102 protein-coding genes (2 of these 102 cut by a window edge) are annotated in these 115,343 nt (G+C 52.5%); 40 read left to right on the top strand and 62 right to left on the bottom strand.

All coding sequences use genetic code 11. From position 1 onward, the window contains the following. The 4 genes from H144_RS0116615 to H144_RS0116630 form a co-directional block, all read left to right on the top strand. Positions 1–2,367, top strand: partial view of a sensor histidine kinase gene (locus H144_RS0116615; protein ID WP_229207920.1) — the 3' portion only. Its footprint begins 615 nt before the window's first position; 2,367 of the gene's 2,982 nt are visible here — the last part of the coding sequence; its start codon lies off the left edge, out of view; the stop codon is at positions 2,365–2,367. Between the two features lie 35 nt (positions 2,368–2,402). Beyond that, a complete protein-coding gene (locus tag H144_RS0116620; protein WP_019943221.1) occupies positions 2,403–3,149 on the top strand; it encodes a LytR/AlgR family response regulator transcription factor in 747 nt (248 codons plus the stop codon). A 259-nt stretch (positions 3,150–3,408) separates the two neighbouring features. Next, a complete protein-coding gene (locus H144_RS0116625) occupies positions 3,409–3,789 on the top strand; it encodes a hypothetical protein (RefSeq protein ID WP_019943222.1) in 381 nt (126 codons plus the stop codon). A 263-nt stretch (positions 3,790–4,052) separates the two neighbouring features. After that, positions 4,053–4,943, top strand: coding sequence for a sensor histidine kinase (locus tag H144_RS0116630; RefSeq protein ID WP_019943223.1), 891 nt, complete (start codon positions 4,053–4,055; stop codon positions 4,941–4,943). Here the strand turns inward: H144_RS0116630 and H144_RS0116635 are convergent. The 3 genes from H144_RS0116635 to H144_RS0116645 form a co-directional block, all read right to left on the bottom strand. Further along, positions 4,908–5,537 (bottom strand): response regulator, encoded by a 630-nt coding sequence (locus tag H144_RS0116635; protein ID WP_019943224.1) that lies wholly within the window; start codon positions 5,535–5,537, stop codon positions 4,908–4,910. The two genes, H144_RS0116630 and H144_RS0116635, sit on opposite strands and share 36 nt — an antisense overlap. A 161-nt stretch (positions 5,538–5,698) precedes the next feature. Then, complete coding sequence (locus H144_RS0116640; RefSeq protein WP_026350758.1) at positions 5,699–6,700, bottom strand: bestrophin family protein; 1,002 nt, start codon at positions 6,698–6,700, stop codon at positions 5,699–5,701. A 117-nt stretch (positions 6,701–6,817) separates the two neighbouring features. Continuing rightward, the gene (locus H144_RS0116645) at positions 6,818–7,666 is read right to left on the bottom strand and encodes a TraB/GumN family protein (protein ID WP_019943226.1); all 849 of its coding nucleotides are present in this window, start codon (positions 7,664–7,666) and stop codon (positions 6,818–6,820) included. 293 nt (positions 7,667–7,959) lie between these two features. Here H144_RS0116645 and H144_RS0116650 point away from each other — a divergent pair, with 293 nt between their 5' ends. The 14 genes from H144_RS0116650 to H144_RS0116715 all read left to right on the top strand — a co-directional run bounded on the left by H144_RS0116650 (position 7,960) and on the right by H144_RS0116715 (position 29,652). Next, positions 7,960–9,018, top strand: coding sequence for a LacI family DNA-binding transcriptional regulator (locus H144_RS0116650; protein WP_019943227.1), 1,059 nt, complete (start codon positions 7,960–7,962; stop codon positions 9,016–9,018). Between the two features lie 190 nt (positions 9,019–9,208). Continuing rightward, positions 9,209–10,441, top strand: a complete 1,233-nt coding sequence (locus H144_RS0116655; RefSeq protein WP_229207921.1) for an Nramp family divalent metal transporter — start codon at positions 9,209–9,211, stop codon at positions 10,439–10,441. A 3-nt stretch (positions 10,442–10,444) separates the two neighbouring features. Further along, entirely contained in the window at positions 10,445–11,461 is a 1,017-nt protein-coding gene (locus H144_RS0116660; protein WP_019943229.1) for an NAD-dependent epimerase/dehydratase family protein, read from the top strand. Between the two features lie 67 nt (positions 11,462–11,528). After that, positions 11,529–12,590, top strand: coding sequence for a dihydrodipicolinate synthase family protein (locus H144_RS0116665; RefSeq protein ID WP_019943230.1), 1,062 nt, complete (start codon positions 11,529–11,531; stop codon positions 12,588–12,590). Positions 12,591–12,730: 140 nt separating this feature from the next. Then, entirely contained in the window at positions 12,731–14,131 is a 1,401-nt protein-coding gene (locus tag H144_RS32065) for a PQQ-dependent sugar dehydrogenase (RefSeq protein ID WP_019943231.1), read from the top strand. A gap of 65 nt (positions 14,132–14,196) precedes the next feature. Beyond that, entirely contained in the window at positions 14,197–17,280 is a 3,084-nt protein-coding gene (locus H144_RS0116675) for a SusC/RagA family TonB-linked outer membrane protein (RefSeq protein ID WP_211220693.1), read from the top strand. An 11-nt stretch (positions 17,281–17,291) separates the two neighbouring features. Continuing rightward, positions 17,292–18,752, top strand: a complete 1,461-nt coding sequence (locus tag H144_RS0116680; RefSeq protein WP_211220694.1) for a RagB/SusD family nutrient uptake outer membrane protein — start codon at positions 17,292–17,294, stop codon at positions 18,750–18,752. Positions 18,753–18,844: 92 nt separating this feature from the next. Further along, positions 18,845–20,032: a glycosyl hydrolase family 28-related protein gene (locus H144_RS0116685; protein WP_019943234.1), complete on the top strand. Its 1,188-nt coding sequence runs from the start codon at positions 18,845–18,847 to the stop codon at positions 20,030–20,032. A 103-nt stretch (positions 20,033–20,135) separates the two neighbouring features. Next, positions 20,136–20,588: a HEPN domain-containing protein gene (locus tag H144_RS0116690; protein WP_157504780.1), complete on the top strand. Its 453-nt coding sequence runs from the start codon at positions 20,136–20,138 to the stop codon at positions 20,586–20,588. Further along, entirely contained in the window at positions 20,570–20,899 is a 330-nt protein-coding gene (locus tag H144_RS0116695) for a hypothetical protein (protein WP_019943236.1), read from the top strand. The genes H144_RS0116690 and H144_RS0116695 overlap by 19 nt, the downstream gene beginning before the upstream one ends. Positions 20,900–21,012: 113 nt before the next feature. Further along, positions 21,013–22,647 (top strand): DUF5597 domain-containing protein, encoded by a 1,635-nt coding sequence (locus tag H144_RS32070; RefSeq protein ID WP_157504783.1) that lies wholly within the window; start codon positions 21,013–21,015, stop codon positions 22,645–22,647. Positions 22,648–23,017: 370 nt separating this feature from the next. Beyond that, positions 23,018–26,296, top strand: coding sequence for a SusC/RagA family TonB-linked outer membrane protein (locus H144_RS0116705; RefSeq protein ID WP_019943238.1), 3,279 nt, complete (start codon positions 23,018–23,020; stop codon positions 26,294–26,296). Between the two features lie 17 nt (positions 26,297–26,313). After that, complete coding sequence (locus tag H144_RS0116710; RefSeq protein ID WP_019943239.1) at positions 26,314–28,068, top strand: RagB/SusD family nutrient uptake outer membrane protein; 1,755 nt, start codon at positions 26,314–26,316, stop codon at positions 28,066–28,068. 180 nt (positions 28,069–28,248) lie between these two features. Then, positions 28,249–29,652 (top strand): mandelate racemase/muconate lactonizing enzyme family protein, encoded by a 1,404-nt coding sequence (locus H144_RS0116715; protein WP_019943240.1) that lies wholly within the window; start codon positions 28,249–28,251, stop codon positions 29,650–29,652. On the opposite strand, the gene H144_RS0116720 is transcribed toward H144_RS0116715, so the two are convergent. The 5 genes from H144_RS0116720 to H144_RS0116740 all read right to left on the bottom strand — a co-directional run bounded on the left by H144_RS0116720 (position 29,628) and on the right by H144_RS0116740 (position 33,605). Next, entirely contained in the window at positions 29,628–31,679 is a 2,052-nt protein-coding gene (locus H144_RS0116720; protein WP_019943241.1) for a M48 family metalloprotease, read from the bottom strand. The genes H144_RS0116715 and H144_RS0116720 overlap by 25 nt on opposite strands. A gap of 96 nt (positions 31,680–31,775) precedes the next feature. Then, on the bottom strand, positions 31,776–32,252 hold the full coding sequence (locus H144_RS0116725) for a TlpA family protein disulfide reductase (RefSeq protein ID WP_157504786.1): 477 nt from the start codon (positions 32,250–32,252) through the stop codon (positions 31,776–31,778). A 48-nt stretch (positions 32,253–32,300) separates the two neighbouring features. Beyond that, complete coding sequence (locus H144_RS0116730; RefSeq protein ID WP_019943243.1) at positions 32,301–32,870, bottom strand: DinB family protein; 570 nt, start codon at positions 32,868–32,870, stop codon at positions 32,301–32,303. 53 nt (positions 32,871–32,923) lie between these two features. After that, on the bottom strand, positions 32,924–33,304 hold the full coding sequence (locus H144_RS0116735) for a DoxX family protein (protein ID WP_019943244.1): 381 nt from the start codon (positions 33,302–33,304) through the stop codon (positions 32,924–32,926). Positions 33,305–33,362: 58 nt separating this feature from the next. After that, complete coding sequence (locus H144_RS0116740) at positions 33,363–33,605, bottom strand: hypothetical protein (RefSeq protein ID WP_019943245.1); 243 nt, start codon at positions 33,603–33,605, stop codon at positions 33,363–33,365. A gap of 264 nt (positions 33,606–33,869) precedes the next feature. Between H144_RS0116740 and H144_RS0116745 the strand changes: the two genes are divergently transcribed. Genes H144_RS0116745 through H144_RS0116755 form a run of 3 tightly spaced genes read left to right on the top strand, consistent with a single transcriptional unit; the run spans position 33,870 to position 36,824 of the window. Next, positions 33,870–34,727 (top strand): hypothetical protein, encoded by an 858-nt coding sequence (locus H144_RS0116745; RefSeq protein ID WP_019943246.1) that lies wholly within the window; start codon positions 33,870–33,872, stop codon positions 34,725–34,727. A 4-nt stretch (positions 34,728–34,731) separates the two neighbouring features. After that, on the top strand, positions 34,732–35,661 hold the full coding sequence (locus H144_RS0116750; protein WP_019943247.1) for a hypothetical protein: 930 nt from the start codon (positions 34,732–34,734) through the stop codon (positions 35,659–35,661). Beyond that, complete coding sequence (locus H144_RS0116755; RefSeq protein WP_019943248.1) at positions 35,661–36,824, top strand: adenylosuccinate synthetase; 1,164 nt, start codon at positions 35,661–35,663, stop codon at positions 36,822–36,824. The genes H144_RS0116750 and H144_RS0116755 overlap by 1 nt, the downstream gene beginning before the upstream one ends. Before the next feature lie 5 nt (positions 36,825–36,829). On the opposite strand, the gene H144_RS0116760 is transcribed toward H144_RS0116755, so the two are convergent. Further along, complete coding sequence (locus H144_RS0116760; RefSeq protein WP_019943249.1) at positions 36,830–37,438, bottom strand: hypothetical protein; 609 nt, start codon at positions 37,436–37,438, stop codon at positions 36,830–36,832. Further along, positions 37,435–38,286: an SGNH/GDSL hydrolase family protein gene (locus H144_RS0116765; protein ID WP_019943250.1), complete on the bottom strand. Its 852-nt coding sequence runs from the start codon at positions 38,284–38,286 to the stop codon at positions 37,435–37,437. The genes H144_RS0116760 and H144_RS0116765 overlap by 4 nt, the downstream gene beginning before the upstream one ends. A gap of 174 nt (positions 38,287–38,460) precedes the next feature. Between H144_RS0116765 and H144_RS0116770 the strand changes: the two genes are divergently transcribed. After that, complete coding sequence (locus H144_RS0116770; RefSeq protein WP_019943251.1) at positions 38,461–39,174, top strand: LytR/AlgR family response regulator transcription factor; 714 nt, start codon at positions 38,461–38,463, stop codon at positions 39,172–39,174. 3 nt (positions 39,175–39,177) lie between these two features. Further along, complete coding sequence (locus H144_RS0116775) at positions 39,178–41,205, top strand: ATP-binding protein (RefSeq protein ID WP_019943252.1); 2,028 nt, start codon at positions 39,178–39,180, stop codon at positions 41,203–41,205. Here the strand turns inward: H144_RS0116775 and H144_RS0116780 are convergent. The 7 genes from H144_RS0116780 to H144_RS0116810 all read right to left on the bottom strand — a co-directional run bounded on the left by H144_RS0116780 (position 41,202) and on the right by H144_RS0116810 (position 47,880). Further along, entirely contained in the window at positions 41,202–41,624 is a 423-nt protein-coding gene (locus tag H144_RS0116780) for a secondary thiamine-phosphate synthase enzyme YjbQ (protein ID WP_019943253.1), read from the bottom strand. The genes H144_RS0116775 and H144_RS0116780 overlap by 4 nt on opposite strands. A 51-nt stretch (positions 41,625–41,675) precedes the next feature. Continuing rightward, positions 41,676–42,170, bottom strand: a complete 495-nt coding sequence (locus tag H144_RS0116785; protein WP_019943254.1) for a DinB family protein — start codon at positions 42,168–42,170, stop codon at positions 41,676–41,678. A 24-nt stretch (positions 42,171–42,194) separates the two neighbouring features. After that, positions 42,195–42,581, bottom strand: a complete 387-nt coding sequence (locus tag H144_RS0116790) for a VOC family protein (protein ID WP_019943255.1) — start codon at positions 42,579–42,581, stop codon at positions 42,195–42,197. Positions 42,582–42,614: 33 nt separating this feature from the next. Then, complete coding sequence (locus tag H144_RS0116795; protein WP_019943256.1) at positions 42,615–43,952, bottom strand: MFS transporter; 1,338 nt, start codon at positions 43,950–43,952, stop codon at positions 42,615–42,617. 217 nt (positions 43,953–44,169) lie between these two features. Next, positions 44,170–44,841, bottom strand: a complete 672-nt coding sequence (locus H144_RS0116800) for a RodZ family helix-turn-helix domain-containing protein (RefSeq protein WP_157504789.1) — start codon at positions 44,839–44,841, stop codon at positions 44,170–44,172. A 111-nt stretch (positions 44,842–44,952) separates the two neighbouring features. Continuing rightward, positions 44,953–45,471 (bottom strand): DinB family protein, encoded by a 519-nt coding sequence (locus H144_RS0116805; RefSeq protein WP_019943258.1) that lies wholly within the window; start codon positions 45,469–45,471, stop codon positions 44,953–44,955. A 105-nt stretch (positions 45,472–45,576) separates the two neighbouring features. Next, positions 45,577–47,880: a glycoside hydrolase family 95 protein gene (locus H144_RS0116810; RefSeq protein WP_019943259.1), complete on the bottom strand. Its 2,304-nt coding sequence runs from the start codon at positions 47,878–47,880 to the stop codon at positions 45,577–45,579. Positions 47,881–48,062: 182 nt separating this feature from the next. Here H144_RS0116810 and H144_RS0116815 point away from each other — a divergent pair, with 182 nt between their 5' ends. After that, entirely contained in the window at positions 48,063–48,809 is a 747-nt protein-coding gene (locus H144_RS0116815) for a GNAT family N-acetyltransferase (RefSeq protein WP_019943260.1), read from the top strand. Positions 48,810–48,877: 68 nt separating this feature from the next. Then, on the top strand, positions 48,878–49,432 hold the full coding sequence (locus tag H144_RS34720) for a hypothetical protein (RefSeq protein ID WP_033402922.1): 555 nt from the start codon (positions 48,878–48,880) through the stop codon (positions 49,430–49,432). A 79-nt stretch (positions 49,433–49,511) separates the two neighbouring features. Here the strand turns inward: H144_RS34720 and H144_RS0116825 are convergent, their stop codons facing one another. The 13 genes from H144_RS0116825 to H144_RS0116890 form a co-directional block, all read right to left on the bottom strand. Continuing rightward, positions 49,512–50,456, bottom strand: a complete 945-nt coding sequence (locus tag H144_RS0116825) for an L-histidine N(alpha)-methyltransferase (protein WP_019943262.1) — start codon at positions 50,454–50,456, stop codon at positions 49,512–49,514. Positions 50,457–50,466: 10 nt separating this feature from the next. Then, positions 50,467–51,624: an ergothioneine biosynthesis protein EgtB gene (gene egtB / locus H144_RS0116830; protein ID WP_019943263.1), complete on the bottom strand. Its 1,158-nt coding sequence runs from the start codon at positions 51,622–51,624 to the stop codon at positions 50,467–50,469. Further along, the gene (locus H144_RS0116835; RefSeq protein WP_019943264.1) at positions 51,605–53,182 is read right to left on the bottom strand and encodes an ABC transporter permease/substrate-binding protein; all 1,578 of its coding nucleotides are present in this window, start codon (positions 53,180–53,182) and stop codon (positions 51,605–51,607) included. The genes egtB and H144_RS0116835 overlap by 20 nt, the downstream gene beginning before the upstream one ends. Continuing rightward, positions 53,182–53,943: an ATP-binding cassette domain-containing protein gene (locus H144_RS0116840; RefSeq protein WP_019943265.1), complete on the bottom strand. Its 762-nt coding sequence runs from the start codon at positions 53,941–53,943 to the stop codon at positions 53,182–53,184. Before H144_RS0116840 ends, H144_RS0116835 begins: the two co-directional genes overlap by 1 nt. A gap of 111 nt (positions 53,944–54,054) precedes the next feature. Continuing rightward, complete coding sequence (locus H144_RS0116845) at positions 54,055–55,437, bottom strand: mercuric reductase (protein ID WP_019943266.1); 1,383 nt, start codon at positions 55,435–55,437, stop codon at positions 54,055–54,057. Between the two features lie 142 nt (positions 55,438–55,579). Continuing rightward, the gene (locus H144_RS0116850) at positions 55,580–56,506 is read right to left on the bottom strand and encodes a bifunctional riboflavin kinase/FAD synthetase (protein WP_019943267.1); all 927 of its coding nucleotides are present in this window, start codon (positions 56,504–56,506) and stop codon (positions 55,580–55,582) included. Beyond that, the gene (gene truB / locus H144_RS0116855) at positions 56,503–57,204 is read right to left on the bottom strand and encodes a tRNA pseudouridine(55) synthase TruB (protein WP_019943268.1); all 702 of its coding nucleotides are present in this window, start codon (positions 57,202–57,204) and stop codon (positions 56,503–56,505) included. Before truB ends, H144_RS0116850 begins: the two co-directional genes overlap by 4 nt. 309 nt (positions 57,205–57,513) lie before the next feature. Next, positions 57,514–58,290 carry an undecaprenyl-diphosphate phosphatase gene (locus tag H144_RS0116860; protein ID WP_019943269.1) on the bottom strand — a complete coding sequence of 259 codons (777 nt, stop codon included), beginning with the start codon at positions 58,288–58,290 and terminating at the stop codon, positions 57,514–57,516. Continuing rightward, positions 58,287–58,502, bottom strand: a complete 216-nt coding sequence (locus H144_RS0116865; protein ID WP_019943270.1) for a DUF3098 domain-containing protein — start codon at positions 58,500–58,502, stop codon at positions 58,287–58,289. Before H144_RS0116865 ends, H144_RS0116860 begins: the two co-directional genes overlap by 4 nt. A gap of 28 nt (positions 58,503–58,530) precedes the next feature. Next, positions 58,531–59,409: a cell division protein FtsX gene (locus H144_RS0116870; RefSeq protein WP_019943271.1), complete on the bottom strand. Its 879-nt coding sequence runs from the start codon at positions 59,407–59,409 to the stop codon at positions 58,531–58,533. A gap of 128 nt (positions 59,410–59,537) precedes the next feature. Then, positions 59,538–60,131 carry a bifunctional nuclease family protein gene (locus tag H144_RS0116875; RefSeq protein WP_019943272.1) on the bottom strand — a complete coding sequence of 198 codons (594 nt, stop codon included), beginning with the start codon at positions 60,129–60,131 and terminating at the stop codon, positions 59,538–59,540. Between the two features lie 343 nt (positions 60,132–60,474). Beyond that, positions 60,475–61,449, bottom strand: coding sequence for an electron transfer flavoprotein subunit alpha/FixB family protein (locus H144_RS0116885; protein WP_026350760.1), 975 nt, complete (start codon positions 61,447–61,449; stop codon positions 60,475–60,477). 35 nt (positions 61,450–61,484) lie between these two features. Continuing rightward, positions 61,485–62,222, bottom strand: a complete 738-nt coding sequence (locus H144_RS0116890; RefSeq protein ID WP_019943275.1) for an electron transfer flavoprotein subunit beta/FixA family protein — start codon at positions 62,220–62,222, stop codon at positions 61,485–61,487. Positions 62,223–62,316: 94 nt separating this feature from the next. Here H144_RS0116890 and H144_RS0116895 point away from each other — a divergent pair, with 94 nt between their 5' ends. Together H144_RS0116895 and H144_RS0116900 are read left to right on the top strand one after the other, a co-directional pair. Then, positions 62,317–62,643, top strand: a complete 327-nt coding sequence (locus H144_RS0116895; RefSeq protein WP_026350761.1) for a hypothetical protein — start codon at positions 62,317–62,319, stop codon at positions 62,641–62,643. Positions 62,644–62,848: 205 nt separating this feature from the next. Next, positions 62,849–63,205, top strand: a complete 357-nt coding sequence (locus H144_RS0116900; protein WP_019943277.1) for a hypothetical protein — start codon at positions 62,849–62,851, stop codon at positions 63,203–63,205. A gap of 107 nt (positions 63,206–63,312) precedes the next feature. Here H144_RS0116900 and H144_RS0116905 read toward each other — a convergent pair whose 3' ends face one another. Both H144_RS0116905 and H144_RS0116910 read right to left on the bottom strand, forming a co-directional pair. Beyond that, positions 63,313–64,617 (bottom strand): Gfo/Idh/MocA family protein, encoded by a 1,305-nt coding sequence (locus tag H144_RS0116905; protein ID WP_019943278.1) that lies wholly within the window; start codon positions 64,615–64,617, stop codon positions 63,313–63,315. 29 nt (positions 64,618–64,646) lie between these two features. Continuing rightward, positions 64,647–65,945 carry an acetylxylan esterase gene (locus tag H144_RS0116910; protein WP_019943279.1) on the bottom strand — a complete coding sequence of 433 codons (1,299 nt, stop codon included), beginning with the start codon at positions 65,943–65,945 and terminating at the stop codon, positions 64,647–64,649. 160 nt (positions 65,946–66,105) lie between these two features. Between H144_RS0116910 and rluF the strand changes: the two genes are divergently transcribed. From rluF to pgi, 4 genes are all read left to right on the top strand, one after another. After that, entirely contained in the window at positions 66,106–66,852 is a 747-nt protein-coding gene (rluF, locus tag H144_RS0116915; protein ID WP_019943280.1) for a 23S rRNA pseudouridine(2604) synthase RluF, read from the top strand. A gap of 86 nt (positions 66,853–66,938) precedes the next feature. After that, positions 66,939–68,144, top strand: coding sequence for a heparan-alpha-glucosaminide N-acetyltransferase domain-containing protein (locus H144_RS0116920; RefSeq protein ID WP_019943281.1), 1,206 nt, complete (start codon positions 66,939–66,941; stop codon positions 68,142–68,144). Between the two features lie 69 nt (positions 68,145–68,213). Then, positions 68,214–69,053, top strand: coding sequence for a sugar phosphate isomerase/epimerase family protein (locus H144_RS0116925; protein WP_019943282.1), 840 nt, complete (start codon positions 68,214–68,216; stop codon positions 69,051–69,053). A gap of 81 nt (positions 69,054–69,134) precedes the next feature. Then, a complete protein-coding gene (gene pgi / locus H144_RS0116930) occupies positions 69,135–70,784 on the top strand; it encodes a glucose-6-phosphate isomerase (RefSeq protein ID WP_026350762.1) in 1,650 nt (549 codons plus the stop codon). Here pgi and H144_RS0116935 read toward each other — a convergent pair. After that, the gene (locus H144_RS0116935) at positions 70,781–71,137 is read right to left on the bottom strand and encodes a VanZ family protein (protein ID WP_019943284.1); all 357 of its coding nucleotides are present in this window, start codon (positions 71,135–71,137) and stop codon (positions 70,781–70,783) included. The two genes, pgi and H144_RS0116935, sit on opposite strands and share 4 nt — an antisense overlap. A 202-nt stretch (positions 71,138–71,339) precedes the next feature. Between H144_RS0116935 and H144_RS0116940 the strand changes: the two genes are divergently transcribed. Then, complete coding sequence (locus H144_RS0116940; protein ID WP_019943285.1) at positions 71,340–73,790, top strand: alpha/beta hydrolase-fold protein; 2,451 nt, start codon at positions 71,340–71,342, stop codon at positions 73,788–73,790. A 113-nt stretch (positions 73,791–73,903) separates the two neighbouring features. On the opposite strand, the gene H144_RS0116945 is transcribed toward H144_RS0116940, so the two are convergent. The 14 genes from H144_RS0116945 to menB all read right to left on the bottom strand — a co-directional run bounded on the left by H144_RS0116945 (position 73,904) and on the right by menB (position 89,032). Next, complete coding sequence (locus tag H144_RS0116945; RefSeq protein ID WP_019943286.1) at positions 73,904–74,722, bottom strand: SDR family oxidoreductase; 819 nt, start codon at positions 74,720–74,722, stop codon at positions 73,904–73,906. Beyond that, positions 74,719–74,934 carry a hypothetical protein gene (locus H144_RS0116950; protein ID WP_033402726.1) on the bottom strand — a complete coding sequence of 72 codons (216 nt, stop codon included), beginning with the start codon at positions 74,932–74,934 and terminating at the stop codon, positions 74,719–74,721. Before H144_RS0116950 ends, H144_RS0116945 begins: the two co-directional genes overlap by 4 nt. 190 nt (positions 74,935–75,124) lie before the next feature. Further along, positions 75,125–77,035, bottom strand: coding sequence for a molecular chaperone DnaK (dnaK, locus tag H144_RS0116960; protein ID WP_019943289.1), 1,911 nt, complete (start codon positions 77,033–77,035; stop codon positions 75,125–75,127). Positions 77,036–77,212: 177 nt separating this feature from the next. Next, complete coding sequence (locus H144_RS0116965) at positions 77,213–79,759, bottom strand: phosphocholine-specific phospholipase C (protein ID WP_019943290.1); 2,547 nt, start codon at positions 79,757–79,759, stop codon at positions 77,213–77,215. Between the two features lie 109 nt (positions 79,760–79,868). Beyond that, on the bottom strand, positions 79,869–80,384 hold the full coding sequence (locus tag H144_RS0116970; RefSeq protein WP_019943291.1) for a hypothetical protein: 516 nt from the start codon (positions 80,382–80,384) through the stop codon (positions 79,869–79,871). 93 nt (positions 80,385–80,477) lie between these two features. Then, positions 80,478–80,822, bottom strand: coding sequence for a 50S ribosomal protein L20 (gene rplT / locus H144_RS0116975; RefSeq protein ID WP_015810727.1), 345 nt, complete (start codon positions 80,820–80,822; stop codon positions 80,478–80,480). Positions 80,823–80,925: 103 nt separating this feature from the next. Continuing rightward, on the bottom strand, positions 80,926–81,120 hold the full coding sequence (gene rpmI, locus H144_RS0116980; RefSeq protein WP_015810726.1) for a 50S ribosomal protein L35: 195 nt from the start codon (positions 81,118–81,120) through the stop codon (positions 80,926–80,928). Positions 81,121–81,268: 148 nt separating this feature from the next. After that, positions 81,269–81,826: a translation initiation factor IF-3 gene (gene infC / locus H144_RS0116990; RefSeq protein WP_026350763.1), complete on the bottom strand. Its 558-nt coding sequence runs from the start codon at positions 81,824–81,826 to the stop codon at positions 81,269–81,271. Between the two features lie 109 nt (positions 81,827–81,935). Next, positions 81,936–83,879, bottom strand: coding sequence for a threonine--tRNA ligase (gene thrS, locus H144_RS0116995; RefSeq protein WP_019943293.1), 1,944 nt, complete (start codon positions 83,877–83,879; stop codon positions 81,936–81,938). A 60-nt stretch (positions 83,880–83,939) separates the two neighbouring features. Then, positions 83,940–85,139 carry a tetratricopeptide repeat protein gene (locus tag H144_RS0117000; protein WP_019943294.1) on the bottom strand — a complete coding sequence of 400 codons (1,200 nt, stop codon included), beginning with the start codon at positions 85,137–85,139 and terminating at the stop codon, positions 83,940–83,942. Positions 85,140–85,145: 6 nt separating this feature from the next. Further along, entirely contained in the window at positions 85,146–86,033 is an 888-nt protein-coding gene (locus H144_RS0117005; protein WP_019943295.1) for a class I SAM-dependent methyltransferase, read from the bottom strand. Positions 86,034–86,174: 141 nt separating this feature from the next. Further along, positions 86,175–87,755 (bottom strand): hypothetical protein, encoded by a 1,581-nt coding sequence (locus H144_RS0117010; RefSeq protein WP_019943296.1) that lies wholly within the window; start codon positions 87,753–87,755, stop codon positions 86,175–86,177. Next, a complete protein-coding gene (locus H144_RS0117015) occupies positions 87,742–88,155 on the bottom strand; it encodes an EVE domain-containing protein (protein ID WP_019943297.1) in 414 nt (137 codons plus the stop codon). The genes H144_RS0117010 and H144_RS0117015 overlap by 14 nt, the downstream gene beginning before the upstream one ends. A gap of 52 nt (positions 88,156–88,207) precedes the next feature. Further along, positions 88,208–89,032 (bottom strand): 1,4-dihydroxy-2-naphthoyl-CoA synthase, encoded by an 825-nt coding sequence (menB, locus tag H144_RS0117020; RefSeq protein WP_026350764.1) that lies wholly within the window; start codon positions 89,030–89,032, stop codon positions 88,208–88,210. A gap of 183 nt (positions 89,033–89,215) precedes the next feature. Between menB and H144_RS0117025 the strand changes: the two genes are divergently transcribed. Continuing rightward, complete coding sequence (locus tag H144_RS0117025; RefSeq protein ID WP_033402926.1) at positions 89,216–90,283, top strand: AMP-binding protein; 1,068 nt, start codon at positions 89,216–89,218, stop codon at positions 90,281–90,283. Then, positions 90,276–91,049: a hypothetical protein gene (locus H144_RS0117030; RefSeq protein ID WP_019943300.1), complete on the top strand. Its 774-nt coding sequence runs from the start codon at positions 90,276–90,278 to the stop codon at positions 91,047–91,049. The genes H144_RS0117025 and H144_RS0117030 overlap by 8 nt, the downstream gene beginning before the upstream one ends. 7 nt (positions 91,050–91,056) lie before the next feature. Here H144_RS0117030 and H144_RS0117035 read toward each other — a convergent pair whose 3' ends face one another. The 4 genes from H144_RS0117035 to topA all read right to left on the bottom strand — a co-directional run bounded on the left by H144_RS0117035 (position 91,057) and on the right by topA (position 96,289). Further along, the gene (locus tag H144_RS0117035) at positions 91,057–92,109 is read right to left on the bottom strand and encodes a helix-turn-helix transcriptional regulator (protein ID WP_019943301.1); all 1,053 of its coding nucleotides are present in this window, start codon (positions 92,107–92,109) and stop codon (positions 91,057–91,059) included. Positions 92,110–92,314: 205 nt separating this feature from the next. Next, positions 92,315–93,196 carry a bifunctional 5,10-methylenetetrahydrofolate dehydrogenase/5,10-methenyltetrahydrofolate cyclohydrolase gene (locus tag H144_RS0117040; RefSeq protein ID WP_019943302.1) on the bottom strand — a complete coding sequence of 294 codons (882 nt, stop codon included), beginning with the start codon at positions 93,194–93,196 and terminating at the stop codon, positions 92,315–92,317. Then, on the bottom strand, positions 93,196–93,888 hold the full coding sequence (locus H144_RS0117045) for an SIR2 family NAD-dependent protein deacylase (protein ID WP_019943303.1): 693 nt from the start codon (positions 93,886–93,888) through the stop codon (positions 93,196–93,198). Before H144_RS0117045 ends, H144_RS0117040 begins: the two co-directional genes overlap by 1 nt. A 22-nt stretch (positions 93,889–93,910) precedes the next feature. After that, the gene (topA, locus tag H144_RS0117050; RefSeq protein WP_019943304.1) at positions 93,911–96,289 is read right to left on the bottom strand and encodes a type I DNA topoisomerase; all 2,379 of its coding nucleotides are present in this window, start codon (positions 96,287–96,289) and stop codon (positions 93,911–93,913) included. A 327-nt stretch (positions 96,290–96,616) separates the two neighbouring features. Here topA and H144_RS0117055 point away from each other — a divergent pair, with 327 nt between their 5' ends. Both H144_RS0117055 and H144_RS0117060 read left to right on the top strand, forming a co-directional pair. Continuing rightward, positions 96,617–99,388, top strand: coding sequence for a bifunctional aconitate hydratase 2/2-methylisocitrate dehydratase (locus tag H144_RS0117055; RefSeq protein WP_019943305.1), 2,772 nt, complete (start codon positions 96,617–96,619; stop codon positions 99,386–99,388). Positions 99,389–99,444: 56 nt separating this feature from the next. Continuing rightward, a complete protein-coding gene (locus tag H144_RS0117060) occupies positions 99,445–101,712 on the top strand; it encodes an aconitate hydratase (protein WP_026350765.1) in 2,268 nt (755 codons plus the stop codon). A gap of 95 nt (positions 101,713–101,807) precedes the next feature. Here the strand turns inward: H144_RS0117060 and lspA are convergent, their stop codons facing one another. Then, the gene (gene lspA / locus H144_RS0117065; protein WP_019943307.1) at positions 101,808–102,320 is read right to left on the bottom strand and encodes a signal peptidase II; all 513 of its coding nucleotides are present in this window, start codon (positions 102,318–102,320) and stop codon (positions 101,808–101,810) included. Further along, the gene (locus H144_RS0117070; protein WP_019943308.1) at positions 102,320–103,009 is read right to left on the bottom strand and encodes a 3-keto-disaccharide hydrolase; all 690 of its coding nucleotides are present in this window, start codon (positions 103,007–103,009) and stop codon (positions 102,320–102,322) included. Before H144_RS0117070 ends, lspA begins: the two co-directional genes overlap by 1 nt. A 135-nt stretch (positions 103,010–103,144) precedes the next feature. On the opposite strand from H144_RS0117070, the gene H144_RS0117075 reads away from it, so the two are divergent. Then, positions 103,145–104,962, top strand: coding sequence for a M61 family metallopeptidase (locus H144_RS0117075; RefSeq protein ID WP_019943309.1), 1,818 nt, complete (start codon positions 103,145–103,147; stop codon positions 104,960–104,962). Positions 104,963–105,001: 39 nt separating this feature from the next. On the opposite strand, the gene H144_RS0117080 is transcribed toward H144_RS0117075, so the two are convergent. The 3 genes from H144_RS0117080 to H144_RS0117090 form a co-directional block, all read right to left on the bottom strand. Continuing rightward, positions 105,002–107,515: a T9SS type A sorting domain-containing protein gene (locus tag H144_RS0117080; RefSeq protein WP_019943310.1), complete on the bottom strand. Its 2,514-nt coding sequence runs from the start codon at positions 107,513–107,515 to the stop codon at positions 105,002–105,004. Between the two features lie 146 nt (positions 107,516–107,661). Further along, positions 107,662–108,429, bottom strand: a complete 768-nt coding sequence (locus H144_RS0117085; RefSeq protein WP_019943311.1) for a TIGR03915 family putative DNA repair protein — start codon at positions 108,427–108,429, stop codon at positions 107,662–107,664. Continuing rightward, on the bottom strand, positions 108,429–109,685 hold the full coding sequence (locus H144_RS0117090; protein WP_019943312.1) for a putative DNA modification/repair radical SAM protein: 1,257 nt from the start codon (positions 109,683–109,685) through the stop codon (positions 108,429–108,431). Before H144_RS0117090 ends, H144_RS0117085 begins: the two co-directional genes overlap by 1 nt. 135 nt (positions 109,686–109,820) lie before the next feature. On the opposite strand from H144_RS0117090, the gene H144_RS0117095 reads away from it, so the two are divergent. Further along, on the top strand, positions 109,821–110,579 hold the full coding sequence (locus tag H144_RS0117095; protein WP_019943313.1) for a thioredoxin-like domain-containing protein: 759 nt from the start codon (positions 109,821–109,823) through the stop codon (positions 110,577–110,579). Here the strand turns inward: H144_RS0117095 and H144_RS0117100 are convergent, their stop codons facing one another. From H144_RS0117100 to H144_RS0117120, 5 genes are all read right to left on the bottom strand, one after another. Beyond that, positions 110,580–111,383 carry a GNAT family N-acetyltransferase gene (locus H144_RS0117100; protein ID WP_019943314.1) on the bottom strand — a complete coding sequence of 268 codons (804 nt, stop codon included), beginning with the start codon at positions 111,381–111,383 and terminating at the stop codon, positions 110,580–110,582. Positions 111,384–111,411: 28 nt separating this feature from the next. Further along, the gene (locus H144_RS0117105; RefSeq protein WP_019943315.1) at positions 111,412–111,951 is read right to left on the bottom strand and encodes a hypothetical protein; all 540 of its coding nucleotides are present in this window, start codon (positions 111,949–111,951) and stop codon (positions 111,412–111,414) included. Then, entirely contained in the window at positions 111,948–112,421 is a 474-nt protein-coding gene (locus H144_RS0117110; RefSeq protein ID WP_019943316.1) for an RNA polymerase sigma factor, read from the bottom strand. The genes H144_RS0117105 and H144_RS0117110 overlap by 4 nt, the downstream gene beginning before the upstream one ends. A gap of 68 nt (positions 112,422–112,489) precedes the next feature. Beyond that, positions 112,490–112,729, bottom strand: coding sequence for a DUF4926 domain-containing protein (locus H144_RS0117115; RefSeq protein WP_019943317.1), 240 nt, complete (start codon positions 112,727–112,729; stop codon positions 112,490–112,492). After that, positions 112,726–113,079, bottom strand: a complete 354-nt coding sequence (locus tag H144_RS0117120) for a DUF6883 domain-containing protein (RefSeq protein WP_019943318.1) — start codon at positions 113,077–113,079, stop codon at positions 112,726–112,728. Before H144_RS0117120 ends, H144_RS0117115 begins: the two co-directional genes overlap by 4 nt. A 92-nt stretch (positions 113,080–113,171) precedes the next feature. Between H144_RS0117120 and H144_RS0117125 the strand changes: the two genes are divergently transcribed. Beyond that, complete coding sequence (locus tag H144_RS0117125) at positions 113,172–114,017, top strand: sulfurtransferase (protein WP_033402928.1); 846 nt, start codon at positions 113,172–113,174, stop codon at positions 114,015–114,017. 73 nt (positions 114,018–114,090) lie between these two features. Here the strand turns inward: H144_RS0117125 and H144_RS0117130 are convergent, their stop codons facing one another. Further along, entirely contained in the window at positions 114,091–114,969 is an 879-nt protein-coding gene (locus H144_RS0117130) for a c-type cytochrome (RefSeq protein WP_019943320.1), read from the bottom strand. Positions 114,970–115,146: 177 nt separating this feature from the next. Between H144_RS0117130 and H144_RS0117135 the strand changes: the two genes are divergently transcribed. Further along, positions 115,147–115,343, top strand: partial view of a helix-turn-helix domain-containing protein gene (locus H144_RS0117135; protein ID WP_019943321.1) — the 5' portion only. Its footprint extends 808 nt past the window's final position; the window shows 197 of its 1,005 coding nt (coding positions 1–197); the start codon lies at positions 115,147–115,149; its stop codon lies off the right edge, out of view.

Consider the following 115,343-nt stretch of genomic DNA (forward strand, 5'->3'; position numbering starts at 1 on the left):
CTGGTACCCGTGAGCGAGGACGTCGCATGGGTCAGCAATAATCTCTTGCAGGCATTTGAAGTCAATTTTGCCACCGGGCTTGTGACGCCGCTGAAACAAAGCCCGACGCAACCGGCCGGTTTGCCGCTGGCAGAGCTGATCAGCATTACAGCGCTGAATGCGGCGCAGCGTCTCGTGAATACGACCAAAGGTTGCTACCTGCATCATATTCTTACCGATACATTTACACGCGCGGTTCTGTTCGAATCGGGTAAGCTGCTGCCTAATGATGAAAACTATGCCGATTTTCAGGACCAGGACGGCACGCAATGGATACTTTCGCAGGAAGGCATCCTGTTTTTCCGGCCGCAGGCGCACACCATCGGCTGGCTGAATAGCTTTCCCGGGGCCGATCTGAGCAACAATGTACGCGCCGTGGCGGAAGATGGCCGGGGCAATATCTGGCTCGGTACCACGCGCGGCGTGGCGATGCTGGACATCCGCAGCGGTCGGGTAACGCCCGTGGGGCAGGCGCATTACGGGGAAGTGCGGGGCCTGTTTTTCGATGGAAAAAATATGCTGCTCGCTGCAAACGGCTCATTGCCGAAAGTGCTGGACCCGGCGCAGCGAAGCTTTAAGGAGTTGAAATACGAACCCGGCGTGAGCGGGGAGGCGTTGCGCGAAAAACTGCTCACGGAGACATTTACTACGATTAAAAGCCTGCCATCCGGAAATTGCCTCCTTGTGGGCGAACTGGGCTGCTATGAAGTGCAACGCGGCACGTACCGGATCACCGAAATACCTGTGCGGGGCGTCGAGAAGCTCATCCAGAAAATAGCGCGCGATTCGAAAGGCAATTACTGGCTCGGCACTTACCAGGGGCTGGTGGTGACGAATGCGGCTTTCCAAAATGCCGTCGCCGATACGGATTTCGCGCCGGGCAAGCTGGTAAGCGCCATTTTGCTCCAAAACGACTCGACGGCCTGGTGCGGATCGGTGGGCATGTACGAGGTGGTCAAAAGAGGGAATGCATTTCAAAAACGGAAGATTTTCCCCGAGCTGGCTAACCAGCGCATTGCTATCCTGCACCGGGACAAGGCCGGCCGGACATGGATCGGTGCGGACGATGGTTTGTACCTGCTCAACCGAAATACCGGCAAGCTGCAGTGGTTTGATTTTAGGGATAATATTCAGAATAAACCATTTAATATCAATGGCTTGCTGGAAGCTTCGGACGGACGGATATACATCGGCGGGCTCAACGGGCTCAATTATTTTGACCCTAACCTGTTGAAATACCGCGAGGAAAAGCTGAATGTCATCATTGCCGCCGTGCGGGCCAATGCGGACGATTCGCTGCTTACCGGGCACCACGGCCCGCTTACCCTCGACTGGACGCAGAATTCCGTGGAAATACAATACCTGACGCCCTATTTCCGCAACCCGGAAAAACTGATGTACCGTTACCGGCTCTCCGGGCTGGACGATAACTGGGTGGATAATGCCCGCAACAGCCGGGTACGGTTTACGTCGCTGCCGCCGGGAGATTACGTTTTTTCCGTGGCGGCGAGCCTCGACGGCCTTACCTGGTCGGAAACGGCCACGCCATTGTCGTTTGTGATCCTGCGGCCGTGGTGGAAAAACGGGTGGTTTATCGGTGCGATGGCCTTGTTCGTATGTGCGGTGGGTTATGGCCTTTTCCGGACGCGCGTGGCGGCTATCAGGCGGCAGACGGCCTTGCGCGAACATATGGCGGAGCTCGAAATGCGGGCATTGCGTGCGCAGATGAACCCGCATTTTATCTTCAACTGCCTCAATTCGATCAACCGCTACATTGTTAAGAGCGACAACGCGACGGCATCGCTGTATCTCACGCGCTTTGCCAAGCTGATCCGCCTGATCCTCGATAATTCGAATGCAAAAAAAGTGTTGCTCTCCAACGAGCTCGAAGCATTGAAACTCTACATTGAAATGGAGCGCATCCGTTTCGACAACAAGTTTGACTACCATATCCTGATCGACGAAGACGTGCATACCGATTCGATCGAAGTGCCTTCGCTGATTATCCAGCCTTATGTGGAGAATGCGATCTGGCATGGTTTGCTGCATAAGGAAAGCAATGGCAGCCTTTGGGTAAAGCTGCGGATGCTCGACGACAACACGCTCGAATGCATCGTGGAAGACAATGGCGTGGGCCGCGAAAAGGCCGGGGAGTTCCGCAGCAAGTCGGCAACGGGCAAGAAATCCCTGGGCATGAAGCTCACCGAAGACCGCATTGCCGTGCTCAACCAATATGCGCAGACGAATGCGAGCGTGGAGATACTGGACCTGCAAGACGACGACCGAGTGGCCTCGGGCACGCGCGTGGTGGTGATTATCCCGGTCTAGGGATTAGATTAAAGAACTAAAAATCAAGCAATGATATGATCAAGTGTGTAATCATCGATGACGAGAACAATTGTCTCGAAATGCTGGAATGGCTGTTGAAAACCTACGCGCCGTCGGTAACGATCGCCGCGATGTGCAATTCGGCGGAAAAGGGCATTGAGGCGATCCGCGAGCACCGGCCCGACGTCGTGTTCCTGGACATTGAAATGCCCCGGATGAACGGCTTCGATATGCTGGAAAAATTTGATAAGCTGCATTTCGACGTCGTGTTTACAACAGCCTACGACAAATTTGCTATTAAAGCATTCAAATACAGCGCGTTGAACTACCTTTTGAAGCCGATCGATCCCGACGACCTCGTGGAAACCATCCGGCGGATCGATGAGAAACGTAACATTCCCTCGCGCGAGCAGATCGAACTGCTGTTCCAGAGCGTGCGGCAGGTAAAAAACACGCCGCCCCGCATTGCCCTCACGACAGGCGACGGGATGATTTTCGTACCGACCCAGGAAATACTTTACTGCGAAGCAGAGAGCAACTACACGAGCGTCATGCTCGCGAATGGCAAGAAAGTGGTGGTTTCGAAGGTGTTGAAGGACATCGACGAGGCGTTGAGCGGACCGGATTTCTACCGGGTACACAATTCGTACCTCATTAACCTGAACCGCATCAAGAAATTTGTACGCGGCGAAGGTGGCTACGTGGTGATGGACAACGATGTGGCAATCAGTATTTCCCGTTCAAGGCGGCAGGAATTCATGGAAATGTTTGCGCGGTTCTGACCGGTTAATCAGTTCGAATTTATTTAACGGTTTTGATTATTCAATTAGTAATCAACTACTTATAGTGTGATTCTGCTCTCAAATGCCTTGCGTTTTGCAAGGCATTTTTGGTTTCTGTCGATTGGCTCAATAAAAACGTCGGCTACTCAACGGCCCGAAAATGCGGCGCGGGCCAAATATAATTTTGTCATGTCAGGAGAGAAAAACACCTGGCGGCTCAAAACGAAACCATTTACAACCAGTTAACTTTTTATTAGCCATGAAAAATTCATTGAAAAGCAATCTGTTAAGCACCCGTTTATCGGCCCTGCTCCTGCTCATCGTATTTGCATGCAGCGACGACAAAGCGCCGACACCTCAGGGTAACCTGATTTTTTACACCAATTACACCGCCGGGAAATACGACCGCATCGATGTGGTCGTCGACGGCAAGGTTCTCGGATCGATCTCGGAAACTGCCGCGCTCCGGCCCGAATGCAACGCCGCCGGCAGCGCAGCGGTGGTGAGCCTGATGCTGCCGGTCGGAACGTACGCCGTGTCGGGAAAACGCTACAAGGCGGGCGAGCTGGTGGGGAACTGGAAGGTCAGCTCCGCGACCGTCAGCGTCGAGGAATGTAAACGCATACGGTTTGTAGAATAAATAGGTTGAAAGGACGGGGCCCCGGCCCGCAATGGAATGGAAGACAGTCCCGTAGCTTTGCCGCGGGATTGTTTGTTTTTCAGGGAAACAGGATTGAATTGCTAACCTTCGTGCGAATAATTGTAGAGATTTGTAGAAATGGTGTTAAAAAAATTAACCATTCGTACCAATATTTACTACAAATCCCATTTATTTGCGTGAACAAGATATACCCTTCACTAATAAACCTCATAAACTTGCGAAACTAACCCCACGGTGAAGCTATGATCTCGCAATGGATCACTATTATATTTTTGGCAGCACTGTCGCTGCTGGTCTTTTTTCTTTGGGTACGCAACCGCTATTTTCAGCTGGATCTCGCCAAGAGGGCGCTTGAACGACAGGTAGAGGACTTGTCGAGGAAACTGGAATACAGCAATGGTCTCAAACAAAAGATCACGATGATGATCGCGCACGACCTGCAATCGCCCCTGCACTTCCTGAATGTGCTTTCCGAGCACGTCTCCCGGTTTGCGGCCAACAACCAGCTTCCCGAGGTGAAAGCGGGTACGGAGGAAATCAAAAAAGCAACGGGTAACATTCACGCATTCGTCAAAGAGGTGAACTTGTGGGCGCGCTCGCAGCACGAAAACTTCCAGCTGGCGCAGCATTCATTTTCCTATGCCGAGCTGGTGGCGGAATTACAGCAATTTTTCGGCGATATGATGCTGATGAACCAAAATTCGCTTGTCGTTGAATATGAGGAAGATGTGTTCATTTTTACGCACCGGGACATCCTCAAAGCCATCCTGCGCAACCTGATCGACAATGCCAACAAGCACACGCGCGGAGGGGAAGTGCGCCTGACGCTCACGCACCACCACGACGGGCCGGTGCTCACCGTATCGGACAACGGCGCGGGGATGCTTCCGGCCGATCTGCAGAAAATACGGCGGCGCCTGGCCAATCCGACGCTGAATGCCCCCTTGGAAGCCAACAGCCGGCTCGGTTACCAGTTGATGGCGGATTTTGCGCATACGCTCGGCTACCGCCTGGAAGTAAGCAGCAACAAAGGTGCGGGAACTTCCGTGCGGATCAGCGGTCTGGTTTGCCACAGCCCGTTCGTGGCCGAGCTGCATTCAACCGAGGTTATAGGCGTCTGCCAGCCTGATTAGCGCTGTTTTATTGGGTATATTCAGTTTTTTGAAGATCCTTCGCTTGAAGGTGTTCACGGAAGTATACTGCACCTGCAGGATTTCGCTGATCTGCGTCACCGAATAATCCTTCACGAGGTAAGTAGCCACCTGAAATTCGCGTGGCGTCAGCTGGTCGAACGGATTGCCCGAGCGGCCGGTGAGCGTGTCGTTGATCAGGATATTGGCCAGATTGGGGCTGGCGTACCGCTTGCCGCTCATAATCGTCGTAACCGCCTTCACAAGCTCTTCCGGCGGCGAGTCCTTTTCGAGGTAGCCGTGGGCACCCTGCTGCAGCGCCCGTTTCCCGAAAATACTTTCATCGTTCATCGAAACGACAAGGATTTTTGTTTGAGGGTAAAATTCGGTGACCCATTGCATAAGCACCGTGGAGTCGGTGTCCGGCATGTTCAGGTCGAGTAGCAGCAGGTCATAGCTGTGGGCCGTAAACTGCGCTTTTACCGATTCGCCGTCCCAGCTCTCATCGATCTGGCTGATTTTGAAATAGTTATGGAGTGCAAGTTTCAGCCCGAAACGCACCAGTGAATGGTCGTCGGCTATCAGTATTTTCATCATATAACTAACGTCGAGAATAATCGGCAGCAATATCGCAACATTTCCCGCGGTTCTGCAAATAACCGTATCGGGCAAATGGTGACAATTTTTCTACCGGCCGATAATTCAGGCGGCATTTTGCCGGTTACGTACCCCGTATAGTGCGGGACGGTTGCCCTGCGTCAGTAAACCGTACCCGCATAGTTTTTCAATTTCTCGGGCAAATCTTTTTCGTCGAGCATTTCTTTCAGGTCGATTTCGATGTTGCGGATAATGGTACTGATGGGAATGTCGTTCAGCAGGCCTTCGAACGGGTTTTCGCTGATGTCACCCACGTATTCCATAAACATAAACACCCAGGAAACGATCATGTTGAAGGGAATGAGGAGGAACATGAATTTCTCGCCCAGGTCGACGAACTGCGGCAGCAGGCCGAATGGCAGCAGCGTCATGAAAACGAATATGAACAGGGTGGAAGTGGTCGCGTACTGGCGCGGAAAAGGAGTATTTTTGATCCGCTCGCTTTTGCCCTGCTCATCGTACAGCGCGGCGATGAGGTTTTGCAAGGCCACATGCTGGTAAGCGTCGAGCGCGCCGGCGCGGCGCAGGTTGCGGATGTGCTGGGACTGCAAATCGAGGATCTGCGTGGCCTGGTTGTTTTTACCCTGGATCAATTCGTGCTCCGCGGCGGGCAGGTATTTGGCGATTTCCACCTCGCACGGTGCCTGTGCGCGCTGTAATGCCTTTCTTTGCCGCTCGCTGGCCCGGTCCTTATGCTCCCAACTCGTCCGTTGCGCCATCGCTTTTTTCAAAGCATACAGCCAGGCCAGGTGCCGGTAAATGATAATGCGGTTTTCGGCAGCGGCGGATTCGATCTCGACGTCGGGCGAACAAGTAGTGAATGACCGGACTGCCGTAGCAAACGACCGGCTGTTATTGACGATGGCCCCCCAAACCTTGCGCGCCTCCCAGCTCCGGTCGTACGACTGGTTGTTTTTGAAGCCTACAAAAAACGCGGTAGCCGTACCGATCAGCGACACCGGCAGCCACGGAATGGCCACCCATTGCCAGCCGAGGTAGTCGTACAGGAGAATCGCGGTGGAGCCTGTGAAGAGCGAAAAGAGCACCATTCGCCAGGAATAGAAATAAACGATGACAGGAGAAAGGAAACGATTAATGTACATAGAGCGCTATTGAGTGATGGGAGTGAGTAGTTATTGCGCTCCTAAAATGCAAACAAATCGTATTCGAGGCAACGGGGTGTGCGCAATTAGAGATTTGTCACCATTGGTTACCAATATTCAAAGCTTTACCGGCCTCAATGTGTAACCTTTCCGTCTTAACAATTCGATCAACCCCGTTTGATATTTCAGATGTTCCAATCCAACGGCGATGAAACAGCTTCCTTCCTTTAATTTCTCCTCGATCTTGGGAATCCAATGCGCGTTTCGTTCGACGGTTGCCTGAGCGACTTGTTCAGTTGGTTGCTCGTTCAACACCAATGGGTTTTGTAATTTTTGTGAATATAAGGTGAAATCAATTCCAATTTCAGGGCCGGATTCCGCGAGAGAAGTGTGCGATTCAATTAAATGCACCAGGAATTTAGCGAGCCGCCGGTAACCCAGCCCGTCTATTACTTTTTGTACGTGCAAGGGATTGTCCAAATGAAATGCCGGCTTTTTTAAATTAATCATTTTCTCAAAAATAAGATCGTCGAACCGGTCGTATTGTGTTTTGTTCTCAATCATGGTCATAGCTGCCTGCACCATTGCCAGAAGGTCAGCATTGTCATTATGCGGACGCATACTACCAAGGGGGGATGCAGTGAAAAAGCTATCGACTTTCGCATATTCTTCGGGGGTAAACAGCGAGTCCAGCGGCGGCTGATCGTCTTTTAGTTGCTCCGGAACCTGGCCGATCGGCGAACCAAGGCTTTCAAACAGGGCCATATCCGCGCTTTCGGCAATCTGTCTTAATGTTGGAAAGCTATCCAGCAATGTGATGGAGGCAATATGCAAGGTTCCAAAGAGATAGGAGGGTTTTGCAATGCCGTTTCCCGTTATTTTCCACAACACGGATTCACTTTGCTGAGCAAGTAATATAACACTGGTTGTCAGCACCAAAGCCATCGATAGTACAATGTTCCGCATATATAATGTTTTGTTTGAGATGAAATGTGGTAATGGCTTAGCATTTCATATAAGCCGACTTTGTTTTTGGCATACTGTTTTAAATCGCACGTCCAGTCCGGGTAAATGGGTAGCCGAAGCCGCTTTTGGCAAGGTTGGGTAGCGGGCGGGCGGTCGCCCCGCTTGCAGGAATCGCCGTCTTGCAGCTATATTTACCCTTCAAACCAAACCTTAACCTGACGGTCGCATGCGTGTGGCTGTCGCGATGGCGCGGGAAATGCCGGTTTCCGCGTGCGATCCAAACGAACCCCTGAATGGAAAAAGAGAACGAATTGTTCGGTGTGAAGGAAATCGCCAGGCGTGCCAACGTCTCCACCGCCACCGTCGACCGGGTATTGCATAACCGGACGGGTGTTTCGGAGAAAACCAAGGCGAAGATCAACGCGATCATCAAGGAAATGGACTACCAGCCCAACATCCTTGCCAGCCGGCTCGCTTCCAAAAAAATCATCAGCCTAGCCGCATTGATCCCCGATGTGTCGGAAGAAACGGATTTCTGGGCGGCCCCGCTGGCCGGTATTCGGCGCGCGGAGGCCGAAATGCGGCAGTACGGCGTGCAGGTGCAGATTTTTCTCTTCGACCTGAACGACAAAGACGCTTTCGCGGAGCAGATCCGCCACGTTTTCGAGGGCGGTTTTCACGGCATCCTCATTTCGCCTTCGTTCATCGAGGAAACCAAGAAGTTCGCCGCCGAATGCGCGCGCCGCAAGATGCCGTACGTGTTCATCGACTCCGATATCCCCGATCTGCACAGCCTCTCGTACATAGGCCCGCATCTGCGCAAGAGCGGGTACGTGGGCGCGAAGCTGCTCACTTACAGGCTAGAAGCAGAAAAAAAAGTGTTGATCATCAACATTTCCAAGGAGATCGATAATTTCAATTACCTCGAAATCGAGGACGGTTTCCGGGCGTATTTCAATGACAACAACCAGCCGAACGAGATTGTCCGCATTGATATCCGCGAGACCGATTACCAGTCGGTGGCGCGGCACCTTACCTACGTTTTCCATTTAAACAAGGACATCGGCGCGGCATTCGTGACCAATTCCCGCGTGCACACGGTCGCTTCATTTCTCAAAAACAGCCATCGCACCCACGTGTCGCTGATTGGCTACGATTTTGTGAAAGAGAATGTCGGTTATCTCGAAAACAATGTGATCGACTTCCTGATCTGCCACCGCCCTGACGATCAGGGCTACCGCGGTATGATGGCCCTTTATCAAACCCTCGTCGTGAACGCCCCGGTAACGAAGCAGAATTACATGCCGATCGACATCGTTACGAAGGAGAACTACGAATTCTACCAGAATTAGCGCAATCGTACATATATATGGTGTAAAAGCGCGATTGTGCGGGAAATAGACTGCCGATAAAAATTTTCACAAAATTTTATGGATATGTTTTGTCAAAAAATGGAATTCAGAAATTCTTTTCTACCTTTACGGGCACGTGCCCGTAATCCTCAATCATCTCAACTTTCACTTACCGCCAAACCCTTTTACTTTGGAAAATTCTCAGAACAATATGCTTAAATGGCTGAGGTCGCTCGGACCGGGTATGATCACAGCAGCGCTTGTTTTCGGCCCCAGCAAAATGACGATTACTTCGAAAATGGGTGCGATTTATGGTTACTCGCTACTATGGCTGGTGGTGGTCGCGATTTTCTTCATGGCTATTTTTACCGGTATGGCCACACGCATCGGGGTCGCCACAGAGCAATCGTTGCTGGCGACTGTGCGTGAGAAATGGGGCAGAGGGGCTGCTATCGCAATGGGTATCGGTGTGTTCCTGGTCGCGTCGTCGTTCCAGGCCGGGAATTCGGTCGGCGTCGGGATCGCAGCCGGGGAGCTCTTTCATACTTCTCCTGTACCCTGGATCTTGTTTTTTAATGCATTGGCCATCTGCCTGTTATTTTTCAGGAGCTTCTATTCCGTGCTTGAAAAAACGATGATCTTTCTGATTGTCCTCATGCTGCTGTCGTTCATCACGACGGTGTTCTGGGCACGTCCCGATGGCGTGGAAATGGCGAAAGGCCTCGTGAGTCCCCAGGTTCCCGTGGGTTCATTGGGGCTGATCATCGCATTTACAGCTTCCTGTTTCTCTATCGTAGGCGCGCTGTACCAATCCTACCTGATTCAGGAGCGGATCCGTCTCAATCCGGCTGTGCGCAACGGACGCAATGACAGCACTACGGGTATCATTTTACTCGGTGTCATGTGCCTGATCGTGATTGTGTGCGCGGCGGCTATACTGAAACCGAAAGGAATCCCAGTCAACTCTGCCTCCGATATGGCCAAAGCGCTGGAACCCCTTTTTGGGAGCAATGCATCCGCTTTTTTCCTGATAGGGTTGTTCGGGGCAGCGTTTTCCTCCGTCATTGGCAATGCGTCGGTGGGCGGTACGCTATTAGGCGATGCGCTCGGTTTGGGAAGTAACTTCTCGTCGAAGCAGGTGCGCTACCTTGTGGCCATGGTAATGGTGATCGGCGCATTTGTGGCGATCCGTTTCGGGAAGCTGCCATTGGAACTGATCGTGTTCGCGCAGAGCGTTACGATTTTTGTCGTACCGTTTATCGGGACGGTCATGTACCTGGTAGCCAATGACGCAAGCATCATGGGTGAGAAGGTGAACAAGCCATTCGTCAAAATTTTCGCCGGGTTGGGGCTGCTGATCATATTTGCCCTTGCGCTCGTCAATGTCAAAGAATTATTTTTTAACAATCCGCTTTTTAAATAAGAAATGAACGGTATCCAATCATTTGAAGAACAATGGCTTAGCCCGTCGCAGGCGCTGATCGAGGACATGAAGAGCATTGAGGGCGACATTATGATCCTCGGCGCGGGAGGCAAAATCGGGCCTAGCATTGCAAAGCTCACGATGCAGGCCATCGAACGCGCGGGCCTCGACAAGCGGGTTATCGCCGTGTCGCGGTTCAGCGAGGAAGGGCTGATCGAAGAACTAAATGCCGAAGGGATCGAAACGATTGTGGCCAACGTCTTGGACGACACCCAGTTGCAGGATTTGCCGGAAGTGGAAAACGTGCTTTACCTGGCCGGACAGAAGTTTGGCACCTCGGGCAACGAGCCTTATACGTGGGCGATGAACACGTATCTGCCCGGGCGCGTGGCCGAAAAATTCCGGAAATCCCGCATTGTCGTGTATTCGACGGGTAATGTGTACCCGTTCACGCCCGTAGGCTCGGGTGGGGCCACGGAGGAAATGCGCGCGGATCCGGTAGGGGAGTACGGGCAGTCTTGCCTGGGCCGGGAGCGTATGTTCCAGTATTTTTCATCGGTTTACGGCACGCCGATCCTGCTGTACAGGCTCAATTATGCCATTGATTTCAAATATGGCGTGTTGCTGGAAGTGGCGAAATCGGTGCTCAACGGCAAGCCGCTCGATGTGACGATGGGGCATGTGAATGTGATCTGGCAGGGCGATGCCAACGAAATGGCAATCCGCTCGCTGCTGCATTGCGAGTCGCCTTCCAAAATCCTGAACATTACGGGCCCTGAAACGGTGTCGCTGCGCTGGCTGGCGAAGGAGTTTGGACGTATATTCAATACCGAACCGCAGTTCGTGGGGGAAGAGCAGTCAACGGCGCTGCTGAGCAATGCTTCGGAATCGTTCCGGCTGTTCGGTTACCCGCGCACGACGTTGAAGCAAATGATCGGTATCACGGCGCAATGGCTGCTGGACGGTGGCAAGACGATCAACAAACCCACGCATTTCCAGGAGCGGAAGGGGCAGTTTTAGGAGGGAGGAAAGGGAGTGATTGTTGCAGAGGTGTTGTATGGTTTAATGTATTGATTTAAGATAGATTATGTTGAAAGAAGCTATTAAAAAGCTGCTGTTCGAAGGAACGGTGATCCCGGCGCACCCGCTGGCGCTCACGAAAGAATTGCAGCTCGACGAACAGAAACAACGCGGGCTGACGCGCTACTATATGGCGAGCGGCGCGGGCGGTGTTGCCATTGGCGTGCACACGACACAGTTCGAGATCCGCGATCCGGAAGTGAATTTGTTTGAAAAAGTACTGGCGATCACGTCCGACGAGATCGACCGGGCGGCATTAAGCCGGCCATTCATCAAGGTTGCAGGCATTTGTGGCCTTACGGAACAGGCTTTGAAAGAAGCCGAAATCGCCGTCCGATACGGTTACGACCTCGGTTTGGTGAGTATGGCGGCATTCAGGACGCAGCCGGAAGCGGAGATCATCGAACACGTGAAAAAGGTGGCGGCGGTGATCCCGGTATTCGGGTTTTACTTGCAGGCGGCGATCGGCGGCCGGGTGTTCAGCTACGATTTCTGGCAGCAGTTCGCGGAAATTCCCAATGTGTTCGCCATTAAAATAGCCGCATTCAACCGTTATCAGACCCTGGATGTGGTACGCGCCGTAGCGCATTCGGGCCGCCGCGATGAAATTGCCCTGTATACCGGCAATGACGACAACATCGTGGCCGACCTGCTGACGCCTTACCGTTTTGAAATTGATGGAAAATCGATTGAAAAACGCTTCGTAGGCGGCTTGCTGGGCCATTGGGCCGTATGGACGGAAAAGGCCGTGGAGCTGCTAGTGGCCGTCAAACACACGCTTGCGACCAACTATGCCGACATCGACGTCATGCTCAGCACGAACATTGCCGTCACCGATATGAACGCCGCTATTTTTGATCCGGCCAACGCATTCCACGGCTGCATTACGGGCGTGCATGAAGTACTGCGCAGGCAGGGATTAATGGAAGGGATCTGGACGCTGAACCCGAAAGAAACCCTTTCGCCCGGTCAGTTCGAAGAGATTACCCGTGTGATCGAGGCGTATCCGAACCTGGTCGACGACGCTTTTGTAGCACGTTTTTTGGAAAATGAACTGAATGTAATCTGATGAACTGGTTGCGATCCATCCCGGTTTTTCTTGCGGCTGTCTCTGCGCTGTTCGTTGCTGCGACTAGTGGGCCGTATAGAGCGGATCATGCCGCATCGTTAATGCCTGATCGGCAAAACCCCCTTTTTTTAACTCCTTCCGTGCACGTGCACGTTGCCGCTTCCGGGCTGAATGTACCCTGGGAAATGGTTTGGGGGCCCGACAACCGGATCTGGTTTACGGAACAAAATGGGACGATTACCCGGCTCGATCCGACGACAGGAGAGAAGCAGTTATTGATCCAAATCAATGAAGTGTACCGGCACCGGTCACTGGGCCTGCTTGGCATGGCACTGCACCCGGATTTTGTGAAACATCCGTATGTGTTTGTGGACTACACCTGCAAAAAGGACTCGGCGATCACGACCAAACTGGTGCGGTTTACCTACCGGGACAACCGCTTGACCGACCCGAAAACGATGCTGGAAATCCCTGCGCATACGGGGCATAACGGCTCGCGGATCGTGATTTCACCCGACCGGAAGCTGATGTTTGCGACGGGCGACGCCATTACCATTACCAATGCGCAAAATACGGCGTCATCGAATGGTAAAGTGCTGCGCATGAATCTTGATGGCAGCGTGCCAGCCGATAATCCGATCAAAGGCAGCTACGTATGGTCGTGGGGGCACCGGAACATTCAGGGGCTGGCTTACGGCGCTAACGGCCTGTTGTACAGCTCCGAGCATGGCGATGCGGTGGAGGATGAGCTGAATATCATCCGTAAAGGGCACAACTACGGCTGGCCGAAAGTGGAAGGTTTTTGCGACCAGCCGCAGGAAAAGGCATTCTGCGACTCGGTGCGGGTGACGGAACCCGTGAAAGCGTGGACACCGACCATCGCACCGGCAGGGATTGCGGTTTACAATGGCAAAATGTTCCCTGAATGGAAAGGCGCCGTTTTGCTTACTACATTAAAAGAAGCGGATTTGCGGGTGCTCCAAATGGATTCTAAGGGGACGGGCGTCGTTTCGGAACACATTCCCCTGGATGCTGCGTACGGACGCTTGCGCGCCATATGCGTCGCACCCGACGGCAGCATTTACGTCTCCACGAGCAACCGCGACTGGAACCCCGGCAGCGGTTTTCCGAAGCCGGAAGACGACCGCATTCTCCGCATTACCCGGGGTACAAAAGCGGATCTGCTCGCTCAGAATACCCAAAAACAGGCGACCGCGGATAACGCCTCGAATGGCGCAACACTTTATCGACAATACTGCGCATCCTGCCACAAGCCCGACGGCAAGGGTATTGCCGGTACCTTCCCGACCCTGCATGGCGCCGAGCAGGTGAAGGATAAGGACCAGTTTGTGCAGATTATGCTGAAAGGACTTTCGGGCAAAATCAGCGTCCGGGGAGAGGAATTCGACCAGCATATGCCGGCGATGGGTTTCCTGCCCGACGAATCCATTGCCGGGATCGGTACTTATGTGCGGCAGTTTTTCAACCAGGACCTGGATTCCGTGCGTGTCCGGGATGTGGCAAAAATGCGGGGGAAGTAATGCATTTATCCTAACTCGTGCACGTGCACGTCACCAATTGTATATCTAGTTAAACCCAATACCTTATGATCACAATGAAATTTTACCTAAAAAGGCCTTTGCGGGCATTCCTGCTGGTGCTGGCCTTGTGTGTGGCGGGCCGGTTGCAGGCCCAGGATGCCGGCAATGTGTCGGGAACGGTGGTGGACAGCGTCGGAAATGCCACTTTGCCGGGCGTGAGCGTCGTCATCAAAGGCACGAGCAAGGGCGTTACGACGGATGTGGACGGCAAGTTTCAGATCCAGGCGTCGGCCGGCGACGTGCTGACATTCTCGTTTATCGGGTACAAAAAAGTGGAGGTGCCGGTGGGTAACCAATCCGTGATCAGCGTGGTGATGCGGCAGGACAATACCGTGCTCGACGAGCTGGTGGTGGTGGGATACGGTACGGTGAAGAAGAGTTCGGTAACGGCATCGGTGGCGAAAGTGGAAAACACCGTGCTCGACCAGATTCCCGTCGGCAGGCCCGAGTCGGTGCTGGCCGGGCGGCTCGCCGGGGTGAATGTGACGCAGAACAATACCTCGCCGGGCAGCGCGCCGCTGATCCGTATCCGCGGTGCAAGCTCCATCGACGCCGGCAACGACCCGCTCGTGGTGATCGACGGCTTCCCCGGCGGTAGTCTCGGCAGCGTGAGTACCAACGACATCGAGTCGATTGAAGTACTGAAAGATGCTTCCGCAGCCGCTATTTATGGTTCGCGCGGCGCAGGCGGGGTTATTATCGTGACAACGAAGAAGGGGAAGTCGGGTAAGGCGCGGTTCAATTTTAATGCATATGCCGGTGTAGCGAATGCGAAAGGTCATAAAGACTGGATTACCGGTCAGGAATATTACGACTACGCCGTGCGCTATCAGAACCGCGAATACAAATGGATCGGCGGCGATACGGGCATTCCCGTCTGGAATGACGCGCGACGCCCGAATGCCTACCAGGTGAGCGATGCATTAAAGAACGGGAACAATGTGATTTGGGAAGATGAGGTAATGCAAAGTGCCGCCATTCAAAACTACAACCTTTCGGTAGGCGGTGGTAATGATCATGTAAGGTATTATGTATCAGGTACATTGAAAGACGAAAAAGGCACTTTTAAAAATACCTGGTACAAAAATTACGGCGTGCGTGCGAACGTGGACGTGACGGTGAATTCGGTCGTGAGCCTGGGTTTCATGCTCAATCCTTCCTATTCGAAGCGCCGTTTCGCATCGGCCGACATTAATAATTACGTCAAATTCCCCAGCTTCGTGGCCGTGCGCAACCCGGACGGCACCTACCCGAACGCGCGCTCGTACTGGGGCGCGGTCGTGAGCGGGCAGACGAACCCGATGGCGACGCTGGACGGGAGTTACTATTTCGGGACGACGGTCAACAACCTCGGCGAAGCATTCATTAACCTCAACCTGGCTAAGGGGCTTTCGTTCCGCTCGTCGCTGAGTACGAACCTCGCGTCCAATACAACCGATCGTTTTCAGGCTTCCTGGGCAATCAGTACCGGTTTGAACTCCGGCTCGCAGGCATTGAGCTCGACCACGAGCATTGCGAATGAGAACGTTCTGAGCTACACCAATACCTTCAAGAGCGTGCACAATGTGAGCGCGATTGCAGGGGCGTCTTATCAGAAATACAATTCCACCAGCAGCTCCATGGCCGCGGTGAACGGTTCGTTCAACAACGACATTATCCACACCCTCAATAATGCGATCATCAACCCGTCGGCAACGACGTCTTCCAAATCGCAATGGGGACTGATATCGTATTTCAGCCGGGTTAATTATGGCTTCAAGGATAAGTATCTGCTTTCGGCGTCGATCCGTACTGACGGTAGCTCGCGTTTTGGGCCGGATAATAAGTGGGGCTATTTCCCGTCGGCTTCGGTAGCGTGGCGCATTTCGCAGGAAGACTTCATGAAAACCGTACGCCCGGTGAGCGAGTTGAAACTGCGGGCCAGCTACGGCGCGACGGGTAACTTCAACATCGGCGATTTCGAGTATCTCGGCCAGATTGGCGACGTTTATTATTCGCCTAACAATACATTAACCAAAGGCCAGACCCAGGTATCTTACGGCAACAATAGCCTGAGTTGGGAGAAAACGAAAAGCTACGATTTCGGGCTGGAACTCGGCTTGTTCCGCAACCGCGTGAACCTTGTTCTGGACTACTACGACAAGCGCACCAGCGGCTTGCTCTACAATGTGTCGATCCCGTCGATTACGGGTTTCAGCAGCGCATTGTCCAACGTCGGCAGCGTGAGCAACAGGGGTTTTGAAATTGAACTGACCACAAAAAACCTCGTGGGAGAGTTCAAGTGGGAGACTTCCTTTAACATGGCGAAAAACAAAAACGCCGTGGAAGACCTGGGCGGCGTGCAGGAGCGCATTACCACCGATACCTACGGAATGGGGTGGATTCTCCGCCTCGGTCAGCCGATGTTCTCTTACTATGGCTACAAGATCGTGGGTGTGCTGCAAAATGCCGAAGATGTGAAAAACTCGCCGGTTCTGGCAGGTTCCGTGCCTGGTAATCCCAAGTTTCAGGATGTGAACGGCGACGGGCAGATCACCTCCGCCGACAAGGTGATCCTGGGTAATTTCCAGCCAAAAGCCTACTTCGGTTTGATCAACAACTTCGCTTACAAGGCATTCGACCTGAGCATTGCCATGCAGGCATCGGTGGGGGCGAAGATGTATAATTTTGAAAATGAATACTATCAGGGCGCTTTGCTGGGCGCGATGCGGCGCTCGCTGGTGGATACCCAATGGTGGTCGGAATCGGAGCCGGGTGATGGCATGGTGCCGGCGAGTTCGCTGAGCAAGCTCACTTACCAGTCGTCGTCGGACGCTTACATAGAGGACGCGTCGTTCCTGGCCGTGCGGAATGTGAACCTTGGCTATACGGTTCCGCCGAATATTTCTCAGAAGCTGCATTTGTCGGGCCTGCGCGTGTACGCGTCGCTCGCGAACCCATTGATGTTTACCAAAAAGGGCTTTCACGGGTACAATCCGGAGGGCTATACGGGCGGGGAGATCGCCGGAACAGGCAGCAAGCCGGGGTATAACAATGGCGCCGCGCCGATCAACCGCGTGTACACTCTGGGTCTCAACTTTAATTTTTAATGCATCAGGATATGAACATTGCTAAACATATTAAAACCGGCCTGATGCTGATGGCATTGGGCATGGCGGGCTGCGAAGATAAGCTGCTGAACCTCACGCCGGAATCGGTGCTGACGCCGACTAATTTTTACAAGAATGCGGCCGACATTAACCAGGCCGTGCTGGGGATTTACAATAGCCTGCAAACCCGCCGCCAAACGGATTACCTGTTGATGGAGGTACCGGCGGATAATTTGTACATGTCGGCCAACACCACCATTGCCGGCTCCAACGACGTCGATTTCCTTACCGTGAATGCCGACAATGCGTTGACGGCCGCATTCTGGAACACGACCTACAACGGTATTTTCCGCGCCAATGCCGTGCTGCTGAACATCGATACCCCGACCAACTATGCGGCCGGCCAGAAGGACCAGTTCATCGGCGAGGCCAGGTTTATGCGTGCATTGTATTATTTCGACCTTTTGCGCGTGTTCGGCGGCGTGCCCAAAGTGGTGGACAAAATCTCCATTGGCGACGCCGCAACATTGCCAAAAGCCAGCGAAGAGGAAATCTATGGCCTCATTATCGAAGACCTGACGGACGCCGCCGCGAAGCTGCCGGCCCGGAAATCCATCGCCACCGGCCGCGCGAGCAAAGGCGCTGCGATGGCTTTGCTGGGTAAAGTATACGTGTACCGCCAGGATTGGGCCAATGCCAAAACGCAGCTTGAAAAGGTGATCAACGAGCTGGATTACAAACTGGTACCGGACTTCGCGTCGCTATGGAAGCTGGAATCGGAGGATAACGACGAGGTGATTTTTACTGTCAAATATGTGGATGGTACCAATGGTCAGAGCTTGTCGACCTCTTACACACCGAATGGCGGCCTCGTAGGCATTGCCGACCGTGGCGCGGAGACGTCGCTGCCGTCGTGGAGCCTGATGAAAAAGTTTGAAACGGGCGATAAGCGCAAGGCCGCGACGGTCCAGGAATGGTGGACTTCGCCCGCCCAGCCTAACGCCCAGCCTATTTACTATCCTTATGTGAGCAAATATGCCGTGAAGCATTCCTACGGCGCTTCGGGCATCGATATTCCAGTGCTCCGGTACGCGGACATCGTGCTGCTGTATGCTGAAACGCTGTTCAAGCTCAATGACAAGGCCAATGCATTGGTGCAGCTCAACAAGGTCCGAGAGCGCGCATTCGGCAATGCCACGCACAATTACAAGGGCACCGAAGCAACCGATTTCCTGGACCTGATCCTGAACGAGCGCCAGCTGGAACTCGCGTACGAGCACGAGCGCTGGTTCGACCTCGTGCGTACGCGCAAGTACCTGACGGTGATGAAACAGGAGGAGAGGCTTTACAATTATGCCGCGAAAACGCCGGTGGTCGTGGACCTTATGCCAAAGGAGTTCATGAAAGTGTATCCGATCCCGCAAGCCCAGATCGATCTTTCGAGCGGTTTGAAGCAGAATAATGGCTATTGATCGGCATAGATGCGCGTGGCTGTCGGTTGGACCGCCGGCCACGTGCAGTCTCTACCTAAACCCTTAATTTGAATACCTAACTACCTGCACCTGTGAAATTTCAGCATCTGTTAGCCATCTTTTTTATTCTTCACATCGTCCTGCCGGCCAATGCACGGCGGGACGATACCCAAGCGCTGCAAAGTGCCATTGACCAGGCCGCGAAAAAGGGTACGAACCGCGTCGATATTCCGGCGGGCAACTATCTGATTTCCGCGCCTTTACTCATTCCCTCTAATTTCACGCTGGTTGCGGATCCCAAGGCTTGCATTGAATTGAAGAAATCTTCGAACCAGTATTTGCTGCGGAACAAAGACATCGTGAATGGCAACGCCAACATCAAAATCTTCGGCGGGAAATGGAACGGCAACGCGTGGACGCAGACGCGTACGATCCGCGACAAGGTGGAAAATTCCGACTTCTGTTTCGGTTTTTTCTTTTATAAGGTAAAAAACCTGGAAGTAGGCCGCTTGCAGATCGACAGCACCCGCAGCTGGGGCATCGCGTATATGGAATGTGATACGGTGCATATCCATGACATTCGTTTCCAGCAAAACCCCTTCCGCGACGCAAAATTCACAAGCGCATTGAACCACAATGGCGACGGCGTGACCGGCGGAGGAAATAATGTACTCATCGAAAACATCTCCGGCTTCACCAACGACGACCTCATCGCCTTCGCTTCCGGCGGGGCGAGTTTCCAGGGCAAAATGTCGCCTTTCCCGCCCAAAGACTACGAGAACATCACGGTCCGCAACATCTTCCCCGAAAACATCTACGACTCGATCCCCGCATTGAAAGCCGTCGCATTCTACACCTTCGAACACACCCGCGTCTCCAACATCACGATCGACAACGTGAAGGGCAACACGGCTGCCGCCTCGGTGCTGTTTTATAGTTTGTTTGACAAGAAGGGCTACTTCTCCAATGTCAAAATCTCGAACATCGAAGGCACCAACGTATATTCCCGTGCGGAGCACCCCAACCTGCATGCATCGTATGCGCCGGTCACCTTTAAAAATTCCAAAATTGACCGCCTGATAATTTACGATTTGAAAAGAGAGGAGCAGAAATACTTGGGACCAACTATCTTATTTGATGACGATATGGTTGTGGAGGAGCTGGTGTTGAAAGGTGTGACTGTTTTAAGTGGTAGAAAGCCAGGTAATTACTTTGCGAATTTTGGAAGCGCGCAACTTTTGAGGGTCGATATAAGTGACGTGAAAGTCAGAGTGGAGTAGTTGATTTAAGGCATTAAATTTAAAATTTGTAGAATTTTTGGAGTTTTAAATTCCAGGAAAAAATTCGTTCGTTTGTAGTGACACTAGCATTAACACTATAAACATGACGAACCCTCATTTCATCCGAATGATTGCGAGGCTCCGATTGAAGGAAGCCAATATTCTTTTTAAAGAACACATGTTCGATGGCGCTTTTTACTTGGCTGGTTACAGCGCCGAGTTATCCCTGAAAGCGAAAATTTCCGAACGCTTCGGAATTCCGAACCTTTTCGATGATACGGAAGCCAATACGATGCCGGGTATCAGGGACATCCGGAGTGCGGTTAAGACGCATAATCTGGTTAATTTATTGGTTTTTAGTGGATTAAAGTCCCGGTATGAAGAGGACAAAGCTTTATATCCGCATTTGGCCAAGGCCAACTCGCTATTGTTTGAGAAATGGAGTGAAAAGGCCCGCTACAAGCCTTGCGGGTTTATCTTCGAAGAGGATATCAGATGTCTTATTAATTTATTGTCGGACCAAAACGGGCTGTTAGCATGGATAGATCACAATTAATGAAAGCTTTGAAACCTTTCCGCGCAAAATGCAAGGAGCTGGGAAGATCTTTGGACTCAATCAATCTTGTGGAAGCCTATCCCGGTGATAGTTCGTCTTCGTATGTCGTGGAGGTGGAAGCGGAATGGGCGCAGGGGAATTCGAGTTGGTTTGCCATCGATTTTCTCGTCGATGTACTTTTTGATACTGTTCCTTATGAAATGCGCAAGCTGGTTTTTGCAATAAAGGTATTGCGTGATGAGAGCTGTGACGGCAGCAAGTTCGAAGAAACCAAGGTATTTTCAACCGGGCCTCTTCTGATACATCAATGATATTACTTCCCGCAAACCTTTGCGAAATGCATTGCGGAAATTTTTTAAGTTATTTATTTGCAGTGGGTTAAATATTGCTTCATATTCCGGCTTTCAATTTTCTAAACCTGAATATGATCAAGCGATACTTTTTCGGCGTGTTTGCGGGGATCTCGATGCTTGCCTCGCATCACGCATTTTGCCAAAACACTTCCAAGCCTATTCCTGCATTGGTTTCCAAAAATGGCCGTCATACTTTGATGGTGGATGGAAAGCCATTCCTGATCCTCGGGGCGCAGATGTGGAATTCGAGCGGCTGGCCGGATATTCTTGACAAGACCTGGCCGCAGTTGAAGGAACTGCACTGCAATACCCTCGAAGTCCCCATTTACTGGGAAAATATTGAGAAAGAGCAGGGAAAATACGATTTCACCGACCTCGACAAGCTGATCCTCGATGCCCGCCGGGAGAACATCCGGCTTGTACTGCTGTGGTTTGCATCCTACAAAAACGGCAGCTCGCAGTACATTCCCGTATGGATGAAGGAAAATACAAAGCAGTACCCGCGGATGCTGAATGCCGGCGGGCAACCGATACAGGTGCAGGCCACGATCTCGGACAATAACCGGAATGCGGACGCCAGGGCTTTCTCGGCTGTCATGGCGCACATCCGGCAGATAGACGAAGCTCACCGGACGGTCATTATGATGCAGGTTGAGAATGAGCCCGGGTCGCTCGGTACCGACCGGGATTACTCGCCGGAGGCCACGAAGCTGTTCAATGGGCAGGTGCCTGCAAAACTGTTGTCGGCAATGAAGAAAAAGCCTGGTACCTGGCAGCAGGTGTTCGGTTTCGACGCGCCGGAGACGTTTTCGGCCTATTATATGGCCCAATACATCAACTATGTGACGGCTGAGGGCAAGAAGCAATATCCGCTTCCCATGTACGCGAACGCGTGGCTGCGCGAGAACAGGTTCGAGCGGGCGGGCGAGCACCCAAGCGGCGGGCCTACATCGAATATGATCGGTGTGTATAAGGCCGTGGCGCCGGATATCGATCTGCTGGCTGTGGATATTTACAATCGCAACTATGTGCAGTTCAGAGATTTGTGTGAGAAGTATGCCCGGCCCGATAACGCATTGTTTGTGCCGGAAACGGGCAAAGGAATGCTGTTCGCAAGGTTCCATTATTATGCCATCGGCGATTACAACACGATCGGCGTCGCGCCCTACGGTATCGATCCCTATCACGGCGATCCGAACGACCAGCGCGATAAAACGAAGCTCGATGAAAAATTCTCCGCCATTGCCGCCAACTACCGATTACTGGAACCTGCCATTCCATTGATTACCACGCTGCAAGGTACCGGCAAGCTGAAAGCCGCCGTCGAGGAAGATGGGCTGGGGGAAAAGCTGCTGCATTTTTCGAACTACGATTTGCTGCTCACTTTTGGTTTTCCGTCCTACAAAACCACCAAGGAGCCAACCGGCCGCGTATTGGTTGGCGAAATTGCACCGGACGAGTTTTACCTGATCGGTTTCGATGCGAAATTCCAGTTCCGGCCGCGGCTCGGCTCGGGCTTCTCCGCGTCGGAATTGATTTACGTCGAGGAGGGCACGTTCGAGCAGGGGGTGTGGAGGCGACGGCGCATCTGGAACGGCGACGAGGTGTATCATTCGACGCTGACGCCCGACGGCGTGATCCTCAAAGTGAAGCTGCGGGGGCTGCAATCGGACCAGTACAACACCAGGCCCAATTTCGAACAATAGCATTGAATGCCAGGTCTTTCGGCCTGGCATTTTTGTTTGAGGTGTGCTTTTTCAAATGTATGTTCTTGAAATAGTACTATAATCTTTCGCCTTCCAATACCTGCTCCAACCCGGGATAATCCCCCGAAAACTGTCTGCATTTTGTGCCAGTCCATTTCTGCAAAGGATTGCGAAAAGGTTTGCGGAAATTTTTTAACTGTTTTAACAACAGATAGTTAAATATTCTTTCATCTTACCATCAAAGTGTTTGATTGACACAATTCAACGCCGGCATTCATCCCGGCAGAGTCCAATCAGGCACACCCTATACCTTATCATTTTATCAAACCGGGTTTTTCAATCGGGAAAGCCAAAAACCTTCTGTACACTTATGAATTTAAAAAACTACTCACAGGGAAAACGGGCCATATGCTTCGCTTTCGCGGCTTTCATCGGCTGCCATGCGGGCGGAGTGCTGGCGTCGGTTCCCGCGAAAACGGTCGCCAAGGCCGTCGCCTATGCCGACACGGAGGTCAGCGGAAAGGTGCTCTCGGACAAGAACGAGCCGCTCGTGGGCGTGAACGTGATCCTGAAAGGCACTTCGATAGGCACCACAACCGACCCCGACGGTCGGTTCCAGCTCATGGTGCCCGACGGCGGCACGCTGACGTTCTCCTTCATCGGTTACCTTTCCCAGGAAATAAGTGTTGGCAACCGTTCGGAAATTAATGTGCAGCTTATGCCGGACACCAAGATCCTCAGCGAAGTGGTGGTAACGGCCTATGCGACGCAGAAGAAAAAGGATATTACGGGCTCCGTTTCGGTGGTGGACGTGAAGAATATCACCAAACAGCCGAACGGTCTCGTCTCCGGCCTGCTGCAAGGACAGGCTTCCGGGGTGACGGTGATCTCCTCGGGCCAGCCGGGCGCGGAGCCGCAGGTACGCATACGAGGGATCAATACCTTCGGAAACAACACGCCGCTGTACGTGGTGGATGGTGTGCCGACGCAGAATAGTACCAACCTGAACCCCAACGACATCGCGTCGATACAGGTGCTGAAAGATGCCGGCGCGGCGTCGATCTACGGTTCGCGGGCTTCGAATGGCGTGATCATCATCACCACCAAGAAAGGTACGGGCAAGGTTTCGGTGCAGTATGATGCCTACTACGGCGTGCAGGTGCCGAAATCGGGTAATGTGTGGGACCTGCTGAGCCCGACGGAAGAGGCTAAGCTACGCTGGATCGCCAACAAAAACTCCAACTTACCGATTAACGACCCTATTTACGGCTCGGGACCGGAGCCGGTGATCCCGGATTACATTTACCCGCTCGGCAAAATGGAGGGCGATTCGGCCGTCGATCCATCGAAATATTACATTAACCCGAACTACAAAGGCGACGACGATTACAACAAGTTTTACCGCATTATCCGGGCCAATAAAGCAGGCACCGACTGGTACCACGAGGTTTTCAAGCCGGCCGTCAACACGAGCCATAACCTCTCCGTCAGCGGGGGCACGGACAAGGGTAATTACATGATTTCCCTCAATTACCTCAACCAGCAGGGCACGATGCTATCAACCTACCTGAAACGCTACAACCTACGGGCAAATACGCTTTTCAACGTCAGCAAACGCATTCGGATCGGTGAAAACCTGACCTACACCATCACCAGCAACCCGCAGCAGACGGAACTTTCCGACCTGAATATCGTGCAAACGGCGTCCCAAATGGCGCCGATCTTTCCGGTGCGCGACATCATGGGCAACTACGCAGGCATTTTCGGCACGGGTTATAACGGTAACAACCCCGTGGGTACATTGGAACGCTTGAAAGACAACCGCACGCTCGGTAACAGGCTGTTCGGCAATATGTTTGCCGAGGTAGATGTGCTTAAAGACCTTACGTTCAGGACGAATTTTGGCGGCGAAATGTATTCGGGCACATCGCGGTCGTTTGTCTACCCGACCTACGAAAACAATGAGAATACCAAGTACAATGCATTTACGCAGGGTTCATCGAACGGCTATGCGTGGACCTGGACCAACACATTGACCTACAAAAAACTGATCGGCAGCCAGCATGACATCACGGTGGTGCTGGGTAATGAGGCCTACAAGTCGTATTTCGAAAACCTGGGCGGGACCACGCGCGATTACTATACTTTCGACCGCAATTACACGACATTATCGACCGGTTCGGGTATCCAGAGCAATTACAGCGGCAGGAGTTTCGAATCGCTCAACTCGCAGTTCGGGCGGCTGGATTATGCATTCAAAGGCAAATATCTGCTCAGCGGGACGCTGCGGCGCGACGGTTCTTCCAAATTTGTCAGATACCAGTACGGCTGGTTCCCGTCGGTGAGCGCAGGGTGGCGGTTGTCGGAGGAAGGCTTTATGCAGGGTATCAAATGGCTGGCAGACCTGAAAGTACGCGGAAGCTGGGGTGTGATGGGTAACCAGCTGAATGTCAATGCGAACAATGGCTACTACACCTTCATTATGGACAAGGCCGCTTCCTACTACGACATCGGGCGGACGAACAATTCCAACCAGCCGGGCTTCCAGGTGGGCCAAATCGGTAACCCGGATGCCAAGTGGGAACGGAACATCAATGCGAACATTGGGATCGACGCCACTTTCCTGAGCGGCATGATCGATGTTTCGATCGATTATTTCCGGAAGGATATCAAAGATCTGCTTTACAACCCGGCTGTTGTAGGTACGCAGGGGCCTGGTACTGTGCCGTTTGTGAATATTGCAGGAACAACCAACCGCGGTATAGACCTGTCGGCTAATTTTCATAAAAACCTGGCGCCGGATCTCCGCCTGGACCTTGGTGCGACATTTACTTCCTACAAAAACAAGGTTACCCGCGTGACCGACAATACCAATTACTTCTTCTCGACCGGCCGCGCGCTGAACGGCATCAACTATGTGCGCAACGAGGTGGGCCACCCGATCGGCTCGTTTTACGGGTACCAGATCACCGGTTTCTGGAACACGACGCAGGAGCTCGACGCGGCTAACGAGCAGGCGCGGCAGGTGACTGGCAATGCGGCGGCCGTTTACCAGACCGATCAGGCATTAGGACGTTTCCGTTTCAAGGACGCGAATGGAGACGGCATCATCACGGCCGATGACCGGACCTTTTTGGGTAACCCCAATCCGGATTTCAACTATGGCCTGAATGTGGGATTAACCTATAAGCGATTCGATATCAGTGCATTTTTCTACGGCGTACAGGGCGCCGATATCTGGAACCAGCTTCGGTACAGCACCGATTTTTACGCCTCGTTCGTGCAGGCGAAGAGCAAGCGTGCTTTGTACGATTCCTGGACGCCGGAAAACAAGAATGCGACCCTGCCGATCCAGGAAACCAAGATGACCGCCGCCACGAACGGTTCGCCGACTTCCTATTACGTTGAGGACGGCTCTTACCTGCGGCTCAAAAACATCCAGCTCGGCTACAACCTTCCGGCGTCGCTGCTTTCGAAGATCAATGTATCGAATCTGCGCATTTACGTGCAGGCAGCCAATGTGTTTACGATGACCAAATACATCGGGCTCGACCCTGAGATCGGCGGTTCGGCGACGAGTTTCGGGGTCGATAAAGGGTTGTATCCCAATGACCGCCAGTTCCTGGGCGGCATTCAGGTTAGTTTCTAATTTTTTTCAGAGAAAACATGAAAGCATTTAAAACAATACTGGCGACTTGCCTGGCGGCCAGCCTGTCGCTGCAATCCTGCAAAGAGGAATTTCTGGACTATACGCCGCAGGGTGCATTAGGCGAGGATTTGCTCGCCACGAAAGAGGGTGTGAATTCGCTGCTCATCGGTGCCTACGCGGCGCTGGACGGGCAGGGGAACTACGGATTGAATATCAACGGCGGCACCGCCTGGGCCGTCGGGCCCGACAATGCCATTTACGGCAGCGGCTATGGCGGCGAATCGCACGCAATGCCGCTTTCGACGAGCGTGGAGCCGATCAACGAGTTCCTGAACGAGCGCTGGAAGGCGAGCTATGCGGGCGTGAGCCGGTGCAATGCGGTGCTGCGCGTGGCCGCGAAAACGAAAGAACTGAGCGATGCCGATCTCAGGAACATCATCGGACAGGCCCGTTTCCTTCGCGGCCATTACTATTTCGAATTGAAACGGATGTACAACATGGTGCCGTGGATCGACGAGACGACGACGGATTTCAAGCAGCCGAACGACAAGGATATCTGGCCAAAAATCGAGGACGATTTCAAATATGCCGTTGAAAATGTGACCGCTACCCAGCCCGAAGCCGGCCGGATCAACAAAACGGCGGCGCAGGCATACCTGGGGAAAGTATATTTGTACCAAAAGAAATATTCGGAAGCGAAGGCTAGTTTCGATCTGGTGATCAACACAGGCATAACCAGTCGCGGTAAAAAGGTGGACCTGAACCCTGAATTTGAAGATAACCACCGCCCCGAAAAGGAGCTGGACAGCCCGGAAGCGCTGTTTTCGATCGATATGGCGGCGAACGTGGGCAACGGTACCATTGCCACGGCCAACCAGGGAAGCATGCTCAACTTCCCGATCAACAGCCCGTTTGGCTGCTGCGGCAATTTCCTGCCGTCGATCGACCTCGTGAATTCGTTTCGCACAAATCCGGCGAACGGCCTGCCTTATCTCGACGATTACAACAAACACGAGGTGAAAGCCGATATCGGCATCCTGTCGAGCCAGCCGTTCACACCCGACGCCGGCACGCTCGACCCGCGCCTGGACTGGACCGCGGGCAGGAGGGGCATTCCGTTCAAGGATTGGGGATTAATGCCCGGCAATACCTGGATACGTAATTCCGTGGCGACAGGCCCGTATGTTAACCTCAAAAACATCTATTGGAATGCAACAAAGGCACTTTATTACGACGGTACAGCCTGGGCGCCCGGGTCGGCGATCAACTATCATGTGATTACCCTGGCCGATGTGCTGTTGCTGGCAGCCGAGGCCGAAGCGCAGCTTGGGAACCTCGATGCGGCGCAGGCGTACGTGAACCGCATCCGCACGCGTGCGGCCAATCCGAAGGGCTTTGTGTACAAATACAGGGACGACACCAAGCCCGAACTCGGCTTTTCGGCCACGCCGGCGGCTAATTACCTGATCAAGCTTTACCCCGACGGCAATTTCAAGGCCGGTGGCAAGGATTATGCCTTAAAAGCCGTCTATTTCGAACGCAAAATCGAACTGGCGATGCAGGGCCACCGCTTTTTCGACCTCGTGCGCTGGGGCCTGGCCAACAGTTTCATGAATGCCTACTACGCCTACGAGGTAACAAAGGTGACCGAAGTGACCGGCATGAAATTCATTCCGGACAAAAACGAATATTACCCCATTCCGCAAACGCAGATCGACCTCAGTACCGTGAACGGCGCGCCTACGTTGAAGCAGAACCCGGGCTACCAGTAAGTTTCAGGCATTTTAGTAAATTCTCATAGTGTAATGCACATCAGCCGGTCTCCGCAGAAGCCGGCTGATTTTGTTTGTTGTTGGTATTTAAATATTTTAAAACTGGATAAAATTCAGATATTGGGTCAGGGTAGCAAGCCGTTTTAAAGTCTGCATTAATACAAACTCACATCCTGAACCATGCATTCCGATCAACCTGAACGTTTTTCCCGCCGTGAATTCGCCCGTCGCGCGGGGTTGCTCGCGGCAGCGGGTATATTTGCAGAAAACCAATTTCCTAACCCAACGCCGCAGTCCGCCGTGAAGAAGATTACCGTCAAAAACGTCAGTTCCAATTTCGAGCGCGAGCCGCTGAATCCCTATCGTTTCAAAGGCAGCGCCATTACCGACAGCTGGCAGGCGATCGCGATGCTGGAATCGGATTCGGGCATTAAAAAAGTCGGCTTGGGAACGCAGGGAGTGCTGTGGTCGGATTCGAAGGTCTTCGCCGCGCATTCCGAAAGCGCTGGGAATGCATTGATGTATGCAATGAGCGAGCGGGCACTTCAAATGATCAAAGGGACGTCGTTTACCGACCCGGTGCAGCTGCTCGACGATATTTTACCGGAAGTACTGGCCTATGGCAAGAAGATAACCGGCCATGCGGACCTGCGCAAAACATTTGCACTCAATGCATTGGTATGCGTGGATAATGCGGCGTGGCTGCTCTATGCCCAGGAAAACGGTTTGAAGCAGTTCGACGAACTGGTACCGGCAGCTTACAGGCCGGGGCTGTCGTACCGGCATGAGAAAGTGGCGAGCATCCCGTCGTTTGCGGTGGGTACCACGCCGGAGCGGATCAAGCAGGCGGCAGACGAGGGCTATTTTATATTGAAACTGAAAACTGGCGCGGCCGGCACGCAGCAGGAGATGATCGAGAAGGACATTGCCTTTCTCACGGCCGTGCACAAAGCCATCGGGCATTACGAAACGCCTTATACCCAAAACGGGAAGATCCCCTATTATTTCGATGCCAACGGGCGGTACGAGAAGAAAGAAACGCTGCTGCGCTTCCTGGACCATGCCAAAAAAATCGGTGCATTCGAGCAGATTGCCGTGATCGAGGAGCCGTTCGAGGAAAGCAACGAAGCCTATGTGGGCGACCTGGGCGTGCGCGTGGCGGCGGACGAGAGCGCGCACACGGTGGAGGATGCCGCGCACCGGATGGAACTCGGTTACTCGGCCATTGCCGTGAAGGCGATTGCAAAAACGCTGAGTATGACGATGAAAATCACCCAGTTAGCTTACGAAAAGAAAGTCCCGTGCTTCTGCGCCGACCTGACGGTGAACCCTATTCTCGTCGACTGGAACAAGAATGTAGCCGCGCGCTTGCAGCCGTTTCCGGGGATGAGCGTCGGCTTGCAGGAAACAAACGGGCACCAATACTACAAAAACTGGGACAAGCTGATGAGCTTCCATCCGAAGGCGGACGGAAGCTGGACCAAAACGCAAAAAGGCGTTTATCTCACCGACAAGTCATTTTATGCAGAAAGCGGAGGTATTCTAGCACCTTCGGCCCATTACGAGGCGATGTTTGCAGGCTGAGTTGCATTGAATAGCACGGCCTGGAAATCGAGCAGTTCCTTTTTGTGGTGGAACTGGCTGAGCGGCAGTATTGAAATAAATTCATTCAATGCATTGAACATCAATTGTACCGTGTGCTCATTGTAGGATTTCTTTTCGAAATAGGGTTCCTCATTATGAATATATTGTTCAAAAATCTCTTTGGCCTGGTCGGTTATCTTCGGGGAATAGAGCGGGTTATTTTGCAATTCCGCGAGTTGCTCCTTGAATTTATTTTCTGTTTCCGCCAGCCTCGCCAGGCATCTTTTGATTTCGTCATAAGGAGTGGTTACCGTCAGAAACGAAGATTGTCCGGCCACCTCCATATATAAGTCGCCGAATGCTGCATTTTGTGCATTCACCGATTTGATATTTGCGATTAATGTTTCATGTTCAGTTTGCTTTTGCTGCTGTGCCGCTATTTCGTAAAAGAATTGGTAAATGCGCGCATCATTTTCGGCTACCAGTCGCTGCACTTCCGCAAGCTCGTTCCGCAGATTTGGTAAAAGAAATGCGGCTTCACCGGCCGCGTATTTATTACCGTCGTAATCAAATGATTTGACTTTGTAATTTCCTTCGTGAATGCCTTCGATCGTTTGAATGTCGGATTGGATGGCTATTTCTTTATAAACCAGATCTACCGCTTGTTCATTGAACAATTCGTTTGCATTGATATCGCCCGTGGTGTTCGATACCTCTTCCGGGAACACGGGATTTTTACCGTCATAATAACCCTGGTATATTTCGTTGAAAACCGAAACGTTATAGAAATCCACAAATGCTTCTTCAAAAACTTCCGTTTCTGCATGCGGTTTCCGCTCCACTCCATCGAACATTTTTTGCGTGATAGCCTCCTGAATTTCACCTACTTTACGGAATAGTTCGGCGGCTTGCCGGGCGTCTTCATTTTTAGGTGACTGGTTCAGTTGCAATAGCCTTTGTACGCGGTCGTCCACGCTCGGGTGCGAGGCCCATTGATCGGCAATGACCAGTTTGGATTTGTTATACCGGTTTTGATTGCTTTCGACAACCGGCAGGCCATTCTGAAATGCGAGCTGGTCTTTTTCCGCAAGGAAACGCAGGACAAATGCGTGATGCGGGTAAATGTTCGGGGCATCGAACCCTTTTTGATAATAAAAATTGGCGGCGCTGTTAAGCGCATAATCCGCGAGCTCGAAGCGCCGTAATGCGCCTGCGAGCGGCGCGGAGCCTGCTACATGGGCGGCCACCTCGTCGGCGTGGAATTCCATTTCCCGTGAAAGGTTCAGGTAATTCAAGTTCACAATATTATACGCTTTGCCGAGCGACCATTTAATGCCCTTGATAACCCAGCCGGCGCCCGTGGTAGCCACGGCAATATAGCCGCTGACATTGCTCCATCGTTCGAGCGTACTGTCGAACGACTCATTATCGAAAAGCATGTTGTGAATGACATAATTGACATTATAAACATAGCTCCCGACTTTCATGCTGCGCTGCGAAAAATGCCCGAATTCGTGGGCCAGGATTCCCTTGAATTCACTCACGGTAACGGTATTCACCAAACCCATTCCGATTTGCAGGTTTTTACGAATGGGCAGGAACATACTCCAAAAACCGGAGTCATAAAACACGGCCGCATTGACATCGGGCGACAGGTACACCTTCTTGGGAAAATCAGTCTGCACTTCCTGCACGATTTCACGGATCAATGCGAAAAGTTCGGGTTGATCCTGCTCGGTTATTTCCGTCAATGTGGATCGGTCTACCACATTTTTGGTAAAAATAAATTTGATCAGAAAGAAAAGCACAAAACCGCCGATACAAACAATAGCAACAGCCATAAGCGCTGTAAATATCGTAAATGTGTGGCTGACCAACGTGTAAGCGCCCAGCACACACAAGGCGGTCAGGAGGAGTGCCCCGCATATCAGCAGCAAATAGATAACGACAAACTGAATGATGGCCAGGCTTGCACGAAAGGTGGATTTCCGAAACGCGTCGGAAGTTTTGATTTGATCAATCGGCATTATCAAGAAGAGGATAGAGGGTAAATAAAAAACCAATGCCGGCAGGGTAGCTGGCATTGGTTCACAACTTAAATAAAATGTCGGAAATTCTTTTCCTTAAATCTGTTTCAACGCTTTAAAAATTTCCGCGTGCGGCTGTTCGCCTTCGAACGTCCGTACGAGGTTGCCTTTTTTATCGTAAATGGCGATGTACGGGAACGACCGGATCTGGTAATAGCGCTGTACGAGGTAAGAAGTGCCTTCCGTACCGACTTTGAAATTCGGATAGGTCCCGAGCCGGTATTGGTTCACAAAAGGTTTCAGCATGTCCATAGCCTGGAAAGTGACCATGACCACCTGCTTATTGGCAACGACATTGTAATTTTTGACCAGGTCTTTCGTGAAATCCTGGCAATGCTCGCAGTCGGGCGAGAAGTAAATGAGCACCACAGGCCCTGCGGCAAGCTGCGACGACGTGTATTGCTGGCCATTGACGAGCCGGATCTGAAACGGGGCTATTTTCTGGGGGCTGGTTTGGGCAAAACCCTGGAATGCCGCCAACATCAAAAACAGAAACGTTAACTTACGAAACATAAAATCTACCTGATATAATGAGCCCGCAAGTTATCAATTCTTGCCCCACTATCCCGCGACGGTCGCGCTAACTTTTTCGAAAATGTTGCGCAGCTGCCGCGTATGCCGCTTGGAGTGGCACAACACGAATTGCAGCCATTCCCAGCGGGTAAGGTTTGCGATTTGCGGAAATTCGAAATCCGTACAAGTCAGTGAAAGGTCTTCACTCGCAGCGATTTGGCGGATTTCGGCCCGTTCGGCTTTAAATGCGTCGAGCAGGTTGCGCTGGTCGTGCGGGCCGGGCGAAGGTACGATAAACTCCGGGGATTCGTATTTGGCGCTGAAATCGAGGAAAATGGATTCAATCACAGGTACATACTGACCTACGGGCCGGACCGTTTCGTCCGTCGAGCCCAGTATCGTTTCGGGAATGCCAGATTCGGACAGCAGAATATGCTCCGCTACCTGGCCGGCTGTCCAGCTGCCTTCGAACGGTATCGCATTCACCGCTGCGGGCTGGAATGCGGCGAGTACGGATGAAAAATCGTGCTCGGTCTGGTCGAGGTCGTGCAGGAGCTGCTGCCGGTTCACGGTGTCGCCCGATAATGCTTCTGCGGATGTTTGGTTGTTTGTTGACATGGCGCTATTGTTTTTGAAGTGAATGAATGGATGCTTACATGAAGCGTGTCAGGCTACGCGGCGACGAGGGTTTCGCGCTGTAATTTGTGGTAATAGATGTAGGAAGCGGCGATCAGCGCAAATCCGACGATGAAGCCTGCCCACATATCGGGCCCGTCGCCGAATGCGATATGGGAATAGAATGCGCCCAGCAAATCGTAGAAAATGCCTGCGTAGGCCCATTCTTTGATACGCGGATAGCCGGGAACGAGAATGGCGATGATGCCAAGCGTCTTGGCTACGCCCAGGAACGGGACAATGTACGCCGGGTAGCCGATCCGCGTCACGTGCTCCACCGCTTCGGGTGCCGAAATGGCGTCGAATATCGAGCCGATCCCAAGCATGACGGCCAGAATGCCGGTAACTACCCAGAAAATGATCTTTGTCTTCTTCATTGGTTGAAATAGTTTATGGTTACAGGATGAATGGATGTGCAGGAGGTAACCGGGGAGCCTATACGTACAACGGCTCGAATGTCGCTTCGCTGAGGACACCGGCCTGGTAGCCGAAGCTTTCGAGCAGGCCGATGATGCTTGCTTCGCAAACCGGGCCGCCCGTTGTGCTTACGCGCAGCACTTTGTCGCAGTCTTCCAGGTCGAACGTGGCCTGGTAACCCGTAAACGAAAGGCAAATCAGGTTAACGAGCAATCTGGCCTGGCTTTGTTTCACTACATCTGTTTTGAATACTTCTACCATGTGTTTCCGATCTTTTGAACGACGCATTCCTGCGCCCTGCCCGACATATTTCCGACAATACAAAACAAGCGGGTTCGTCCCAGAAAAACAGTTGCGATTTGCGACATTATCAGGGGGGGATTGTGACAAACGAACCGGCCGTTTGTCCGGCCGCTAAACTGTTACGGCCGAACGATCATTCTGCCCCCCGGTCTTGCGCCGGGCCAGTTACATTGCGCTTACACGGCCTCAGACAGGCCAGCCATCCACTATACATTCTTCAAGATGATTGAAACCGAAATAATCGAACGGGTAATGCGCGCGCCTCATTTCAACGCGCTCCACCCGCCGGAAGACGAGGACCTGAACTTCCGGGAGATCCTTAAAATGATCCATCCCGACAAATGCAAACATCCCATGGCGCAGGAGGCTACGAATCACCTGCTGGCGATACACCGCCATTTTGTCCACGGAAGCGAGTTCGCCGATGATGCCGGCGGCTTTCTCTCCAACGATTATTGGGTGAACTATATGGGGGAGCCCGCCATCATTGATCATGGAAGGAAAATGCAGCGGGAAATAGCGGCGCGCGCACCGGAGCATCTCCGGCGCTATATGCCCTATACCTGGGATACGACGAGCAGCCTGCTGATGGAGCAGCGGGCCATACCGCTCGTTAACCTCACATTGCCGCAGGAACATGTGAACTGGGTGCTGTCGCGGTTGCTGGAATTCTGCATGCTTCTGCACAGGCACACGGGCCGGGCGCATCTGGGGCTCACGCCCGCGCAGGTGCTGCTCGTGCCCGAAACGCACGGGATCGCCGTAGCCGGCTTTTACCATACTGCGCCGCTGGGCGGCCCCGTAAAAACGATTTCAGGCGCATTCCGGCACTGGTACCCGGCCACATTGCTGGCGGATAAGAAAGCGACCGAGAACGCGGACCTGGAAATGGTGAAGCGGATAGGCGCTTACCTGCTGGGCGACCGTTCCGGCCTCGGCACTTCACTTTTAAAGACGCACCACCGCGGGTTTATCGAGTTTTTACTGAGCTCCGACGACGATTCGCTGGCATGTTACGAGAAATACCGGGCCATTCTGGATCAAAACTTTCCATCTCAATTCATACACTTAAACATCTGAAACAATGGGCTTTTCCTCATGGAGCAGCGATGCTTACGACAGTGTCAGCCGGGCACGCAAAACCCGCTCGATAGACGATAATTTCACCCAGAACAAGGTGGGCGTGATCCATCCCGACCTTTCGCCTAACAATGTGGATGTGCGCGAATCGCGCGATTCACAGGCGCATCCCGATTCGGTGCCGATCATCGTGGCGCTGGACGTGACGGGTTCGATGGGCTCCATTCCGGAGAACCTGATCAAAAATAAGCTCGGTGCATTGATGAATACCCTGATTAACAACGGTATACTCGATCCGCAAATCATGTTCATGGCTATTGGTGACCACATTTCCGACGATTATCCCTTGCAGGTAGGGCAGTTTGAATCGGGCACGATGGAGCTGGACCAATGCCTTTCGCGTATCCTTATCGAAGGGGGTGGTGGCGGCCAGAACCGCGAAAGCTATCCGCTGGCGTGGTATTTCGCCGCCCGCCACACATCCATCGACTCGTTCGAAAAGCGGCAGGAAAAAGGGTTCCTGTTCACCATCGGCGACGAAGGTTTCCACGATCACATGGCCGCCGATCTTTTGCAGGCGAAATGCGGTTACAAAGGGCGCGAGAACCTCAATGCGGCATCCCTGCTCAACGAGGCCAGCCGCGCATACTCCGTATTTCACATTCATGCCAACGAAGCCAGCTACCACAACGACCACTTCGTTTTTTCGCAATGGAAAACCCTGCTCGGCGAACGTTTTCTCATACTCGAAGACCAGAATAATATTGCCGAACTCATCGCGACGACCGTCGCCCTTGTGAAAGGCGTGCAGGCTGATATGGCTATGAGTGGTTTCGATGCGCAAACGCGACTTTCGGTATCGCGTGCCCTGGTGTCGGTGAAGGATTCGCTCGTACGCCGCGATCATGGTAAATCGGGCATTATTGCGTTATAATGGCGGGGAATCACATCGTTCTGGGCATGGGTTACGGCGATGAAGGGAAGGGGGTATTCACCGATTACCTCTCGTCGAAGATGGAAAATCCCGTGGTAGTCCGTTTCAATGGCGGACATCAATGCGGGCACACGGTCATGCACGACAGCGGACATTTTCATGTGTTTTCCAACTTCGGTGCCGGTACGTTCCGGCAGGTGCCCGTTTTCTTCTCCCGCTTCTGTACCATCGATCCCATGGGCATCGTCAACGAGTTCCGGGAATTGCGGCGCCTCGGCGTAACGCCAGTGCTGTTTGTAGACCCGCTGGCGATGGTTACCACGCCCTTCGATAAGTTTTACAATGTCAGCGACCGTACCAATGTCACCCACGGAACGGTCGGCGTCGGATTCGGCGCCACGGTGGAGCGAAACCTCGGGCCGCACAAATTGTACGCGCAGGACCTGTTTTTCCCGGCAGTTTTTCAGCGTAAACTGGAAGCCGTGCGGGACTATTACCGTGCCCGATACAAAGTTCGCGGGCTGGAATGCTGCCTGGAAGCATTGGAACTGGAAATCATGCGGGTGGATAGGTTCCTGCGTGAAGTTCAGGACTCCCGGGAGATCATCCGACTGCTTACCGAGCGGGAGTTGTTTGCTATGGGTTTTGAAAATGCCATTTTCGAAGGCGGGCAGGGCATATTGCTGGATATGGATTTCGGGGTTTTTCCAAATGTCACCCGTTCGCATACCACCAGCAGGAATGCATTTGATATGATCCAGCGGAACGGGCTTTTGCAGCTGACTACCGTTTACTACCTTACCAGGGCCTACCAGACGCGGCACGGAAATGGCTGGATGTCCGCCGAAAACTACCCGGTGACGCTGCTCAACAATGAGCACGAAACCAACGGACATGACGGGCACCAGGGCGCATTCCGGACGGGTATGCTCGATACCGACATGCTCCGATATGCACTTCAATGCGACGCCAGCTACGCAGGCAACGCGCAGAAACAAATGGTTGTCTCGTGCCTCGATCAACTAGCCGGCTACCAATACCTTTCCGCAGGCAAAGTACTCACCGCACCGGACCGCGAGTCATTTTTGAAACAAATCGCGCTCTGCGAAACCGTCTGGACAAACGAAGGACCCTACGCCGGCACCATCGCCCGGTGGCGGTGAAATGATCACCGCATTCGGGCGAGCGTCACTTTGGCTATCTTCGAATACCGCGGGTCTGCGGAGGATGAGAAACTGCTGCCATCTGCCCGCTGGTAGCTGAAAGTGAGACTAATCCGCAGTTCATCGCCCTGCCAGGAGCCGTCCAGCCCCTGAGATGCGGTGAAATTGGGAAGTATGCGTTTTTGCTCATCCGCGGGGCGGAAGTTGAGTTTTAATTGATGATAGTCGTCCCTGTTCACCGACCCGTATACCTCATATTCTTCCTTGCCAAGCCTGCTTTCAATGGTCGCGATGCCGTCGAAGCCGGTTTTGTCGCGGTGCCGGATACCGCCGCCGCGCCGGTTTCTCTTGCCGGCCGATTTCCGGCGTTCAGCCTCGGTGGTAGGTTCGAATATTTCCAAGTGTAGGCGCTTGGAAACCTTGTCGGGATCAGAAAAAGCACCCTGCCATTTTCCGACGAGCAGTTTGGCATTGTCGTCGCTGCTGTAAGCCCAAGGCCGCGTCCGGTAGTCCCACCACAAGCCTGAATAGTACCGGATTTCGTACACGCCCCAGCTCACCGCGACTAGCAGCAGGATAATCAGCACCCATGAAGTTTTCCTGCGCGTCATCATCTTCCGGTATTGTAGATACTCATTAAAAACGCCTTGCTGACTTTGGTTGCCGCCGCCTCGCACAAATGCCCCTGGCCCTCGGGCGCGTCTACGCCCTGGCTCTTGCTCGGGCACGAGGCCGTAGAACGGTACTCGTCGCAAATGCGCCACACGTTGCCCAACTTGCAGGCTCCGTCGTTGGATTCCACCGCTTGCAGGTCGAATACCACGTCCTTTTCGGCAAATGTCGCCTTCATCCATTGCCCCATTTTCATTTTGGCCTCATTCCCCTCGTCTTTGGTAGCAATGTAAACCAGCGGAGGCGTAATGTGCACAAACCGTAAGCCGGGGATCTGTGTCCGAAGGTCGTCCACCATCTGCTTGTAGGCGGTTCTGACCGTTTCCCAATCTTCGTCGCGGATATCGGCATATCCGAATTTGAATATAGCAATTTTAAGGATGCCCTTGTGTGCCAGTGCGTTGGTTTTGAATTCGGCGATTTTTTCCAGCGGCATGCCATTGGATGCACTGAAAACATTGCCGCTCAATCCCTTATCCGGTTTTTCATTCAAATCAAAATACTCGAAACGGAAACCGTTTGCTGCCGCGCCGTCTTCCAGGTCGGTACCCACCGACTGGTGCATGAAAATGGTATTCCAACCTTTGATTTTCGCTTTTTCAGCAGCGGAAAGCTGGTCCCATGCCTGAATACCCGCCGTACCGACGACCCCCGGTTCGCCTTTGCCCGGCGGGGTTACCGTGGTAGGATCGGGGTCTTTGTCCGTGCCGCCGGGTGCGGGTGTGTCTTGCCGCGAGTCCGAGCAGCTGAGTATCATGCTGATTAACAGGAAGAAAAAGAGCTTTTTCATGGCAAATAGATGGCGGTTGATGATATTCCAAATGTACTGGCACCGCGATGCGGCCGCAACGCGCGTTCGATGAACGACATTTTAAATAGACCAGTAACTAAAACCGGTGCCCGGACAGGTGCATTTCTGGCAAACTATCTTAAATTTGGAAAACACCGTCCCACTATTTCCGCCATGCCCGACGCTCCGGTTTATCGTTGCGTGATTGTCGACGACGACGAGATCGATCGGCTCACAACGCTGATGTACGCACGCAAATACCCTTTTCTGGAAATCGCCGGCGTATTTACTTCCGCTTCGGAAGCGACCGTCGCCCTCGGCCAGTCGCGGGTGGATGTGCTGCTCAGCGACATCGATATGCCCGATGTCAGCGGCCTGGAATTCAGGGGGCAGATGATGCAGGTGCCCGTTTGCATTTTCATCACCGCCTATCCCGACTACGCCGCCGAAAGTTTCGAGCTCGAAGCATTCGATTTCCTCGTAAAACCCATTAAAGCCGACCGTTTCGCCCATTCCATGCAGCGGGTGCAGCATTATTTCGAAATGAAGCGCAAGGCCGAGCTCTTCGAATACAGCCTCGGAAGCGACAGTACGGTGTTTATCAAGGACGGCCATCAGCAGATCAAACTCAACCTGCACGACATCGTATACCTGGAAGCGTTGAAGGATTATACGCGCATTGTCACCACCACGCGGAAATACAGCGTGCTGTCGTCCATCGGCAATCTGCTGCTCGAAACCGCCTTTCAGTCGTTTCTGCGCATTCACCGCAGCTACGCCGTGCAGCGGCATTACATCGAAAAAGTGACGCCCCAGCAGGTGCATATCGGCAGTTATACCTTGCCGGTTGGCCGGAGTTTCAAGCATTCATTGGCCAATCTGAAATAGCCTATGCGCGCCCTTGTCGTCATTCTGGGTCTTTTTCTACTGATTTCCAATGCATTCGGGCAAAGGGAAGGGCAGGCGCTGATCGACTCGCTCGTCGCTGAACTGCCACGCACCAGGGACGATACCTTGAAAGGACGGCTCTACAAACGCATTGCCGACGAATACTTTTTTATCGATGCCCAAATGGCCCTCACGTACGCGAAGCGCGGGCTCGCACATGTGACAGCCATGCGCTGGCAGCGGGGAATAGGCGTGTTCAGCACCTCGCTGGCGCGTGCATACAGTGATATGGGTAATGTCGATTCCTGCATGTACCACAACCTCCGGGCACTAGCGGTGTTCCGGAATATGGGAGATACTTATAATATGTCTACTACTTTTAATAATATTGGAGTGGTTCAGGAAAATGTGGCATCCAACTATCCTGAGGCGGTCCGGTATTATCTGCTGGGGCTAAAAGAGGCGGAAAAGCAGGGCGATAAGTACCTCATGGCGAACACTTGCAACAACGTAGGAGCCGTGTACCACATTCAGAAGAATTACAAAAAGGCATTGTTCTATTGCTTGAAGGCATTGAAACTGCGCGAGCAGCTGGAACCGTCGGATATCTACAACAAGGCGCGGGAAATTGCCAACTCGCTTACGACGCTGGGCGGCATTTACCTGGAAATGAATGATACCATTACCGCCCGGAAGTATTTTGACCGCGCGGTAGTCCTGTCGGAAAAATCGGGGAACAAGGAGGGGCTAGCGAAGGTTTACGGCAACTTGTCGCTGCTGGAAGGCCCGGATTTCGCAGCAGCGATCGCTTATGGCGAAAAGGCGGAGCGGCTTTGGAACGAGGTGAACCCCCGGCATATCCTCGCGGCCAGTAACCTGGGCAACATGGGGAAGGCCTACCTGCATATGCACGAAAGCGGTTACCTGCCGAAAGGGTTTTCGGGAAGACCGCAGCTTTTGGAGGAAGCCCGCCAGTACCTCACCCGGGCGATCCAGGTTTGCTCGGAAAATGGCGATGTAAGCTATAAATCCGACTTCACCGGCCTCCTGGCCGAAGTACAGGCACAGCAGGGCGACTTTAAAAATGCCTATTTCAATTTCAAAAGCTACGCCGCCGTGCATGATTCGCTGTTTTCGCAGGAAGAAAAAAACAAAATCGCGGGGCTGGAAGGCGAACGGGAAATCGCATTGCGTGACAAGCAGATCCAGATCGGCAGCCTCGAACTGGAAGCCCGCAAGCGGCAGCAATGGCTGCTCACCGGCGGGTTGCTGCTGCTCGCGGCGATTGGGGCATTGCTATACCGGCAGAACCGCCTTCGAAAACGCACCAATGTGCAGCTGCTGCACCTGAACAACGAGCTCGACGAGGCCAACCAGGTCAAAGCGCGGTTTTTTGCCATATTAAGCCACGACCTGCGCAGTCCGGTAGCCAACCTCGTCAATTTTTTGCATTTACAAAAAGAAGCACCGGATCTGCTGACGCAGGAAGCGGCGGAAGCGCACCAGAAACGCCTGACCGACTCGGCCGAGTCTTTGCTGGAAACGATGGAATCGATGCTGCTGTGGAGTAAGAGCCAGATGCAGCAGTTCAAGCCCCAGGCAAGGCGCATCGCGGTGGACGATCTGTTTGAATACATCCAAAAGTTCTTCGCCGGCACCGGCCGCATTGATTTTACTTTCGAAAATCATGAGAACCTTACGGTCGTGACCGACGAGGATTATCTGCGGACTATCATGCAGAACCTTACCAACAATGCCGTCAAAGCATTGAAAAACACGGATCAAGCGATGATCAAATGGGAAGCGAAAACGCAAAAGGGGGAGGTGGTACTTTCCGTGACGGACAATGGTCCCGGCGCATCTGCCGAGCAGCTGGGTGCGCTATTTACTGATAATGCAGCTATCGGCATTAAAACCGGCCTCGGCCTGCATCTTGTCCGTGACCTGGCAAAGGCGATTTCGTGCCGCATTTCCGTGCAACCCAATGCAGGAAACGGCATGATTTTCAGCCTCGCGATCGCGAATGCCTAAATTCCCCAGGCGGTAACGACAATGCTCCGCGGGCCGCCGTAATTGCGGTGTTCGCAGAGGTAAATGCCCTGCCAGGTACCGAGCGCCAGGCGACCGTTTCGAATGGGGATCATCACCGAGCTGCCCAGCAACGACGCTTTCAGGTGGGCCGGCATGTCGTCCGGGCCTTCGTAATCGTGCTGGTAGTCGGGATCGTTTTCGGGCACCGATTTATTGAAATACATTTCGAAATCCATCCGCACCGTCGGATCGGCGTTTTCGTTGATCGTCAGCGAAGCCGAAGTGTGCTGGATAAAAACCTGGCACATCCCGGCTTTGATTTCGCTGATCGACGGCAATGCATGCAGAATTTCCCCTGTAATGAGGTGGAAACCGCGGCTGCGTGCTTTGAGCTGGATGCCCTGCTGGAACATTTTCATAGAATACCTTACTGACTAATGGCCCGCAAGAAAGCACATTTCGCGCTATTTCTACATGTAACGCATACCCGGGTAACCCAGCAATCGCCGCCAGAGGGCGATTTGGCCGATAATGTTCGCTTCGCGATACATGGTGAAGGTAATTACCTCATAGAGCGACATCGAGAATTCGGGTCCCATATCAATGCGTCGTTGCAGCTCCTCGTCCGTCAGGTTACCGAGCGATTCCCGCAGGATCGGACTGATCTTGTTCCAATCTTCCTGGTACGACGCGATCGACGGGTACTGCACATCGTCCTGAATGCCCTTGTAGTCGCTGAACAGGTCGTTGGCCTGCTGATGTCCGTCATAACCGAGCTGACGGGCCAGGTCAAAACGCTGTTCTACCAATGCGCCTGCCAGCCAGCCGACGTGGTTCGCCTTCGTATCAAGGCGTTTTTGGGCGTCCTCGTCGGTTATATTTTCTGTTACAAATTGGAAAAACGGTGTTTGCAGGTCATACATGGCCACAATGCCGATCATCTGGGCACTTTTTGAATTTTCCATAAGGCATTTGATGGTTTAAGGATGTTAGTTTTCAGTCTCAATAACGGACAGGATATTGCCGGCCGGGTCGGTAAACCACGCGATGGTCGGGCCGTGGCCGCGCATGATATCGTCATCGTCGGTTTTCAGGCCGGGGAGATCGTAGCTTTCAAAGCTCACACCTTTCGATTTGAGCGATTTTACCGCTTCTTCTGCATTCGCGACGGGGAAGTTGAGCACGGTGAATGTCGCCGGCTCGTGGTTGGGTTTTTCATAGACAATGACGTCGTACCCGCCGTGAATTTTCAAATGCAGCACGGGCATTTCCTGTTGCTGGGCGACTTCGAGCCCAAGTATTTCTCCGTAAAATTTCTTGGCTTCTTGCAGATTATCGACTGAAAACCCGCTGAATGCTTTGGTTTGTCCAAACATGATCGTAATGGTTAGTTGTTGAATGAGAAATGGTCAGGCTTCCTCGCGTACCGGCACGTCGCCCGCGTCGTATGCGGGCGCTGGCTTGCGGTACACGAGCGAGAGCTTCCGGTAAGCGGCCGACTGCATGGCAATGAGCGTCACGATCAGCCCTACGATCCCGGTCACAATAAATAAGAGTGCCAGCCCGCGCGCCTGGCCTGTACCGAACCAGGAGCCGATCCATCGGACGCCCGCGCCGGAAGTCATAAAGGGAATGAATACAAATTTGGCAATGGGACCGATCATGAACGCGGTGATCGGTGAAGCGGCCTGCTCGATGCTTTGTGCAAAACCGAAAACGCGTCCCTGCCTTTCGTGGGGGATCACTTTCTGTAAAATCGTCTGCTCCGTCGCTTCCACGACCGGAATAAGGCAGAGGTAAACGAACATCCCCGTGCCCAGCAGCCAGATGGACGACTGGATCGGGAAGATCATGCAGACCATCCACATGACGATATTGGCCGTAAAAAGTGTTTTCAACGGCATTTTACCCAAACCGCGCTTCGCAACCACCAGTCCGCCGACGATAAATCCGAGGCTAAGCACGCCCCACAAAATGCCCCACGCCTGTACGGACACGAGCGAGAGCCCGTAAGCATCCATCAGTGACATGAATACGCCGCCGAGGAAATTGTTGAAAGTGTTGAAAAAAATCAGCCCGAACAGCCCCGGCACGGCGCCTACCGCGGCGATAGTACCCCGTATATCGACATACTGCGTGCCCGATTCGGCGTGGACGATCTCTTTTTCGGGAATAGAGACCGCGAGCAAATGCAGGATCACGAGCACGCTCAGGCCGATAGCCAGCGCAAGCATCCATTGCACACCCATGTACCCGATCACCAGCCCGCTGAAAATGGACGCGACGAGGAACGAGACGCCATTGGCCGTACCGACCATGCCATTGGCCTTGTCGCGGTGCTCTTCTTCGATGAGAATGGTGACCACCGTCGACAGCGCGATGGTGCGTATATTCCCGGTAATGGCCCCAAAAAGGCATAGCACGATGAATAGCCAGAGGTTAATGCTCGAATCGTCCTTGAAAACGGCGGGCGGTGTCGATATGTAAATGACGAGCGCCACGATATACAGCACCAATGTAATGCCGGCAGAAAGCATCATCGAAGTCTTCTTCCGGTAGCGGTCAACGATAGACCCGAGGAAAAACCCCGAAACCGCCACGGTAGCCAGGTAAACCCCGGCCATGACCGACGTGGCGAGAACGGATTTGGTTTCCAGATAAACCCAGAAAGTAATGGCAAACCAGACAAACGTATTAGTCAGTGCGGCGGCCAAAGAATTGGCCAACACCGCATAAAAGGTTTTCATAACAATGCAGGTTAAAAACCGGGTATGCCGGTCAGCGACCAGTTGCTTCTGACCGACCTTCCGGCATTGTGAAGTGTTGCTACAAAAATACAGCCAATCAGGTTAGAAGCGGGTGGGGGGATAGGACAATTTTGGGGTGTGATTGTGCCAAAGGGCGATCAACATAACCGGGAAGCAAAAACAAAAGAGGGCGTCTTTTTGAGACACCCTCTTATTATTATCTGGGGTCAACCCGCTGTGTCGCAGCCTTGGGCGGCCCGGACGTTCCCGGTTGTACCGCTGGCGACTGGGTCTGCCCAACAGGCGTGGCCGATTGCCCGGATGTGGCTTGCCTGCTACTTTGACCCGGCGTCGCCTGCGTGCCCGTTTGCGTACCAGCGGGGCTGGAAATACCTGGGGCATAAGTGCCTGATGAGGCCGTTCCTGTCGCCGGAGCGGCGGTTCCCTGTGCCGGTTGAGCCGTTTGAACCTGCTGCGTGGCGGTTCCCGGCTGCTGAACTACTTCCGGCTGGTAGCGCTCGCGCATGGTGCGCGGGTCCTGCGAGGTATTTACTTTCGGGACGGAGCCCTGGTTGGTCGATGGCCGGGAGTTGACTTCGAAACCCAGGTCTTGCACGTCCGACACTTTCTGTGTGGGTGCAGCGGCGGGAGCCGGTTGCACGATGGTACCTAGCTGGCCCGGAGCTTCGGGGGCTATCTGGCCCGTGGGTTTAGGTTTGTAGGTGGCGCCTGGTGCGGATTGCGCGCCGGAATAGGCTTTCGGTATCTGGCCTGTCGGGGCGGGCTGTCTTACCTGCGCGTGGGAAGTGTTCCATGCAAGTGCCAGACCGGCGGCGAAGGCTGCGAGCCGGATTTTCGATTTCTTGTGCGGCATAGTTCTCTTTTTCAAGTGTTTTAAGCTTGCTAAGTTAAATACTAAAACCATTCCATGAAAATCGGGCCACATTTCAGTACCTGCTCCGGACGCGGGCTGTCGCCGGAGCAGGTCACCGATGGGGGATTAGTTGCGGTCCCAGAAGAACGGCGGCTGCACGTCCAGGGCACGCAGGTACACGAATCCCTGGGCGCGGTGGTGGATTTCGTTGTCGATCAGGTAGAGGATCGTGCCGGTGATCGTATTTTCATACATTCCGAATGCAGCTTCCACTTCCTGGAAACGCTGCGCCGGGATTTGCGGCCACAACGTATTAATGTAGTCGGTTACCAGGTCCCACAGGTTCAGTACCTCGGCTTTGGTGGCCGGTGCGGGCGTCGAATGATCGAGGACGGGGTCGCTGAATGTCCAGTCGCCGAATGCGATACCGCGGATACCGGGAGCGGCGAGGCCGATCATCTCCATGGTGAGCTCGGCGTAAGTGCGCATGCCGCCAATCGAAAAAGTGTAAAACTGATCCTCAGGAAATGCTTCAATAACCTTGCGGCTGAGCCTGCGGTGGCCCTGCCAATGTTCCAGTAATGCTTCGGCGGAGATAATGTTCGTCGTGATGGCCATTTCGTTTTCGGTGCTGTTAGTTTCCATGTCAAAGGTTTTTATAGTTTATTGTTTGATTACATTACAAACTAAACATCGCCGAGTGACAGCAGTATGTCAGCAGGATTTTGAGCGCCCCGAAAAAAGTGAAATTTATTTTAAAAGTGTCAGATCCGGCCCGAAACGGTAGGTTTTGCCTTTGGCCGTTGGTACCGATACTACCTTGCCGCCATACCGGAGCTTGCAGGCATTACCCGCCTTGGAACGCACCGTAAGCCCGGCCAGCCTGCCTTTTTTCCATTCGATATCTATTTCAAAGCCGCCGCGCGTGCATAGTCCGCTCATACGGCCGTCGGGTAATGCTTTCGGCAATGCAGGCAGCAGGTTAATTTCCCCCAGATGGCTTTGCACCAACGTTTCGAGAATGCCCGCCGCGCCGCCGAAGTTGCCGTCGATCTGGAATGGCGGGTGGGCGTCGAACAGGTTGGGGTAGGAGCCGCCCCCGCTCATCTTCTGGCCCGCGTCACAGACCGGGTTGAACAGTTTGCGGATCATCGTGTAGGCGTGCTCACCATCCAGGAAACGTGCCCAGTAATTGATTTTCCATGCCAGGCTCCAACCGGTACCATCGTCGCCCCGGTAGTTCAGCGACTTCATGGCCGCTTTCAGCAAGTCGGGTGTGGCGGCGGGGGTGATTTCCTCGCCGGGGTATACGCCCCACAAGTGCGACACGTGCCGGTGGTGGCTCGTGGTATCGTCGATGTCCGTCATCCATTCCTGCAACTGCCCGAAGCGGCCGATGCGGTTGGGGGCAACTTGTTTGGCCGTTTGCGTCAGTTTTTGGGCGAATGCGGCGTCGGTGCCGAGAATACCGGCCGTTTCGGCGCACGCTTTGAACAATGCGCGGATAATCTGGTGGTCCATCGTCGGACCGGCAACGAGGCCGCCGTTTTCGGGGGAGTTGGACGGCGAGCTGATCAGGTAGCCGGTTTTGGGATCTTTCACAAGGAAGTCGAGGAAGAACTCGGCGGCACCTTTCATGAGCGGGTAGGCAGTATTTTGGAGAAATGCCTTATCCTGGGTAAATCGGTAATGTTCCCACAAATGCAGGCTCAGCCACGCGCCGCCCGTGACCCAGATACCGTGGTTGGACGCGTTGATCGGCGCCGCACCGCGCCAGACATCCGTGTTGTGGTGCAGCACCCAGCCTTTGGCATTATAATGTTCCTTCGCGACTTCGCCGCCGGTTTGCGACACCTCTTTCACCATATCGAACAAAGGTGCGTGGCATTCGCTCAGGTTCGTCATTTCCACGGGCCAATAGTTCATTTCGGTATTGATATTGACCGTGTATTTGCTGTCCCAAGAGGGATTGAGCTTGTGGTTCCATTTTCCCTGCAAATTGGCGGCATGGCTTCCCGGACGGCTGCTCGCGATGAGCAAGTAGCGCGCAAACTGCACATACAATGCCAGCAGTGCAGGATCGTCGGCATGCTGTTTGAATTGGCTCAGACGCTCGTCGGTCGTGAGTTGGGACGATGCATTGGCAGGTAATGCAATGGTAAACCGGTTGAAGAGTTTCTGGTAATCGGTTAAATGCGCTGAATAAGCCTTTTCAAATGCCGGGGACTGCCGCAATGTCTCCGCTGTTCTGGCTGCCGGATCGCCGTTGATGGTTTTGTAATCGACGTAATTGGTGGCGGCGGCCAGGACGAGGGTCGCGTGGGTGGCTTTTGAAATCGATAGTTTCCCATCGGCTTGCTTTACTTCACCATCGGTAATGACTTTAACGCGCGCTACGCCTTTCAGTGCACCTTTGTCTACCGCTACATCCAGCTGGATTTCATTCCCATTCACTTTCACCGCTTTCTGTGCATGAATGGCGTCCATCCGTACCGTGAAATCCAGTTTTCCTTTTTGGGAGCTGTTTAAATGATAATAAATGGCTTTCGCGGGATAACTGGCAATTGCCTGGCGGGTATAACGGACGCTGCCGACCTGGTAGCTGCTCTGTACAGTGGCCGTTTGAAGGTCCAGTTCACGCACATAGGCACTATGCTGCCCGTGGCCCGGGAGGTCGATATACACATCACCGAAAGCCTGGTAGGCCATTTGGCGCAGGGGCTGACTCATAAACTCGGCATTAGCCAATGTCTCAGCTTCCTTTTGGCGGCCTTCGCTGAGCAGGCGGCGGATCTCGCCCAGGTGCGCGGATGCGCCCTGATGCGCGTAACTTCTTGGTTCCCCTGTCCATAGGGTTTCTTCGTTAAACTGGATCTGCTCGGTTTCCACCCCGCCGAAAATCATGGCTGCGAGCGGGCCGTTGCCGATCGGTAATGCTTCTTCCCACTGTTGGGCGGGCTGCTTGTACCAGAGTCTGAGCGGCGTGACACCTTGTGCGCGGCATTGGTTAATGATGAACGTGAGTAAGATAATCGTCTGAATAAGAGGCTTCATGCCGGATGTGGTTATAATAAAGGTAAATGTCGGTTTAACGAAACGAGGAGTACTGCCTTGCTGACGGGTTTTCCGGCTCATTGCCCCCACAAAAAAGCAGAGAGATGCGCCGTTTTTCCTGCCACGCAGCTAGTTTTTTTCGTCCCATTATAGTACCTTTTTAGCCATTTACCTGCCACACTATGCATGTATATGTGACCAAAACCGGGCTGGACCAGATCAGGGATTTTCGTACGATGTTCCTGCATGAAAATCACTTTCAGTTCGTTTGCAACAAATGCCACGACTACGGCTGGGCCGACACCTGGCTGTTCCGGATCGACAATGTCCGCGTGGGGTATGGGTCCGTCTGGGGCACCGACCGCCGCCAGGACCGCGATACGATTTTCGAGTTTTTTCTCCTTCCGGATTATCGCAAGCACGCCAGCACCGTGTTCGGGCATTTCCGGGCCGCCTGCAAGGCGATCTGGATCGAAGCGCAGAGCAACGACATTTTCCTGAGCACGATGCTGTACCGCTTTTGCGAAAATTCTTTTGCGGAGGCCATTCTTTTCGAAGACCATTTCCAGACTTCCATTGAAATTCCCGGAGCCGTTTTCCGCAAACGCGCCGAGTCCGATCCGATGGACGGCGACGATAGCGAATACGTCGTCGAAATGGGTGGTGAAATTGTGGCCAGCGGGGGCTTAATGCTCAACTACAACATTCCGTACGCCGATATTTATATGCATACCAAGGAGCAGTATCGCGAAAGGGGTTACGCAACTTACATTGTGCAGGAGCTCAAACGAATGGCCTATAAAATGGGGCGCGTGCCTGCCGCAAGGTGCAATATCGGCAACCGCATTTCACAAAACACACTGGAAAAGGCAGGTTTCAGGGTATGCGGGTTTCGGCTGAAAGGGGCGATCCGGCTAGTGGAAGAATGATTAGTACCGATCCCATTTCGGCGGCACGCTTTTTGATGGTAATGGTGCTCAATCAATCAACTGAAACCATGGCTACTACAAAGAGCAACACCAAGGAAGCCCCATCTAAAATGAAGGCGATGGCTGCCGAAAAAAGCAGTGGCGCGAAGGCCACAACCGCCAAAGCGACGACCAAAGCTGCCACGAAGGATACAACCAAAAGCACCACGAAATCAACCGCTTCGAAGTCATCGGCCAAGACGAAATCGGCTGCTGACACTACCGCTTCGGCACGTGCGGCAGGTAAAAAAGTATCTTCGGGCAGCGCAAAATCCGGCTCATCGAAAAAATCTGCCGGCGATTCAAAATCGAATACTTCGACCCGCGACCACGATACCATTCGCCATTGGGTGGAGCAGCGTGGCGGGGTTCCTTCGGTCGTGAAGGGCACCGCCAAAAAGAAAGATGGCGGGGGAATTCTGCGTATCGATTTCCCGGGTTACAGCGGCGAGGATTCGCTCGAAGAAATCAGCTGGGACGAGTTTTTCCAAAAATTCGATGATAGCAAACTGGAATTCCTTTACCAGGAGAAAACCGCAGACGGTAAGGAAAGCCGGTTCAACAAATTTGTATCGAGTAACTAGGCTGTTTGACTCTGCAAACAAAGCGGCCGGGGCGATCACAAATCGCTCCGGCCGCTTCGTTTATTTAAATCCCCCGAAGTTACAATGTCCACAGACTATCGGTAAAATAGGCCTTGCAATCCAGGAAATGCTCTACCACCCGGAAGCCATTCGTTTCGGCGACGCTTTCGATCTCCGGTAAGGTGTATTTTTTGGAAAGTTCCGTCCAGATGATTTCGTTACGGTCGAAATCGTAGCATTTGTCGAGGTATTGCACATGAACCCGCTGCGGGACGAGGCTCACGAGGTAGCTGCGCACTTCGCCGTTCACGGGGTTATAATGTGAATAAAAATCGAACTGGTTCGTTTTGAAACCGCCGCCCAGTTCCCGGTTAATGCGGTGTAACAAGTTGATGTTGAATGCCTTGGTAATGCCTTTCGGATCATCGTAGGCACAGCGGATCGTGGCCGGGTTCTTTTGAAGGTCGAACCCGGTGAGCAGGTAGTCGCCCGGGTTCATGCATTTGCGGAAATCGGCGAGCAGGCTTTTTACTTCCTGATTTTCATAATTGCCGATATTTCCCCCCAAAAAAAGCAGCAGGCTCGGAACACGCGATTGCGAGAGCTCCTCCATCATCGTAAAATAGTTGCCGATCATGGGGCTTATGCGTATTTCCGGCAAATGCGCCCGCATATTCGCGACCAGTTCCTCGATGGCCCTCGCCGAAATATCGATGGGCACATAGGTGAATTCCGTTCCGCGCTCCACGAGCTTTTTAAGCAGCTGGCGGGTCTTGATACCATCTCCCGCGCCGAACTCCACGACCTGGAAGGGCTCATCGAAATTCAGCTTGTCGAGCATATTCCCGCCTTGCAGCGATAAAATCTCGAATTCGCAGGGAGTAGGGTAGTATTCCGGCATTTTCATGATGTCCTGGAAAATGCCGCTGCCGATATCGTCGTAAAAATATTTGCTCGAAATGTGCTTTTGTGGTGCCGACAGTCCTTTGTGAATGTCCCTGGCAAAAGTTTGTAAGTCTGTCATAATCTGTTCATTATCGCGCAAGCCGGATGCCTGTGTACTGCCAGCGCTCGTGTGTGTGAAAGAAATTCCGGTACGTTTTGCGGGCATGGCCGGGCGAGGTCGCCACCGATGCGCCGCGCAGCACCATTTGATTTACCATAAACTTTCCATTGTATTCGCCTACCGCACCGGGCGCCTTCGAAAAGCCCGGATAAGGCAGGTACGCGCTGTTGGTCCATTCCCAGCGCTGCCCCCAGTCGAGGTTGGCAGCAGCAATTTCCCATTCAAACTCCGTCGGGAGGCGCATACCTTTCCATTGCGCGAATGCGGCGGCTTCGAAAAAGCTGATATGGCTCAGTACCGCATCGGGATTCACGCGCTGCAAGCCGCCCAATGTAAAGTAATGCCACACGCCATCTACACGGTGCCAGTACATCGGTGCTGAAATGCCGTTTTCATTTATCCAAGACCAGCCTTCATCCAGCCAAAGGTTGAAGTCCTGGTAACCGCCCGCCTCCATAAATTCCAGGTATTCGGCGTTGGTGACCAATGCCTTGCTGATCTCAAATTCGTGTAAATACACTTTGTGACGGCCCAGCTCATTGTCGAAGCAGAAACCGTCGCCGGTGTGGCCGATGTCGTAAATGCCGTCCGGGATCGTCAGGAAGCCGGTTTCGGTGTTCTGGCCGTCTACGAGGTTGTTGCCTTGGCGGTAGAGGGGGAAAAGCGGGTTATGGCCGAGAATATACTTAATATCGGTAACGAGCAGCTCCTGGTGCTGCTGTTCATGGTGCAGGCCGAGCTCCACCAATGCGTGAATCGCGGGATCGGTGAGGTCTTCGAGGAATTCGTCCATTTGCGCGTCCACATACGCGCGGTAGGCGTATACGGCCTTTGTGGTCGGGCGCGTCACGTTTCCGCGGTCCGTGCGGAGCGTCCGCTCGCCCACATTATTGTAGTAGCTGTTGAACAAATAGTTGAAATCCGGGTCGTACACGTGGTAATCCGGCACATTGGGTTTAAGGATAAATGTTTCAAAAAACCAGGTCGAATGCGCGAGGTGCCATTTGGGCGGGCTCACGAACCCGACTGGCTGCGGCACATAATCCTCCGTTTCGAGCGGGGCGCAAATGTGTTCCGAATGTTTTCTGACACGGTGAAATGCTTCCCTAATGCCGGTGGCTTCCATTAGTTGCATAGTTTTTCAGATCGGTGATGGAATGGATATTCAAGGATTGTGCCTGACCGCGCCGCATCATGAGCGCATAGGCATTATTAAAGCCGATTGGCCGGAGCCATTGCAGCCTGTATTGTTTTAAAAATTCATTCTTGACAAAATTATACACCTTTTCCCGATCGCCGCCCAGGTTTTGCAGTTGCCTGCGCCCGGGTTTCAGGACAGCCAGCAGGCCGGTGCCGGTGTACTCCGGGTACATGTCGATTTCCCCGTTCGTTAATGCGTCGAAGCATATTTTCGTACCGCCGAGGCCGGTTTTGGTATCCACTTTCAGGTCGGTATTGCCTTCGATCAGTTCTTTGTACATGTTAATTAAAATGTACTGCTCGGCGAAAATCTTCGAGCCCAGGCGGATGGTCCCCTTTCGTCCCCCCCGCGGTTTTTGGTAAAGATGTTTGGAAAGCAAAAAATCGTGCGCGACGCGTTCGGGGGCCTGTTTCAGGTAATCGACGCGATAGTTGAGCTCCGTCATGATCGAGTCGTTGATATGGCCGGTAAGCATTTCCAATACGGGTTGCAGCTCGGGAAAGCGGCCCAAAACCTCCGCACGCACGACGGGCGCGGCATAATAGGGCGGAAAAATGTGCTTATCGTCGTCTAATGTGATCAGATCGAATGCTTTCAGGCGCCCGTCGGTGCTGTACCCGCTGATCACGTCGAGTTTTCGCTCGAATGCGGCCTTGTACATCACCGCATCGCTGATCACGACGGTCGGAATGTCGAGGCCATATTTGGATGTCAAGCCCAGATAACCATCCTCCCGTCCCATGAATTCGGGTGTGAAACCGGCGAGGAAATTGCCCTTGGTATAGGGTATGAGGTAAAATGACGACAGTGCGAGCAATAATACAGGCAGTACCACGGACACTTTGCGCATTCGGCGCAGCCCCGTTTTTTGTATTAGTGAAAGCAAAAAATCGAGCAGTACTGCCAGTAATGCGGCCGGAATGGCGCCTGCCAGGATCATTTGCGTGTTATTCAATGCAATGCCCCCGAAAATGAACTCGCCCAGGCCGCCCGCCGCAATGTAAGCCGCGAGTGTCGCCACGCCCACATTAATGACCGTAGCCGTGCGAACGCCCGCAAGGATCACCGGCATCGCCAACGGCAATTCTATGCTCCGCAACAGCTGCCAGTCGGTCATTCCCATCGCCCTTGCCGACTCGGTTACGGCCGGGTCCACGCCCGTAATGCCCGTGTAGGTGTTGCGGATAATGGGCAGCAACGCGTACAGAAACAGCGCGGTAATCGCAGGCAGCGCGCCGATGCCTAACAGCGGGATCATAAAGCCGAGTAATGCAATGCTGGGAATGGTTTGCAACACGCCGGCGATGCCGAGCACCAGCCAGGCTGCCTTTTGCCGGCGGGCGATCCAGATGCCCAGGGGCAGGCCAATGGCGATGGCAATGAACAGCGAAATGCACGTCAGGCCGATGTGTGCCACGGTCTGGCTCCACAGCTTACCCGATTGCTGTGCCATAAACACCCATAAACTTTGCTGCTCTTCCATTATTCCTGTGCCCGGATGCGTTCGTAAATGCGGGAAATATCTTCAAGCTGCCGGCCGAAAAATGCGTGGACAAACTCGTTCTCAGGCCTGAGCAGGAGGTCGCCCGGTGTGCCTTTTTGCACAATGGCGCCTTTGTCCATCAGGCAAATGTGGTCGCCCATGTCGAGCGCTTCGTGTACGTCGTGCGTAACGAGTACCATTGTTTTGCGTTTCAATGCCGGTAATTCAGCAAAATCCTTGCGTACGCTCGCGCGTGTTACGGGATCGAGTGCGCCGAATGGCTCGTCGAGGAGCAATACTGGCGGGTCGGCAATGAGCGCCCGGGCGATGGCCACACGCTGCTGCTGGCCGCCGCTGAGCTCGCCAGGGTATTTGCCTGTGAATGCGGCGGGGAGTTTCAGCTGTTCGAGCAGGCGCGCGGTGTGCTCCTCAATGTCGGCCGCGGCCCATTTGAGCAGCTTCGGTACCACGGCAATGTTCTGGGCGACGGTATAATGGGGGAACAGGCCGTTGTTCTGCGACACGTAGCCGATCGACCGCCTTAGTATTTCCGGTTTTTCTTCGGCGATGTTTTTACCGAAGATCTCGATGCGGCCCGATGACGCTTCGATCAGGCGGTTGAGCATTTTGAGTGTTGTCGTCTTGCCGCAGCCGCTCGTGCCCAGCAGAACCATCGTTTCACCTTCCCCGACCTGGAAGGAAACATCTCTAACTGCCTCATTACCATTAAAATGCTTGCTGATGTGGTCGGCAACGATCATGATGTTTGTGAACAGGTACGTGGTTTAGGGATGCAAAAAGGATTTGCATGTTCCTTTTCTACGTAAACGGGCCGAAAAACGATCCATTTCCGAAGAAAAAAGCAAACGGGCTCATGCGTCGAGCGTCATAAAAAGGTTGTTGAGCGACTCGGCATAGGTAGGGTGGGCAAAGACGCCGTTTCTGAGCTGGTCGCTCGTGATGCCGCCGATCATGGCCAGTTGCACAATGGTAATGATTTCGCCCCCTTCTTCGGCCAGTACGGCTGCACCGAGGATTTTACCGGTTTTTGCATCTACCACGGCTTTCATCATCCCGCGTTCGTCGCCGGTTTCGATGGAGCGTGCCACGCTGTCGTTTTTGAGGACGGCCACCTTGAAATCCAGCCCTTTTTCCCGCGCTTCCTGCTCGGTTATGCCCACACGGCCCAGCTGCGGGTCGGTGAAAATGCAATAGGGGACGAGCCTGCCTTCGATGCTGGCCGGTTTCTTTTCGATAACCTGCTGAACGATGATTCGGTAGTCGTCGTAAGAAACGTGGGTGAATGCCGGGCCGCCCTTCACGTCGCCCAATGCGTAAATGCCTTCGGCGGAGGTTTCTAGTCGGGCATTCACCTGGATATGGCCCTGCTCGTCCGCCGAAATTCCGGCCGCTTCGAGCCCGAGCGAGTGCGTTTGCGGTTCCCTGCCCGCGGCTACGAGCACGTGCGTACATGAGCGCTGACTTTTAGTGCCCTTACTTTCCAGCGTGGCTGTGATGATTTCGCCCTTTCGCGCGAACTGGACGGCCTCGGTGTGAGTGAGTATTTCAATGTCTTCCTGGGCGAGGATTCTCGCGATTTCTTTGGCAATATCTTCATCCTCTTTCTTCAAAATCCGCTCCGACGGCTCGATCAGCGTGACTTTGCTGCCGAACCGCGCGAACATTTGCCCGAACTCCAATGCAATGTACCCGCTGCCGAGGATGAGCAAATGCTCCGGCACTTCGGGCAGTTCCATGATGGTCGTCGAAGTGAGGTAAGGAATATCACGGATGCCTGCGATGTCGGGAATGGCCGGTTGCAGGCCGGTATTGATGAAGAATTTATCGGCGGTCAGCGTTTCAGTCCCGCCTTCGTTCAATGTGACGGTGATTTCCTTTTTACCTGAAAAACGGGCCGTGCCGTAGATCAGATCGAGATTTTCCGTATCCTGGATGCGCTTTTCCGAATTGCCGCGCATCATCGTGACGATCTTGTCCTTGCGTTGCCGGATGTCGTCGAAATCGATGGTAATGCCGCCGACGCTCACGCCGAGGGCATCGCTATGCCGCGCAGACCAGGCCGCTTTGGCCGAAGCGACCATCGCCTTGGTGGGCGAGCAGCCGTCATTCACGCAGGTTCCGCCGACCCATCTTTTTTCGATTAATGCTGTTTTCAGGCCCGATTCGGCCAGTTTGCGGCAAAGCGGCGTGCCAGCCTGGCCCGCACCGATTACAATAGCGTCGTAATGTTTCATATGGAAAAGGTTGGCAACCGGGATCAGCGTAAAAAGCGGGACCGGTCCGTTATTTACGTATAGGCATAATAAAAGCGTGCCGGTTAGAGCACGCTTTCGTCAAATTAAACTGTATGAGTAGTATAAATGAGTTCTCGAAGTATCAGGCAAACCAGGCGAGGGAATTTTCCTTATCGATTCCGATCTGCTTCACGAGCATATCCAGCCCATTGAATTTCTGTTCGGGACGAAGATAATGAAGTAATTCCAGTTTCAGATCTTCGCCGTAAATTTCTTTGTCAAAGTCGAATAGGTGCGCTTCGATGGTGCGAACGGTGCCGTCTACCGTCGGGCGGACGCCGATGTTGAGCATGCCTTTGTACACCTGCTCCTGGTACACCGCGTTGATCACATAAACGCCATTCATCGGAATGAGCTTGTAATCCTCGTGGACATACAGGTTCGCCGTCGGGAAGCCGATCGTGCGACCGAGTTGTTTCCCTTTTACCACAGTACCCGACAACGAGTAAGCGCGGCCCAGCAACTCGTTAGCTTCTTGTATGTGCCCGGTAATCAATGCTTTGCGGATGCGCGACGAGCTGATGGCCGTATGTTCGATATCTTCCCTGGGAATTTCCTCCACTTCGAAGCCGTATTCCGAGCAGTTCTTTTGCAAAAACTCGAAACTGCCTTCCCGGTTGCGGCCAAAACGGTGGTCGTAGCCGATGACGAGCTTTTTGGTATTGATCTTCTCTACCAGTACCTGCCGGATAAATTCTTCGGAAGTGAGTTCGGAAAAGGAGCGCGTAAAAGGAACGATCGCCAGGTGCTGAATGCCGAGTTTAGAAAACAGCTCGATTTTCTCGTCGATCGTCGAAAGCAGTTGCAAGCCCTGGCTGTCCTCGGATACCACCATGCGCGGGTGCGGCCAGAAGGTCAGTACCACCGATTCGCCGCCCGATTGCTCCGTGATTTCTTTCAGGCGGGCCAGTATTTTTTGATGTCCCAGATGTACCCCGTCGAAAGTACCGCTGGTTACGACGCCATATTCCAGTTTTTCAAAGGAATCCAGGCTATGATAAATGTTCATTCGTCAACTTCCAAATTCAAAGCTACTCGTTTCTGATGGATGAAAGCAGTGAGCTCCCAGGCATCTTTCAGTTCGAAATCCCCGATCCTGGTCCGGCAGAGCTTGCTCATATAAGCCCCGCTGCCCGCCAGCACCCCGAAATCGCGAACGATACTGCGAATATAAGTACCTTTTGTGCAAATGATCCTAAAATCGATGGAAGGAAAATGGGTCGCGTCGATTTCGAACAGCCTGATCTCTACCGCCCGCTTCTTGATTTCGGCCTCGTCGCCGCGCCGTGCGAGCTTGTACGCACGCACGCCGTCGATTTTGATGGCGGAATACATCGGCGGGATCTGCTCGATGGGCCCGGTAAGCTGCTGCCTTGCAGTTTCGAGCACTTCGGGCGTAATGTGGTCGGTAGGGTAATCCGCATTGAAATCGGTTTCCAGGTCGATGGACGGCGTCGTTTTACCGAGCACCATTGTACCTGTGTATTCCTTTTCCTGTGCCTGGTAGGTATCGATCTGCTTGGTTTTTTTGCCGGTGCAAAGGATCAGCAGGCCGGTAGCGAGCGGGTCCAGCGTACCTGCATGGCCTATCTTTTTGAATTTGCAAGCTCTTTTCAGCTTGTTGGCCACGTCAAACGAAGTCCATGTCAATGGCTTGTCGATCAGGATGACCTCCCCTTCGTCGGGTATGTTTTCTTCTTGTTTCAAATCGGGGAAATGGTTGACCGCCGACGGCTGACGGCTGATGAGTGAGTTTGTGACCGCTGACGGCTGACTGCCGATTAGTGAGCTCTTGACCGCTGACGGCCGACCGCTGATTAGTGAGCTCTTGACCGCCGACCGCTGACTGCTGATTAGTGAGCTCTTGACCGCCGACCGCTGACTGCCGATGAGTGAGTTCTTGACCTGCGACGGCTGACGGCCGACTGCCGATTACTGTTGTACTGCGAAGGACGCGCATTGCAGGCCGAAGGCCAAAGAACCGGCGGTCGATCGTCGGCGGTCGGCCGTCAGCTTTTAAACAACATCCAACTGATATCCCGATGCCAGCAGACCGAGCAGGATCAGGCCGAGGATAATGCGGTAGTAACCGAAGACTTTGAAGCCGTATTTGGTCAAAAAGCTGATGAAGAACTTGATCGCCAGCATGGCCACGACGAATGCGACGGCATTGCCGATGAGCAGCGTCTGAATGTCTTCTTTCTGGATGGTGTCGTAGGTTTTCAGGAGCTTGTAACCTCCCGCTGCGGCCATCGTTGGCACGGCGAGGAAGAACGAAAACTCGGCCGCCTGCTTTCTCGACAAGCCATTGAGCATACCGCCGATGATGGTCGAAGCCGAGCGGGAAACGCCGGGGATCATCGCGATGCATTGAAAAAAACCGATCTTCAATGCGGTCGGGAATGTGATCACCTTTTCGCGGGTATCGTTGGCAATACGGTCGATAAAAATCAGGACGAAACCGCCCAAAAGCAGCGAAATGGATACAACCCACACGTTTTCAAGCAATGCGTCGATGAAATCGTTCAGCAGGAAACCGATCACGGCTGCCGGCAGGAATGCTACAAAAAGTTTGAAATAGAAATCGGTTGTCTGGAAAAAACGCCTCCAATACAATACGAGTACGGAAAGTATAGCCCCAAACTGGATATTGACCGTGAACATTTTGGTGAATTCCAGGTGGCTGATCCCCATGAACGAGGAGGCTATGATCATGTGCCCGGTAGAAGAGATGGGCAAAAACTCGGTAATTCCTTCAACAATCGCTAAAATGATGGCCTGCCAGATACTCATGAATTAGCGGGTTTACGTAAGATCGCCCAAAACTCGATGATGAAGCCCGCAATGGTGATCAGGGGGCCCAATGTCAGGCCAAGGAAGCCGAAGCCGAACTCTTCGCCGTCGAATGTCATGATCAGGAAGCCTGCGAGGATTACTGCAATCCCGACCAGCATCATCACATAATTGGATGATGAAAATGGGAGCTCATTTTTTGAAGTACTCATAACGTTTATTTATCGGTTACTGTTGAGATCAATATAAATCGTCGAGCGCCATGCGCAGGTAACGCGCCAGCGACTGGTAAGTGCTCGCCACGCCGATGGCTACGCCCAGGCCCAGCACGGAAACAATGAGGATCACGATTTTGTCGTACTCCTGCAAAAGCGCGAGGCCTTCCACATTGCGCACCGCCAGCTGTTGCAATCCAATGAGCAGGAGCGCCGCTACAACGCCGCCTACCAATCCCTGAATGGCACCGCGCAGTACGTAGGGTTTCTGGATAAAGCCATTCGTGGCGCCCACTAGCTGCATACTGCGGATCAGGAAGCGCTGGGAATAAATGGCTAGTTTAATGGTATTGTTAACCAGCAATACGATGATAATCAGCATAATGAGCGCGAAACTCGCGAGCACGATGTAAATTTTCGTCACGTTGCGGTTGATATTGTCGGCGAGGTCTTCCTGGTACACCACCTCGTAAACGCCCTTCACCTGGTCCAGCTCCTTTTTGATTTGCGCCAGCTTCGCTTCCTCGAAATAATCTTCCTGGATTTTCACGCGGTAACTGTCGCGCAGGGGATTTTCGCCGAGAAACGTGGCGAAATCTTCCTTGGTGCCTTCGATGAATTCTTTGGCAGCTTCTTCCTTGGAAACAAACGTAATCGCTTTTGTTTCGGCAGATCTCAATACAAAAGGCTTGGCCTGGATAATGTTCAGTATCGAGTCCTGTCCCGCCTTGGAAACTTCCTTGTTGACGAACACCCTTACTTCGATGTTCTGACGGATAATGGATACCAGTTTTTTGGATTGGATTACCAGGAGCCCGCAAAAACCGATCAGGAATAATGCAGCCGTCAGGCTCATCACGATCATCGCGTTGGGATAACTCCCGATCTTCTTTTTTTTCGGCATAACAGCGTAGGATTTCGCTCGTCGTGGGTTCGTTTACTGGAATACGACTCGGGCAAAAATAAGGATTAAAATTTCAAAACAGCCCTTCGAAGGACAATCCTTAACTATTTTTAACGATAATGGCGGTCTTAGTTGCGTCTTCCCATTTCGTCGCGGATCTTGGCGGCCTTCTCGTAATCTTCTTTCGAAAGGGCATCGTCGAGCATACGCTGCAATTCGTCGTAGCTAAGGTCGCGCAGCGAATCTTTCGAGCCACTTGGCTTGATCGTTTCACGGACCGTTTCTTCGTCGTCCTCTTCCTCTTCGGTCATGGAGCTGGAAACGATGCCGGCTTCCGACAAAATGGTTTCGTAAGTATATATAGGAATGTCGAACCGCAGGCCGATCGCGATCGCGTCCGAAGGGCGGGCGTCGATCTCCACTTCGCGGAGGTTGTCGGTGCAAACGATTTTGGCGTAGAAAATGCCTTCTTTGAGGTCGGAAATAACGATTTCCTTCAATGTATAATTCATGCCGTCGGCGAACGACTTGAACAGGTCGTGCGTCATCGGGCGGTTGGGTACTATGTTTTCAATCTGGACGGCAATGGCCTGGGCTTCGAATACGCCGATGATAATGGGCAGCCTCCGGTTGCCGAGTTCTTCTCCAAGTACCAATGCAAACGAACCGGCTTGGGATTGGCTTGGTGAGAGCCCCAGAATTTCTAACTTGATTTTTTTCACGTTTAAATTAAATGCGCAAATGGTTAACAGTCGTGGTGAATATCTCGCCGGCTATCAGATGCCGGTTGTCTTTAAATTTAAATGCTAACCTGCCGGTTGAAGTCGTGTTGATTTTCAACGCATTAACAAGTAAATTTTGCAAAGTGTTCCTGTTCAAAAAACGCCATCGGCGGAATGAAAGGTGCAAAAATAAATAACCCTTGCTGCATAAAAAAATGCGGCAAGGGTTAAGATGGGCCGGGCTTTGCCGGAGCGAAATTTAAAAAAAGTTAACCAACTGATTTTTAGCCCTTTTTTTAAATGCCTTTTAATCAATTAATTTGAAAAAGCAGGCCTGGTAATCCTATTTGAGGCTTTTAGCGGCTTCCGTCAGTTTGGGCAATATTTCGAAAACATCCCCGACAATACCATAATCGGCCGCTTTGAAAAACGGTGCTTCGGGATCCTTGTTGATCACCACAATGCATTTCGAGCCGTTCACGCCCGCCAGGTGCTGGATCGCGCCGGAAATGCCGCAGGCAATGTAGAGGTTAGGCGCTACTTTGATGCCCGTTTGCCCGATATGCTCGTGGTGCGGACGCCAGTCGAGATCGGAAACGGGCTTGGAGCAGCCGGTCGCCGCGCCCAATGCCTTCGCCAGGTCGAGCAATGGCTGCCAATGCTCCGGTCCTTTCATGCCGCGCCCGCCGGAGACGATGATCTCCGCTTCCGTCAGCGACAATTCCGAATCGGCTTTTTCCACGCTTACGACACTGGCTGTGAAGTCGCTGTCGCGCAGTGCGGGAGCGAATGCTTCCACGGCCGCACTACCGCCGCCGAGGCCATTCTCGTCCACTTCGATGGCGTTTTTGCGGACGACGAGTACTTTAATATCCGATTTGATCTCCGTCGTCGCGAATGCTTTTCCCGTAAAAATGGCGCGGGTCACTTTGAAACCGCCGTCGGTTTCGGGCAATGCGGTGACGCCGGAGACGACGCCCGCTTTCAGTTTTGCCGCCGCACGTGCCGCCATCGCGTCGCCGAGGCCGGATTTGGAAAGAATGATAATCTGGCTGCCTTCCTGCTGGGCTGCCTGCACAAGCGCGTCCGCGTACGCGAGGCTGTTTTCGTGCTCCAATTTTGCATCGGAGGCGTGGAGTACTTTGGTAGCACCGTACAATCCCGCTTTTTCGAGTTCGCCGGCATCGGCTTTTCCGAGCGCCAGCACTACCGCCTGGCCGCCGGTTTTTTCCGCCGTTTTCGCGCCATAGGCCACGGCTTCCAATGATGTTTTCTTGATCGAACCGTTATCGAGTTCTACATATATAAGGACTGACATGATCATTTGCATTTAAATGTGAAGAATAGGGGGCATTACAGCACTTTTGCCTCCGTTTGCAGCAGCCTGATCAGCGTCTCGGCCTCGCTGGCCGGGATCATCTTGCATGCGCCCTTCGGTGCAGGCAGCTTGTAGGTTTGCGGCACCGTCATATCGTCCACCGCAACCGGTTCCACGACGTTCAGCGGCTTGGTACGGGCCGTCATAATGCCCCGCATATTCGGGATTTTCCATTCGGCGATAGGCTCCTGGCACCCCAGCACGAGCGGAAGCGGTGCTTTGAGCACTTCCTTGCCGCCGTCGATCTCGCGGGTAATGGTGGCATTGCCGCCGTCGAGGTCGAGCTTCATCACGGGCGAGTAGGAGGGAATACCCAGCATTTCACCCACGAGCCCATGCACCACACCGCTGTTGTAGTCGATCGATTCGCGGCCCATCAGGATGAGGTCGTAGCCGTTCTGGCGGGCAATGTGCGCGATTTGGGCAGCCACGAAATACGAATCCTGCGGATCGGCATTCACACGGATGGCGTCGTCGGCGCCGATGGCCAGGGCCTTGCGGATCTGCGGTTCAGCGTCGGCCTCGCCTACGTGCAGCACGGTAAGGCTGCCGCCAAGCTGTTCCTTCAATTCCACACCACGGGCGAGCGCGTAGTCATCGTATGGTCCGATGATGAATTGCACGCCGTTTTTGTTCAGTTTGGTGTCGTTGTCGGTGAAGCTTATTTTCGCTGTTGTATCGGGGACATTGGTTATACAAACGAGTATTTTCATGATGGTATGGTTACTTTTCTTTACGTTTGATGAGAATATCTTTGCCCGGGCAAATTAAGGGAAAAGTAAACAGTATGCAAGCATAATAATATCGATGAATAACTCCCTACTCGCCAATTTGGTCGCTTTTTACGAAGAAGATCCTGCCGATCCGTTCAATGCGTACGCACTGGCGATCGAGTACAGCAAGTCCGATTTGCGGCAGGCAGCGCATTTTTTTGACGAACTTTTGGAAAAACATCCTGATTATTTGGCCACTTATTACCATGCTGGCGCATTTTTTGCTGCATTGGAAAAAGTAGAAAAGGCCGACGACGTTTACCGGAAGGGTTTGGAGCTGGCGCTTGCGCAAAAGAATGCCAAAACGCACCGCGAACTGCTGTCGGCTTATAACAATTTCCTGGATGAATGGGAAGATTGACCGAAAAATAGGTATTTAGGGTAAAATAGGCTATCTTTCCTGAAAATTCCTGCACTACTTCGATCATCTTCCCTGCACCATCTTCCCTGCTCGTCAAGATTGATTTTGTAAAAGAATTTCGGTTCGATCTGGTTAGGTCGGATCTGTCACGATGCGTTCTGCTGATCTGACCAGGTCCGATCGGGAAAATTAGTTAACTCATATTATGGAAAAGGAAGCATTCATCCCGCTGGTGGTAAAGTGGGCACAATCGCACGGGTTTAAAGAAATCCAGGCAAACATGGAGGGGTACGAAACGCCCAAGTCCTATGAACGGGCGGCCGACAACACACGGTTTACACCCGATGTAACCGGCGTAAGCATGTTTAACCGCCATTATCTGGAAGTCTGTGTAAAAACGGATGAAATGCGTGGTTATATTTCCAAATGGAAACTACTTAGCGAACTCGCCAACATGAAGGGCGCGAAGTTGTACCTGATGGCCCCGCGCGGGCACGTGCGGTTTGCACGCGAGGCGGTGGATCAGTATAACATCCCTGCCGAGGTAGTTAAAATCGATTAATTGTCGTTCATTGTCAGGAGCGGTCAGGTATTATCCAGGGTAGTCAGCAGGATTTGTTTTAATCACAATAACTGACGACTTCTGGTAACACCTGACCGCTTGACGTTTTACACCTGCGGGTATTTCCATTCCCCGTGGTAGCTGCGGCTGAGGAGTTTGTTGGCTTCGTCGTCGCCGGGAATGGTTTCTTTCTCGCCGTCCCACACGATGCTGCGTCCCAGTTTGTAGGAAAGCATCCCCAAAAGCGCCACATTCGTGGATCGTTGCCCCACTTCAATTTCGCAGATCGGCGGCTTATTGCTCTTGATCGATTCGAGGAAATTGGCCCAGAGCTGCTGGATGTTCTGGTCGTCCGGCTTATTAAGCTGCGCGTCCTGATGCACGACCGGCTTGTTCGGGTTAGTCGGATAGAACGTCCAGCCGTCGAGCCATCCCATATGGAAGGTGCCTTCCGTACCGTAGAAGTAAACGCCCACGGCCTGGTTCGGATGGGTTTTCTCGGCATTGTTCGCCGCGAAGTTCCGGTGCTCCCATTCCAATGTAAAACCGTCGAAATCGTACACGGCTACCTGGTGGTCGGGAGCGTCGGTGTTGTCCTGGCGAATGGCGCGGCCGCCGGTGGAGTAGATCTTTTTCGGGTATTTCTGCTCCGACCACCACAATACCTGGTCGAGCCAGTGAATGCCCCAGTCGCCGAGCGTACCGTTGGCGAAATTGAGATAATTCCGGAATCCTTTCGGGTGGATCGTCTTATTATAAGGTACGAGCGGGGCCGGGCCGCAGTAAAAATCCCAGTCCAGGCCTTGGGGCGGTTCCGATTCCGGTGTCTTTTGACCCGCTCCGCCACCGTAATGTACAAATGCACGCGCCATACCAATCTTGCCCGCTTTGCCGGATTTCAAAAATTCCATCCCCGACACATTATGCGGGGATACGCGGCGGTGCGTGCCTACCTGCACGATGCGCCCATGCTTGCGCGTGGCATTCACCATCGCGCGGCCTTCCTTAATGGTATGAGAAATCGGCTTCTCGACATACACATGCGCGCCGGATTCGATGGCGGCAATGCAGCACAACGCATGCCAGTGATCGGGCGTCGCCACGATCACGATCTCCGGCTTCTCTTTCGCGAGCATTTCGCGGAAGTCGCTGTACAGCTTCGGCTTGTCGGGCGTGAGTTTGGCAAAAACTTCGGCACAGGTTTTCAGCTGGTTCTGGTCAACGTCGCACAATGCCACCAGCTTGGACTCACCCGCCTGCACGGCGCAGCGAAGGATATTAGTACCCCACCAGCCCGCGCCGATCAGCGCCGTCCGGTATGGCGACGCGCGCTTCAACGCCGTAAGAAGCGGGAGCGAGGAGAATGCGGCCCCGGCCAGCGCCGACTTTTCAATGAATGTTCTGCGATCCATAAATGTATGTTCCGGTTTGCTTTGAAATATTATTTGCCTTTGAGCTTCTCGACGAGCCAGTTGTTCATCAGGTCGCGTTCGTCGGAGTAGGTCCAGTGGCCGGTGTCTAGGTACAATTTCAATTCCTTGGGCGCGGTAGTGACATTATAAGCGGCGTACATGGAAGTAGGCGGGCAGGTTTCGTCATTGAAGCCCCACATGTAAAGTCCCGGCTGTTTCACGCGACGTGCAAAATTGACTACGTCATAATAGCCCACAGTGTTCAGTTTTTCCTTGGTATTGTTGGTTTTGACGCCGTTTTTGTCAAAATAATGCGGCCATCCCCCTGCGCGGCCATGCAGGTAGCCCGTTACGTCGCTCAATGCGGGATAGAATGCGCCAAGCCATTTCACACGTGGGTCGAGGCCGGCGGTGATGATGGACAATGCGCCGCCCTGGCTGCCGCCGGTTACGGCGAGGTTTTTACCGTCGAACTGCGGGAGGCTCACGAGGAAATCGTTCGCGCGAACGCATCCGAGGTACACGCGTTTGTAGTAAAATTTGTCCTTATCATCCAGGTTGTAAGCCGGGTAGCCATTAAGTACGCCCTGGCCCATATCGAGGTACACATTCGGGTCCATGATCACCGGAATGCCGTGAATGCCGATTTCCAGCGTGATAATGTCCTTATCGGCGGTAGTCACATCGCCATAGTAAGCACGGACGCCGGCGCCGGGTACGCGCAGGAGCGCCGGGTATTTACCCTCCTTTTTAGGCACGCTCAAAATCCCGTACACACGTACGCCCGGACGGTTATTTTGCAGACTGAGGTGGTATACGTTCGTTTTTTCGGTGCAGCGGTCGGGGAGGAGCGTCATTTTAGCGTCCATCGGCACGGCCGCCAGTTCCTTTTTCGCATTGTCCCAGAATGTATCGAAGTCCTGGGGATTGTAGACGGTCGGCTGGATTTTCAACGGGTCGAAACCGGCCGTGGCGAGGCCGCGGAATTCGGCGCCGTCCACCGTAGCCCAGGCAATGCAGCGCAAGAAGCCAGGAGTTTTTAATGTGCCTCCGTCGATTTTTAACGTACCATCTGCGGCGGTTTTCGTTTCCTTGATGGTTGGTTCGAGTTTTTCGAGACCGATTTCGTAGCGTATCTGCGCATTTTTGACGGGATTTCCGTTGCGGAGCACGCTCACGATAAATTGTACTTTATCCCCCGGCTTATAGGTCCAGTCGTCGCGGTCGGCGGTGACAATGACTTCGACAGGCCGTCGCGCAGGCTGCGCGTGCAGGGAAAGAAGGGTTATCCAGATGAATAGTTGACTCAGTAAAAAGCGATTTTTCATAGACCGGCAATTTGTTCTATTTTGTGATCGGATTGGATTAGCATTGAGAGATAAAGGGCAAATGCGCGCGAATCTTTATATGTAACCCCATTTTTTTTACGATTTGAATTAATTTGCCGGCTAATACGCCATTAGGCATTGGAAATAGCATAGGAAAGCATTGGAGCCAGTCAGGATCAACAAGTTTATCAGTGAAACCGGTTTTTGTTCGCGAAGAGAAGCCGACAAACTCGTGGAACAGGGCCGCGTGACGCTCAACGGCCGGAAAGCGGTATTGGGCGACAAAGCCACGGAAGGCGACGACGTGCGCGTCGACGGCAAGCCGCTTAAGGTGAAAAAAGCGGGCGTTTACATTGCATTCAACAAACCGGTAGGCATTACCTGTACCACCGAGCGGCACATTAAGGGTAATATCATCGACTATATCCGTCATAAGGAGCGCATTTTTCCCATCGGCCGCCTCGACAAACCCTCGGAAGGCCTTATATTCCTCACCAGCGACGGCGACATTGTGAACAAGATCCTCCGCGCCGGGAATAATCACGAAAAGGAATATGTCGTGACGGTCAACAAGCCTGTTACACCTGATTTTGTCCAAAAAATGGCTTCCGGCGTGCCCATTCTCGGCGTGGTAACGAAGAAGTGTTTTGTCAGAAAAGAGAGCACATTCGTATTCACGATTATTCTCACCCAGGGCCTCAACCGGCAGATCCGGCGCATGTGCGAATTCCTGGGTTATAATGTCACGAAACTGAAACGCGTCCGCATCATGAATGTGGCATTGGAGGACTTGCCGGTGGGTATGTGGCGTAACCTGACGGCCGCCGAAATGGCGGAAATCAATGCGGCGGTAGCGGAATCGACGAAAACGGAAGAGGGATCGCACCTGGATGAATGGGACGAGTAAACGTCGAAGTGGCCGTAAATTGAGGGATCTCATCGTCAGAAAGCGCAAAAAATACTATATTCGGTTTTCCTAAACCTATCTTTCTGATGACCAAAGTTACCTCTTCCTCGCTCCGCCTGGATTCCATCGACGTGTTCCGGGCGGTCACCATGTTTTTAATGATTTTTGTAAACGACCTCTGGACGCTCGAAGACGTGCCCGACTGGTTGAAACACAGCAAAGCCGCCGAAGATGCGATGGGGCTGTCGGATGTAGTTTTCCCCGGATTCCTCTTTATCGTAGGCCTTTCGATTCCCTTCGCCATTGCCAACCGCAGAAAAAAGGGAGATAGTAATGCATTAATAATCAGGCATATATTGGAACGGACATTCGCATTGCTGCTGATGGGCATATTCATCGTGAACTACGAGAACATCGCGGGCGAAGCGATGATGGTGAGCAAATATGTCTGGGAAATCGGAATGGTTGTGGCGTTCTTCCTCATTTGGAATGTATATCCGTCCAATCCTGACAAGAAAGGGTTGTATACCGCCTTGAAAGTGGCTGGTTATCTGCTGCTTGTGGTGCTGGCTGTCATTTACAAAGGCGGCGATGCGGAGCATCCTGCGTGGATGGAAACGCATTGGTACGGCATTCTGGGGCTGATCGGCTGGTCGTACCTGCTGGGCGCGCTCACGTATGTGCTTACGGGTGACAGGCTGGGCTGGGCTGTTGCCGGCTGGTTGTTTTTTGTGCTGTTCAACCTGGCCGACTTTGCGGGCGTGCTGGACTTACTCGATCCGGTGAAGCATTACGTCTGGATTGTCGGTAGCGGGTCGATGCCGGCATTTGTCATGGGCGGTGTGGTAGCCTCAGTGGTATACAGAAACCGGGCTAACCAGAATGGGGTTGGTAGTGCTTACCTGCTGATATTGATGGTGTTAGGCGTTGTTTGCCTGGCTTACGGGTTCAGTACCCGGCCTTTCTGGGGCATTTCAAAAATCCGCGCGACGCCTGCCTGGGTGGGCATTTGTACGGGGATCAGCTTTCTGGCTTTTGCATTCTTTTTCTGGCTGGTGGATTTACAAAAGATCAAAAACTGGGCGAATGTGATCAAGCCGGCGGGTACTGCTACGCTGACCTGCTATCTGATCCCTTATATATGGTATGCGGTAATTACGCTGGCCGGCATTAGTCTGCCTATGTCCGTGCGGACGGGAGGGATTGGGCTGGTTAAATCTGCCTGCTTCTCATTGCTGGTCATTTTGCTCACCGGGGCGATCAACCGGATTGGCGTTAAACTTAAAATATGACGGGATAGGTGGTAAATTCCCGACTCATCGTCTTTTATTGAAACAGCAATACATCTCAATTCAAACAGAATGAATTCCAGAAGAACATTTGTCAAGAAGGGCATCGCCGGTCTGATGGCGGGCAGCATGATTTCAATTCCCGAAACCAGCCATGCGCCCCAGGTGGCGGGTAAGAAAGAGGATACTTTCAAACTCGGCATCGCGGGTTTCAGTTTCGTTCATTTCAAACTCGACGAGGCGCTCGAAATGATGAAGAAAACGGATGTTCATTACCTGTGTATCAAGGATTTCCATTTGCCATATAACAGTACTGCCGAGCAGATCACGGCTTTTCATCAAAAGCTGAAAGACGCAAACGTGACCGGCTATGCCGTCGGCCCGATTTACACGAAAAACCACCAGGAAATAGATAACGCATTCGATTATGCCAAACGGGTCGGCGTGGACCTGATCGTAGGCATTCCTAATCACGAAGACCTGAAATACGTGGAGCAAAAAGTGAAAGAGTACAATATCCGGTATGCAATCCACAACCACGGACCAGAGGATAAACTATACCCGAATGCGACCTCGGTGTACAACCACGTAAAAGACCTCGATCCGCGCGTCGGCCTTTGCTTCGACATGGGCCACAACAAACGTGACAACCAGGATTCGGTAGCCGATTTGGGCAAATACGGAAAGCGGATTTTCGACATTCACCTCAAAAATGTGACGGCAGCGACCAAGGAGGGTAAAACCTGTGAACTGGGACGTGGAATTATCGACATTCCTGCATTCGTGAAAATGCTGCGCAAAATCAAATATACGGGCTCATGTAGTCTTGAATATGAGAAAGATATGAAGGAACCGTTGGCGGGGATTGCCGAATCGGTGGGATATTTCAGGGGTGTTTGCCAGGCGAGTTAATCTGGAAAACACGTATAAAGTGCCGTAAAACCCTATTTTTGCAATTCCAAGGTTTGAATTTTTACTATAACGCCAGAAATAATGCTATCAAACGTCCCCTTTGATCAGTTGGCGGCTTATAAAAAGCTGAAAACGCATCACAAAACAATTTCACAAAAGCATTTAAAGACCCTATTCGAGGAAGACGCCGATCGTCATAAAAAATTCTCCATTCGTTTCGGGGATATATTATTGGATTATTCCAAAAACCGTATCAACTCGCGCACGCGTTCGTACCTGGTCCAGCTCGCCGAGGAGGCAGGTCTGGCGGAGGCGATCGAGGCAATGTTTACCGGTCAGAAAATCAACGCGACCGAAGGACGTGCCGTTTTGCATACTGCCTTGCGTAACCGTTCCAACGAGCCTGTGCTGGTGGACGGCCAGGATGTAATGCCGGATGTGAACGAGGTGCTCGCAAAAATGAAGGACTTTTCCACCCGCGTGCGGTCGGGTGCTTGGAAGGGATACACCGGGAAAGAAATTACCGACATCGTAAATATCGGGATCGGCGGCAGCGACCTCGGCCCGGTAATGGTAACGGAGGCATTGAAGGCTTACGCGAAGAATGGGTTGAATGTCCATTTCGTGTCGAACGTGGATGGTACCCACATTGCGGAAACCGTGAAGTCGCTCAATCCCGAGACAACGTTGTTCATGATCGCGTCGAAAACTTTCACGACCCAGGAAACGATGGCCAATGCGCACAGCGCACGGAGCTGGTTCCTGGAAAAGGCTTCGGACGACAACCATGTGAAGAAACACTTCGTAGCGATTTCGACCAACCGGACGGAAGTGGAGAAATTCGGGATCGATCCGGAAAATATGTTCGGTTTCTGGGATTGGGTAGGAGGTCGCTACTCGCTGTGGTCGGCCATCGGTTTGTCGATCGCTTGCTATGTGGGCTTTCAGAATTTCGAGCAGCTGCTCGCGGGTGCGCACGAGATGGACAAGCATTTCCGCACCACCAAGCTGGAACGCAACATTCCGGTGATCCTCGCGTTGATCGGCATTTGGTACAACGATTTCTTCGACGCGCAAACGCAGGCCATCCTTCCTTACGACCAATACATGCACCGTTTCGCGGCGTACTTCCAGCAGGGAGATATGGAGAGTAATGGAAAAAGCACCGGCCGCGACGGCAAGCCGGTAGGTTACCAGACCGGTCCGGTGATCTGGGGCGAGCCGGGTACCAATGGGCAGCATGCATTTTACCAGCTGATCCACCAGGGCACGAAGCTCATCCCATGTGATTTTATTGCGCCGGCCGTGAGCCACAACCCGCTGGGCGATCACCACAAAATGTTGCTATCCAACTTCTTCGCGCAAACCGAAGCGCTTATGAACGGCAAGACCGACGAAGAGGTGCGTGCCGAATTGAAGGCAGCGGGCAAGAGCGATGCGGAGATCGAACAGATTGCGCCGTTCAAAGTTTTCTCCGGTAACCGCCCGACCAACTCGATCCTCGTGAAGAAGATCACCCCGAAAGTCCTGGGCAGCCTGATCGCCATGTACGAACACAAGATTTTTGTGCAGGGTATTATCTGGAATATTTACAGCTTCGACCAATGGGGCGTCGAGCTCGGCAAGCAGCTGGCCAACAAGATTTATCCCGAGCTGCAAAACGACTGGCCGGTTACCAACCACGACAGTTCAACCAACGGATTGATTAACCAATACAAACGCTGGCGCTAATTTTTCAGCACCAGTTTGGTAAAAGCATACCCGATTAAAACACCAACAGCATCTGCCACGGCGTCCCACCAGTCAAAAGTGCGGTCAAATGGCAGAAGCTGTTGGTAAAATTCCAGCCCCAGCCCGTAAGCCATTCCCAATCCTACCACCAACCGGCTTTTTTCAGGGTAAATAATCAGCGCGAGAATCGCCCATACTGTAAAGAGTCCCGAGTGGACAAATTTATCAAAACCTACGACGGGTGCTGCGGGTATATCTTTACCCGGCCATGTGCACGCAACCAAGATAAGAAAACTCCAAAGCCATATAAGCCACTGACGTTGAGCAATAAATTGGATTGTGGATTGTAACATTTTTAAGATAGAATTTGTGTTGGACTAAGCCGAAAGTTACGACCAGTTTTTTGATTTTTGATTTGATGTCCGCCTTAAGAGGGGCATTTGCGCCCCATGAGGGCCTATTTTGACAAATTTTGAGTAAATTAAAAATCCCAGGCATTATTATTAATATTTTTTATTAAGTTTAGTTTTTAACAAAATCACTAAACCTGTCTCAATGAAAAGGATTTTTGCAACACTCTCATTACTATTTGTTTTATCCCAAAACCAGGCGCAGTCGGTGTACCACTTCGAGGAAGGTTTGGCGGTAGGGCCCTGTCACCAGTATGGCCGCGAAGCTTTGTACACAGACCAGCTTGCTTATCAACTTTACAAAGGTACACTTAAACCGCAGGAAGGCAGCGTACTGCTGGCTGATGTAAAGGCAGGTGAAGTTAAATGGAAAAAAGTAAAAGCCGATTCGACGTACCGCTTCCGGGGTGATGCATTTTCGAATGGTTACGTTTACCTGACCTACGACTCTCCCAAAGAACAAGCGGCAATTCTTACGATTACCGGTCAGGACATGATTTTCCTGAACGGGGTACCGCGGGGCGGCGACATGTACCGCTATGGCTGGATGCATTTGCCGGTTTTGCTGAAAAAGGGTAAAAATGAAATCTACGCGCGGGTGGCGCGCTTCGGTCGTTTCGGCGGCATTACGGCCAATCTTGCATTTCCGACCAAGCCGGTTTCCATTAATACAGAGGACCTTACCATATCTGATGTAGTGCCGGGTTTTAAAAATGATTCGTTGTGGACGGGCATCGTCGTGTCGAATACGACGAAAAAGGCGTTGACGGGTCTCGAAATGAAAACGATTGTTGCTGGAAAAGAGATTGTTACAAAACTGCCTTCCATACCCGCGATGTCGTTCCGTAAGGTGGGCGTGCTGGTCGACGGCAGCGGCGTTACCGGAACGGGAAAGAACGAGGTGGTGATCAACCTGCTCCAAAATGGCAAGGCGACTGACCAGGCGAAGATCGCCATTCAGTCCGTTGAAGCCGGTAAGCAATATAGCCGCACATTCGTGAGCGAGCTGGACGGCAGTGTGCAATATTATGCGGTTTCTCCGCAAATCAAGGGCAACTCTACTGAAAGGCCTGCATTGTTTTTCTCCGTTCACGGTGCTGAGGTTCAGGCTATTAGCCAGGCAAGAGCGTATAAGCCGAAAGACTGGGGTGTACTTGTGGCGCCTACCAACCGTCGTCCGCGTGGGTTCAACTGGGAGGACTGGGGCAGGATGGACGCATTGGAAGTGTTGAGCATTGCCAAAAAGCAGTACAATCCCGACCCGACGCGTATATATCTGACCGGCCATTCTATGGGCGGACACGGAACCTGGTTCCTCGGTGCTACTTATCCGGAGAAATGGGCGGCGATCGCGCCGTCTGCCGGCTACCCGACCCTGGCGGCCTACGGCTCTCACGATGGTGTAATTCCTGACAGCGCCGGCTCGCCCGTCGAGGCTATGTTGCTGAGGGCCAGCAATCCAAGTAACGTGTTGGCATTGACGTCCAACTACAAGAGCCTCGGCGTGTACGTCGCGCACGGGGACGCCGACAGGACGGTGCCAGTTACGTATGCGCGGCAGATGCGCGACATTCTCGGCAAGTTTCACCGCGATTTCAGCTACTACGAACACATTGGCGGCGAGCATTGGTATGGTGATATCAGCGTGGACTGGCCTCCGATATTTAGCTTCTTCAACTGGCATTTCATCCCGCAAGACACGACGGTGACTTCGATCGATTTCAAGACGGCGAACCCCGGTATTTCTTCCACCATGCGCTGGGCAGGTGTGCATCAGCAGGTTAATGCTTTGAAATACAGTCAGATAAAATTAACTAGCAGCAAAAAAGACCTGCGCATTGATGGTACTACCGAGAACGTTGCGCTGCTTTCCCTGGATCTCGCCGCATTTGCGCCGGGTTCGAATCTGAAAATTATCCTCGACGGTCAGACGCCGGTTGAGTATGAAGTGAAGGGAGGCGAAACCATCTACTTGAAAAAGGACGGAAGCTGGAAAATGGCTGGCGCACCGGCTGCTACGGAAAAGAATGCAAGCCGCAGCGGAACTTTGAAAGACGCGTTTCGAAACCGGATGGTGTATGTGTACGCGACAGGCGGAACGGCCGATGAGAAAGCGTGGGCATTTGAAAAGGCGACCTTCGATGCGGAATCGTGGTACTACCGGGGAAATGGCGCTGTGGACATTGTGGCTGACAAAGACTTTGATCCTCAACAGTTTAAGGATCGCGGTGTGATTCTTTACGGTAACAAAACTACCAACCTGGCTTGGGATAAGGTTTTGAAAAACTGCCCGGTAACCGTTACCAATGGCAAGATCGACGTAGGCGGGAAGCAGTATGCCGGCAATGACCTGGCAACCTATTTCATCTATCCAAGGTCAGATAGCAAAACTGCCTCCGTTACAGTGATTTCGGGAACGGGTAAGCTTGGTTTCCAGGCGGCAAATGCCAACCAGTATTTCAGCGGCGGCAGTGGATTTCCTGATTTGATGATCTTCTCGGCAGATATGCTGAAGAACGGGATCAAAGAAGTGAAAATGTCCGGTTTCTTCGGAAACGACTGGTCGGTGGAAAAAGGGGAGTTTGTGGAGCAATAGGGCTTTAAGCTGTAAGCAAAAAAGGCTGGATGTCAAGCGATAACACGCTCACATCCAGCCTTTAATATTTAAATGCTCACAGCCTACTGCTTAAAGCCTATTCCCTAAAACCCTTACCCATTATCGGCAAATTCGGGGTATAACGTCATGCCGCCATCGATGTATAGCGTTTCGCCGTTGACATAATCGGAATCGTCTGATGCGAGCCAGGCGACAGCTTTTGCCACATCCTGCGCCGTACCGATCCGCTTATAGGGAATCAGGTGAAGCAGGCTTTGGTATTTATCAGGGTCGGACCAAACTTCTTTGTTGATCGGCGTTTTGATAGCACCAGGGCTTACTGAATTCACCCGGATTTTGTGCGGCGCAAGCTCCTGAGATATGGATTTCATGAACATCATCACGCCACCCTTCGATGCCGCGTAGTTCACATGGCCGGCCCAGGGGATCACATCATGCACCGAACTCATCAGAACGATCTTCCCGATCGCCAGCTCGCTGTGTGATACTTCTGTACCCGACTGGTTTTGAGCAATAAATTGTTTTGCTGCTTCGCGACAAGTGAGGAATTGGCCGGTGAGATTGATATCGATCACTTTCTGCCATTGCGCCAAAGTCATTTCCAGGAACGACGCATCCTGTTGCAGGCCCGCATTACTTACGAGCACATCAACGCGCCCGAATTGGTTGACCGTTTCAGCGAACAGCGCTTTTACATCTTCCTCCTTGCTCACATCCGCTTTCACGAGAATGGCACTTCCACCGTTGGCTTTGATTTCGTCAACCACCTGCTGGCCTGCTTCCGCATTGGAGCTGTAATTGACGACCACATGCGCACCGTTGTTACCAAAATGCACGGCGCAAGCTTTACCAATCCCGGAGCTTGATCCAGTCACAATGACAACCTGATCTTTGAATTTCAGTTCGATCATATCATTTCTTTTTCGACGGATTTCAATTTTTTCCAAACACGGCGGTTCACATTTTTAACCGCCCAGTTTTTCGCAATCAGAATTGCTTTGGAAACTGCCTCGCGTGGGGAGATATTGGTGGATCTCAATAATTCCTGCGCGATGGCGACCGCTTTTTCGCGGGTGGTAGGAGAAAGGTACATCAATTCTGGTAATGCGATTCTTGCGTCCATAGGAGATGATTTTTTGTTGATGGTTGATTAGATTGATGATGATTGTACTCGGTTTTGAAAAAAATCAATGCCAGCGGATTGGCGGCTTGTTTCTTACTTTTATATACGCAGTAAAACCCCAAATTGTAACACTGCGGGTAAAAAAAATCCCCATCTGATTAACGGACGGGGATTTTTTCTAATCTCATTCTTATTTTACCTCTTCGAAGTTGACGTCCGTCACGTCGTCTGTCGAACCACTGTTGCCGGCTCCTGCGCCAGGGTTTCCGGTCGGATCGCCTGCGCCTGGTTGGCCTTCACCACCTTGCGCGTACATTTCCTGAGCGGAAGCTTGCCATGCGGCATTCAGTTTTTCGGAAGCAGCGTCGATCGCGGCGAGATCCTGTGACTGGTGAGCGGTTTTTAATTCTGCCAGCGCACCTTCGATGTTGGATTTGTTGCTGTCAGAAAGTTTGTCGCCATATTCTTTCAGCTGTTTCTCGGTTGAGAAGATCAGGCTGTCAGCTCCGTTGATTTTTTCGATTTTCTCACGTTCTGCTTTATCGGCCGCTTCGTTCGCTTTTGCTTCTTCACGCATTCTGTTGATTTCGGCGTCGGTCAAACCGCTGGAAGCTTCGATACGGATCTTCTGCTCTTTGCCGGTACCTTTATCTTTCGCGGAAACGTGCAGGATACCGTTCGCATCCACGTCGAATGTCACTTCGATCTGAGGTACACCGCGTTGTGCCGGTGGAATGTCAGACAAGTGGAAACGACCAAGGGTACGGTTGTTCGAAGCTTGCGGACGCTCGCCTTGCAGCACGTGGATTTCCACAGATGGCTGATTATCAGCGGCTGTTGAGAACGTTTCAGTTTTCTTCGAAGGAATGGTTGTGTTCGCTTCGATCAATTTGGTGAATACGCCACCCAATGTTTCGATACCAAGCGACAAAGGAATCACGTCCAAAAGAAGCACGTCTTTCACTTCACCGGTCAACACACCACCCTGGATTGCAGCACCAACGGCCACCGCTTCATCAGGGTTGACGTTTTTAGAAGGCTTTTTACCAAAGAACTTCTCTACTTCTTCCTGCACGCGAGGAATACGGGTCGAGCCACCTACGAGGATCACCTCATTGATGTCGCTGTTGGAATACCCCGCATTTTTCATCGCTCTCTTGCAAGGCTCCATCATACGTTGGAACAATGTGTCTGCCAGCTGCTCGAATTTTGCGCGGGTCAAAGTGCGAACAAGGTGTTTGGGAATACCATCAACCGGGAAGATATATGGCAGGTTGATTTCAGTCTGAGTCGAGCTCGACAATTCAACTTTTGCTTTTTCAGCAGCTTCTTTCAAACGCTGCAATGCCATCGGATCTTTTTTCAGGTCGACGCCCTCGTCTTTCTGGAATTCGTCGGCCAGCCAGTTGATGATCACCTGGTCGAAGTCGTCACCACCCAGGTGGGTATCACCGTCGGTTGATTTCACTTCAAACACACCGTCACCCAGTTCAAGGATAGATACGTCGAATGTACCACCACCCAAGTCGAACACGGCAATTTTCATATCCTGGTGCTGTTTGTCCAGACCATAAGCCAGGGCAGCCGCAGTAGGTTCGTTGATGATCCGTTTTACATCGAGGCCGGCAATCTGACCAGCTTCTTTCGTTGCCTGACGTTCCGCATCATTGAAGTATGCAGGAACGGTGATCACCGCTTCGGTAACTTCCTGACCCAGATAGTCTTCCGCAGTTTGTCTCATTTTTTGAAGAATGAATGCAGAAACTTCCTGTGGTGTGTAAAGGCGGTCACCGATCGGAATGCGCGGAGTATTGTTAGGGCCTTTCTCTACGCTGTACGCAACCGTCTTCATTTCAGAGGTTGTGTCATCGTATTTTTTACCCATGAATCGCTTGATGGAGCTAATAGTATGCTTGGGATTGGTAATCGCCTGACGTTTGGCCGGTGCTCCGATTTTGCGTTCACCGTTATCCATGAATGCAACCACAGACGGAGTAGTGCGGGCACCTTCGCTGTTGGCTATTACAACCGGCTCGTTACCCTCCATGACAGCCACGCAGGAGTTCGTTGTTCCTAAGTCTATGCCAATAATTTTTCCCATTTTCTAATTTATAAGTTAAGTATGATTTGATTCTGGATTCCCGGACCGCCGTGCGCCGCAGCGCTGTTTTCGACGGTCACTGGGAGTTTTACTAAAAACCCCGTACCAGAAACCCGGACTTAAAATGGGAGTGACAAAGTGTCAGGCCGGGTTGCGGCCTGACTTCGGGATAGACTTTCAGCTCAGCATTTGTCCCATCAGCGGATCGCTTTCGGTGATCCGGCCGGTTTCGACGTGGCCGGCCTGGCGGATGATGAGGTCGGGCTCGCCGTCGACGACGATCGAGAAGTCGTACCAGTTGGCGCTTTTGGACGTGTTCACGGTAAGTACGTTTCCCTTCTTCACGGCGCCCGCAGCTTTGGGTAGCTTTATCGATTGATTTACAGCACCATATGCATTATCTTGAAGGGAAATTTTGCGTTCGCTTGAAGTACTGTTGTTCTGCAAATCGACCTGAATATTACCAGTCGGCTTTTTGCTCCTGTCCAGTTCCAGCCTGGTTTTGAATGCCACGTTGGTATGTGTTTTGGTGCCGGCATATTCGCGGAAAAATCCATTTGGTCCATACACCCTCAAATGGAATTTTCCACCTTCGAAATCGGCTATATTAAAGGAGCAATTAATGGCGTCGCCTGCTTTTACGGCGTAGTTCCAAACTTTGGAAATCTCATTTTTATACTTTCCAACAGCATAAATGATGAATGGCGCGCCGGCAGACCTGTCGCGGAATATGACATTTCTGGCTTCAAGCTTTATTTCGAATGTATTTTTGGCAGGATTTACGGCCCCGTCGGCGAACAATTCGTACGGAATAGGACAGGCCGGGCGCGTCCCTTTCTCCTGGTTTGGCAGAATAGGGGAGCCGAGCGGATTTTGGTTCACCTCTTCGATCTCGCTTTTCGACAATGCCTTATAGCCGTTCGGAAGCTTTTTAAACTTTGCATTGAAAATGCTTTCCATAAATTCCTCGCGTTCGAGGAATGTCGGCAGCTTGATTTCCTGTCCGTCGTAAGGAGTAAATGTGGACGTGAGGTCGCCGCAAATCGTGCGCCGCCATTCCGTGATATTCGTCTCCTTCACCGGTTTGCCGGATTTCAGGCTCACAAATTTTTCCAGGAATTGCAGGATAGACGTATGGTCGAATACCTCCGAGCACACGTTACCGCCCCGGTTCCAGGGCGACGCGACGATCAGCGGCACCCGGTAGCCCAGCCCTATCGGGCTTTCGCGGCTTTCTTCCTTCTTTTTCTTGCGCATATCCTGCTCCAAAGTCACGAACTCGGTCTTGCAATCAATGCCCGCAGAAACGGCGCCGGTGTCTTCTTTGTAAGGATTGGGCACGACGAACGGCGGTACGTGATCGAAATAGCCGTCGTTTTCATCATAGCAGAGGATAAAAATCGTCTTTTTCCAAACCTCGGGATTAGCCGTCAGGATGTCGATCGCTTCCGAAACGTACCAGGCACCATACCACGGCGCGCCGGGGTGATCGGAGAAGTTTTCCGGCGCTACAAGCCAGGAGACGGTCGGTAGTGCGCCGCTTTTAACGTCGGAACGGAACTGATGCAGGATGTCGCCCATAGGCGCTTTCGCTTCGTGCTCGATATCGCCGTCCTGGTATTTTACCGTCGTGACGTTTCTGTAATCCGGGTCGTTCTTATTGATAGTGAATGCCTTATGGTGGATGTTTTTTTCTCTTTGCGAGAGTTTTTCGAACCTTTCCGGGCTCCAACGGATCAGTTCTTCATTGGCCAGTTTCAGCAATGCACGCTTTTCTTTCAGTACTTTTTCAAGATCGTTGGCTTCCTTGCCGGAGAGCGTTTTCAGCTTCGCCTGCGCTTCTTCGATCTCTTTCGGCAGCATTTGCTGGCGTTCTTTGAGATAGCGCTGGTAACCCGTGTGATAGCGGATATTGTATTGCGTAAACCATTCAATAGGGTTATCAGTAAAGTTGGCAAGCCAGGAGTCCTCCTCACCGGTGAATCCGGTATTGATGCTCAGCTCGTTCTGGTAAATTTTCCAGGAAATACCATGGTCTTCGAGCCGTTCGGGGAACGTTGTCCAGGACGCCTCGCGGTCGTCGGTCACGTTTTCGTTGCGGACGTTTGCGTAGTGCTTGTCGGGGTCGGTGTTCTCGCGCACGGTGCCGGTCCAGAGGTACAGGCGGTTGGGCGTCGTACCCGTGAGCGAGGAGCAAAAATTCTGATCGCAGACTGTGAATGCGTCGGCCATCGCATAGTAGAACGGAATGTCCTCGCGGTTGTAATAGCCTTGCGTTAAAGGCATTTTCGCGTACTCCTTGTTGCCTGGCTGCTTGGCAATGAGCCACTTATCATATTTGCCTTCATTGCGCGCGTCGACCTGGTTCGGCCACGAATGCGGGAGCGAGCCCATCCATGTGGCTTTGGATTCCCTGATATTCAGGCGGAATGGCACGTAGGTTTCGCCGAATGCATTGGTTTGGAGCCAAACGAGGTTGTTGTTCGGCAGGGTAATGGCTCGCGGGTCGTTGAAACCGCGCACGCCGCGCAGGGTTCCGTACGAATGGTCGAACGAGCGGTTTTCCTGCATCAGTATCACCACGTGTTCTGCGTCCTGCCAGGTGGTACCTTTCGGTGGATTAATGGCCAATGCTTTCTGGATGGAAGCGGGTAGGGTGCTGAACAATCCGGCTGCTCCTGTGAGCATGGTGGCTTTCCGGATAAATTCTCTTCTGGAGTCCATGGTTAAGGCGAGTTATAAAGGAAAAAGGGCTTCTTAAATAGTACATCAGTTTTTACAAATGTACTATCGTTTTGAAGCCCTGGTTTTATCCTGTGATTATTCTTTGCAATTACTTTCCCCCGAACAGGCCGCCCAGCATACCACCGAGGTCGATGCCGCCGGATGAATCTTTGCCGCCGGTGCTGTTACCGCCGCCGAAAAGTCCGCCGCCCATTTTGATGAGCGAGCCGATATCGAAGCCGCCTCCCTGAACGCCTCCACCTCCCTGTCCGTTCAACTGGCCGATTACCGCGCCCAATACGCCCGGGAGTACAGAATTGACGATATTACCTGCTACCTGGCTGTTCAATCCGAACTTCTGAACAATGGCGCCGATTGCATTGGTGGCGATGGACGCTACGATAGGATTGTTCATGAGGGATGCGGCCGAAGTACCGCTTTCACCGCCGAAGAGGCCGAGCAGTCCGTTGATGTTGCCGCTTTGTACCTGCTCCTGCAAGCCTCCGGTAATAGAACCGGCCAGGGTGTTGATCACCTCCTCGTTGTGCTCATTGGGCACAGCGGGATTGTTTACGACTGCCTGTTGGGAATTTTGTTGTACTAGGTCGAAGAGTTGTTCCAGCATTGTTATTTGGTTTTGAGGTACGCCGACTGATTGTCGCCTGCAATATCCAAATTTTATGCAAAAAAAATCCCGCCACTCGGGCGGGATGCTGTTTTATTTTACCTGATCAACGATCGCTTTGAATGCGTCGGGATGGTTCATCGCGAGGTCCGCGAGTACTTTCCTGTTCAGCTCGATGCCTTTTGCATTAAGTTTGCCGATGAAAGCAGAATAAGACAATCCGTGTTGACGGGTACCTGCGTTGATACGCTGGATCCACAATGCGCGGAAGTTACGTTTCTTCTGTTTACGGCCTTCGTATGCGTAAGCCAAACCGCGCTCAACGGCGTTCTTGGCAACGGTCCATACATTTTTGCGACGGCCGAAATAGCCTTTCGCGAGTTTTAAAACTTTTTTGCGTCTTGCACGTGACGCTACGTGATTTACCGAACGTGGCATAATTTAAACTGTTTTTGATAATCGGCGCTCTGCTGAGACTTTAATGCCTTTTATCGGGTTGAACAAAAAACCAGAATTTAATTTCTGAATTGGCTTTTACGGATTATTTCCGAAGCATTGCCAATACTTGCTTTTCGTTAGACTCATCGATCAGACCAGTCTTCACCAAACCACGCTTGCGCTTGTTTGATTTTTTGGTCAGGATGTGGCTGTGGAAAGCGTGCTTACGTTTGATTTTTCCAGTGCCAGTCAGCGCGAAACGCTTTTTAGCACCAGAGTTGGTTTTCATTTTAGGCATGATTCAAAAAACTAATAGTTGATAAAATATAAAACAGCGCGCAAAATTAGCGAAATTTTACATAAAAATAAAATCGTGCTCCTGACGGAAGTCAGAAACACGATTTCGTATGCATTAGCCGCGGTCCGGTGCTCCGGATACCGGCGTTTTATTTGCTGGTTTTCGAAGGGGTAGGCGCCAGGATGATCGTCATCCGTTTTCCTTCCAGCTTCGGCTCCATTTCCAGCTTGCCGAATTCCGACAATGCTTCTGAAAACTTGTTCAAAAGGTTCACACCGCGCTCTTTGAAGACGATCGTACGTCCTACGAAATGCACGTATGCTTTTACTTTCGAGCCTTCTTTGAGGAAGTTGGTGGCATGTTTCAACTTGAAATCGAAGTCGTGGTCGTCCGTGTTCGGGCCGAAACGGATTTCCTTGATCACCACCTTCTGGGCTTTTGCCTTAATTTCCTTTTGTTTCTTTTTCTGCTCGTATTTGAACTTCGAATAGTCAACCACTTTGCAGACCGGCGGAACTGCCGTTGGCGCAATCTCAACGAGATCAAGCCCTTGTGCCTTTGCCATCGCGCGGGCGGTATTGATATCTACGATGCCCGGCTCAATGTTTTCGCCGACCAACCGCACTTCTTTTGCTGTAATTCGTTCGTTAATTTTGTAAGGTTCTTCGGGAATCCTCATCCGTCCACTAGGGGGTCGTAATGCCATATAATTCGTATTGGTGTTTTTTTGTTTTGGTGGAAATCGAAAAAATTAACACTAGCTCCACAAAAATAGTGCCTTATTGCTGGAATAATACTAAAATCTTACAAAAACATCAAGCAATGGCGGCTTCCTTTTTGAAAAAGGCAGTGAACTCTTCAATCGTCATAATTCCAAGGTCGCCCTCGCCTTTGCGGCGTACCGAAAGCTTGCCTTCCGCAGCCTCTTTCTCGCCCACGATAAGCATGAAAGGTACTTTGGTCACTTCCGCGTCGCGGATTTTGCGGCCTATCTTCTCGTCGCGGTGGTCGACAAAGCCGCGGATGTCATGATCCTGCAACTGGAAGAACACGTCCTCCGCGTAATCGGCAAACTTCTCCGAAATCGGCAGAATAGCGATCTGGTCCGGTGAAAGCCACAGCGGGAACTGGCCGGCGGTGTTTTCGATCAGGATCGCCGTGAACCGTTCCATCGAACCGAATGGCGCGCGGTGGATCATTACCGGGCGGTGTTTCTGGTTGTCGGAGCCGGTATATTCCAGCTGGAAACGCTGCGGAAGCTGGTAATCCACCTGGATGGTACCGAGCTGCCATTTGCGTCCCAATGCGTCGCGCACCATGAAATCGAGCTTCGGACCGTAGAATGCGGCTTCGCCTAACTCGGTTACGGTGCTCAGGCCACGCTCAGCGGCCGCTTCGATGATCGCGCTTTCCGCTTTCTCCCAATCTTCGTCCTTGCCAATGTATTTCTCCTTGTTATTCGGGTCGCGCAATGAGATCTGGGCGCTGTAATCGTCGAATCCGAGGGATTTGAACACATACAACACGAGGTCGATCACGCGGATAAACTCCTCCTTCACCTGATCGGGACGGCAGAAAATGTGCGCATCATCCTGTGTGAACCCGCGTACACGCGTGAGCCCGTGCAGCTCGCCGCTCTGCTCGTAACGGTATACGGTTCCAAACTCCGAGAACCGCAAAGGCAGGTCTTTGTAGGAGCGGGGAGAGGTTTTGTAAATCTCGCAGTGGTGCGGGCAGTTCATCGGTTTGAGCAGGTACTCCTCGCCGAGGTTGGGGGTTTTAATGGGCTGGAAGGAGTCCTTGCCATATTTGTCCCAATGCCCCGAAGTCACATACAAATCCTTGCTGCCGATATGCGGGGTGATCACGGGCGTGTAACCCGCGCGCGACTGCGCCTTGCTCAGGAATGCCTGCAAGCGCTCGCGCAGCATCGCGCCTTTCGGCAGCCACAGCGGCAAACCTTGCCCTACCTTTTCCGAGAATGCGAAAAGCTCCAACTCCTTGCCGAGGCGGCGGTGGTCGCGCTTTTTAGCTTCCTCCATCAGGGTCACGTACTCTTCCAGCTCTTTCGCTTTTGGAAAAGTAATGCCGTAAATGCGGGTCAACATCTTGTTTTCCTGCTTGTTACGCCAGTATGCGCCCGCAATGTTGGTCAGTTTGGCGGCTTTGATGAAACCGGTATTCGGGATATGCGGCCCGCGGCAAAGGTCGGTGAAACCGCCTTGCTCGTACAATGTAATGGAGCCGTCTTCCAACCCGTCGATCAGTTCCAGCTTGTATTCGTCTCCTTTTTTGGTAAAATAGTCGATGGCTTCAGCCTTGCTGATCGGCTTGCGGATATATTCGTTTTTCTGGCGCGCCAGTTCCAGCATTTTCGCTTCGATTTTCGGAAAATCTTCCTGCGAAATGCTCTGTCCGCCGAGGTCAACATCATAGTAAAAACCCTTTTCGATGGAAGGTCCCGTACCGAATTTGATTCCGGGATAGAGCGCTTCCAATGCCTCGGCCAGCAAGTGGGCCGATGAGTGCCAGAACGTAGCTTTACCATCCTCGTCATTCCACGTCAGCAGCTTTACCAGGGAATCCTCCGTGATCTGGCGCGTAGGGTCCCAGACCTCGTTGTTCACTTTGGCGGCTATCACATTCCGTGCAAGCCCTTCACTGATACTGAGCGCGATTTCGAGAGCGGTTACCCCTTTTGGGTAAAAACGTTCGCTACCATCGGGCAGGGTAATTTTTACTTGAGACTCGTCTTTCATTCAAAAAATAATTCTGTGACTATGGTTCAATGGCAATGCGGTAAGCCGCAAAGCACAAAGCTATTCAATTTTAGCTTTGCGCGATGAGTCTACACGGATATTTGTAGTACCACGCGGCTGGATAATATTGATTTTAACCCGCGCAGTGTCCAGCAGTTTGTAGCCCTGGTCGGCCTCGCCCTCGGGATAGTAGGAGGGATAAAGCCCTTCCGACTCGATTTTGCGGATGCGGTACATTCCGTAGCGCGCGTCCTGATCGCCCGGAGCGATGGTGAGGGCGGTCGTATAATAGGTCTTCGCAATGTCGAGCTCGCCGCTTTTTTCGTAGGCGTAACCCAGCATATTGTTGATCTCCTTCGACTGCGGTTTCTTTCGTAAAAGCACCTTCAATGCGGGAATGGCGGCCGGGTAATTGCGCAGGCCTATTGCCACGGTCGCGAGCTGGTTCAATGCCTCGTCGTAATCGGGCTGAATGGCGACTGCTTTTTGATAATAGATCAATGCGGTATCGGGCTTGGCCAATGCATTCAGGATTTCGCCCCGGCCGAAAAACAGGCTCGCGCGTTCGGGGAAACGTTTCAGCGCCCGCTCGTTGATCGCCAGCGCTTCCGCGGTATTTTTTAGTTTTAAATTAATAAGCGTACCCTGCTCATAAGCCCGCAGCAGCCTGGGATTGACATTCATCGCGTAATTCAGGCTCGATAAGCTGGCCAGCGAATCGCCCTGGCGTGCTTGCAGAACGCCCTTTACATAATAGGCCGATCCGTCGTAGGGAGCCATTTTCAATGCCTGGTTCAGATAGCCGGCTGCTTCGCCGAAACGGTTCTTCGCTTGCAGGATGTCGGCCAGCAGCACGTACAGTTCCGGACTGCTCTGCTGCAATGCCTCGGCGCGCTGGGCGTCTTCCAGTGCATTGTCGATTTTATTCAGCTCGCGGTTAATCTTACCGCGCAGAAGGAAATACTCACTCACATTATCCTGCTCGTAAATCGACTCGTTAATGTCGTCCAGCGCTTCGGAATATTGCTCGCGATCAAAGTAAATGCGCGCCCTTTTGAAATAATTCACATCGGAATCGATCCCGCGGTTGATCAGCTCGGTGAGCGACAGCAATGCGTCGTTCTGCCATTCGGCCTTGCCTTTTTTGATCACGGGCGGAATGCGTGTGGACGTGCGGGCGTCGCTCTGGCACGACTGTTCCGATCCGCCTAATGCCAGGAGTAATGCTAATGATACATATTTCAGGTTGTCAGACTTCATTCGCCGCTACACATTCTGGTCTGAAAAACGCGAAAACACGCCTAGCGGAAGTTTTTTGCCAAATGAATCGGGAATGTACAATTCGCCGAACTCATGCTTGACCTCTGTTCCGAAATGCGCCTTGATCAGGTTTTCGACGATCAGCGCCGAGAAACCGAGGGAGTACAGGTTGATGATAAAAAAGAAGTTTTCCTCCTTTAACAACTGCGCGCATAGCCTCAGAAGTTCATTCAAGCTCTCTTCCAGCAGCCATTTTTCGCCATCGGGCCCGCGGCCGTAGGCGGGAGGATCCAGGATGAGGCCATTGTATTTGTTACCGCGGCGCACCTCACGCTGCACGAATTTCAACGCGTCTTCTACCACCCAGCGGATATTGCTGAGCCCGCTCAGCTCCATATTCTCCCGCGACCAGCTGATCACCTGTTTCACCGAATCGACGTGCGTCACATCCGCGCCGGAAGCCTTCGCCGCCAGCGACGCAATACCCGTGTAAGCAAACAGGTTCAGCACCGAGGGTTTTTCCTCCGGCATTTGTTTCAATGTCCGTGTGATGAAATCCCAGTTGGTAGCCTGCTCGGGAAAAACGCCCACATGCTTGAAGGAAGACAATGCGAGCTTGGTGCGCAAATGCAGCTCTTTGGTCCGGTACTGGAACACCCATTTATCGGGCATGTCGCCTTTGGTGATCCATTGCCCTTTTTCCTGCGAGTTTTTGTCTTTTTTGAAAACCGCATTGGAACGCTTGTCCCATTCGGCCTCGGAAAGTGATTTGTCCCAGATCGCCTGCGGCTCGGGACGCGAAAGAACATACGGTCCGAATCGTTCGAGTTTCTCGAATCCGCCGCTGTCGATCAGTTGGTAGTCGGTATGTTGGTCGGGTGAAAGTAGTATCAAGGTTTTTGTTGGTTTAAATTTTGACCGCTGGCCGCCGACCGCCGACGGCTGACCGGTGATCGCTGACGGCCGATTGGTGTATTGTTACGTTTATTTCTACAATCTTAATGAAATCGGCGGTCGGCCGTCAGCGGTCGGTGGTCAGTAAGAAATCTTATTCAAATAAAACACATTCCGTCTCCCCCGCGTGTTGGGGTCGCCGGCTGCGTTCACAATGCGCTGTTCGCCCCAGGCCAGGTAGAAGTTATCATACCAGTAATCGATGTCGTCGGTGCTGGTTTTGCGGACTTTGTCGCCTTCCACGTAGGTATCGTTCGGGATCACGCGGTCGCTGTCGATCACCTGGTCGCCTTTGATGATTTTGCTGCGGATGGCACCGTTGTGGCTGTAAATCAACTTGGAATTGCCGTTGTTGAAAGATTGCACTTTGATCTTTTCCTTCAACTCCATGCTTTTGACGTTATCGAAACTAATGCTGTTGTCCCAAAGCAGATTGCCGTTCCGGTCGACATCCGCCACGACGGCATGGGTATACGTAAAGCCGTCAAAAACCTGCTGGTTATAGCCGCGGCCGCCGTACATCGGGTTCCAAAGATAGGGGTTGTATAAGCCCATTCCGAAAGGATAGCCATAGCCGCCGTAACCGTAGCCGAAACCACCCATCATACTCGGGTTCTGGTAGCGGTATTCGGGATAGAAAACTTCGGCCACGAGCAGGAAGTTGGACGCTTTCGGCACAATATCATGTACCAGCAGCCGGTAGTTCAGTTTCAGGTCGTCGCCGCTTTCCTTTTTCTTGCGAATGCGTTTTTCCATCTTCTCCTGCTGGCGCTCGCTCATGAAATTGAAGAAGTTTTTGAAATCGGTAAAGCTGTGGTATTTGGTGAAGACCGTTTCATTGCCAACTATCTTGCTGATATACAAGCCCTGTGATGCGGCCATGCTGTTACTCTGCATATTGCGGTAACCGTATGTGCCGATTACCATCCGTACCGAGTCGTTCAGCACCTGCAAGCGGCCGCTGAGGAGTGAAAAATCGTCTTCCGGGTCTACGGTCACCTGGGTATACAGCTCGCCGGTTTCTTCGTAGGAGCGCGCCACGATTTTGGTCTGGCGGCCTTTTTTTACGGCAAAGCACACATTCACCAAGTGCTGCGCCGTATCCACTTCCACGGTCTGAATGGCATTGGAACCTTTAATGGCCGACGGTAACACCCTCGTCTGCTGCGTTGTGAGCTGCGTGTGGATCAATACCGGCTCGTTGCGCACCATTCCGGCCATGAAAACCGAATAGCCCAGCGTTTTGAAATCCGTGATCTCGAAGCGGTCGACGGTATTCATCGTAAAGGTTTCCACAAACCCCGGCCCGACATTGACCTTCACAATCTGGTACAATGAGCTGCGGTACTTGCTGAAAAGCAGGAAAACGGCCTGGCCGTCGTAAGAATAAGTGATGTAATCGAGGTTGGACTCGACCGGGCCGTCGATAGACCATACCCGTTCGAGGTTTGTATCGAACTTCTGGACATTGAATGTGCCCTTATCGGGCTTGGAGATCAGCAGCACGCCTTGTTTACCGAGCGGAACCGCCTGGTAAGCCGTGTTGCCCGATAATGGCAGTTCGATCCGCTTCACTCCCTGGGCCGCCAGCTGCGTGCTCAGCATGCCCAGGAAGAGTAACGGCAGGATCAGCCCCGAAAGGGATCGCTTATTTTTTGTCATGTGCCAAAGCAACGATATGGTCGAATTCTTCGCGTTTCACCGGCACGACCGACAGTCTGGACAGGCGAACCAGGTCCATTTGTTTCAAAAGTTCATCCTTTTTGATCTGTGCGAGCGTAACGGTACCGGGAAATTTCTCAACGGGAACCAGGTTTACCACCACCCATCCCGGTTCGTCGGTAGTAGGGTCGGGGTAATGTTCTTTCGAAACTTTGGCCAGGCCCACTACTTCCTTGCCCTCGTTGCTATGGTAAAACAGCACGGGGTCGCCCACTTTCATCGCCATCAGGTTGTTGCGTGCGGCGTAGTTGCGTACACCGTCCCACATGCCTTCCTTTTCGGCAACGAGGTGGTCCCAGGAGTATTTAAATGGTTCTGATTTGACAAGCCAATGGTTCATTCGGTGAGTATTTGTATGGTAGGAGTTAAAATGTTAATCTTTCTGGATTAAATCAAGGAAACTTTGGGAATTTGCTGAAATCAGGCTGTCTTTTTTCCAAAAACGAACGCTGGCCTTCCTTGGCTTCCTCGCTGAGGTAATACAGGAGCGTGGCATTGCCCGCCAGCTCCTGGATACCGGCCTGCCCGTCGAGCTCGGCATTGAACGCGCTTTTGAGCATACGGATCGACAGCGGGCTTTTTTCCTGGATTTTCTTCGCCCATTCAAGCGTAACCGGTTCGAGCTGCTCCAATGGGACTACCTTGTTCACCAGGCCCATTTGCAATGCTTCACCGGCATCGTACTGGTCGCAGAGGAACCAGATCTCGCGTGCCTTTTTCTGGCCTACCACCCGTGCCAGGTAGGAAGCGCCGAAGCCGCCGTCGAAGCTGCCGACTTTCGGGCCAGTCTGACCGAAACGCGCATTGTCCGCGGCAATGGTAATGTCGCAGATCACGTGCAGCACATGGCCACCTCCGATTGCCCAGCCCGCTACCATCGCGATCACCGCTTTCGGGATCGAACGGATCATTTTTTGCAGATCGAGGACGTTCAGGCGCGGCACGTGGTCGTCGCCGATATAGCCGCCATGCCCGCGCACTGACTGGTCGCCGCCCGAGCAGAATGCTTTTCCGCCTTCGCCGGTGAGGATAATGACGTCAATACGCGTGTCTTCGCGGCAGATATGCATCGCGTCGATCATCTCGGTGACGGTCTGCGGCGTGAATGCATTATGCTTATGCGGGCGGTTGATGCTGATTTTGGCGATTCCTTCGTGAAGTGTAAAAAGGATTTCTTCGTATTCTTTAATGGTTTCCCATTGGACTGTACTGGACATAAAATCAGGTTGGTAAAATTGAAATAAATGCAATGTGAAACGCCGTGCATGCTCTGAGCACAGCTTTTGCACACTGCCCGAATGTGCGAAATTAGTCATTGTTTGGGTTACGTTCAAAAACAAATGAATAACTTTCCGGCGCATTCAAAACCGGCGACAATGCCGGTAATCCACACATTCGCTATGATCTGGACGACTAGCAAATCGCTTTGGCAAACACAGAAACGGCCGCGGAATCCCTACTTTGCCCAGGCTTACGATTTTATGGAAAAATGGCTCACGGGACAAGCGGAATTTGTGCTGCATACCTCCGGGTCCACAGGCATGCCCAAGCCCATCACCGTCACGCGCAGGCAGCTTGCGGCGAGCGCGGCCATGACCGGCAAGGCGCTTTCGCTCGGGCGCGGTACCCGTGCGCTCGTGTGCCTGAACGTCGGCTATATTGCGGGCCTGATGATGCTCGTGCGCGGCATGGAGCTGGAATGGGAGCTCACCGTCACCGAACCGACGTCCAACCCCCTGGCCGCATTGGATCATACCGATTTCGACTTTGTGGCGATGGTACCCATGCAGCTGGAAGCCATCCTCGAAAATCCCGCCACGAAAGGGCAGGTAACGCAGCTAGGCAAAATACTGCTCGGCGGCGCGCCGGTGAATGCTTCACTGGCAGACCGCGTGCGGCACCTGGATGTGCCGGTATACCAGAGTTACGGCATGACCGAAACGGTATCGCATGTCGCGTTGAAGGCATTAAACGGGGACGATACCAGTGATCTGTACCAGGTCTTACCGGGCATTGCACTCGGCACCGACGAGCGGGGTTGTCTGTTTGTTTCCGGCGCAGTGACGAATGAGCAACGGGTGCAAACGAATGATCTGGTGGAAATATCGGGGCAATCCTTTCAATGGATCGGGCGGGCCGACAACGTCATCAATTCGGGCGGCGTAAAGATCGTGCTCGACCAGCTCGATCAGCGCCTGGCATTGATTTTAAAGGAAATGCAGGTCCCTAATGCATTTTTCAGCTGGTGGTTACCCGATGAAAAACTAGGCCAGAAGCTGGTCCTGATCATCGAAAACGAACTTGCTGAACAGACCTTGGCGGACCTCGCGGCTGAAATTAGAAGCCGCGTTTCGACCTATGAGAACCCGAAACATATTTACTTTGCAAAAACATTTGCCAAAACGGCGACGGATAAAATCGATAAGCGCGCCACATTTCAACAGCTTTTAGCATCTTCGAATGGATAAAAATCTTCAAATACCCGGTCAGTACACGATTCGGTACCAGACAGCGACGGTCGTACCGGCGCCGTTTGCCCACTTTTACACATTAAAACTGGATATCCAGAATGCAGACGACCTGCGTGTGGATTTCGAAATCATCTACAACGATCGTGAAGAACTGACCGACGACGAAATTTTTGACGAAGGTTTTACCAAAGAAGACGATTATAAATGGAAAGGCAGTTTGCCAGCTGTCTGGATCAGTGAATTCAAGGAGATTTTCGTGTCGTCGAAAACGATCCGCCGCCGGGACGAGAGTGAATATGAGGATTTTATTGAAATAGAGCTGGAAGAAAATGGCAAATATGTGACCATTTACCCCGTCGATAAGGAGCGCTGGTCATACTTTTTGCAGGAAATGATGCAGGCGATTTTCGAAACGGGCGGGCGTGAAAAGCCTTTTGAATTGACCTACCTGGACATTTACAGCGACGGCAAAACGACGATTGACCTGAAAGCGTCGTTCTCGAAAAAGGAATTTACATTAGTTAAAAACTCGGAAGCCCCGCGTCAACTGCAATGGGAGCAGTTGCAGAAAATCATGGACACGGTTTACAAAGCTGAATTCGTGCCCGACAATGCCACCGAAACCCGCCCGACGAAGCGCGGCAAATACCTCACTGCCGGCGACGGATTATGGTACAAAATGGGTGAAGCGGTGCTCGAAACGACGTCCAAAAGCAAGGACCTCGCAAAAATCGAGGCATTGTTCAACGCGCTTTCCAAATAGCCACACGTTACTGACGGTACTGGCTCAGTTCCATTTGCAGTTCATCCACGAGCTGAGTCACCCGTTCTAGTGAAGGCTGCGGCGCAGGCATTTGCAGGCTCACGAAAGCCTTCACTTCCCACACTTCCAGGACATCCCGCAACGGGATTTCCAGTTCCTCAATTTCCGCATGATCGGATGTGAGCAGCAGTATGCCTGCCGTTTTCACCTGATTGAACACATTCCGGTAGATCAGGCCGTGGCTTCGCAGCAGAAACACATACTGCATGCCGTCCTTGATATCATACCAGTTACGGATAAACGTGCCCACGAGCACCGATCCGGGATAGGTGAAATCCTCGCCGCTTTCAAATGCGCGGTAGTAGCCGGAAGGCAGGTTGGGGAGCTGAAATAACGGCAGGCTGTTGAGATAACCCGGATTTTGAAAATTGGCGATATAATCGGCCTGGGCATTGCGCGCCACCCATTGAATGGTAGGGAAGTGGTAGGCCGGCTGCTCCGCCGCCGCGTTGAACTGCGGAGCTTGATACTGGTTATTAAATGTCGGGATATCTGCGGCCGGTTGCGTCGGAGCATGCTGGCCCGCTGCCGGTTGCTGAAAAGCGGGCGGCTGATTTGAGTGATTAACCGGCTGGTGCACTTCTCCGCTTACCGGTTTGAGATTGACCTGCCGCGATACCTGCCGGATCGGCTGTTCGGGCTGCTGGTATGTTTCGACTATCTTGGAGAGCGGCTGCGGCTCCGTGTACCCGGGTGTGCGCGTGGGCGTGGGCTGCGGCATCGCACCGGAGTGCGAAACCGTCATCTGGCGCGAAGTCGTCAGCGGGAGCGACATTTCCGGCGTTTCCCTTAGTTTTCGTAAGTCGTTTTTTAGCAAATTATCCACGCTAACGCCGAATGCGGCGGCCATGTTTTTAAGATTAGTAAGGTTAGGATTGGCGCGCGCCTCTTCGTAAGCGCCCAGTAACGACCTCTTGATCGCGATCTTACGGGCAAACTGTTCCTGCGTCAGGCCATTGAGCCTTCTGAGATACTTGATGTTGTTGCTGACGATGCTCATAGTACAACCAATCCGTTTGAAACTGCCTGCTAATTAGACAAATCTTTTAGTAAAAAACGAATTCAGCAACTTTCTTACCTGTTTTTTTAACTTTTTGAACACAAAAAGGCCGGATCATCAGGATTTGTACGCTCCTGACGATCCGGCTTTTACGGTAATCAATTAATTTCTGGCCAACCGATCGGCCGTCGGCCGTCAGCGGTCCCTATTTGTAAATCTCTTTCTTAGCCGCCTTAAATGTATTGGTCAGCAAACCGCAAATGGTCATCAAACCGACACCACCGGGAACCGGGGTAATGAAGCTCGCTTTCGGTGCCACGTCGTTGAAATCGACATCGCCTTTGATCGAGAAGCCACTCTTCTTTGTGGCGTCTGCGACACGGGTAATGCCCACGTCTACCACCACGGCGCCTTCTTTCACGTAATCCGCTTTCACGAATTCCGGACGGCCCAGCGCTACGATCAGGATATCGGCAGACTGGCAGATTTCTTTCAGGTTTTGCGTCTTGCTATGCGTGATTGTCACGGTAGCATTGCCTGGGTACGTGTTACGCTGCATGAGAATGCTCATCGGCAGGCCCACGATCTGGCTGCGGCCGATTACCACGCAATGCTTGCCGCTCGTTTCGATTCCGGCGCGGGTCAGCATTTCCAGGATACCGAATGGCGTCGCGGAAATGTAGGCGGGCAATCCTTTGCACATTCTGCCTACGTTGATCGGGTGGAAACCGTCCACGTCTTTGGCGGGGTTCACGGCTTCCATTACCGTGTTTTCGGAAATATGCTTCGGCAGGGGGAGCTGTACGATGAAACCGTCCACGTCGGGATCATTATTCAATGATTCTACGGCTTCAAGGAGTTTTTCTTCGGTAATATCCGCTTCGAAACGCAGCAGGGTAGAAGTGAAGCCGATCTCTTCGCAGCTCCGGATTTTGGACGCTACGTAAGTCTCGCTGGCACCATCCTGGCCCACGAGTATAGCTGCCAGATGCGGCTTTTTGCCACCCGTGGCCACCCATTGTTCGACCTCGGTTTTGATCTCAGATTTTATTTGGGAGGAAATAGCCTTCCCGTCGAGTAGTTGCATTATGATTCAGGTAGTAAATATTTCTTGATCAGCGTTTGCATTCCGGTAGTGGCTTTTTCCTGAATGAAAACCATGTTGGATTTTAATGTAATGTCCGGTTTGGCCGGGTCGACGATGTAAATGCGCTTGCCGACGGGGACGTAATGCACAAGTCCCGCCGCGGGGTAAACCGCCAGCGAAGTACCGATCACGAGGAACAAATCCGCCTGCTCGGTCACATCCACGGCCACTTCCATCATGGGTACTTCCTCGCCAAACCACACGATATGCGGTCGCAACTGGCTGCCCAGCTCGCACAGGTCGCCCGTCTTAAGCTCCCAGCCTGCCATATCGTAAACCAGTTTCGGATCTTTCGTGCTCCGCGATTTGAACAACTCTCCATGCAAATGGATCACTTTCGTAGAGCCCGCGATTTCGTGCAGGTTGTCGACATTCTGCGTCACGATCGTTACATCGAAATGTTTTTCCAGTTCGGCCAGGGCGTAATGTGCCGCATTGGGCTTTACGTCGGCCGCCTGTTTCCGGCGCTGGTTATAAAAGTCGAGTACCAGCTCCTGGTTGCGAATCCACGCCTCGGGCGTTGCCACGTCCTCGATGCGGAAATTATCCCAAAGCCCATTATTGTCACGAAAAGTACTGATCCCGCTTTCTGCGCTGATCCCTGCTCCGGAAAGTACAACTAGTTTCTTCATGGGCTTTTTCTGTTTTGTGTGTTTAACCTTTTTTTGTCGCCTTTTTGGCGGCAGGTTTTTTAGCTGCCGGTGCTTTTGCCGCAGCCGCAGGCTTTTTGGCACCGCGTCCCGCTGGCTTATCCGGCGTTTCCGCCGCCAGTTTCAATACCTGTTCGTAAGTGAGCGAAGCGGGTTCGGTACCTTTCGGGATCTTCACATTCTTTTTGCCAAAAGCAATGTAAGGTCCATAGCGGCCATTCAAAACCTTCGCCTCGGGATCTTCCGCAAACTCCTTGATGGTGCGGTTGCTGTCCTGCAAACGCTTTTCCCCGATGATTTCGACCAGACGCTCTTCGGTAACGGCCATCGGGTCGTCCGTTTTGGCGAGCGAGTAGTATTTACCGTCGTGCTTCACGTAAGGCCCGAATTTGCCGACGTTCACCACCAGCTCCTTTTCTTCGAAGAACCCGACCTGACGCGGCAGTTTGAACAGCTCAAATGCTTCATCCAACGTGATGGTTTCCATCAGCTGGCCTTTCTGCAAGCTCGCAAAACGGGGCTTTTCTTCATCCTCCACATCGCCGATCTGCACATAAGGGCCATATTTTCCGATCCGTACCGACACTTTTTTCCCCGTCGCCGGATCTTCGCCCAAATCGCGGGAAGTCAGGCTCTTATCGATTGCCTCTTCACGTGCTTCGGCTACTTTTTTCTGGAATGGCGTGTAAAAGTCCTTGATCATCTGCTGCCATTCGAGCTGGCCCTCGGCAATGTGGTCGAAATCCTTTTCTACATTCGCTGTAAATGAATAATCGACAATGTCCTGGAAATGGCTCACAAGGAAGTCGTTGACCACCATTCCGGTGCTGGTCGGGAAGAGTTTCGCCTTTTCCGAACCGTATACTTCTTTATTGACCTTGCTCCTGATCTGGTCGTCGGCAAGGGTCATTTCCTTGAATTCCCTTTCAAATCCCTGGCGGTCTTCTTTGACGATGTATTCCCGTTTCAGGATCGTCGAGATCGTCGGCGCGTATGTAGATGGGCGTCCGATCCCCATTTCTTCGAGTTTTTTCACCAGGCTCGCCTCCGTATAGCGTGGCGGGTTACGGGTGAACCTTTCCGTCGCCTTCATGTCGGCCAGTTTCAAAACCTGACCGATATTCAGCGGGGGAAGCATGCCTTTTTGCTCTTCGTCCTCGTCATCACTGGATTCGAGGTATACTTTCAGGAACCCTTCGAATTTGATCACCTCGCCTTGTGCTACCAGCTCTTCGGAAGTGGTTGAGATGCCGATGGTGGCGGTGGTACGTTCAAGTTGGGCGTCCGACATCTGGGAGGCAATGGCGCGTTTCCAGATCAGTTCGTACAGGCGCTGTTCGTTGCGGTCGCTGCTGCCTGCCAGGGTAGAAAAATCGGTCGGACGGATCGCTTCGTGCGCCTCTTGCGCGGACTCGGACTTGGTTTTGAAAATACGGCGGTTGTAATATTCGACGCCATATTCTTTAGTTATCTGCTGCTTTGACTTATCTAACGCTTCTTCTGACAGATTTGTCGAGTCGGTACGCATATAGGAAATCTTCCCGGCTTCGTACAGGCGCTGCGCGACGGTCATCGTCTGCGCGACGGAAAAACTCAGCTTGCGCGAGGCTTCCTGTTGTAATGTAGAAGTTGTAAATGGCGGTGCAGGTGTTTTTTTAGCAGGTTTTACTTCAAGGTTGCGGATCGAGAATTCGGCCCCGATGCATTTTTCCAGGAACTGGTAGGCATCCTGTTCGGTCGGGAAGTTTTTGGCCAGCTCGGCGTTCAGTACTTTACCATTACCGAGGTCGAAATGTGCAGTTACCTTAAAGCTGCTTTTGCTTCTGAATGCGTCGATTTCCCTTTCGCGCTCTACTATAATACGTACGGCTACCGACTGCACGCGGCCGGCGGAAAGGTTGGACTTACCGATGCGGATCTTTTTCCAGAGTACCGGAGAAAGTTCGTAACCCACAAGGCGGTCGAGAATACGGCGCGCCTGCTGGGCGTCTACCAGGGCCGTGTCGATGGTCCGCGGTTTTTCGATGGCATTCCGGAGAGCGGTTTTGGTGATCTCCCGGAACACGATCCGCTTGGTATTATCGGGCAGGCCAAGGGCCTCCTTCAAATGCCACGAGATCGCTTCCCCCTCGCGGTCATCATCGGTCGCGAGCCAAACCTCTGCATCTTTTGCCAGTTTTTTGAGCTCTGAAATGACTTTGACTTTATCCGAGGAGATTTCGTAAGAGGGCTGGAAACCATGCTCAACATCAACACCCATATCATGTTCCGGGAGGTCACGGACATGTCCGAAGCTGGACTTGACAGTGAAATCCTGCCCTAGGTAACTTTCAATGGTTTTGGCCTTCGCCGGTGACTCTACGATCACCAGATTTTTTGACATAACTTTGGATTTAAGGACCTGGTAGCACTTTGAATGTCCAAATATAGGGCACAATCCGAGAAAAAATCAAAGCGCAAATAAAAGCAGGCGCAAAAACAGAATGCGCTGCAACACCTCCCGTAGGGGGCGTTTCAAATAATATCCTCAATATACAGGTTGTCAGAACAAAAAAAATTTTGAGGTGGTTATCTAAATGTACGGCTAGAATATACTGGTTTTAAATAGTAGTGAAAATCGGCCGCAATGCCCCCGTATATTCTGTAATTTCGTACTTTCGCCCGTTTTATTGACAACAGATATTGCCTTTAACATTGAAAAGATTTCATCATGAATATCTATCAGGACTACATTAACGAGATTGAAGAAAGAAAAACCCAGGGGCTTCACCCGAAGCCGATTGATGGTGCCGAATTGCTGGGAGAAATCATTGCACAGATCAAGGATACCAACAATGAGCACCGGGAAGACTCTCTTAAATTTTTTATTTACAACACGTTACCCGGAACTACGAGTGCAGCCGGCGTGAAAGCCAGGTTCTTAAAAGAAATCATTCTGGGTGAATCCGTAGTAGAAGAGATTACACCTGCATTTGCATTTGAATTGCTGTCCCATATGAAAGGCGGCCCGTCCATCGGCGTTTTGCTGGACCTGGCCCTGGGCGAGGATGCGGCGATCGCGACGCACGCCGGCGAAGTGCTGAAAACGCAGGTTTTCTTGTATGATGCCGACACGGACCGGTTGAAAGAAGCATTCAAAAACGGCAATGCAATTGCCAAAGATATCCTCGAAAGCTACGCGAAAGCGGAGTTCTTCACCAAACTGCCCGAAGTTCCCGAAGAAATTCATATTGTGACGTTTATCGCCGGGGAAGGTGATATTTCAACAGATTTGCTCTCGCCGGGTAACCAGGCGCACTCGCGCTCGGACCGCGAGCTCCACGGGCAATGCATGATCACCCCGAAAGCACAGCAGGAAATCCGGTTGTTGCAGGAACAACATCCCGGCAAGAGCGTGATGCTGATCGCCGAAAAAGGAACGATGGGTGTTGGCTCGTCCCGGATGTCGGGTGTAAACAACGTGGCGCTGTGGACGGGTAAGCAAGCGAGCCCGTACGTGCCATTCGTGAATATCGCGCCGATAGTAGGTGGTACCAATGGCATTTCGCCGATCTTCCTGACCACGGTGGACGTGACCGGTGGTATCGGTATCGACCTGAAAAACTGGGTGAAGAAGGTAGATGAAAACGGCAATATCGTCCGTAATGAAAGCGGCGACCCTGTTTTGGAGGAAGTTTACTCCGTTGCGACAGGCACCGTTCTGACCATTAATACCCAAACCAAGAAGCTATATAAAGGCGAAGAGGAGCTGATCGACATTTCGAAAGCCCTTACGCCCCAGAAAAAGGAATTTATCCGTGCAGGCGGCTCGTATGCGATTGTATTTGGAAAAAAAATCCAGACCGTCGCGGCGAAAATCCTCGGCATCGAGCAAACGCCTGTATTTGCGCCTTCGAAAGAGATTTCCAACGAAGGACAAGGCCTGACGGCAGTTGAAAAGATCTTTAACAAAAATGCCGTCGGTACCACACCAGGAAAAGTGCTGCACGCCGGTTCGGATGTTCGCGTAGAAGTGAATATCGTCGGTTCGCAGGATACGACGGGCCTGATGACGGCCCAGGAACTGGAATCGATGGCGGCGACGGTGATTTCACCGATCGTCGACGGTGCATACCAGTCGGGTTGCCACACGGCTTCGGTTTGGGACAAGAAGGCGCAGGCCAACATCCCGAAACTAATGAAGTTCATGAACGACTTCGGCCTTATCACCGCCCGCGACCCGAAAGGCGAATACCACTCGATGACGGACGTAATCCACAAGGTACTGAACGACATTACGGTAGACGAGTGGGCGATCATCATCGGTGGTGACTCTCACACAAGGATGTCTAAGGGGGTCGCATTCGGTGCCGACTCGGGAACCGTTGCATTAGCGCTGGCTACCGGTGAAGCATCCATGCCGATCCCGGAATCAGTGAAAGTGACTTTCAAGGGCGATATGAAAGAGCATATGGACTTCCGCGATGTGGTACACGCTACCCAGGCGCAGATGCTCCAACAGTTCGGCGGAGAAAACGTGTTCCAGGGCCGCATTATCGAGGTGCATATCGGAACGCTGCCTGCCGACCAGGCATTTACCTTCACCGACTGGACCGCGGAAATGAAAGCGAAGGCGTCGATCTGTATTTCGGAAGACGATACCCTTATCGAGTCGCTGGAAATCGCGAAAAACCGCATCCAGATCATGATCGACAAAGGAATGGACAACCACAAGCAGGTTTTGCAAGGGTTGATCAACCGGGCAGACAAGCGTATAGCGGAGATCAAATCGGGTGAAAAACCTGCATTGGTGCCGGACGCGAATGCGAAATATTATGCCGAAGTGGTGATCGACCTCGACGTGATCGTCGAGCCGATGATCGCCGATCCGGACGTGAACAATAAGGATGTTTCCAAAAGATATACCCACGATACGATCCGTCCGATCTCTTTCTACGGCGACGAGAAGAAGGTGGACCTGGGCTTTGTGGGTTCTTGTATGGTGCACAAAGGCGATTTGAAGATTGTATCTCAAATGCTGAAAAACCTCGAAGACCAGCAGGGCAAAGTGGAATTTCACGCACCGCTCGTCGTGGCAGCGCCAACCTATAACATTATCGAAGAGCTGAAAAAAGAAGGCGACTGGGATGTATTGCAGAAATATTCCGGGTTCGAATTCGACGACAGTGCCCCGAAAGTAGCGGCACGTACGGAATACGAAAACATGATGTACCTCGAACGTCCGGGCTGTAACCTTTGCATGGGTAACCAGGAAAAAGCAGCCAAAGGCGATACGGTACTGGCTACTTCGACCCGATTGTTCCAGGGAAGGGTTGTGGAAGATTCGGAGCGCAAAAAAGGAGAGTCACTGCTTGCATCGACGCCGGTTGTCGTGCTGTCGGCCATTCTCGGACGTATTCCTAATGTGGAAGAATATAAGGCAGCGGTGGTAGGCATCGACCTGACCAAGTTTGCACCTCCCATCAAGACGCTCAGCAGATAGTCACTGGTGGTACAGTTGTTGATAAGTATAAATGTGAAATCATTAATTTGAGAGATATGGCGTTTGACTTAGATATGATCAAGGGTGTTTATGCCCGCATGGAAGAAAGAATAGAAGCCGCCCGTAAAGTTGTCGGGCGGCCATTAACCCTGTCGGAGAAGATTTTATACTCTCACTTGTGGGAAGGAACGCCTTCGCAAGCTCACGAACGGGGCAAATCGTACGTGGATTTCGCACCCGACCGCGTGGCCATGCAGGATGCGACGGCGCAAATGGCGCTGCTGCAATTCATGCAGGCCGGCCGTCCGAAAGTAGCGGTTCCCTCCACAGTGCATTGCGACCACCTTATTCAGGCGGAAGTGGGTGCTGTACAGGATTTGAAAAATGCCGTTGACAAAAACAAGGAGGTGTACGACTTCCTTTCATCGGTTTCCAATAAATACGGTATCGGTTTCTGGCGCGCAGGCGCTGGGATTATTCACCAGGTAGTGCTTGAAAACTATGCATTTCCGGGCGGTATGATGATCGGTACCGACTCCCACACGCCCAATGCGGGTGGCTTGGGGATGATCGCGATCGGCGTCGGCGGTGCGGATGCGTCCGATGTGATGTCGGGCCTGGCGTGGGAATTGAAAATGCCCCGCCTGATCGGGGTGAAGCTGACCGGGAAACTCAGCGGATGGACCGCTGCGAAAGACGTAATCCTTTGGGTGGCAGGCCAGCTGACGGTGAAAGGCGGTACCGGTTATGTAGTAGAGTATTTCGGTGAAGGTGCAGAAAGCCTTTCCGCAACCGGTAAGGGTACCATTTGCAATATGGGTGCCGAAATCGGCGCTACTACCTCCATTTTTGCCTACGACGAAAAAAGTGCTGCTTACCTGAGAGCCACCGACCGTTCGGACGTAGCTGATGCGGCGGACGCCGTTAAGCAACATCTTCGTTCCGACGACGAGGTATATGCAGACCCGGCTACTTATTACGATCAGCTCCTTGAACTGGACCTTTCGACGTTGGAACCGCATATTAACGGACCATTTACGCCAGACCTCGCATGGCCGCTTTCCAAATTCGCTACGGCGGTGAAGGAGAATGGCTGGCCGGAGGTGCTGTCGGTCGGTTTGATCGGCTCGTGCACGAACTCATCCTACGAGGACGTGAGCCGTGCGGCCTCCCTGGCGAAGCAGGCAGTCGATAAAAAATTACAGGTTACTTCCGAATATACCATTACACCAGGCTCGGAGCAGGTTCGCTACACAGTGGAGCGCGACGGTTTCCTGGATACATTCGAGCAGATCGGCGGGGTAGTGCTGGCCAACGCCTGCGGGCCGTGTATCGGTCAATGGGCGCGCCACGGCGCTGAAAAAGGGGAGAAAAACTCCATTATCACCTCGTTCAACCGCAACTTCTCGAAACGTGCCGACGGTAACCCGAACACGCATTCATTCGTAGCATCGCCCGAGATCGTGACGGCCATGGCTATCGCCGGACGCCTGACCTTCGACCCGCGCGTCGACAAGCTCGTGAATACCGAAGGCGTGGAGGTGCTGCTCGACGAGCCCAGCGGTCTCGAATTGCCTACCAGAGGTTTTGCCGTGGAAGACGCCGGTTACCAGGCGCCTGCGGAAGACGGAAGCACGGTTCAGGTGCTGGTAAGCCCCACTTCGGACCGTCTGCAACTGCTCGAACCATTCCCGGAATGGGAGGGCACAGACCTGAAAGGGTTGAAACTCCTCATCAAGGCCAAAGGCAAGTGCACCACCGACCATATTTCAATGGCCGGCCCGTGGCTGAAATACCGCGGACACCTTGATAATATCTCGAACAACATGCTGATCGGTGCCGTCAACTTCTATAACGAGAAGACGAACACCATTAAAAACCAGCTGAATAACCAGTATGCCGAAGTACCGGCCGTACAGCGCGATTACAAAGCGCACGGAATCGGTACGATCGTGGTGGGGGACGAAAACTACGGCGAAGGTTCTTCCCGCGAGCATGCGGCCATGGAGCCACGCTTTCTGGGCGTACGCGCGATTTTGACCAAATCATTCGCCCGTATCCACGAAACCAACCTGAAAAAGCAGGGAATGCTGGCGCTCACGTTCGTGAATACCGCGGATTACGACAAAATCCAGGAGGACGATACGATCGATATTCTCGGCCTGGAAACATTTGCCGAAGGACAGCCCCTGACGATCGTCCTGCACCACAACGACGGTACCAATGATGAGTTCCCGGTAAACCATACCTACAATGCCCAGCAGATCGAATGGTTCAAGGCAGGCTCTGCATTGAATATCATTCGCAGATCGGTGGGTGCGTAGCTGGTAAGCGGTTCATAATTCAAGCAAAAAGGGATTTCCGGCTGTCGGAAATCCCTTTTTGCTTGAATGCCCACGGCGGGCCTCCTGGCAATGCGTCAATACCCCGGCAAACGGGACTTTTGCCTGCTGTATGATTGATATAGAAATATGAACATCCCCGTCATGATCGACACGTCGGCCATGTTGAAGATACCTGTTTGGAACAGGCCGAAATTGATGTGCATGAAATCGGTGACCGAGCCGTGGACGAGGCGATCGTAAATGTTACCGATGCCGCCCCCTATCGCGAAACTCAGCGCGAGCGCACTCAGCCAGGTAAGGTTTTTTTTCGTCAGTAAATAAATGACCCCGAAAAGCAGCGCGATCAGCGGGATCACCGATAGAATGAAGATCTTCAACCCACCCGGCAGGGAGCTGCCGATGCTCAGAAACGCGCCTGTGTTTTCGACATAAGTGATGGTAACATAGTCGCGTATGACGTGGATCGTCTGGTAAAAGCCCACATTTTCCCGTACCACGCTTTTGGATATCTGGTCACACCCGATATTAGCGACCAGCAGCACGATAATGGCAATGTTCCTGAAAAGGCGGTTTGATTGGATACTCATTATTTGGATAATGCCTTAATAGGCGTCAGTTTAACATCTTTGAACTCGACTTCGGAGCCCTCCGACTGCAATGCGATCTGCCCCTTCGAGGCCGTCGCGTCGTAGCCGTAGTTGACAAGTACGCCGTTGAGCCACACTTTAATTGAATTCTTAACACATTCTATCACCATCGAATTCCATTCTCCCAGCGGCTTTTCCGTACCGTCGGTCAGGTTGGGAATGCGGCGCAGCTTGTCGCCGTTGACGCCCCATTTGTCCTTTGGCCCGCGGCGTTTTTCCATGTCGGGCACGACAATGTCCTCCTGAATGCACCAGAAATCACCTGCATTCTGGTTCATAAGTTGTATTTCAATGGATTTGGGAAACATTTCATACAAATCGCGCGGCTTTGAAACGAATACCAGCGCGCCGCAATTGCCCGGTTTCCCGGCGAAACGGTAGTTGAATGTGAAGCGGAAATTGTCGTACTGCGCATCGGTGATCAAATGCCCGCCCGGCTCGCCGAGGCTCACAAGCAGGCCGTTCCGCACTATGAACGGATTGATCGCCTTCGGGTTTTTGTCCATTTCAGGCACATCGATGTGCCAGCCTTTCAGGTCTTTGCCATTGAAAAGCGATTTGGTTTGACTATATGCATACTGTGACGAAATAGCGGCGGCCAGCGCCAGGGTCAGGAAGAGTTTCTTCATGTACGGTCGATACTATTTGAAGTTTTAATGGGATTTGAACCGGAAAAATTAATCAATAATCGGCTTAGTCGGTGTATCGGCGCTTCAAATGTTGGCTGAAAGGCTTAATTTGGGCATATTATCATTTGAAATCACATGAAAAAACTGGCCGGATGGGTCGCTTCGCCTTTGTTATGTTCGCAAGTCTTCGCCCAGACGCTCCATTATGATGTTTCCTTCCCGAACATCGTCCATCACGAAGCCCGCATTGCGTTAACTGTTTCCGATGCCCCGCAGCATGAGCTGCTGTTCAGGATGTCGCGCTCATCGCCGGGCAGGTACGCCACGCATGAGTTCGGAAAGAATATTTATGATGTCGCCGCTTTCGACAAGGCAGGGAAGCGGGTGACCGTCGAGCGCGTGGATGGGGATGTGTACAAAATTTCGGGTGTGAACGGTTTTGTCAAAATCGAGTACACATTGTATGCCAATCACGCCGATGGTACTTATGCGGGCATCGACCAGAACAGCGTACAGCTGAATATGCCGGCGACATTCCTGTGGGTAAAAGGTTTGGAAAAATCACCCATGGAAGTGCGGTTTAACCTGCCCAAGGACAATTCCTGGACCATTGCCACACAGCTCAACGCGACAAAGGACGCCCGGGTATTTACGGCGCCGGACCTGCAATATTTCATGGATTCGCCCGTGAAAATTGGTAAGCTGAATATGAAGGAATGGACCGTTCCCAATGCAGATGGTAAGCCGTCGCAGTTCCGGCTTGCATTGGAAGCAACGGGCAGCGACTCGCTTGCGACGGCATTTGCCGGGAAAGTGAAACGCATTACCGAAGAAGCGCGCATGGTTTTCGGGGAGTTTCCGGCATTCGATAGTGGCAGCTACACCTTCCTTGCGAGCATTAACCCGTACGTGAAAGGCGACGGCATGGAGCACCGCAACAGTACGATGATCGCGCTTCCCGTAGCATTCAATGGTTCCAGTAACCTGCTCGGCGTATTTTCACACGAGTTTTTCCATACCTGGAACGTAGAGCGCATTCGCCCGAAAACGCTGGAACCGTTCAATTTCGAAAAGAGCAATATGAGTTTCGAGCTCTGGTTCGCCGAAGGTTTTACCCAATATTATGGTGAGCTGCTGCTCGAACGCGCCGGTTTTGATTCCATTGAAGAATATTGCCAGACGCTGAGCTCGCTCGTTTATACCAAGTCGAACACGGCCGGGGCGCAGCGCATTTCGCCTGTTGAGGCCAGTAGCAATGCCGTGTTTGTCGATGCGGGCGTTGCCGTCGATAAAACGAATTATCCCAATACCTACACATCTTACTATCCTTACGGAGCGGCGATCGCGCTGGCATTGGACCTGCAACTACGGGGAATGGGACTGAATCTCGACGATTTTATGAAGGCCGTCTGGGCGAAGCATGGCAAGCCGGAAATTGCCTACAATGTGGCAGATCTGCAAGCCGTATTGGAAAGTTATACCAAGAACAAAGCATTTGGGCAGCAATTTTTCGCCAGGTACATCAACGGCCACGAACCGATCGACTACACGCCGCTGCTCGCGAAGGCCGGTTTGCAAGTCAGAAAACAATTTGAAGGGCAGGCGTGGATCGGGGATATGTTTTATAAGGAAGGCGCTGGGCTGACCATCACCGCCAACACGATTATCGGCAGCCCGCTTTACACGGCCGGGCTGGACATCGATGACGAAATAGTGAAAGTAGACGGCAGGAGCGTCAGCAGAAACGACGACCTGCGTTCGGTTTTGCATGCACACAAACCCGGCGACGAGATAGCCATCGAGTACAAGCATCGCGACGATACAAAAACAGCCATGCTGAAACTGATCGAAAACCCGCGTTTGCAAGTTGTCACCTACGAGCAGGCCGGCAAATCGGTAACCGCCGAAATGCAGGCCTTCCGAAAGGCCTGGCTCGGGAGCAAATGGCAGTAAAAAAGCGGTTGCCTGTGATAGGCAACCGCTTTTTTGCATTTAGTGTGTGAGCAATACCTTTTTCGTCTCTACCGAATCGGGTTTTTTCACCTGCAAGAGATAAATGCCCGACGGCGCATTACTCAGCCGGATGCGTTCTTCGTGCCTTCCTTTCCCTTTCACGGCTTGTGTATGCCACACTTTGCCATGCACGTCCGTCACGCGGATGGTGGCCAGCTTGCCGGCGTCGAGCTGAAATACCGCCTTGAACTCGCCGGGAGCGGGGTTAGGGAAAGTGAACAGCGCGGGTTCGGTCTGTGCCTGGGTGAACTCCGGTGCCGCCATTCTCGCATTGCTTTGCGCATCGCCGACGCAGATCTTATCCTGGCGAACAGGAACGCCCGGCAAGCCCTGGATACGGATGGTGTTCTGGCCCGCCGCGAGGGTTACCCAGAAAGTTTGTTCCCGCGCGACGATATTCCACGAGTAGGTGGCAGGAAGGTGTACGTCGGGGTTAACGATCGTTCCATTGACCGATACGCTCACACGCGCATTTTGTTCGGCATAATAGCGGAGCCTGACCGGGTATTGACTGGCCGCGAAATTGTTCAGCTTATAGTCTACATAATAATCGTAGTTGTTCTGATAACCACGGGTTAGGCCATTCGAAGCATTCGGATCGGGTGATTCGGGGCTATTGCTCTCAGAATGCTCCGCTTCGACGCAGGCCGCCGTTTCCCCGCCCGGTCCGAAGCAGTTCGTTACCTGGTAGGAAACCGGAACGATCTTTTGCGCACAGCCATCCTTGCCGACGACGAGCGAAACCGTGTAAGTGCCGTTGGAAGACGGCGCCGTCACGTCAATCGTTTGGGTATACCGCGCAAAACCATTGTCGCCGTACCAGTTATAATACACCGATCCGCAATCGCCGCCTGCACAATTGCCCGTCATCGTGAAATTGCTGCCGCATGCAGGGTTAGGCGTCGAGGCGCTCGTTGTCACATTGAAATCGCAGGAAGGCGTCGTACCCGGCATTTGAACAATGCATATTTTATCGTGCCGCACTGGCGCGTAGCCCGGTATTCCTTTCACGACAATGGTATTCGTACCTTTTTTCAATGCAAAAACGATGGAGCGTTCCGTCCAAACGACATTCCAGGAACCCGAAGCGGGCAGCTCAATTTTGTACGGGGTAAGTTCGTCGTTTATCTGCACATTCACGGCCGTGTTGGCCTCGGCATAATACCGGAATGTCACCGCATGCGGGCCCTCTACCTGCACGCCCGGGATCGTGTAAGACACCGTGTAATCGGAACGGTCCCTTTCGCCACGCGTCTTACCGCCGGATGCATTCGGATCTTCGGTAATCGGGCCGGTACCGCCGGCGTTTTCGGATTCAATGCATGCCTGGAAAGGCGTGCCGCCGCTGCTGCAATCGGTGATGGTCAACTGAAAATCACTGGTCTTATCGGCACAGCCGGGTTTGGAGCTCGTTCGGGTGTAGGTATAAGTTCCGTTCTGCGTAGGGGCGTAAAAATTGACGGTACTTCCCGTGGCGTTGAGGCCGGGGCCTGTCCAGGTGTAGGTCAGGCCGGGACAGCCGGTGCCGAAGCAGTCCGCGCTCACGGATACGCCCTGCCCGCACGAGGGCGTGTAATCACTCACGATCGAGCCGACAATGTAGTCGCATTCTGCCGGTGTGGTCTGCACCCGGATGGTCACGTTGACGTCTATTACATTGGAACAGCCGCTTCTGAACGCCACCAGCCGGTAGGTGTAATCGCCTGGTGTGGCAGGAGCGGGGAAAGATACTTCTTCACCGACCATGTTGAAGTTATCGCCGAACCAGGCCATAGATGTGGCGCCACAGTCATTGCCGGAGCATTGGGCGTCGAGCGTCACTGTTTGTCCGGGTTGGAAAATCGGCAAATTGCCCACTACCCGGGGATTCACCTGGTAGTCGCAGGTTACTTCCCATTCTGTGCCGGGGATTTCCGTGAAGCACGCCTTGTCATGCCTGACGTCGTATCCCGGAAGTTCCGTGATCGTAACGAAGTTGAGGTCTTTCGTTAAATTCAGTTCAAACGTATGCTCGATGGCCACAATATTCCACGAATGTGAGGCCGGCAATTCTACCTGGACAGGCTGTCCGTTATTGACCGATACATTTACCCACGAATTCCGCTCCGCATAATACCGGAGCTTCACCTGGTACCTCGCCGTGGTGGGAACATAGGCCGCGTACGTGGTATAGTAATTCAATGAATCCCGTTTGCCGCGGGTCCCGCCATTGGAAGCATTGGAGTCGGAGGAAAGAGGCCCGTCGCCACTGCTTTCTTCCGCTTCAAAACATTGAACAAATGGCACCGAAGCTACTGCCGGACGGTTTCCGGTGGTAACAAGATCAGCGGTAGAGCTGGCCCCCGTGGATACGGCCCCCGTGGATATGGCCCCCGTGGATACGGCCGCCGTGGACACGGCAGCTGTGGACACTGCATTGCCGTTGGCGGGAACGGCAGCGAACGAGGCAATCGCTGAGAGCAAAAAGCCGATAACGAACGTAAAAGTTTTCATAGCATGCTGGAAAATGTGGATGATTGGACCTTCCAACAGGATCGTTGGAAAAGACAATTGAAACTTGAATTGTCTACATTTTCCAATGACACCAGCCGTTCACTAAACCGTGGCGGCCGATGAAAAAATAATTGAGAACGAACCAATTAGCCCTGCTTCTCGGAAAGATATTTCCAGTAGCGCCGCGGGACATGACGCACGTGCAGGCGCATGTTCTTGCGCGCAGGAATGTTGGTGGTCTTGAAGTAATCCTGCCAGAGCAGGCTGTAAAGCTCCTCTTTCGAGTCCAGCAGATCGGCCGGAAGCGCATTCACAATGGACATTTGCGGTGCCGTATCCAGGTCGATCTCTTCCGTTTTATCCAGGTCGTAATATAAGCCGTAGCTCCTTTTCAAATCATAAATAATCCAGCGCTGATCGGCGTATCGGTTCTGGAAATGTTCCGGCAGGAGGGGAAGCACATCGAAGTCCGGCTCGATATGGGCGTAGTAAATACCGTCGGCCGTTTTTTGAAAGCGTACAAATGCCTCCATACGGTGTTTTTCGCGGTGCACTTTCTGGGCCATTTGCGAAATGGCGAGCACGTCCGGATGGGCAAAATTCTCCGAGGCGCCGGCCGGCTGGTCGATGATATAACGGGCAAATTGCAGCAAATGCTGAAATATCTCCGGCTGTTCGGACAGAAATGACTTGTAAAACCGCAGCTGCCACTCCTTATCCAGTTTATGGCAAAGCCCTTTCCAAACCCGTTTGCCCTTCTCAAAATCGGACACCACGCGATGGCCCGCATCGAACACATCGGGAACATAATGCGCCTCACTCACCAGCTTCACTACCTGCGATTTACGCTGGTAGCATTCAAAAACGGCCGTCAGCAATCCTTCCAGCGACCCGTCGAAAATATATAACTCCATCAGAATAGCGACAACTGATTATGCGGGTTGGCCTGGTACTTGCTTTTGCTTTCGGCCAGGATTACACCCTTGATATGCCCCGCTTCGTAATCTTTAAGCTGCATGGGGCTGTCGGCATACCGGATAAAATGCCGTGCCCTGCGAAATGCGATGCCCAGTTTCCGCAAATGGTTTTCGTACAACCGCCCGAATTTGCGCGCCTGAACGATTTTCAATGCCGACGCCACACCAATCCCCGGCACGCGGAGGATCATATGGTAATCGCCTGTATTAATGTCAACCGGGAACTGGTCGAGGTTACGCAATGCCCAGCTGAGCTTCGGGTCCACGTCCGCATCGAGATTGGGATGGAGGTCATTCAAAATCTCCTGCACTTTGAAACCATAAAACCGCATGAGCCAGTCGGCCTGATAAAGCCGGTTTTCGCGGATTAATGGTGGCTGTGAGCCTATAATCGGCAAGCGGGCGTCATAACTGATCGGAATGTAGCCGGAGTAATAAACGCGTTTGAGGGAAAAGTTCTGATAAAAGGTGTTGGCCGTGTACAAAATCTCCTTGTCCGATTCCGGCGTGGCGCCCACGACGATCTGCGTACTCTGCCCGGCCGGAACAAATTTCGGGACGCTTTTGATGAGCGCCTTCTCGCTTTCGAATTTTGTAATGCTGTTCTGAATGTAATCCAGGGGCTTTTCCACCTCGGCGTGCGATTTTTCAGGAGCCAGAAGTTTCAAGCCCCGTTCAGTCGGCATTTCGAGGTTAATACTCATCCTGTCGGCATAAAGGCCCGCTTCGTGCAGCAATTCCTCGCTTGCGCCGGGGATGGTTTTCAAATGGATATATCCGTTGAAACGCTCTTCTTCCCGCAGCTTTTTCACAATGCGGACAAGCCTTTCCATCGTATAATCGGCATTTTTGAAAATACCCGAACTCAGGAACAGCCCTTCAATATAGTTACGCCGGTAAAAATTCATCGTCAGTTCCACCACTTCCTCCACCGTAAATGCCGCCCGCTTAATATCGTTGCTGCGCCTCGACACGCAGAATGCGCAGTCGAAAATGCAATGATTGGTCAGCAGGATTTTCAGCAGCGACACGCACCGGCCGTCCTCGGTGTACGTATGGCAGATCCCCGTTCCTTCCGCGTCCCCGATTCCCTTGTTCTCATTTTTCCGGTTGCTGCCGCTCGACGAGCACGAAACATCGTATTTAGCAGCGTCCGCCAGAATCCCCAACTTCTCCCGAATCCGCTCGTACATATCCGTTTTTTGCAATTAGTTAAATTTGCCTAAAATATCGAACGGTGATTACCAGTTATTAGGAGGTTGCACCGAATGATTATTTGTGCATGAAAATATCATATCTTTGATACTAATACAATCTTTTGAGGCAGAATGTTTGTGAGCCGCGCGCGTAAATTTTTCCTGAGCCTGTTGGCGATCGTCGGATTCGCCAGATTTTCAGCGTATTGCCAGTCCGACGAACCCAAGGTGACCCGCTATAACGGAAAAGTAAGCCAGCAGTTCGTCATGAACCGCGACTCGCCGATCATCGATCATGCCACCGGCAGGCGCATCAGCTATGAAGCATACGATAATATGCTCAAACGCAATCCGGGTCAATACAAAACGCAGCCCGTTTTCGACAAATACGGCAAAGCCTCGTCGTTCGAGGTGATCAAGAGAAGCCAGCTGCACGTCCAGGCCGACGGCTCGGTGATGAACAATCCCGATCTGATGCCCGAAATAGGGGAGCCCATTGCGCCATTCGTCATGCGCGGGCTCGACGGGCGGGAATACGATTCGGAGAAATTGCGGGGGAAATATATCCTGCTGGGTTTTTGGGTGCGCTACGAAAAGCCGCTTTATACATTAGCGAGCACGAAGGTTATTTCTCAGTTTATCGATGAAAACAAGAAGCGGGGCGTCGATATCGTTTCCCTCGGCACGACGCTGAATACGGAGGAAGAATGCCTCGAAGCGATCCCGAAACGGAACTGCGGTTTCATTCCCGTTCCGGAATCCTACGGCTTCAATCATCGATACAAGATCAGCGAAACGCCCTATTTTATCCTCGTCGATCGGAAAGGCATTATCCGCGCGATGGCGCCTCATACCGAATTTTCGAAGATCAGCGAACTGGTTTTGCGGTAATCAGCCCAATGCGCCGCTGATGCGGTTATAAAGATGGCGGGGATGCCAGGTTCGACGCTTACCGAGCAGCATGCGGCGGGAAGTTTTATACATATGGTAGCCGCTTTCCTGTAAAAATTGCAGCCCGGCCGCATTATCCAGCGGCAGAATGGAAACCGGCCTCGCCTGCGAGCGCAAGGCCATGAGCGCGTGCCCGGCCGTGTCGTTCGCGGCAACAATGGGCCCATCGCTCCACGATGGGAGGTAGACGCCCTGCAAATGCCCATTTTCGGCAACATATACAAAGGAATCGGCCAGAAACCCGGCCATGACGCCCCGCCGGTCTTCGCCTGAAACCATCTGGTCCAGCGCGAAGGCAGTCTCGCGAAAATCCTCGGAAAAAGGGCGTATCAGCGCATTCTGCCCCAAATGCGGGCTCGGCTCCTCGCGTTTCAAATGTGCATACTGGCCTTCCACCTCGAAGCCCTGTTTCAGATAGACCGGGTAGCCGAACTCCGTGGCATCCAGATAGATGGTATGGTACCGGTTCGGGTCGATGCTGCTGATCAGGCCACGGGTAATGGCGCTGCCAAGTCCCCGGTTGCGGTATTCGCCGTGGGTGATAATGCAGGCAAGCCATGCGGTATCAGCATGAAAAATAGCTGCTCCGACGGCGACGGGGCGCCCATCTTCCTCGATCTTAATGGGTTTGCAGCAGTCGGATTTCAAAAAGTATTCAAACCGGGGACGAATATCGCCCCAACCCTCGGGTTCAAGCGCCGGCAAATGCGCAATGTCGTCTTGTGTAAATTCCTGGTAGATCATGGCACGGATTGTTAATCCTGCTAAAATCTCAAAAATCTGCTTGCATTGCTTCGAAGTGGCTGATTTTTCTTCGCCAGCTGATCAGAGAGTAATAAAAAAGGAGTATAAATCCAATGACTAATCCGCTCAAAATGATGTATTTACGTTGATTGAATTCTATTTGATAGGTAAGAAAAGCCACCAGCGCCAACGCATATACGACGGATGATCCCAGCGACAACGCAGCCATCCGTTTTAAAGACTGCACCCGGCGTGCGAGCGCCTCACGAATGTTGCCGGAAACGCGCGGGTTTTGGATTTGAGCGTAGCCTAATGCATTCGTTGTAACATATAACGTGATGCTGAAAATCAGTAAAACATTAATAATCATCGGTTTTTGAGCGCCATCGAACCCATCGTAGTAGAGCAGGAGGAACGCGGTAAGCGCGGCTATTTCAGTTACGAACTTGATGCGGAGCCCTCGAAGGGTAGGATGGTTGCGAACGCGGGTCATCATTGCGAGTTCCTGTTCCGAATGCGGTTCTGCACCTGCACGCTGCCATTCTGATTTGAGGTCGTCGATATTCATAGGATTTTCGTGGTTAGCGTTTTTAGTTTTTCTTTGATCCGATGGAGCTTCACGCCGACATAATTTTCGGAAATGCCAGTAATTGAAGCGATTTCGGTGTAGGAGTAATCTTCGAGATAGAGCGAAACCAGTGCCCGCTCGGACTCGCTAAGGGTGCGTAATGCGCGGAAAAGCCATTCTTCCCGATCGGTGACCGGTGTTTCGGCATCGGGGAGGTCGGGCGGATGCTCGGTTAATGCAATGGCGGGCTGGCGTTTGCGGTAGGAGGCCATCGCGGTGTTCAATGCGATGCGGTAAATCCAGGTCGTCACCTTCGCTTCGTGCCGGAAGGCAGGGAAAGCACGCCAGAGCTGGTATACGATCTCCTGAAAAAGGTCCTGCTGGTCCTCCCGGGAATTCCGGTACATCCGGCTGATTTTGTGAATGATCCGCTGATGCTCGCCAATCGTTTCAAGAAAAATTTCCTCCATAAAAATCAAATCTTTCCCAATAGGTTGCGGGGATTGGGAAAAACTTACAACCTCATCAATTTTATGGATTAATTGGGATGAAGAAGGTCGGGTAATTTTCGGGCGTGGGCTATTTCGCCCCCGTTTATCGCGCGGATCTGGTGGGGAAGGAGCGTTTCCACCGCGACTGTCATGCCGTCGAGCGTACAGAATTCAACTTCAAAGGCCGCATTTCTTGCATGAGCCAGCACAATTGTGCCAAGATCACCGGCTTTCAAATCCAGCTCAGGTAAATCCTCTGTCAAAACGATGATATCCAGCTCTTTCATTTCGATTTTTTGGGAATGACGGTTATCAATCGGGGAATGCTTTGGAACTCATCGAAAAACCAGCCTATGCGGACGCTGGGGTTTCGTGAATCCGGCGTACGCAATCGACCTTCGGTGGTCATTCTAACGCCAAACGGCAACTTTTGTTCGATTTCAATTACCAAACTATCGCATGCAAATTCCCGCAGCGCTTCAACAAGTTGCCGGCTATTTGAACGCGAATAACCAAATTTACTAAAAAACAGGGCTTTTGATTTACCTTGCCGGTGGGTAAAATTGAGTAGATAATCTTCTACTTTACGAAGCGGTACAATTGCTTGCGAGCAATTTGGGAGGATAGTTATCATCATAGCGTGCGAATGTTATGGGTATCGATCATTTAGACGCTGATTTTCCCGAAAAGTCACTTTCTTTACCAAAGTTTTTTCAAAAAGGTATCACTATGAATATCATTACAACAGACCAGCTTAAAACCATTCTTGCGAGCGAGGACCCGATCGTGATTGATGCGCGGGGAGGGATCGATGCGCTGGAACGCTACAACCAGGCGCATTTGGCCAATGCACAGTTTGTGGACCTCGAAACGGATTTGTCGGAAAAGGCAGACGATGCGGCCCTCGGCGGGCGGCACCCGTTGCCGAAACCGGAGGATTTCGGGCGGTTTCTGGGCGTTTTGGGCATTAGTCCCGAATCGACCGTTGTAGTGTATGATGATAAAAAAGGCGCCAATGCCGCGGCGCGGTTCTGGTGGATGCTAAAAGCGGCCGGCCATGAAAAGGTGTACGTCGTCAGTGGCGGGCTCGATGCGATCGTCGAGGCGGGCATTCAACTGACGCAAAAGGCCGCCTCGCTGCACACATTGGAAGAATATCCGATCAAAGGCTGGCAAATGCCGCTCGTGGATGCCGACGATGTGGCGTTGGCAGCCGCGGATCCCGATTCGATGGTGATCGACGTGCGCGAGCATTATCGCTACCTGGGAGAAAGCGAGCCGATCGACCTCGTGGCGGGACATATCCCCGGTGCGGTGAATATCCCGTACACGTCGAACCTCGACGGTAAGGGCGATTTCATGCCGCCGTCGGAGCTGGCCGCGAAGTATAAGGAAGCATTAGCCGACAAAGACCCGCGCAAGGTGATTGTGCATTGCGGCTCTGGCGTTACGGCCTGCCACACGCTGCTCGCATTGGCGGAAGCCGGCCTGCATGGCGCTAGCCTGTACGTGGGCTCGTGGAGCGAATGGTCGCGCAGCGAGCGGCCCATCGCAACGGGCGAAGAACAGGAATAAATTTGCCTGGCAAATATTGCGTGGCGTCGATCGTAGGGCAAATGTCTCCGGCGATCGGCGCCACGCTTTTTAACTACTGAATGGATTGTAAGTACTGGTACAGTGAGGAAAGTTCCGAGCGCGTGTATTGCGCCGTCATTTTCCACGGCATATCTTCATTTTTCAATACATGACCTTCCGGCGTTTTTCCCGAAGTGAGGGTAGCCAGGAATTGCTCCTTCGTCCATTTACCGACATGGCCCGACGATGTAATGTCCGGCACCGGCGGAAATCCGGGCGCTAGCGGCTCGCCGCCTTTGAAATTCTCGCGGTGGCACCCGGAGCACGACACCGCCAGATATTTTCCCTGCGCAACACCCTCCGTCGAATCGGCCACAGCAACCATCGGGCGGTTATGATCGATTTTTTCTACTGACAGGAGGGGCATTTTACCTAAATAACTCATCACGACGGCAATCGGGCCGAGGTCGTTGCCAGGCAGGACGTTGTCCACGTCGGGAATCTGGCTGCAATAGGCTATTAACGCGGCCATGTCCTGCTGCGAGAGCAACGTCGTTTCGTGCGAAGGCATGAAAAGCAGTGGTTTCCCGTCCTGATGCACGCCGTGGCGGAGCGCCATCAGCCAGTCCGCAGTCTTGTAGTCGACCGGCAGGCCGCCCTTCCCGTTGGTAAGGTTGCTCGCCACAAGTCGGCCTATTGCGCCGTCGTCGTTCATCACCTTACCTTGCAGATCAGTACCGTGGCAATCCTGGCAGCCTTTAATGGCCACCAGATGCTTTCCCCGCGCGAGCGCGGCGCTGTCGGCGGCAATGTCAATGGTTTCATTTTCGAACTTGTAAGTTTTGTCCATCCGGTTTTTCATCGAAAAGGACATAAACAGGTAGGTGCCGGTTGCGACCAATGCGACGGCGGCGAGGACGATTCCTGTCCATTTTAAAATTTTTCTGATCATGGCGTCTTGTTTTTCCGGCAAAATTGCGCCTCGCCCCGCTTCGTTCGCCTACGCAAAACGGATTAAAAACTACGACGAACGGATTTTGTCGATTAATGGGGCCGTTCACTCAGAAACAGGCAGTTCGGAAGTGCGCGCGGGCGTATTTTTGGGGTACAATCAATCAAAAATCGTCCCATGGCCGCCACCGTTATCCATTCCGCCGATGTGCTCAATTTCAATCCTGTTCCCGATCCGCAGTCGGTCAGTGCGGGTAATGGCGCGGCGAACCCGTGGGATGTGCTCACGCTCGCATATCCGAGGGTGGGGGAAATGCGGTTCAGGAATTTCCTCTTTCCCCACGTGCATGTCATGAATTTGCATTGGGTATCGGA

This window comes from Dyadobacter beijingensis DSM 21582 (assembly GCF_000382205.1).
GTDB lineage: Bacteria > Bacteroidota > Bacteroidia > Cytophagales > Spirosomataceae > Dyadobacter > Dyadobacter beijingensis.

Bases quoted from the DNA above. Each gene is read 5' to 3' on its own strand.
- H144_RS0117130 (WP_019943320.1), bottom strand. From the start codon at position 114,969: ATGATCAGAAAAATTTTAAAATGGACAGGAATCGTCCTCGCCGCCGTC.
- H144_RS0117105 (WP_019943315.1), bottom strand. From the start codon at position 111,951: ATGAATATCGACGACCTCAAATCAGAATGGCAGCGTGCAGGTGCAGAA.
- H144_RS0116895 (WP_026350761.1), top strand. From the start codon at position 62,317: ATGAATAACTCCCTACTCGCCAATTTGGTCGCTTTTTACGAAGAAGAT.
- H144_RS0116770 (WP_019943251.1), top strand. From the start codon at position 38,461: ATGCCCGACGCTCCGGTTTATCGTTGCGTGATTGTCGACGACGACGAG.
- H144_RS0117115 (WP_019943317.1), bottom strand. From the start codon at position 112,729: ATGAAAGAGCTGGATATCATCGTTTTGACAGAGGATTTACCTGAGCTG.
- H144_RS0116795 (WP_019943256.1), bottom strand. From the start codon at position 43,952: ATGAAAACCTTTTATGCGGTGTTGGCCAATTCTTTGGCCGCCGCACTG.
- H144_RS0116885 (WP_026350760.1), bottom strand. From the start codon at position 61,449: ATGTCAGTCCTTATATATGTAGAACTCGATAACGGTTCGATCAAGAAA.
- H144_RS32070 (WP_157504783.1), top strand. From the start codon at position 21,013: ATGATCAAGCGATACTTTTTCGGCGTGTTTGCGGGGATCTCGATGCTT.
- H144_RS0116815 (WP_019943260.1), top strand. From the start codon at position 48,063: ATGCATGTATATGTGACCAAAACCGGGCTGGACCAGATCAGGGATTTT.
- H144_RS0116630 (WP_019943223.1), top strand. From the start codon at position 4,053: ATGATCTCGCAATGGATCACTATTATATTTTTGGCAGCACTGTCGCTG.
- egtB (WP_019943263.1), bottom strand. From the start codon at position 51,624: ATGGAAGCCACCGGCATTAGGGAAGCATTTCACCGTGTCAGAAAACAT.
- H144_RS0116775 (WP_019943252.1), top strand. From the start codon at position 39,178: ATGCGCGCCCTTGTCGTCATTCTGGGTCTTTTTCTACTGATTTCCAAT.
- H144_RS0117025 (WP_033402926.1), top strand. From the start codon at position 89,216: ATGATCTGGACGACTAGCAAATCGCTTTGGCAAACACAGAAACGGCCG.
- H144_RS0116860 (WP_019943269.1), bottom strand. From the start codon at position 58,290: ATGAGTATCTGGCAGGCCATCATTTTAGCGATTGTTGAAGGAATTACC.
- H144_RS0117075 (WP_019943309.1), top strand. From the start codon at position 103,145: ATGAAAAAACTGGCCGGATGGGTCGCTTCGCCTTTGTTATGTTCGCAA.
- H144_RS0116780 (WP_019943253.1), bottom strand. From the start codon at position 41,624: ATGAAAATGTTCCAGCAGGGCATCCAGCTCAAAGCACGCAGCCGCGGT.
- H144_RS0116725 (WP_157504786.1), bottom strand. From the start codon at position 32,252: ATGTTTCGTAAGTTAACGTTTCTGTTTTTGATGTTGGCGGCATTCCAG.
- H144_RS0117015 (WP_019943297.1), bottom strand. From the start codon at position 88,155: ATGAACCATTGGCTTGTCAAATCAGAACCATTTAAATACTCCTGGGAC.
- H144_RS0116870 (WP_019943271.1), bottom strand. From the start codon at position 59,409: ATGCCGAAAAAAAAGAAGATCGGGAGTTATCCCAACGCGATGATCGTG.
- H144_RS0116970 (WP_019943291.1), bottom strand. From the start codon at position 80,384: ATGCTGGAACAACTCTTCGACCTAGTACAACAAAATTCCCAACAGGCA.
- H144_RS0117060 (WP_026350765.1), top strand. From the start codon at position 99,445: ATGGCGTTTGACTTAGATATGATCAAGGGTGTTTATGCCCGCATGGAA.
- H144_RS0116940 (WP_019943285.1), top strand. From the start codon at position 71,340: ATGAAAAGGATTTTTGCAACACTCTCATTACTATTTGTTTTATCCCAA.
- H144_RS0116705 (WP_019943238.1), top strand. From the start codon at position 23,018: ATGAATTTAAAAAACTACTCACAGGGAAAACGGGCCATATGCTTCGCT.
- rplT (WP_015810727.1), bottom strand. From the start codon at position 80,822: ATGCCACGTTCGGTAAATCACGTAGCGTCACGTGCAAGACGCAAAAAA.
- H144_RS0116805 (WP_019943258.1), bottom strand. From the start codon at position 45,471: ATGGAAACTAACAGCACCGAAAACGAAATGGCCATCACGACGAACATT.
- H144_RS0117000 (WP_019943294.1), bottom strand. From the start codon at position 85,139: ATGAAGTCTGACAACCTGAAATATGTATCATTAGCATTACTCCTGGCA.
- H144_RS0116640 (WP_026350758.1), bottom strand. From the start codon at position 6,700: ATGTACATTAATCGTTTCCTTTCTCCTGTCATCGTTTATTTCTATTCC.
- H144_RS0116765 (WP_019943250.1), bottom strand. From the start codon at position 38,286: ATGAAAAAGCTCTTTTTCTTCCTGTTAATCAGCATGATACTCAGCTGC.
- H144_RS0116735 (WP_019943244.1), bottom strand. From the start codon at position 33,304: ATGAAGAAGACAAAGATCATTTTCTGGGTAGTTACCGGCATTCTGGCC.
- H144_RS0116865 (WP_019943270.1), bottom strand. From the start codon at position 58,502: ATGAGTACTTCAAAAAATGAGCTCCCATTTTCATCATCCAATTATGTG.
- H144_RS0117030 (WP_019943300.1), top strand. From the start codon at position 90,276: ATGGATAAAAATCTTCAAATACCCGGTCAGTACACGATTCGGTACCAG.
- topA (WP_019943304.1), bottom strand. From the start codon at position 96,289: ATGTCAAAAAATCTGGTGATCGTAGAGTCACCGGCGAAGGCCAAAACC.
- H144_RS0116690 (WP_157504780.1), top strand. From the start codon at position 20,136: ATGACGAACCCTCATTTCATCCGAATGATTGCGAGGCTCCGATTGAAG.
- H144_RS0117125 (WP_033402928.1), top strand. From the start codon at position 113,172: ATGAATATCATTACAACAGACCAGCTTAAAACCATTCTTGCGAGCGAG.
- H144_RS0117085 (WP_019943311.1), bottom strand. From the start codon at position 108,429: ATGGAGTTATATATTTTCGACGGGTCGCTGGAAGGATTGCTGACGGCC.
- H144_RS0116835 (WP_019943264.1), bottom strand. From the start codon at position 53,182: ATGGAAGAGCAGCAAAGTTTATGGGTGTTTATGGCACAGCAATCGGGT.
- H144_RS0117080 (WP_019943310.1), bottom strand. From the start codon at position 107,515: ATGAAAACTTTTACGTTCGTTATCGGCTTTTTGCTCTCAGCGATTGCC.
- H144_RS0116665 (WP_019943230.1), top strand. From the start codon at position 11,529: ATGTTGAAAGAAGCTATTAAAAAGCTGCTGTTCGAAGGAACGGTGATC.
- H144_RS0116730 (WP_019943243.1), bottom strand. From the start codon at position 32,870: ATGTCAACAAACAACCAAACATCCGCAGAAGCATTATCGGGCGACACC.
- H144_RS0116715 (WP_019943240.1), top strand. From the start codon at position 28,249: ATGCATTCCGATCAACCTGAACGTTTTTCCCGCCGTGAATTCGCCCGT.
- H144_RS0116925 (WP_019943282.1), top strand. From the start codon at position 68,214: ATGAATTCCAGAAGAACATTTGTCAAGAAGGGCATCGCCGGTCTGATG.
- H144_RS0116755 (WP_019943248.1), top strand. From the start codon at position 35,661: ATGGCGGGGAATCACATCGTTCTGGGCATGGGTTACGGCGATGAAGGG.
- H144_RS0116625 (WP_019943222.1), top strand. From the start codon at position 3,409: ATGAAAAATTCATTGAAAAGCAATCTGTTAAGCACCCGTTTATCGGCC.
- H144_RS0117100 (WP_019943314.1), bottom strand. From the start codon at position 111,383: ATGATCTACCAGGAATTTACACAAGACGACATTGCGCATTTGCCGGCG.
- pgi (WP_026350762.1), top strand. From the start codon at position 69,135: ATGCTATCAAACGTCCCCTTTGATCAGTTGGCGGCTTATAAAAAGCTG.
- H144_RS0116675 (WP_211220693.1), top strand. From the start codon at position 14,197: ATGATCACAATGAAATTTTACCTAAAAAGGCCTTTGCGGGCATTCCTG.
- H144_RS0116620 (WP_019943221.1), top strand. From the start codon at position 2,403: ATGATCAAGTGTGTAATCATCGATGACGAGAACAATTGTCTCGAAATG.
- H144_RS0117010 (WP_019943296.1), bottom strand. From the start codon at position 87,755: ATGACAAAAAATAAGCGATCCCTTTCGGGGCTGATCCTGCCGTTACTC.
- H144_RS0116750 (WP_019943247.1), top strand. From the start codon at position 34,732: ATGGGCTTTTCCTCATGGAGCAGCGATGCTTACGACAGTGTCAGCCGG.
- H144_RS0116825 (WP_019943262.1), bottom strand. From the start codon at position 50,456: ATGACAGACTTACAAACTTTTGCCAGGGACATTCACAAAGGACTGTCG.
- H144_RS0116950 (WP_033402726.1), bottom strand. From the start codon at position 74,934: ATGGACGCAAGAATCGCATTACCAGAATTGATGTACCTTTCTCCTACC.
- H144_RS0116720 (WP_019943241.1), bottom strand. From the start codon at position 31,679: ATGCCGATTGATCAAATCAAAACTTCCGACGCGTTTCGGAAATCCACC.
- H144_RS0116810 (WP_019943259.1), bottom strand. From the start codon at position 47,880: ATGAAGCCTCTTATTCAGACGATTATCTTACTCACGTTCATCATTAAC.
- H144_RS0117090 (WP_019943312.1), bottom strand. From the start codon at position 109,685: ATGTACGAGCGGATTCGGGAGAAGTTGGGGATTCTGGCGGACGCTGCT.
- H144_RS0116945 (WP_019943286.1), bottom strand. From the start codon at position 74,722: ATGATCGAACTGAAATTCAAAGATCAGGTTGTCATTGTGACTGGATCA.
- H144_RS0116935 (WP_019943284.1), bottom strand. From the start codon at position 71,137: ATGTTACAATCCACAATCCAATTTATTGCTCAACGTCAGTGGCTTATA.
- dnaK (WP_019943289.1), bottom strand. From the start codon at position 77,035: ATGGGAAAAATTATTGGCATAGACTTAGGAACAACGAACTCCTGCGTG.
- H144_RS0116760 (WP_019943249.1), bottom strand. From the start codon at position 37,438: ATGATGACGCGCAGGAAAACTTCATGGGTGCTGATTATCCTGCTGCTA.
- H144_RS0116965 (WP_019943290.1), bottom strand. From the start codon at position 79,759: ATGGACTCCAGAAGAGAATTTATCCGGAAAGCCACCATGCTCACAGGA.
- H144_RS0116695 (WP_019943236.1), top strand. From the start codon at position 20,570: ATGGATAGATCACAATTAATGAAAGCTTTGAAACCTTTCCGCGCAAAA.
- infC (WP_026350763.1), bottom strand. From the start codon at position 81,826: ATGGCATTACGACCCCCTAGTGGACGGATGAGGATTCCCGAAGAACCT.
- H144_RS34720 (WP_033402922.1), top strand. From the start codon at position 48,878: ATGGCTACTACAAAGAGCAACACCAAGGAAGCCCCATCTAAAATGAAG.
- H144_RS0117040 (WP_019943302.1), bottom strand. From the start codon at position 93,196: ATGCAACTACTCGACGGGAAGGCTATTTCCTCCCAAATAAAATCTGAG.
- H144_RS0117045 (WP_019943303.1), bottom strand. From the start codon at position 93,888: ATGAAGAAACTAGTTGTACTTTCCGGAGCAGGGATCAGCGCAGAAAGC.
- H144_RS0117035 (WP_019943301.1), bottom strand. From the start codon at position 92,109: ATGAGCATCGTCAGCAACAACATCAAGTATCTCAGAAGGCTCAATGGC.
- H144_RS0117110 (WP_019943316.1), bottom strand. From the start codon at position 112,421: ATGGAGGAAATTTTTCTTGAAACGATTGGCGAGCATCAGCGGATCATT.
- rpmI (WP_015810726.1), bottom strand. From the start codon at position 81,120: ATGCCTAAAATGAAAACCAACTCTGGTGCTAAAAAGCGTTTCGCGCTG.
- H144_RS0116845 (WP_019943266.1), bottom strand. From the start codon at position 55,437: ATGAAACATTACGACGCTATTGTAATCGGTGCGGGCCAGGCTGGCACG.
- H144_RS0117055 (WP_019943305.1), top strand. From the start codon at position 96,617: ATGAATATCTATCAGGACTACATTAACGAGATTGAAGAAAGAAAAACC.
- H144_RS0116900 (WP_019943277.1), top strand. From the start codon at position 62,849: ATGGAAAAGGAAGCATTCATCCCGCTGGTGGTAAAGTGGGCACAATCG.
- H144_RS0116785 (WP_019943254.1), bottom strand. From the start codon at position 42,170: ATGGAAAATTCAAAAAGTGCCCAGATGATCGGCATTGTGGCCATGTAT.
- H144_RS0116850 (WP_019943267.1), bottom strand. From the start codon at position 56,506: ATGAACATTTATCATAGCCTGGATTCCTTTGAAAAACTGGAATATGGC.
- H144_RS0116650 (WP_019943227.1), top strand. From the start codon at position 7,960: ATGGAAAAAGAGAACGAATTGTTCGGTGTGAAGGAAATCGCCAGGCGT.
- H144_RS0117070 (WP_019943308.1), bottom strand. From the start codon at position 103,009: ATGAAGAAACTCTTCCTGACCCTGGCGCTGGCCGCCGCTATTTCGTCA.
- H144_RS0116645 (WP_019943226.1), bottom strand. From the start codon at position 7,666: ATGCGGAACATTGTACTATCGATGGCTTTGGTGCTGACAACCAGTGTT.
- H144_RS0116635 (WP_019943224.1), bottom strand. From the start codon at position 5,537: ATGATGAAAATACTGATAGCCGACGACCATTCACTGGTGCGTTTCGGG.
- H144_RS0116910 (WP_019943279.1), bottom strand. From the start codon at position 65,945: ATGAAAAATCGCTTTTTACTGAGTCAACTATTCATCTGGATAACCCTT.
- H144_RS0116790 (WP_019943255.1), bottom strand. From the start codon at position 42,581: ATGTTTGGACAAACCAAAGCATTCAGCGGGTTTTCAGTCGATAATCTG.
- menB (WP_026350764.1), bottom strand. From the start codon at position 89,032: ATGTCCAGTACAGTCCAATGGGAAACCATTAAAGAATACGAAGAAATC.
- H144_RS0116840 (WP_019943265.1), bottom strand. From the start codon at position 53,943: ATGATCGTTGCCGACCACATCAGCAAGCATTTTAATGGTAATGAGGCA.
- H144_RS0116920 (WP_019943281.1), top strand. From the start codon at position 66,939: ATGACCAAAGTTACCTCTTCCTCGCTCCGCCTGGATTCCATCGACGTG.
- H144_RS0116745 (WP_019943246.1), top strand. From the start codon at position 33,870: ATGATTGAAACCGAAATAATCGAACGGGTAATGCGCGCGCCTCATTTC.
- H144_RS0117120 (WP_019943318.1), bottom strand. From the start codon at position 113,079: ATGATGATAACTATCCTCCCAAATTGCTCGCAAGCAATTGTACCGCTT.
- thrS (WP_019943293.1), bottom strand. From the start codon at position 83,879: ATGAAAGACGAGTCTCAAGTAAAAATTACCCTGCCCGATGGTAGCGAA.
- H144_RS0116890 (WP_019943275.1), bottom strand. From the start codon at position 62,222: ATGAAAATACTCGTTTGTATAACCAATGTCCCCGATACAACAGCGAAA.
- H144_RS0116905 (WP_019943278.1), bottom strand. From the start codon at position 64,617: ATGGATCGCAGAACATTCATTGAAAAGTCGGCGCTGGCCGGGGCCGCA.
- lspA (WP_019943307.1), bottom strand. From the start codon at position 102,320: ATGAGTATCCAATCAAACCGCCTTTTCAGGAACATTGCCATTATCGTG.
- H144_RS0116740 (WP_019943245.1), bottom strand. From the start codon at position 33,605: ATGGTAGAAGTATTCAAAACAGATGTAGTGAAACAAAGCCAGGCCAGA.
- H144_RS0116660 (WP_019943229.1), top strand. From the start codon at position 10,445: ATGAACGGTATCCAATCATTTGAAGAACAATGGCTTAGCCCGTCGCAG.
- H144_RS0117095 (WP_019943313.1), top strand. From the start codon at position 109,821: ATGTTTGTGAGCCGCGCGCGTAAATTTTTCCTGAGCCTGTTGGCGATC.
- H144_RS0116680 (WP_211220694.1), top strand. From the start codon at position 17,292: ATGAACATTGCTAAACATATTAAAACCGGCCTGATGCTGATGGCATTG.
- H144_RS0116710 (WP_019943239.1), top strand. From the start codon at position 26,314: ATGAAAGCATTTAAAACAATACTGGCGACTTGCCTGGCGGCCAGCCTG.